At 46.7% G+C, this 97,838-nt stretch carries 111 protein-coding genes, 4 tRNA genes, 1 rRNA gene and 1 pseudogene; 113 read left to right on the top strand and 4 right to left on the bottom strand.

Going from position 1 to position 97,838, the window contains the following annotated elements:
• Positions 1-148: 148 nt before the first annotated feature.
• The 12 genes from GMA13_RS05430 (at position 149) to GMA13_RS05375 (ending at position 8,476) form a co-directional block, all read left to right on the top strand.
• A tRNA-Lys gene (locus GMA13_RS05430) sits at positions 149-224 on the top strand.
• A 42-nt stretch (positions 225-266) separates the two neighbouring features.
• Positions 267-341, top strand: a tRNA-Glu gene (locus tag GMA13_RS05425).
• Positions 342-396: 55 nt separating this feature from the next.
• Positions 397-513 (top strand): 5S ribosomal RNA (gene rrf, locus GMA13_RS05420).
• A 7-nt stretch (positions 514-520) separates the two neighbouring features.
• Positions 521-596, top strand: a tRNA-Asn gene (locus tag GMA13_RS05415).
• A 125-nt stretch (positions 597-721) separates the two neighbouring features.
• On the top strand, positions 722-904 hold the full coding sequence (locus GMA13_RS05410; RefSeq protein WP_255883149.1) for a septation protein SpoVG family protein: 183 nt from the start codon (positions 722-724) through the stop codon (positions 902-904).
• A 191-nt stretch (positions 905-1,095) separates the two neighbouring features.
• Positions 1,096-1,887, top strand: coding sequence for a class I SAM-dependent methyltransferase (locus GMA13_RS05405; RefSeq protein ID WP_255883147.1), 792 nt, complete (start codon positions 1,096-1,098; stop codon positions 1,885-1,887).
• Between the two features lie 409 nt (positions 1,888-2,296).
• Positions 2,297-2,989 (top strand): ABC transporter ATP-binding protein, encoded by a 693-nt coding sequence (locus GMA13_RS05400; protein ID WP_255883146.1) that lies wholly within the window; start codon positions 2,297-2,299, stop codon positions 2,987-2,989.
• A 4-nt stretch (positions 2,990-2,993) separates the two neighbouring features.
• Positions 2,994-4,142, top strand: coding sequence for an ABC transporter permease (locus tag GMA13_RS05395; RefSeq protein WP_255883144.1), 1,149 nt, complete (start codon positions 2,994-2,996; stop codon positions 4,140-4,142).
• A gap of 453 nt (positions 4,143-4,595) precedes the next feature.
• The gene (locus GMA13_RS05390) at positions 4,596-4,850 is read left to right on the top strand and encodes a heavy-metal-associated domain-containing protein (RefSeq protein WP_255883143.1); all 255 of its coding nucleotides are present in this window, start codon (positions 4,596-4,598) and stop codon (positions 4,848-4,850) included.
• An 18-nt stretch (positions 4,851-4,868) separates the two neighbouring features.
• On the top strand, positions 4,869-5,585 hold the full coding sequence (locus tag GMA13_RS05385; RefSeq protein ID WP_255883142.1) for an ABC transporter ATP-binding protein: 717 nt from the start codon (positions 4,869-4,871) through the stop codon (positions 5,583-5,585).
• A gap of 14 nt (positions 5,586-5,599) precedes the next feature.
• Positions 5,600-8,326, top strand: coding sequence for an FtsX-like permease family protein (locus GMA13_RS05380; protein ID WP_255883141.1), 2,727 nt, complete (start codon positions 5,600-5,602; stop codon positions 8,324-8,326).
• Between the two features lie 3 nt (positions 8,327-8,329).
• Entirely contained in the window at positions 8,330-8,476 is a 147-nt protein-coding gene (locus GMA13_RS05375) for a hypothetical protein (protein WP_255883140.1), read from the top strand.
• A gap of 163 nt (positions 8,477-8,639) precedes the next feature.
• Here GMA13_RS05375 and GMA13_RS05370 read toward each other — a convergent pair whose 3' ends face one another.
• Positions 8,640-9,017 carry a metal-dependent transcriptional regulator gene (locus tag GMA13_RS05370; RefSeq protein ID WP_255883139.1) on the bottom strand — a complete coding sequence of 126 codons (378 nt, stop codon included), beginning with the start codon at positions 9,015-9,017 and terminating at the stop codon, positions 8,640-8,642.
• 342 nt (positions 9,018-9,359) lie between these two features.
• Between GMA13_RS05370 and GMA13_RS05365 the strand changes: the two genes are divergently transcribed.
• The 7 genes and pseudogenes from GMA13_RS05365 to GMA13_RS05335 all read left to right on the top strand — a co-directional run bounded on the left by GMA13_RS05365 (position 9,360) and on the right by GMA13_RS05335 (position 15,831).
• Positions 9,360-9,572 carry a FeoA family protein gene (locus GMA13_RS05365; RefSeq protein ID WP_255883138.1) on the top strand — a complete coding sequence of 71 codons (213 nt, stop codon included), beginning with the start codon at positions 9,360-9,362 and terminating at the stop codon, positions 9,570-9,572.
• A 46-nt stretch (positions 9,573-9,618) separates the two neighbouring features.
• Positions 9,619-9,840 carry a ferrous iron transport protein A gene (locus tag GMA13_RS05360; RefSeq protein ID WP_255883137.1) on the top strand — a complete coding sequence of 74 codons (222 nt, stop codon included), beginning with the start codon at positions 9,619-9,621 and terminating at the stop codon, positions 9,838-9,840.
• A gap of 177 nt (positions 9,841-10,017) precedes the next feature.
• Positions 10,018-12,513: a ferrous iron transport protein B gene (gene feoB, locus GMA13_RS05355; protein WP_255883135.1), complete on the top strand. Its 2,496-nt coding sequence runs from the start codon at positions 10,018-10,020 to the stop codon at positions 12,511-12,513.
• A gap of 28 nt (positions 12,514-12,541) precedes the next feature.
• Positions 12,542-12,715 carry a FeoB-associated Cys-rich membrane protein gene (locus GMA13_RS05350; protein WP_255883134.1) on the top strand — a complete coding sequence of 58 codons (174 nt, stop codon included), beginning with the start codon at positions 12,542-12,544 and terminating at the stop codon, positions 12,713-12,715.
• Between the two features lie 69 nt (positions 12,716-12,784).
• Positions 12,785-13,021, top strand: a pseudogene (locus GMA13_RS05345) (Fic family protein); the annotation flags it as partial.
• Positions 13,022-13,417: 396 nt separating this feature from the next.
• A complete protein-coding gene (locus GMA13_RS05340) occupies positions 13,418-13,960 on the top strand; it encodes a stage V sporulation T C-terminal domain-containing protein (protein ID WP_255883133.1) in 543 nt (180 codons plus the stop codon).
• Between the two features lie 107 nt (positions 13,961-14,067).
• Positions 14,068-15,831: a PASTA domain-containing protein gene (locus GMA13_RS05335; protein WP_255883132.1), complete on the top strand. Its 1,764-nt coding sequence runs from the start codon at positions 14,068-14,070 to the stop codon at positions 15,829-15,831.
• Between the two features lie 101 nt (positions 15,832-15,932).
• Here the strand turns inward: GMA13_RS05335 and GMA13_RS05330 are convergent, their stop codons facing one another.
• A complete protein-coding gene (locus GMA13_RS05330; protein WP_255883131.1) occupies positions 15,933-16,628 on the bottom strand; it encodes a helix-turn-helix domain-containing protein in 696 nt (231 codons plus the stop codon).
• A gap of 164 nt (positions 16,629-16,792) precedes the next feature.
• On the opposite strand from GMA13_RS05330, the gene GMA13_RS05325 reads away from it, so the two are divergent.
• The 23 genes from GMA13_RS05325 to GMA13_RS05215 all read left to right on the top strand — a co-directional run bounded on the left by GMA13_RS05325 (position 16,793) and on the right by GMA13_RS05215 (position 32,976).
• Positions 16,793-17,422, top strand: a complete 630-nt coding sequence (locus GMA13_RS05325; protein WP_255883130.1) for a histidine phosphatase family protein — start codon at positions 16,793-16,795, stop codon at positions 17,420-17,422.
• Positions 17,423-17,507: 85 nt separating this feature from the next.
• Complete coding sequence (leuB, locus tag GMA13_RS05320; RefSeq protein WP_255883129.1) at positions 17,508-18,578, top strand: 3-isopropylmalate dehydrogenase; 1,071 nt, start codon at positions 17,508-17,510, stop codon at positions 18,576-18,578.
• A 166-nt stretch (positions 18,579-18,744) separates the two neighbouring features.
• A complete protein-coding gene (locus GMA13_RS05315) occupies positions 18,745-20,412 on the top strand; it encodes a formate--tetrahydrofolate ligase (RefSeq protein WP_255883128.1) in 1,668 nt (555 codons plus the stop codon).
• An 18-nt stretch (positions 20,413-20,430) separates the two neighbouring features.
• The gene (gene tsaE / locus GMA13_RS05310) at positions 20,431-20,853 is read left to right on the top strand and encodes a tRNA (adenosine(37)-N6)-threonylcarbamoyltransferase complex ATPase subunit type 1 TsaE (RefSeq protein WP_255883127.1); all 423 of its coding nucleotides are present in this window, start codon (positions 20,431-20,433) and stop codon (positions 20,851-20,853) included.
• Positions 20,854-21,041: 188 nt separating this feature from the next.
• On the top strand, positions 21,042-21,755 hold the full coding sequence (gene tsaB / locus GMA13_RS05305; protein WP_255883126.1) for a tRNA (adenosine(37)-N6)-threonylcarbamoyltransferase complex dimerization subunit type 1 TsaB: 714 nt from the start codon (positions 21,042-21,044) through the stop codon (positions 21,753-21,755).
• The gene (gene rpiB / locus GMA13_RS05300) at positions 21,752-22,192 is read left to right on the top strand and encodes a ribose 5-phosphate isomerase B (protein ID WP_255883125.1); all 441 of its coding nucleotides are present in this window, start codon (positions 21,752-21,754) and stop codon (positions 22,190-22,192) included. Before tsaB ends, rpiB begins: the two co-directional genes overlap by 4 nt.
• Before the next feature lie 225 nt (positions 22,193-22,417).
• Complete coding sequence (locus tag GMA13_RS05295) at positions 22,418-22,798, top strand: four helix bundle protein (RefSeq protein ID WP_255883124.1); 381 nt, start codon at positions 22,418-22,420, stop codon at positions 22,796-22,798.
• Between the two features lie 41 nt (positions 22,799-22,839).
• Positions 22,840-22,923 (top strand) — tRNA-Leu (locus tag GMA13_RS05290).
• Positions 22,924-23,154: 231 nt separating this feature from the next.
• Complete coding sequence (locus GMA13_RS05285) at positions 23,155-23,811, top strand: hypothetical protein (protein ID WP_255883123.1); 657 nt, start codon at positions 23,155-23,157, stop codon at positions 23,809-23,811.
• Between the two features lie 85 nt (positions 23,812-23,896).
• Entirely contained in the window at positions 23,897-24,499 is a 603-nt protein-coding gene (locus tag GMA13_RS05280) for a hypothetical protein (RefSeq protein WP_255883122.1), read from the top strand.
• Positions 24,490-25,350 carry a hypothetical protein gene (locus GMA13_RS05275; protein ID WP_255883121.1) on the top strand — a complete coding sequence of 287 codons (861 nt, stop codon included), beginning with the start codon at positions 24,490-24,492 and terminating at the stop codon, positions 25,348-25,350. Before GMA13_RS05280 ends, GMA13_RS05275 begins: the two co-directional genes overlap by 10 nt.
• A 59-nt stretch (positions 25,351-25,409) precedes the next feature.
• Positions 25,410-25,706: a DUF4314 domain-containing protein gene (locus GMA13_RS05270; protein ID WP_255883120.1), complete on the top strand. Its 297-nt coding sequence runs from the start codon at positions 25,410-25,412 to the stop codon at positions 25,704-25,706.
• A gap of 42 nt (positions 25,707-25,748) precedes the next feature.
• Positions 25,749-26,861: a DNA (cytosine-5-)-methyltransferase gene (dcm, locus tag GMA13_RS05265; protein ID WP_255883118.1), complete on the top strand. Its 1,113-nt coding sequence runs from the start codon at positions 25,749-25,751 to the stop codon at positions 26,859-26,861.
• 5 nt (positions 26,862-26,866) lie between these two features.
• Positions 26,867-27,577 carry an immunity 51 family protein gene (locus GMA13_RS05260; RefSeq protein WP_255883117.1) on the top strand — a complete coding sequence of 237 codons (711 nt, stop codon included), beginning with the start codon at positions 26,867-26,869 and terminating at the stop codon, positions 27,575-27,577.
• 9 nt (positions 27,578-27,586) lie between these two features.
• Positions 27,587-29,170 carry an LPD28 domain-containing protein gene (locus tag GMA13_RS05255; protein WP_255883115.1) on the top strand — a complete coding sequence of 528 codons (1,584 nt, stop codon included), beginning with the start codon at positions 27,587-27,589 and terminating at the stop codon, positions 29,168-29,170.
• Positions 29,167-29,754, top strand: a complete 588-nt coding sequence (locus GMA13_RS05250) for a hypothetical protein (RefSeq protein WP_255883114.1) — start codon at positions 29,167-29,169, stop codon at positions 29,752-29,754. The genes GMA13_RS05255 and GMA13_RS05250 overlap by 4 nt, the downstream gene beginning before the upstream one ends.
• Positions 29,751-30,086 carry a hypothetical protein gene (locus GMA13_RS05245; RefSeq protein ID WP_255883113.1) on the top strand — a complete coding sequence of 112 codons (336 nt, stop codon included), beginning with the start codon at positions 29,751-29,753 and terminating at the stop codon, positions 30,084-30,086. Before GMA13_RS05250 ends, GMA13_RS05245 begins: the two co-directional genes overlap by 4 nt.
• 1 nt (position 30,087) lies before the next feature.
• Positions 30,088-30,231 carry an inseCt neurotoxin 1c gene (locus GMA13_RS05240; protein ID WP_255883112.1) on the top strand — a complete coding sequence of 48 codons (144 nt, stop codon included), beginning with the start codon at positions 30,088-30,090 and terminating at the stop codon, positions 30,229-30,231.
• Positions 30,232-30,323: 92 nt separating this feature from the next.
• Positions 30,324-31,313, top strand: coding sequence for a DNA adenine methylase (locus GMA13_RS05235; protein WP_255883111.1), 990 nt, complete (start codon positions 30,324-30,326; stop codon positions 31,311-31,313).
• Positions 31,295-31,561, top strand: coding sequence for a hypothetical protein (locus GMA13_RS05230; protein ID WP_255883110.1), 267 nt, complete (start codon positions 31,295-31,297; stop codon positions 31,559-31,561). Before GMA13_RS05235 ends, GMA13_RS05230 begins: the two co-directional genes overlap by 19 nt.
• 61 nt (positions 31,562-31,622) lie before the next feature.
• Positions 31,623-31,859, top strand: a complete 237-nt coding sequence (locus GMA13_RS05225; protein ID WP_255883109.1) for a hypothetical protein — start codon at positions 31,623-31,625, stop codon at positions 31,857-31,859.
• The gene (locus GMA13_RS05220; protein ID WP_255883108.1) at positions 31,852-32,571 is read left to right on the top strand and encodes a DUF3849 domain-containing protein; all 720 of its coding nucleotides are present in this window, start codon (positions 31,852-31,854) and stop codon (positions 32,569-32,571) included. Before GMA13_RS05225 ends, GMA13_RS05220 begins: the two co-directional genes overlap by 8 nt.
• Positions 32,572-32,589: 18 nt before the next feature.
• Positions 32,590-32,976, top strand: a complete 387-nt coding sequence (locus tag GMA13_RS05215) for a SpoVG family protein (protein WP_255883107.1) — start codon at positions 32,590-32,592, stop codon at positions 32,974-32,976.
• Positions 32,977-32,992: 16 nt separating this feature from the next.
• Here the strand turns inward: GMA13_RS05215 and GMA13_RS05210 are convergent, their stop codons facing one another.
• Positions 32,993-33,538 (bottom strand): hypothetical protein, encoded by a 546-nt coding sequence (locus tag GMA13_RS05210; RefSeq protein WP_255883105.1) that lies wholly within the window; start codon positions 33,536-33,538, stop codon positions 32,993-32,995.
• Positions 33,539-33,575: 37 nt separating this feature from the next.
• On the opposite strand from GMA13_RS05210, the gene GMA13_RS05205 reads away from it, so the two are divergent.
• From GMA13_RS05205 to GMA13_RS04855, 71 genes are all read left to right on the top strand, one after another.
• Positions 33,576-33,803 carry a hypothetical protein gene (locus GMA13_RS05205; protein WP_255883103.1) on the top strand — a complete coding sequence of 76 codons (228 nt, stop codon included), beginning with the start codon at positions 33,576-33,578 and terminating at the stop codon, positions 33,801-33,803.
• A gap of 78 nt (positions 33,804-33,881) precedes the next feature.
• Positions 33,882-38,273 carry a SpaA isopeptide-forming pilin-related protein gene (locus tag GMA13_RS05200; RefSeq protein ID WP_255883102.1) on the top strand — a complete coding sequence of 1,464 codons (4,392 nt, stop codon included), beginning with the start codon at positions 33,882-33,884 and terminating at the stop codon, positions 38,271-38,273.
• Entirely contained in the window at positions 38,270-38,611 is a 342-nt protein-coding gene (locus GMA13_RS05195; protein WP_255883101.1) for a DUF4406 domain-containing protein, read from the top strand. Before GMA13_RS05200 ends, GMA13_RS05195 begins: the two co-directional genes overlap by 4 nt.
• Positions 38,608-38,940 carry a DUF3852 domain-containing protein gene (locus tag GMA13_RS05190; protein WP_255883100.1) on the top strand — a complete coding sequence of 111 codons (333 nt, stop codon included), beginning with the start codon at positions 38,608-38,610 and terminating at the stop codon, positions 38,938-38,940. Before GMA13_RS05195 ends, GMA13_RS05190 begins: the two co-directional genes overlap by 4 nt.
• Positions 38,941-39,020: 80 nt before the next feature.
• A complete protein-coding gene (locus GMA13_RS05185; RefSeq protein WP_255883099.1) occupies positions 39,021-39,311 on the top strand; it encodes a DUF6809 family protein in 291 nt (96 codons plus the stop codon).
• A gap of 70 nt (positions 39,312-39,381) precedes the next feature.
• Positions 39,382-40,314, top strand: coding sequence for a conjugal transfer protein TrbL family protein (locus tag GMA13_RS05180; protein ID WP_370687056.1), 933 nt, complete (start codon positions 39,382-39,384; stop codon positions 40,312-40,314).
• A gap of 13 nt (positions 40,315-40,327) precedes the next feature.
• On the top strand, positions 40,328-40,744 hold the full coding sequence (locus tag GMA13_RS05175; protein WP_255883098.1) for a hypothetical protein: 417 nt from the start codon (positions 40,328-40,330) through the stop codon (positions 40,742-40,744).
• Positions 40,741-41,001 (top strand): hypothetical protein, encoded by a 261-nt coding sequence (locus GMA13_RS05170; protein WP_255883097.1) that lies wholly within the window; start codon positions 40,741-40,743, stop codon positions 40,999-41,001. The genes GMA13_RS05175 and GMA13_RS05170 overlap by 4 nt, the downstream gene beginning before the upstream one ends.
• A gap of 4 nt (positions 41,002-41,005) precedes the next feature.
• On the top strand, positions 41,006-41,617 hold the full coding sequence (locus GMA13_RS05165) for a hypothetical protein (RefSeq protein ID WP_255883096.1): 612 nt from the start codon (positions 41,006-41,008) through the stop codon (positions 41,615-41,617).
• 130 nt (positions 41,618-41,747) lie between these two features.
• Complete coding sequence (locus GMA13_RS05160) at positions 41,748-42,308, top strand: class B sortase (protein WP_255883095.1); 561 nt, start codon at positions 41,748-41,750, stop codon at positions 42,306-42,308.
• Positions 42,309-42,401: 93 nt separating this feature from the next.
• Entirely contained in the window at positions 42,402-44,237 is a 1,836-nt protein-coding gene (locus tag GMA13_RS05155) for a VirB4 family type IV secretion system protein (protein WP_255883094.1), read from the top strand.
• Positions 44,238-44,356: 119 nt separating this feature from the next.
• A complete protein-coding gene (locus GMA13_RS05150) occupies positions 44,357-45,277 on the top strand; it encodes a hypothetical protein (protein WP_255910559.1) in 921 nt (306 codons plus the stop codon).
• Positions 45,274-45,996 carry a hypothetical protein gene (locus tag GMA13_RS05145; protein ID WP_255883091.1) on the top strand — a complete coding sequence of 241 codons (723 nt, stop codon included), beginning with the start codon at positions 45,274-45,276 and terminating at the stop codon, positions 45,994-45,996. The genes GMA13_RS05150 and GMA13_RS05145 overlap by 4 nt, the downstream gene beginning before the upstream one ends.
• A gap of 12 nt (positions 45,997-46,008) precedes the next feature.
• The gene (locus GMA13_RS05140) at positions 46,009-46,869 is read left to right on the top strand and encodes a hypothetical protein (protein WP_255883090.1); all 861 of its coding nucleotides are present in this window, start codon (positions 46,009-46,011) and stop codon (positions 46,867-46,869) included.
• A gap of 24 nt (positions 46,870-46,893) precedes the next feature.
• Entirely contained in the window at positions 46,894-47,163 is a 270-nt protein-coding gene (locus tag GMA13_RS05135) for a DUF6103 family protein (protein WP_255883089.1), read from the top strand.
• The gene (locus GMA13_RS05130) at positions 47,160-47,855 is read left to right on the top strand and encodes a hypothetical protein (protein WP_255883088.1); all 696 of its coding nucleotides are present in this window, start codon (positions 47,160-47,162) and stop codon (positions 47,853-47,855) included. The genes GMA13_RS05135 and GMA13_RS05130 overlap by 4 nt, the downstream gene beginning before the upstream one ends.
• Positions 47,856-48,248: 393 nt before the next feature.
• A complete protein-coding gene (locus tag GMA13_RS05125; RefSeq protein WP_255883087.1) occupies positions 48,249-48,659 on the top strand; it encodes a hypothetical protein in 411 nt (136 codons plus the stop codon).
• Positions 48,659-50,839 carry a MobP3 family relaxase gene (gene mobP3, locus GMA13_RS05120; protein WP_255883086.1) on the top strand — a complete coding sequence of 727 codons (2,181 nt, stop codon included), beginning with the start codon at positions 48,659-48,661 and terminating at the stop codon, positions 50,837-50,839. Before GMA13_RS05125 ends, mobP3 begins: the two co-directional genes overlap by 1 nt.
• 11 nt (positions 50,840-50,850) lie before the next feature.
• Positions 50,851-51,777, top strand: a complete 927-nt coding sequence (locus GMA13_RS05115; protein WP_255883085.1) for a DUF3991 and toprim domain-containing protein — start codon at positions 50,851-50,853, stop codon at positions 51,775-51,777.
• A 60-nt stretch (positions 51,778-51,837) separates the two neighbouring features.
• The gene (locus tag GMA13_RS05110; RefSeq protein WP_255883084.1) at positions 51,838-53,754 is read left to right on the top strand and encodes a type IV secretory system conjugative DNA transfer family protein; all 1,917 of its coding nucleotides are present in this window, start codon (positions 51,838-51,840) and stop codon (positions 53,752-53,754) included.
• Positions 53,741-54,001: a helix-turn-helix domain-containing protein gene (locus GMA13_RS05105; protein ID WP_255883083.1), complete on the top strand. Its 261-nt coding sequence runs from the start codon at positions 53,741-53,743 to the stop codon at positions 53,999-54,001. The genes GMA13_RS05110 and GMA13_RS05105 overlap by 14 nt, the downstream gene beginning before the upstream one ends.
• A gap of 268 nt (positions 54,002-54,269) precedes the next feature.
• Complete coding sequence (locus GMA13_RS05100) at positions 54,270-54,500, top strand: helix-turn-helix transcriptional regulator (protein ID WP_255883082.1); 231 nt, start codon at positions 54,270-54,272, stop codon at positions 54,498-54,500.
• A gap of 202 nt (positions 54,501-54,702) precedes the next feature.
• Positions 54,703-56,004, top strand: a complete 1,302-nt coding sequence (locus tag GMA13_RS05095) for a sensor histidine kinase (protein WP_255883081.1) — start codon at positions 54,703-54,705, stop codon at positions 56,002-56,004.
• Positions 56,001-56,756, top strand: a complete 756-nt coding sequence (locus GMA13_RS05090; RefSeq protein ID WP_255883080.1) for a helix-turn-helix domain-containing protein — start codon at positions 56,001-56,003, stop codon at positions 56,754-56,756. Before GMA13_RS05095 ends, GMA13_RS05090 begins: the two co-directional genes overlap by 4 nt.
• Before the next feature lie 224 nt (positions 56,757-56,980).
• Positions 56,981-57,649 carry an isoprenylcysteine carboxylmethyltransferase family protein gene (locus GMA13_RS05080; protein ID WP_255883079.1) on the top strand — a complete coding sequence of 223 codons (669 nt, stop codon included), beginning with the start codon at positions 56,981-56,983 and terminating at the stop codon, positions 57,647-57,649.
• Positions 57,650-57,893: 244 nt separating this feature from the next.
• Positions 57,894-58,640, top strand: a complete 747-nt coding sequence (locus tag GMA13_RS05075; protein ID WP_255883078.1) for an N-acetyltransferase — start codon at positions 57,894-57,896, stop codon at positions 58,638-58,640.
• 163 nt (positions 58,641-58,803) lie between these two features.
• Positions 58,804-59,505 (top strand): hypothetical protein, encoded by a 702-nt coding sequence (locus GMA13_RS05070; protein ID WP_255883077.1) that lies wholly within the window; start codon positions 58,804-58,806, stop codon positions 59,503-59,505.
• A 13-nt stretch (positions 59,506-59,518) separates the two neighbouring features.
• The gene (locus GMA13_RS05065) at positions 59,519-60,484 is read left to right on the top strand and encodes an alpha/beta fold hydrolase (protein WP_255883076.1); all 966 of its coding nucleotides are present in this window, start codon (positions 59,519-59,521) and stop codon (positions 60,482-60,484) included.
• Positions 60,485-60,504: 20 nt separating this feature from the next.
• A complete protein-coding gene (locus tag GMA13_RS05060) occupies positions 60,505-61,425 on the top strand; it encodes an alpha/beta fold hydrolase (protein WP_255910552.1) in 921 nt (306 codons plus the stop codon).
• A gap of 88 nt (positions 61,426-61,513) precedes the next feature.
• The gene (locus tag GMA13_RS05055) at positions 61,514-62,071 is read left to right on the top strand and encodes a hypothetical protein (RefSeq protein WP_255883074.1); all 558 of its coding nucleotides are present in this window, start codon (positions 61,514-61,516) and stop codon (positions 62,069-62,071) included.
• On the top strand, positions 62,061-62,303 hold the full coding sequence (locus tag GMA13_RS10615; RefSeq protein WP_370687055.1) for a DUF6019 family protein: 243 nt from the start codon (positions 62,061-62,063) through the stop codon (positions 62,301-62,303). Before GMA13_RS05055 ends, GMA13_RS10615 begins: the two co-directional genes overlap by 11 nt.
• On the top strand, positions 62,263-62,781 hold the full coding sequence (locus GMA13_RS05050; protein WP_255910549.1) for a flavodoxin family protein: 519 nt from the start codon (positions 62,263-62,265) through the stop codon (positions 62,779-62,781). The genes GMA13_RS10615 and GMA13_RS05050 overlap by 41 nt, the downstream gene beginning before the upstream one ends.
• Positions 62,772-63,461 carry a hypothetical protein gene (locus GMA13_RS05045; RefSeq protein ID WP_255883071.1) on the top strand — a complete coding sequence of 230 codons (690 nt, stop codon included), beginning with the start codon at positions 62,772-62,774 and terminating at the stop codon, positions 63,459-63,461. The genes GMA13_RS05050 and GMA13_RS05045 overlap by 10 nt, the downstream gene beginning before the upstream one ends.
• Positions 63,462-63,472: 11 nt before the next feature.
• Complete coding sequence (locus tag GMA13_RS05040) at positions 63,473-63,967, top strand: cysteine hydrolase family protein (protein ID WP_255883070.1); 495 nt, start codon at positions 63,473-63,475, stop codon at positions 63,965-63,967.
• A gap of 173 nt (positions 63,968-64,140) precedes the next feature.
• The gene (locus GMA13_RS05035) at positions 64,141-64,326 is read left to right on the top strand and encodes a hypothetical protein (protein WP_255883069.1); all 186 of its coding nucleotides are present in this window, start codon (positions 64,141-64,143) and stop codon (positions 64,324-64,326) included.
• A gap of 15 nt (positions 64,327-64,341) precedes the next feature.
• A complete protein-coding gene (locus GMA13_RS05030; protein ID WP_255883068.1) occupies positions 64,342-64,785 on the top strand; it encodes a flavodoxin in 444 nt (147 codons plus the stop codon).
• Between the two features lie 20 nt (positions 64,786-64,805).
• Positions 64,806-65,468, top strand: a complete 663-nt coding sequence (locus GMA13_RS05025) for a DUF998 domain-containing protein (protein ID WP_255883067.1) — start codon at positions 64,806-64,808, stop codon at positions 65,466-65,468.
• Between the two features lie 24 nt (positions 65,469-65,492).
• The gene (locus GMA13_RS05020; protein WP_255883066.1) at positions 65,493-65,765 is read left to right on the top strand and encodes a hypothetical protein; all 273 of its coding nucleotides are present in this window, start codon (positions 65,493-65,495) and stop codon (positions 65,763-65,765) included.
• A complete protein-coding gene (locus tag GMA13_RS05015; RefSeq protein WP_255883065.1) occupies positions 65,755-66,651 on the top strand; it encodes an alpha/beta fold hydrolase in 897 nt (298 codons plus the stop codon). Before GMA13_RS05020 ends, GMA13_RS05015 begins: the two co-directional genes overlap by 11 nt.
• Positions 66,652-66,680: 29 nt before the next feature.
• Complete coding sequence (locus tag GMA13_RS05010; protein WP_255883064.1) at positions 66,681-67,364, top strand: flavodoxin family protein; 684 nt, start codon at positions 66,681-66,683, stop codon at positions 67,362-67,364.
• Between the two features lie 16 nt (positions 67,365-67,380).
• The gene (locus GMA13_RS05005) at positions 67,381-67,794 is read left to right on the top strand and encodes an FMN-binding protein (protein ID WP_255883063.1); all 414 of its coding nucleotides are present in this window, start codon (positions 67,381-67,383) and stop codon (positions 67,792-67,794) included.
• Between the two features lie 261 nt (positions 67,795-68,055).
• Complete coding sequence (locus tag GMA13_RS05000; RefSeq protein WP_255883062.1) at positions 68,056-68,295, top strand: hypothetical protein; 240 nt, start codon at positions 68,056-68,058, stop codon at positions 68,293-68,295.
• 63 nt (positions 68,296-68,358) lie between these two features.
• Positions 68,359-69,186, top strand: coding sequence for a CPBP family intramembrane glutamic endopeptidase (locus GMA13_RS04995; RefSeq protein ID WP_255883061.1), 828 nt, complete (start codon positions 68,359-68,361; stop codon positions 69,184-69,186).
• 60 nt (positions 69,187-69,246) lie between these two features.
• Positions 69,247-69,660, top strand: coding sequence for a pyridoxamine 5'-phosphate oxidase family protein (locus GMA13_RS04990; RefSeq protein WP_255883060.1), 414 nt, complete (start codon positions 69,247-69,249; stop codon positions 69,658-69,660).
• 59 nt (positions 69,661-69,719) lie between these two features.
• On the top strand, positions 69,720-70,487 hold the full coding sequence (locus GMA13_RS04985; RefSeq protein WP_255883059.1) for a CPBP family intramembrane glutamic endopeptidase: 768 nt from the start codon (positions 69,720-69,722) through the stop codon (positions 70,485-70,487).
• A gap of 73 nt (positions 70,488-70,560) precedes the next feature.
• The gene (locus GMA13_RS04980) at positions 70,561-71,049 is read left to right on the top strand and encodes a hypothetical protein (RefSeq protein ID WP_255883058.1); all 489 of its coding nucleotides are present in this window, start codon (positions 70,561-70,563) and stop codon (positions 71,047-71,049) included.
• Positions 71,050-71,122: 73 nt separating this feature from the next.
• On the top strand, positions 71,123-72,109 hold the full coding sequence (locus tag GMA13_RS04975) for a CPBP family intramembrane glutamic endopeptidase (RefSeq protein ID WP_255883057.1): 987 nt from the start codon (positions 71,123-71,125) through the stop codon (positions 72,107-72,109).
• A 45-nt stretch (positions 72,110-72,154) separates the two neighbouring features.
• Positions 72,155-72,286, top strand: a complete 132-nt coding sequence (locus GMA13_RS04970) for a hypothetical protein (RefSeq protein WP_255883056.1) — start codon at positions 72,155-72,157, stop codon at positions 72,284-72,286.
• Between the two features lie 17 nt (positions 72,287-72,303).
• Positions 72,304-73,026: an alpha/beta fold hydrolase gene (locus GMA13_RS04965; RefSeq protein WP_370687054.1), complete on the top strand. Its 723-nt coding sequence runs from the start codon at positions 72,304-72,306 to the stop codon at positions 73,024-73,026.
• 352 nt (positions 73,027-73,378) lie between these two features.
• A complete protein-coding gene (locus tag GMA13_RS04960) occupies positions 73,379-74,071 on the top strand; it encodes a response regulator transcription factor (RefSeq protein WP_255883054.1) in 693 nt (230 codons plus the stop codon).
• Positions 74,068-75,099, top strand: a complete 1,032-nt coding sequence (locus GMA13_RS04955) for a sensor histidine kinase KdpD (protein WP_255883053.1) — start codon at positions 74,068-74,070, stop codon at positions 75,097-75,099. The genes GMA13_RS04960 and GMA13_RS04955 overlap by 4 nt, the downstream gene beginning before the upstream one ends.
• Before the next feature lie 178 nt (positions 75,100-75,277).
• A complete protein-coding gene (locus GMA13_RS04950) occupies positions 75,278-75,943 on the top strand; it encodes an ABC transporter ATP-binding protein (protein ID WP_255883052.1) in 666 nt (221 codons plus the stop codon).
• A 14-nt stretch (positions 75,944-75,957) separates the two neighbouring features.
• Positions 75,958-78,375, top strand: coding sequence for an ABC transporter permease (locus tag GMA13_RS04945; RefSeq protein ID WP_255883051.1), 2,418 nt, complete (start codon positions 75,958-75,960; stop codon positions 78,373-78,375).
• Positions 78,376-78,628: 253 nt separating this feature from the next.
• Positions 78,629-78,823, top strand: a complete 195-nt coding sequence (locus GMA13_RS04940) for a cysteine-rich KTR domain-containing protein (protein WP_255883050.1) — start codon at positions 78,629-78,631, stop codon at positions 78,821-78,823.
• A 165-nt stretch (positions 78,824-78,988) separates the two neighbouring features.
• Entirely contained in the window at positions 78,989-79,303 is a 315-nt protein-coding gene (locus GMA13_RS04935; protein ID WP_255883153.1) for a hypothetical protein, read from the top strand.
• A gap of 1 nt (position 79,304) precedes the next feature.
• Positions 79,305-79,517, top strand: a complete 213-nt coding sequence (locus GMA13_RS04930) for a helix-turn-helix transcriptional regulator (protein WP_255883049.1) — start codon at positions 79,305-79,307, stop codon at positions 79,515-79,517.
• 27 nt (positions 79,518-79,544) lie between these two features.
• The gene (locus GMA13_RS04925) at positions 79,545-82,205 is read left to right on the top strand and encodes a DEAD/DEAH box helicase (protein WP_255883048.1); all 2,661 of its coding nucleotides are present in this window, start codon (positions 79,545-79,547) and stop codon (positions 82,203-82,205) included.
• Positions 82,198-84,174, top strand: a complete 1,977-nt coding sequence (locus GMA13_RS04920) for a site-specific DNA-methyltransferase (RefSeq protein ID WP_255883046.1) — start codon at positions 82,198-82,200, stop codon at positions 84,172-84,174. The genes GMA13_RS04925 and GMA13_RS04920 overlap by 8 nt, the downstream gene beginning before the upstream one ends.
• Before the next feature lie 14 nt (positions 84,175-84,188).
• Positions 84,189-87,344 carry a DEAD/DEAH box helicase family protein gene (locus GMA13_RS04915; RefSeq protein ID WP_255883045.1) on the top strand — a complete coding sequence of 1,052 codons (3,156 nt, stop codon included), beginning with the start codon at positions 84,189-84,191 and terminating at the stop codon, positions 87,342-87,344.
• Positions 87,345-87,364: 20 nt separating this feature from the next.
• Positions 87,365-88,330: a YafY family protein gene (locus tag GMA13_RS04910; protein WP_255883044.1), complete on the top strand. Its 966-nt coding sequence runs from the start codon at positions 87,365-87,367 to the stop codon at positions 88,328-88,330.
• Between the two features lie 142 nt (positions 88,331-88,472).
• Positions 88,473-88,841: a helix-turn-helix domain-containing protein gene (locus GMA13_RS04905; protein WP_255883043.1), complete on the top strand. Its 369-nt coding sequence runs from the start codon at positions 88,473-88,475 to the stop codon at positions 88,839-88,841.
• A 22-nt stretch (positions 88,842-88,863) separates the two neighbouring features.
• Entirely contained in the window at positions 88,864-89,475 is a 612-nt protein-coding gene (locus GMA13_RS04900) for an ImmA/IrrE family metallo-endopeptidase (protein ID WP_255883042.1), read from the top strand.
• A 67-nt stretch (positions 89,476-89,542) separates the two neighbouring features.
• Positions 89,543-89,731: a hypothetical protein gene (locus GMA13_RS04895; protein WP_255883041.1), complete on the top strand. Its 189-nt coding sequence runs from the start codon at positions 89,543-89,545 to the stop codon at positions 89,729-89,731.
• A gap of 270 nt (positions 89,732-90,001) precedes the next feature.
• Positions 90,002-90,448 carry an RNA polymerase sigma factor gene (locus GMA13_RS04890; RefSeq protein ID WP_255883040.1) on the top strand — a complete coding sequence of 149 codons (447 nt, stop codon included), beginning with the start codon at positions 90,002-90,004 and terminating at the stop codon, positions 90,446-90,448.
• Between the two features lie 516 nt (positions 90,449-90,964).
• Positions 90,965-91,327: a type II toxin-antitoxin system PemK/MazF family toxin gene (locus tag GMA13_RS04885; RefSeq protein ID WP_255883039.1), complete on the top strand. Its 363-nt coding sequence runs from the start codon at positions 90,965-90,967 to the stop codon at positions 91,325-91,327.
• The gene (locus GMA13_RS04880; protein ID WP_255883038.1) at positions 91,324-91,470 is read left to right on the top strand and encodes an SHOCT domain-containing protein; all 147 of its coding nucleotides are present in this window, start codon (positions 91,324-91,326) and stop codon (positions 91,468-91,470) included. Before GMA13_RS04885 ends, GMA13_RS04880 begins: the two co-directional genes overlap by 4 nt.
• A 27-nt stretch (positions 91,471-91,497) precedes the next feature.
• Complete coding sequence (locus GMA13_RS04875) at positions 91,498-93,126, top strand: recombinase family protein (protein ID WP_370687053.1); 1,629 nt, start codon at positions 91,498-91,500, stop codon at positions 93,124-93,126.
• Positions 93,123-94,019, top strand: coding sequence for a recombinase family protein (locus GMA13_RS04870; protein ID WP_255883036.1), 897 nt, complete (start codon positions 93,123-93,125; stop codon positions 94,017-94,019). The genes GMA13_RS04875 and GMA13_RS04870 overlap by 4 nt, the downstream gene beginning before the upstream one ends.
• Complete coding sequence (locus GMA13_RS04865; RefSeq protein WP_255883035.1) at positions 93,985-95,631, top strand: recombinase family protein; 1,647 nt, start codon at positions 93,985-93,987, stop codon at positions 95,629-95,631. The genes GMA13_RS04870 and GMA13_RS04865 overlap by 35 nt, the downstream gene beginning before the upstream one ends.
• Positions 95,632-96,034: 403 nt before the next feature.
• On the top strand, positions 96,035-96,469 hold the full coding sequence (locus GMA13_RS04860; protein ID WP_255883034.1) for a hypothetical protein: 435 nt from the start codon (positions 96,035-96,037) through the stop codon (positions 96,467-96,469).
• Positions 96,470-96,703: 234 nt separating this feature from the next.
• Positions 96,704-97,393: a M24 family metallopeptidase gene (locus GMA13_RS04855; protein ID WP_255883033.1), complete on the top strand. Its 690-nt coding sequence runs from the start codon at positions 96,704-96,706 to the stop codon at positions 97,391-97,393.
• Positions 97,394-97,616: 223 nt separating this feature from the next.
• On the opposite strand, the gene GMA13_RS04850 is transcribed toward GMA13_RS04855, so the two are convergent.
• Positions 97,617-97,838, bottom strand: a 222-nt coding sequence (locus tag GMA13_RS04850; RefSeq protein ID WP_255883032.1) for an integrase core domain-containing protein, incomplete at its 5' end; no start/stop codon positions are given.

Genomic DNA, 97,838 nt, shown 5'->3' with positions numbered 1-97,838 from the left:
GTGTGTAAGTGCCGTGAGGCATTCAGCTTGGCAGTACTAATAGGTCGAGGGCTTGACCACAGTCCTTTTGGTTAACTCAGTGCAATGTTTCTTCTTTTCTAAATCTTTATTCAGTTTTCAGGGTGCTTAGGTGTAAGCACAGAAAAATGCACCATTAGCTCAGTTGGTAGAGCACCTGACTCTTAATCAGGGTGTCCCGGGTTCGAGTCCCTGATGGTGCACCAAAGATGAGGGGCTGATGGAAAACCGTCGGCCCCGAGCAATATGGCTCGTTGGTCAAGCGGTTAAGACTCCGGCCTCTCACGCCGGCGACGGGGGTTCGATTCCCCCACGAGTCACCATGAATATTTACGCCGAAAGGTGATAAATATATATATGTGGGAAAACCACAAACAAGTTGGTATTGATGACACTGAGGGTCCACCTGTTCCCATACCGAACACAGAAGTTAAGCTCAGCGGTGCCGAAAATACTTGGCTGGAGACGGCCCGGGAAGATAGGGAGATGCCAACACATATATTCCTCCATAGCTCAGTCGGTAGAGCGCATGACTGTTAATCATGATGTCACTGGTTCGAGCCCAGTTGGGGGAGCCACAAGAGAGTAGAGTTTTCTACTCTCTTTTTTTTATTGATATGGTATAATTTAAATTAAGCAAATTTGATTTTCTGGAGTGATGAAATGTTTGAAACAAAACGTTTGAGAATAATAAGTTTTACGTTTGAGGATTCAAAAAGCTTTTGCAAGTGTTACAATCGGCGGCGCAGTAGCAATTCACGGCATTAGGGTTATGAGTTTCGCAAAAGGCTTGTTCGTTGCAATGCCTGCAAGCACATTTATTGATGATAACGCTGAAAAGTATTTCAGCAAGATTACTCACCCTGTTTCAAAAGAAGCAAGGTAATTACTCAATAGTATGGTTATTGATGCCTAAAATCAGACACTTGAAAGACAGCAGAGCGAAGATGAAACTTAGGATATGACATAGGATGAGTCGGAGAGCTTTACGAAGAGTATGTAAATTTGATTGACGGTTAATTTTGACTGCGATATAATATTTGTATGATAAATAAGATTTGTGTAGGTGTCGAAATTATGAACGAAGTAAATAAAACTTTGTTTATTCCGCTGTATGGTAAATCGCAGGTTAGCAAGAAGGGAATTATTTTAAAAGACCCTATGGCGGAAAAAATATGGGAGAAAGAGTCATTCCCAATCAGAGGAAAATCTAAATCAAAGTGGCTTACATATAATATGGCAATGAGAGCTAAGGTGTTTGATGATTGGACGGAAGAGATGCTCAAACAAGATAAAGAAGCAGTTGTTTTACACATAGGATGCGGTTTGGACAGCAGATGCCAAAGAATAATAAGCCCATATAAAAATTGGATTGACGGAGATTTTCCGGATGTTATTGCTTTAAGAAAAAACTATTATGAAGAAACAGACAATTATCATATGGTAAATTTCGACGCTGCAAATCCTGAGAATATTAAGTCACTTCCTAATGGCAATTCAGCTATTGTTATTCTTGAAGGTGTCAGTATGTACCTTTCCAATGAACAGATAAAAGGCTTCCTCCTTGTTTTGCAGGAGAAATATCAAAGGCTGCATATCTTAATGGACGTTTATACGGAATTTGGTGCAAAAGCCTCAAAGTATAAAAATCCTGTTAATGATGTAGGTGTAACAAAGCTTTATGGCATTGATGACTTTCGACCTATTCTTCAAAATACAAGAATTAAGCTCAAGTCTGAACACTCATTAACACCTGATAGGTTAGTTAATGAGCTAAGTGGTTTTGATAAATTCTTTTTCAAAATGATGTTTACGGGTGCAATGTATAAGAAAATCTATCGCCTTTATGAATTGAAAATGGTGCAATAAATCCCGTTTTATCATTAAAAAAAATCTCTGGATATTTTAAATTCTTTGGATATACTTGTTGCAGATGGGACGAATTGCTTGGCGATTATTATTTCCATTGCCATAACACTTCTAAAAGAAGAACAACAGCCTATCGGCTCAATAACATACGGGCTTGTGCGATGGAGATTGTGGAAAAGGAAATCATTTACAAATAGCATATAGGCGGCAGGCTGTAATGCTCTGCCGCCTATTGACTTTTTATGCAGTTCTGAGTATAATAAAAACAAGTGATGTAAAACGGCTGGTTTATAAAAGAGAGGGACAAGCTATGCCACCAAAATGTGCCGATTCACAGGTGATGAAATCAGTTCGATGATTACAGAGGTATTTATGGGTATTTTGAATAATATAAAGGAGTATAAAAACAATGATTAAAGTGAAAGACATTATAAAATCATACGGGAACGGTGAAAGCCGATTTCAGGTATTACAAGGTATCAGCCTTGAAATTCAGGACGGAGATTTTGTTGTGATCCTCGGTGCGTCAGGTTCGGGAAAGTCTACCTTTTTGAATGTGATTTCGGGGCTTGAACGCCCTGACAGCGGTAAAGTGTTTTATGATACAACGGAAATTACAGCACTTTCTGACAAAGAATTAACTGTATTTCGCAAGGAAAATGTTGGATTTATTTTTCAGCAGTATTATTTGCTCCCTGACATGAGCGTAGATAAAAATGTGAAAATGGGCGCTGACTTAGCAGGCAACAAAGATTATAAAAATGTTATTGAAGCAGTCGGGCTTGGAGAAAAACTACATAAATATCCGAGTGAGCTTTCAGGCGGCGAACAGCAAAGAGTTTCTGTTGCAAGAGCGTTAGCGAAAAAGCCAAAGGTATTGTTCCTGGACGAGCCTACTGGCGCATTGGATGAGCAGACGGGCAGACAGGTGCTGGACTATATTTGCAAGTTAAAAAAGCAGTATGGCTTTACGATTGTAATGGTAACGCATAATTTGAATATTGCGGAAATGGCCAAAACTGTTGTTAAAATGAACAGCGGAAAAATATCGGAAATTTACCAAAACGAAGTTCAAAAGTCCGCTTATGAGATTGGGTGGTGATGAGATGCTTATAGGAATAAAAAACGCTGCAAAGCTCATCGGCATTTCCATCATCGCCTGCTGTGCCGTACTTGTATGTACTATGTTTTTGAACTTTTATTTTGATGTTCAGTCCATTGAAAGTGAAATAACATCAGAATTATCTTTAATTTATTATAACGCTCAGGTATCGACGGCAAAGGTGGTTTGTCTTGTAAGCGGCGGTTGTCTGTTGATCACTTCAGCGGTTATGCTTATGTTTTATATCAAGCATTATATTGATACCCACAAAAAGGAGCTTGGTATCTTAAAGGCTTTAGGGTATTCAAATCTAAAAATCGCAAAAAGCTTTTGGGTATTTGGAATAAGTGCGTTTATTGGAACTGTGATTGGTTTCGGCGGAGCATTTCTGCTGATGCCATGGCTTTATGCCTTACAAAATAAAGATAAAATTCTTCCGGAGATAGCAATAAACTTTCATCCAATTATTTTTCTTTATTTTGTTATATTGCCGACAGTCGGTTTCTCTCTGCTTGCCATTAGCTATGCCTGGTGCAAATTAAAGAGACCCGTATTATCACTATTAAAAGAGGATTTTAAATCCTTAGCCAAAGTTAAGAAGCATAAAAAGGATAAACACAGCGAGTATTCTTTTGTGGATGACCTGAAAAGAAATACCTTAAAAAGCAAGAAAGTACTTGTATTTTTCATAATATTTGCTTCTTTCTCCTTTTCCGCTATGACACAGATGTCCTTTAGTATGAAAGACCTGTCAAGCGAAATGATGGGGGCAATGATACTGATTATCGGTCTTGTTCTGGCATTTACAACGATGTTCCTCGCTATCACAACAGTTATCAATGGAAATACAAGAACAATAGCTATGATGCAGGTTTTTGGCTATTCACAAAAAGACTGCTGCAAGGCAATTCTCAGCGGATACAGACCAATGTCCTATATTGGCTTTGCCATTGGAACAGTGTATCAGTACGTCTTGCTTCGGATTATGGTGGATATTGTATTTAAAGATTTTGAGGGTATGCCTATTTATGAATTTGATTTTCCTGTTATGATTATTTCACTTGTTGCTTTTATACTGATTTATGAAATTTTGATGTATGTGTATTCTGAAAGAATAAAGAAGATTTCAATTAAAGAAATAATGATTGAATAACCATCATCACAGAGCTAGACGCTTTAGCCGCAGAACCGATGGACTTGTGAGCAAAACTTCCCTCTCTATTGCCCGAAGTGGTCGATTGGATAAGACGGTATACAGATCAGAGTCGGTATTTTATATCCGGCTCTGTTATTTGCTTATTTGTAAATTTTTAAAATATACCTTTACTATCATTTTTAGGTATGGTACGGTAATCTGCAACGATGCGCCAAATGATGATGCGATTGAGTCCTGCAAAGCACTTGCAAGACATGAAATTTATAACTCAGCTCAAAGATTTTAAACATTACTGCCGTATCTTGACAAAAGGAATTTTTCTGTGATATACTAAACACAAAGTTGGCGGCCGCTAACGCACGGTGGTCGCTTTTATTGTACTGCATGGTTAGCTGTTGCTAACCTAAATATGCTGAGGCAACTAAAAGCAATTGATTGGAGGAAATCATTATGATAAAAATCACATTAGATATCGAAGGTATGGCTTGCGGAATGTGCGAGGCGCACGTCAATGACGCAGTGCGGCAGAATTTTGCCGTGAAGAAGGTCACATCTTCTCACAGTAAAGGGAAAACGGAAATTATTGCACAGTCAACCCTTGACGAAGAAAAACTGAAAGAGGTTATCGGAAAATCAGGATATAACGTTACAGCAATACATACCGAGCCTTATGAGAAAAAAGGCTTTTCGTTGTTTCACAGATAAGAAAGGACAGAATTTATTATGTCAGATACAGAAAAGAATTTTTTGAAAATTGTAGATTTAAAGAAATCCTTTGGCAGCGGAGAAACCCGTCAGGAAGTGCTCAAGGGCTTAAGCTTTTCAGTAGAAAAAGGCGAGTTTTGTGTGCTTCTCGGTCCTTCGGGTTCGGGAAAATCCACTTTGCTAAATATCATTGGAGGTATCGACAACGCTGACTCCGGATATATCTCTATCGGCGGTGACAAATTGGAGGATTTGGGTGAAAAGCGTTTGACGCAATATCGCCGTAAGCACTTGGGCTATGTATTCCAGCTTTACAACCTTATCGGAAACCTGAATGTAAAAGAAAATATCGAGGTGGGGGCATATCTTTCGGACAATCCACTGGATATTGACGAACTGCTAAATACGCTCGGGCTTTATGAACACCGCCATAAGCTGCCCAATCAGCTGTCAGGCGGTCAACAGCAGCGTGTTTCTATCGGCAGAGCGATTGTCAAAAATCCCGATATTCTGCTCTGCGACGAGCCGACAGGTGCGCTGGATTATACCACCTCTAAGGAAATCCTTAAGCTAATCGGGGATATCAATGCCAAATATAAAAATACTGTCATTATGGTCACGCATAATGAGGCTATTAAGGGTATGGCAGATCATATCGTAAAGCTGCGCGACGGCAAGGTACGCCTGAACGAGCATAATGACCACAAAATTTCCGCTGCCGAGCTGGAATGGTAAGGAGTGGAACAAGTATGAAAAAGAAAATTCATAATCCGCTCGTAAAACGTATTCCAAAGGAACTGCTTGGTGATTGGCGCAAGTATCTTGTAGTCAGTTTGTTTCTGATTCTTGTCATAGGATTTGTATCAGGAATGTATGTGGCAAACGAAAGTATGATGGCGGCGGCAAACAACGGCATTTCGGAATACAAGCTGGAGGACGGCCACTTTGAGCTCAACGAAAAAGCAGATGCAGAATTGCTTTCTGCCATTTCAACCGGTGAAAAGGCTGATGTAAAAGCGTACTATACCGACGAAGCCAAGGCAGAGCTTGACGAAAAATTTGAAGACGAATTCAAAGCGGAATTTACCAAGGAATTTGATAAAAATTTTGCCACCGAATTTAACGAAGCATTTGCCGCACAAATCAAAAGCGGACTTGCGGCGCAGGGAATGAATGAAACTGAGATTGCCGCTATGCTTCCTGCGGCGATTGAGCAGGCAAAACAGAACGGTGATTATCAGACAGCATACGATAAAGCCTACGAAGAGAAGTATAACAAAGCCTACGATGAAGCATATCAAAGTGCCTATGATGAAGCGTGGGACGATATTTTGACGGAGATTGATGAAAAGTATGCCGATGCGGAGGAAAAATACGAATTAAATGATCCCGATTTTCAGCCTGTGCCTGTAAAGCTTTACGAAAATTTCTTCCGTAACGAGGATGAGGACAACAATAACGACGGTGAGATTGACGGAACGGTTCGAGTGTTTGCAAAAACCGAGAATATCAACCTTGCCTGCCTGATGGACGGCAGAGTTCCCGAAGCAGATGACGAAATCGCAATTGACCGTATGCACGCAGATAATGTGGGTGTAAAGGTCGGTGACAATATTACCATAGGCTCAAAAAGCTTCCGTATCGTCGGACTTATCGCTTATGTCAACTATTCCACACTGCATGAAAAAAACACGGATTTAATGTTTGATGCGCTAAAATTCAATGTGGCAATGGTGACCGACGAAGGCTTTGACCGTTTTAAAAGTGATGTTCATTACAACTACGCTTGGCAGTACATAAATAAACCTACTGATGAAAATGCAGAAAAGAAGCTATCTGACAATTTGCTCCCTGCACTTATGACTCAGACTGTGGTTTTTGAGAACGGGCTTGAGAATTATCTGCCCAAATACGCCAATCAGGCTATAAATTTTGCGACAGATGATATGGGCAGCGATGTAGCTATGGGCGGCGTTCTGCTGGATATTTTTATTATCATTATTGCTTTCATTTTTGCAGTGACCATAAGCAATACCATCACAAAGGAATCAAAAACTATCGGAACTTTACGTGCCTCAGGTTACACTAAAGGTGAGCTTGTCAGACACTACCTTGCTATGCCTGTGATTGTAACGTTGATTTCGGCGGCGGTCGGCAATGTTCTCGGCTACACTGTTTTCAAAAATGTTGTAGTGTCTATGTATTACAACAGTTACAGTCTGCCTGCATACGAAACCATATGGAACACGGACGCATTTATTAAAACAACGCTGATTCCGCTGGTGCTGATGTTTGTTGTCAATCTGTTAATAATCTTAAAGAAGATGCAGCATACACCTCTGCAATTTTTGCGTGGTGATTTGAAAAAGAACAGAAGAAAAAAAGCTATGCGTTTGCCTAAGTGGAAGTTCTTCCGCCGATTCCGTCTACGCATCATCTTCCAGAATATCCCCAATTACCTGATTTTGTTCTTCGGTGTATTTTTCATTATGATAATGATGGCAATGGCGGTAGGAATGCCCGAAACGCTTGATTATTACAAGGAAAATGCAGGGGATATGATGTTCTCAAACTATCAGTATGTGCTGAATTCCTATGAGGATAAGGACGGAAATGTTGTCACTACAGAAAACAACGATGCCGAGCCGTTTTGTATGAATTCCCTGCAAAGAAAGAGCGACGCTCTCAACGAAGAAATCTCCGTTTACGGCATTGCAGATAACAGCAAATATGTAAACATTAAAGATTTGCAGTCTTTGCAGGACGGCGAGGTTTACATCTCAAATTCATTTTCTGAAAAATACGGCGTTTCTCTTGGTGACACAGTTACGCTTGACGAAAAGTATGAGAACAAGCAGTATTCCTTTAAGGTTGCAGGCTTTTATGATAAGTCCCTGAACATTTCGGTTTTTATGCCGATTGATGAGTTTCGCACAGCTTTTGATTTGGAGAAAGACGAGTTCAGCGGATACCTGTCCAATACAGAAATTACCGATATAAGCGAGGATAACATTGCCACAGTAATTACCGAGCAGGATATCACAAAGATGTGCGATCAGCTTGACCACTCAATGGGCTCGTATATGCAGTATTTCCAAGTGCTGTGTGTTCTTCTGTCGGCAGTGATGATTTATCTGTTGAGCAAGATTATTATTGAGAAAAACGAGAACGCCATTTCTATGACAAAGATTCTCGGCTACGAAAACCGAGAAATTGCAAGTCTGTATCTGAAATCCACGACCATAATCCTGCTGATTGCAGATGCCATAAGCGTTTTGCTTGGCTCGCTTGTAATGAGCAAGGCGTGGGAGGCAATTATGTTGGAGTACAGCGGATGGTTCACATTTCAAATCAGCCCGGTCGGATATGCAAAGATGTTCCTGTTTGTGCTGATTGGTTATTTAATAGTTGCGCTCTTGGATTTTAGGAGAATTAAAAAAATACCTATGGATCAAGCACTGAAAAATACAGAATAATCGTTGAATGATTTAAAATTTAATCTCTTCGCTGAGCTGCACTTGACGGTTGTATGCTTTGATAGCATCTACCCGGCGGTGCAGCTCGGCGGCTGTATGAATATAGTCGTTATGCTTATGCAGTTCTATCTGCATAGAAACAGGCAGTGAAAGAAAGTATCTATCGAATAGGAAAATATGAGAACATAAATCATAGAGCGCATTTCGTCAATTTATTTATTAAAGAATATTCTAAAAAACAAGGCACCCACTATAATAGTGAGTGTCTTGTTCCTTAACTTAATGATATTGCCGATATGCGGGTGATTGTGATTTAAATCTCTTTTTTGTATTTTTTAGCATGTTGTTTCATAGCCTCAAAGGTTTCATCACTAATATAGTGTTCAATTTTGCAGGCGTCCGTTTCTGCGGTTTTTTCGCTTACACCAAGATACATTAAAAAATTGGTAAGCATTGTGTGTCTTTCGTAAATTTTATGTGCAACTTCAAGACCAACATCAGTCAGCAACAAAAAACCGTCTGAATTGGAAGTAACATAACCTCCGTTTTTAAGAATACCTATAGCACGGCTGACGCTGGGTTTTGAGAACCCCATATATTCACCGACGTCAATAGAACGTACAGCACCGTGCTTTTTAGATAAAATGTAGATGGTTTCCAGGTACATTTCACCGGATTCCTGTAGACGCATACAAATTCCTCCAAAATAATTGATTGAAATCAATTACAATTTAATTTAGAATAGCATAACACAAACATTAATTAAAATCAAGCAATTGATGCCCATGCATTGTGCAAGAGAGAGTATTTGATAACAAAATCTACCTAAAACTTGTATAGTAATACAGGTTAGCGAGAGCTAACTTATTGTTGAACTTGCTGAATTTTTCAAATTAAAGAAATAACAGGGAAAATAGTGTTGACAGTTTCACTTATTAAAGTTATACTATTATCTGGTTAGCGAAAGCTAACTGATTTTTTGGCTTTGTAGTTAGCGTATGCTAATCTACTGTAAATTGAAGAAGGTGTAAAAATGATGCCGCTAACACTGGCAGATATCGGGGAAGAAAATATAATCAAGAAAATCAGCGGAAAGAATGAGGTGAAAACACATCTTGAAAACCTTGGCTTTAACGTTGGTGGAGCCGTAACGGTGATTAACACAATCGGAGGTAATGTTATAGTAAAGGTTAAGGAATCCCGCATTGCAATCAGTAAAGAAATGGCGCAAAAAATTATGATATAGTTTTCTGCGACAATTTGGTTTAATTATTAACGAGGAGGAGAGCAAGATGAAAACTTTGAAACAGGCAAAAATAGGCGATACCGTCAAGGTTGTAAAGCTTCACGGAGAGGGGGCAGTAAAGCGCCGCATTATGGATATGGGAATCACAAAGGGTGTTGAAGTACATATTCGCAAGGTTGCGCCCTTGGGCGATCCGGTTGAAGTAACTGTTCGTGGATATGAGCTTTCAATCCGCAAGGCAGACGCAGAAATGGTAGAAGTCGAATAAATTTCACTTTTAACAATGATACTAAAAAGTAAAGTCAAAAGCACGTTGTATTGAGCAACGTAATCGTTGCTTATATTTAAGAGAATACAATTATTTGGTTGTTATTTATGGGGTTAAATCCCCATTAAATTATGAATTAAAGTTAGCAAAAACTAACTTGAAAGTGAGGAAATGCATATGGATTTGAGAATTGCCCTTGCAGGTAACCCAAACTGCGGTAAAACAACTCTTTTTAACGCTCTGACAGGTTCAAATCAGTTTGTCGGAAACTGGCCGGGTGTTACTGTGGAGAAAAAGGAAGGCAAGCTGAAAAAGCACAACGGTGTAGTTATTACTGATCTGCCCGGAATTTATTCTCTTTCACCCTACACTCTTGAGGAGGTTGTGGCACGAAATTACCTTATAGGAGAACGTCCGGACGCTATACTCAACATAGTTGACGGAACAAACCTTGAAAGAAACTTGTACCTGACAACACAGCTTACTGAGCTTGGTATTCCTGTGGTTGTTGCTATCAATATGATGGATATTGTCAGAAAAAACGGCGACAAAATTAACATTGCTGAGCTTTCACGTGAACTGGGCTGTAGAATTGTAGAGATTTCAGCCCTGAAAGGTAACGGCGTTATGGAAGCGGCCAATGCGGCAATTGATGCGGCGAAAAATTCAAAGACGGTTCCTATGCACACATTTTCAGGACCTGTTGAGCATGCGATTGCTCATATTGAAGAGGCGGCTGTTCACGATATGCCTTCTGAGCAGCAGCGTTGGTACGCAATCAAAATTTTTGAACGTGACGACAAAATTCTTGAACAACTCAAGCTTCCCGATACAACCCTAAGTCATATTGAGGACGATATCAAGGCAGCCGAAGAAGAACTTGACGATGATGCAGAAAGTATCATAACCAATGAACGTTACATATATATTGCACAGCTTATGAAAGGCTGTTACAAAAAGAAGAGCGCAGGTAAGCTTTCCACTTCAGATAAAATTGATAAGGTTGTCACTAACCGCTTTGCGGCACTTCCTATATTTGCAGTTATTATGTTTATTGTTTACTTTATATCGGTAACCACCGTCGGAACATTGGCAACAGACTGGGCAAATGACGGAGTATTTGGCGACGGATGGCATCTGCTTGGAATAGGCTCGTCAGCTTGTGAAGAGGCAGCAGAAGAGTTTGGTGATGCTTCAAACGTAGTTAACGCATTTATAGATTTGGACAAAGAGGGAAGCGAAGAGCTTTCAGAAGCTTTGAATACAGAGTCTGAAACCTTTGACTCATCAGTTGCTTTATCATCTTTAAAATCGTATTCCTCGCAGTTCTTACCGAACGACACAGCTGAATATACCATTGAAGATGAAGAAACCCTGGCAACTGAAGATGTGACGTTCACAGGCGTAGAGCTTACAGACGCTATTGAGGTTTATGAAAAATACGAGTGTGAAGAGCCTGACCCTGCAAATTACGGCGTGTGGGTTCCCGGTATTCCCGTATTGATTGAAAACGGACTTAACTCAGTAAATTGTGCAGACTGGCTGCAAGGTTTAATCCTTGATGGTATTGTCGCAGGTCTTGGTGCAGTACTCGGATTTGTACCACAGATGCTTGTGCTGTTTATCTTCCTTGCATTTCTTGAGGCTTGCGGTTATATGTCAAGAATTGCTTTTGTACTTGACCGTATCTTCCGTAAATTTGGTCTTTCCGGCAAATCCTTTATTCCTGTTCTTATCGGCACAGGATGCGGCGTTCCGGGAATAATGGCTTCAAGAACAATTGAAAATGAACGTGACCGCAGAATGACCATTATGACAACTACGTTTATCCCTTGTGGTGCAAAGCTGCCGTTCATTGCAATGATTGCAGGCGCAATCTTTGGCGGAGCTTGGTGGGTAGCTCCCTGTGCATACTTTATGGGTATGGCGGCTATCATCATATCCGGAATTATGCTTAAAAAGACAAAACCATTCTCAGGTGAGCCTGCTCCGTTTGTAATGGAATTACCTGCTTATCATATGCCGACTGTTGGGAATGTTCTTCGTTCAATGTGGGAACGTGGCTGGTCGTTTATCAAAAAAGCCGGTACAATTATCTTGATTTCAACAATACTTGTTTGGTTTACAACGTACTTTGGCTTTGTTGACGGTTCATTCCAAATGCTTACGGAAGAACAAATTGATTGTAGTATTCTTGCCGCAATAGGAAACGCAATTGCGTGGATATTCAATCCTATCGGTTGGGGCAACTGGCAGGCAGCTGTTGCGTCAATTACAGGTCTTGTTGCAAAAGAAAATATAGTCGGAACTCTGGGTATTCTCTACGGTGGCGGTGACGGAACTGTTTACCAGAATATCGCCGGTGCGTTTACTGCTGTCAGCGGTTTCTCGTTCCTCACGTTTAACCTGCTTTGCGCACCTTGCTTTGCTGCAATCGGAGCAATCAAGCGTGAAATGAACTCGGCAAAATGGACTGCTTTTGCAATACTTTATCAGTGTGGTTTTGCTTATGTAATATCGCTTATGATTTATCAGATTGGTTCTGTGTTTACAGGCAATCTCAATGTGATAGGTCTTATCGTTGCAGTTTTATTGCTTATCTGTATGCTATATATGTTGTTCAAACCCTACAAAGAATCTGCAAAACTCAATAAAAGGGTAAAGACGATATAGTAGAAAGTATAGAACAGGAGGTTTTAAGGTGCTTGCATGGATTTATCAAAACTTGGCGACTATTATTATTACCTTTATCATACTTGCAATAGTTGCGGCAATTATAGTTGCAATGGTGCGAAATAAAAAAAAGGGGAAATCCTCTTGCGGCTGTGGGTGTTCAAACTGCCCGATGAGTGGTTCCTGTCATTCTAAAGACTAATTTTCAGGGGAAGCAGAGTGTTCTTGCTTCCCCTGAATTTTGTACGGAGATTAGTCTGCATGGACTCATGCCGAGTTTGTTAAAATTCATCCGTTTGTTGATGGCAACGGGAGAACTTCACGGCTGATTATGAACTATCAGCTTATGAAAAACGGATTCCTGCCTGTTTCCGTTAATACGGAAGATAGATTTGAATATTTCAATCTACTTGAAGAGTATGCCGTTAATGGTAATATGGCATTGTTTGCTGATTATATTGCTGAACTTGAAGAACAGCAACTGGACGAATATTTGTCTGTATTTTGAGAACGCTGTGTCGTTAAGCAGAAATCGGATAAGCAAACGGAAACGTAAGCTCGGTTCAATACAACAATGCAATGTATCGCTATGTTAAGAAATTGCAGGGCGATATAACAGGAATAGTTGATGAGAACGGAAATATAGTAGCAATCTATTCTTATTACCGTCAGAGCAAACCCACGACTATGAGAAAGCATTTAGTTGTTGAATACTTAACCACACCATAACAAACGAAGAATTTGCAACTTCGGGTATGAGAGCATACCCGATGTTTGTTCTCGTACTCAATTTTAAAGAATTTATTGACTTTTTTGTATAAAAAAATCTTCTAATCAAACAATATTATTGCAAAAATCGTGATGGTTTTGCCAATAGAGAATGAGGATAAGGAGATTAATATATATGAAAGCAACAGGAATAGTCAGACGAATCGACGACCTCGGCAGAGTTGTCATACCAAAGGAAATACGCCGTACACTCAGAATAAAGGAAGGCGCACCGCTTGAAATATACACAGACGGCAACGGAGAGGTTATATTTAAAAAATATCTTCCCATGGGAGAGCTTGTAAATCTTGCTGTTTTATACACAGAGGTATTATACAAGGTTTCGGGAATGCCTATTATTATAAGTGACAGTGAGCATATAGTTGCGGTTTCAGGCGTGCCAAAGCGTGATTATCTTGAACGTCGGTTGTCACCTGTAATAGACGAATTTATGGAAACACGCCGAAGTTTTGTGGCTCGTGACGGTCAGCTCGGAGAAATTCACCCTGTTGAGGGCTTGGACGGAACAGCGGCTGTTATGTATCCTATAATATCCTCCGGTGACGTTATGGGAAGCGTTATAATGCTTTTCGGAGAAAATAAATCAATGCCGACAGAAACAGAAATAAAGCTCGTGCAGTCAGCCGCTGTATTCCTCGGTAAGCAGATGGAGGAATAATTCTTTTATAATTTACAAAAATGTTATAACTAAGATTGCTGTAAAACTTGAATTTACAGCAGTCTTTATGTTATAATATGTTCGATAATGTGAAAGAAGGTGTTAGAATGCCTGAATTATGCTACGGTTGTATGAAAGAAAGCTGCGGCAAAAAAATTTGTCCGAATTGCGGCTTTGATAAAAATACACAGCAGAAAGCTCCTTTTTTGCCCCTTGGCAAAAGGCTTCAGGATAGGTATACAGTCGGAAAAATCCTTGTGAACAGCACAGACAGCGCTACATATATTGGGTACGATGAAAAAGAGAATACGGTTGTTAACATCAGGGAGTTTCTTCCGGCAGGGCTTTGCACAAGAGATTCAGGTGATGATTCACTTACCCCAAATAATGGCAGCGAATCTGTTTATTCAAAATATCTTGAGGAGTTCAAAACAATTTACACTAAGGTTAAGAAATTCAGCGAGCTTAGTGCGGTTACAAATATCCTTGAGGTTTTTGAGGAGAACAATACTGTTTATGCCGTTGAAGAGGTAGATGATGTTATTCCGTTTGAGGAGTATATTGAGCGCAGCGGAGATAATATGGATTGGGACAATGCAAGACCGCTGTTTATGCCGCTGTTGTCTGCTCTTTCGCAGATGAACAGTGACGGTGTTTATCACCTCGGCGTTTCACCGGACAACCTTGTTGTTACATCAGCCGGCAAGATAAGGCTTATTAATTTTGCAATAAATGAGGTACGTCAAAAAGGGAATAAGGTTGCAGATGTTCTTTATTCCGGATGCAGTGCTCCTGAGCAGTATGAGGAGGACGGCGTTATTGACGAGCAGACCGAAATCTACGGTTTTACAGCAACCCTTTTCTATGCGCTTGCAGGAAAGCTTCCTGCTGACGCAGTAAAAAGAAAGGAAGACGGCAGACTTCTTATCAGCACAAATGTTGTTAAAAAGCTTCCGCCTCATGTTGTTTCTGCACTTGCAAACGGCTTGCAGGTTGACAAAGAGCAAAGAATAACAGATTTTGAATCAATGCGTGCACAATTAAGTGCAGCGCCGACGGTTAAGGCGATACAGGAAGAAATTGCAAGACCTGCTGTTGTTCCAATGGTTGAAGAGGATGTCGAAGAGAAGAAGGGCATTTCAAACTTTGCATGGGGTCTTATTGCTGCAATAATTGCGCTTATAATATTCTCAGCTCTTGGTTTCTGGTGGATTTCAACTAACCCGTTTGAGGGTATGTTCCAGACCGCTGAATCTCCCACAGATCCAACAGCAAGCACTGCTGTAACAGAACCGCAGGGTGAGGACTTCACATATCCGAAAGATAGTGAGTTTTTCCGTGTTCCGAGCTTTATCGGCTTAAAGCTTGAGGATGCTCAGAAAAAGGCGGAAGAGAGCGACGGAGAATATATTGTAATCAGAACAATTGATGATGCATTCAGTGATACTGTTGCCGAGGGCTTTATATGCGAGCAGTCGCCTGAGGGAAGAACAACCATTAACAGAGGTAAAGACGGTGTTACAATCGCAGTTACAATAAGTAAGGGTTCAAAGACAAGAACTCTTCCTGATATTGAAAAGCTTTCATATGAGCAGGCTCTTAAGGCTCTGACAAATGAGCATCTTCTTACAGATGTTGTTTTGGAGTTCAGCGATGATGTTCCGGAGAACGCTGTAATCTCCTATAAGGACAATAAGAAAGGCGATAAGGTTGAATACGGTTCTGCTGTAACAATCGTAGTCAGCTTAGGACCTGAGCCAACCTCAACAAGCTCATCTGATACAACAAGCACGTCAAGTGAATTTACGCACAGCGATGCAATTTCATTTGAGAGTGCAAGCAGTTCTTCAAGCAGCTCAAGCGCTCAGTAATTAAATTAATATATTAAAGAGACGGAGCTTTTCCGTCTCTTTATGTTTAGTAATAAAAAACAAAAAACGGCACATAGCTGTGCCGTTTCAGTTCTCAATTTTTATTTCTTATTAACCTTGTCCTCGCAAAGCTTGATTAAATTGAATAACGAGGAGAAATAAAGCGGATATTTCTTTGCTATTATTTCGGGCGACAGATTAGGTACCCTGTTAAGTGATACGCCGTCAAAGCCGTCGCAGCTGTTGCCTGACGCCAAAGAGCCGGAATAAGCCTCGGCAAGGCTTTGTAACGCTGTAAAAACGCCGCCGGCAATACTTTCATCAACAGAGAACACGCCCTTTGGGTTTTTGCCGCCGCAGCTATAAACTGTTCTGAACATTTTGTAAACAGAAATCATTAGATAATTTGAAGCCTCGGTTGTCAGACCCTTGCTGCCTATTTCCTCAAGAAGGTCAAAAATCAATTCAATTGAGTTGACAATTAGCCTTTTATTCAGAACAGATAATATATTGCTCTTTGCGCTGCTTGTTTTGCTTTCGGAAGCAGTAATTTCCGGCAAATCATTTATTGCGATTTTTGCACCGTTTCGCTGCACCGTTCTGCCGAGCAGATAGTCAGTTGAAACATCGTAATATCCGGCAACCTTGATTACAAAATCAAGTCCGCATTCCCTTATTCCTTTTTCATAGTGAGATAAAAGAGCCTGTGAAACGCCAAGGTCAGCCGCAACCTGCTTTTGGCTCAAGCCCTTTTCCTTGCGCAGCAAGGTTATTATTCTTGAAAAGTCCTTGTTCATACCTACACCTTCAAACGAAAATTAAAAAGATGTTAAATAGATTAAAAAAATACAACAAAAGAATTACAACATCGTAATTAGTATACGAATAGTATATAATAAAATCAACAATTTGTAAAGTGGGCGTTCTTCGTCATTATTACAGTATTTTAAAGGAGCTATTTATGAAAACTTACCAAATTCACCTTATTCGTCATGGTTTGACCGATGAAAACGAAAAAGGAAAGTACATAGGCTCAACTGATGTTCCGTTGTCAAAAAAGGGCGTTGACCTTCTGAAAAAATACAATGAGGAGTATGATTATCCTGGGACTCCAATTGTCTATTCAAGTCCTCTGCAGCGCTGTGTGCAAACGGCAGGCATACTATATCCTGCTATAACACCGAAGATTATTGGCGGCCTTTCTGAATGTAATTTCGGTGATTGGGAAGGCAAAACTGTTGCCGATTTAGCAAAGGAAGACAGCTTTGCTAAGTGGCTTGGAAATTCAGCCAATCAATTTACGCCGCCAAACGGCGAAAGCGGAGAAGCTTTTTTGCGCAGGATTTGCCGTGCGTTTGAAAGAATAGTGGGTGATCTTGTAGCTTCGGGTGAAACAAGCGCTGTTGTTATTACTCACGGCGGCGTTATAATGAATTTACTTTCTGTATACGGTCTGCCGCACGCACAGCCTTACGATTGGCGAATGGACAACGGCTTTGGCTATTCGCTGAGAATTAACACATTATTATGGCAGCGTGATAAGGTTTGTGAGGTTTATGCCTTGGCGCCGTATGAAAAAGCTGACGAATAATCGGCAGATTGTAGCATAGTTTACATTCTATTTTTTGTCACTGTGGCATACTTTAAATATCAAATTCAAATAGGAGATAATCACAATGAAAAATTATAAGCTTGTATTACTCAAGGGTGACGGTATAGGCCCTGAAATCGTTAATGAGGCAGTAAAGGTTCTTGATAAGACAGCAGAAAAATTCAACTTCACAGTTGAATATGAAGAGGCTCTTCTCGGCGGCTGTGCAATAGACGCAACGGGAGTTCCGCTTCCGGATGAAACAGTTGCAAAGTGTAAGGCTGCTGATTCTGTTATTCTGGGCGCAGTTGGCGGCCCTAAGTGGGATACACTTCCGGGTAACCTTCGCCCTGAGGCAGGACTTCTCGGCATCAGAGGGGCACTCGGACTTTTCGCAAATCTTCGTCCTGCAGTTATTTTTGAACCGCTTAAGAATGCTTCTCCGCTTAAAGATGAAATCATCGGCAAGGCTCTTGACGTTATGGTTGTAAGAGAGCTTACAGGCGGTATCTACTTCGGTGAAAGAGGCAGAAAGGAAGTTGACGGCAAAGATGCTGCATATGATACAGAGATGTACACCGTTCCTGAAATAGAAAGAATCGCAAGAGTAGCATTTGATATGGCTATGAACAGAAACAAGAAGCTCACAAGCGTTGACAAGGCAAATGTTCTTGAGTCTTCAAGACTTTGGAGAGAAACAATTATCAGAGTATCAAAGGATTATCCTGAGGTTGAGCTTAACCACCTTTATGTTGACAACTGTGCTATGCAGCTTGTACGCAATCCGGGTCAGTTCGATGTTATCGTTACATCAAATATATTTGGTGATATTCTCTCTGACGAGGCTTCAATGATAAGCGGCTCAATCGGTATGCTCGCATCTGCAAGCCTTAATGAGAAAAAAGCAGGACTTTATGAGCCTATTCACGGTTCAGCACCTGATATTGCAGGCCTTGGCATTGCAAACCCGTTGGCAACAATCCTTTCTGTTGCAATGATGCTCAAGCATTCTCTCGACCAGCCGCAGGCTGCCGACGCAATAGAAAATGCAGTTGCAAAGGCACTTGAAACATACAGAACACCTGATATCTACACAGAGGGTACAAAGAAAGTCAGCTGCAAGGAAATGGGCGACATTGTTTGCTCGCTCCTTTAATCAGCAAATTTAATTTCTAATTCAATACAGCACCGAATTGAAAAAGCAGAAATTCGGCGCTGTATTTTGTTTTGTATAATCTTATTTAGCTCTTGTTAAAGGCATAGCTTTATGATATAATTTTTTAAGATTAATCCCATATAAATTTCATATAGGAGGAATAAAAATGCTCACAGATATCGAAATAGCCCAGCAGACAAAGCTCAGACCAATTAAGGAGATTGCAGACTCAATAGGGATTAGAGAAGAGGAGCTTGAGCCATATGGAAGATATAAGGCAAAGCTTAACGAGAGCCTTTTTGAACGCGTGAAGGACAATAAGGACGGCAAGCTGATTCTTGTAACGGCTATCAACCCAACTCCGGCAGGCGAGGGTAAAACAACAACCTCAGCAGGACTCGGACAGGCTATGGCTAAGATTGGCAAAAACGCTATAATAGCTCTGCGTGAGCCGTCGCTCGGTCCGGTTTTCGGTATCAAGGGCGGTGCAGCAGGCGGGGGATATGCACAGGTTTTGCCGATGGAGGACATTAACCTTCATTTCACCGGCGATATGCACGCAATTACCTCTGCAAACAATTTGCTTTGTGCTATGCTTGACAATCACCTCCAGCAGGGCAATTCACTTAAAATTGACCAGCGCAGAATTTTAATTAAAAGATGCCTTGATATGAATGACCGTGCGCTTCGTAATATTGTAATAGGTCTTGGCGGAAAGATAAACGGCGTACCGAGAGAGGACGGCTTTATCATAACCGTTGCAAGTGAGGTTATGGCTATTCTCTGCCTTGCAAGCAATATTAAGGATTTAAAGGACAGGCTCGGAAGAATTCTTATAGCCTATAATCTTGACGGTGAGCCGGTTTTTGCTAAAGATTTAAATGCACAAGGCTCAATGGCGGCGCTTCTTAAGGACGCAATAATGCCAAACCTTGTTCAAACTATTGAGGGCACTCCCGCAATTATGCACGGCGGTCCGTTTGCAAATATCGCACACGGCTGTAATTCAGTAAGAGCTACTAAGCTTGCATTAAAGCTTGCTGACTACTGTATTACAGAGGCAGGCTTCGGCTCTGACCTTGGCGCAGAAAAATTCCTCGATATCAAGTGCCGCTATGCAGGACTTACCCCAAGCGCTATTGTAGTTGTTGCAACCTGCCGTGCGCTCAAATATAACGGTGGAGTGCCAAAGGCTAATGTTGGCGAAGAAAACTTAGAAGCGCTTAAAGCAGGTATCTGCAACTTAGGCGTTCACATTGAGAATATGAAGAGCTACGGTGTGCCGGTTGTTGTGGCAATCAATAAGTTCCCAACCGATACGAACGCTGAGCTTGAATATATTGAAAAGTACTGCCACGAAAACGGCGCTGACTTTGCACTGTCAGACGTCTTCTCAAATGGCGGAGAAGGCGGAAAGGAGCTTGCACAAAAGGTTGTTGAAGCCTGTGAAAAGCCAAATGACTTCCATTTCTGTTATGATAACAGCCTAACAATAAAAGAAAAGCTTAATGAAATTGCAACAAAAATTTATCACGCAGGCAACGTTACCTTTACTGCTCAGGCTGAAAAGGCTCTTAAGGAGATTGAAAAGCTTGGAGGCAACGCACTTCCGGTATGTGTAGCAAAAACTCAGTACAGCTTGTCAGATGACCCGACACTGCTCGGAGCGCCGAAAGACTTTACAATTACAGTCCGTGATTTAACCCTTTCAAACGGCGCAGGCTTTGTTGTAGCCTTAACAGGCAGCATAATGACAATGCCCGGACTTCCAAAGGTTCCTGCCGCTGAGAGAATTGACGTTGATGACAGCGGAGTAATTTCAGGATTATTCTAAGACAGAGATGATTGTTTAATGATAGAATTTTATTCTGATTCACCTGAAACAACTGAAAAAATCGGACAAAAAATAGCGAAAGCTTTGAAAGGCAATGAAGTAATTGCTATGTACGGTGGGCTTGGTATGGGCAAAACAGCACTCACCAGAGGCATTGCCGCAGGGCTTGGAACAGAGGACTGTGTTTCAAGTCCAACCTTTGCGCTTGTTAACGAGTACGAGGGCAGATGCAAGATATATCACTTCGATATGTACCGCATAAACGGCATTGACGATTTGTATGCGATAGGCTTTTTCGATTATCTTGATACAGGCGTGTTGATAATTGAATGGAGCGAAAATATCGCTGATGCTTTGCCTGATGACTGCATAACAATAAAGCTTCGAGCCGGCAATGACGAAAACAGCCGAGTTATCAATGTAGAGGGTGTTGACGTTTAAGCTTAAGATAAAGTGAATTTTTTAATATAGGTGTTGCGAAATGCACCCATAACTTACGCAAAGGGAAAATTTCTTATTTGCACTGCAAATATTTCGCCTGCCGTAAGGCAGATTACACTATGCACAGGCAAAATTTCACTGCAATGACGTTAACCTAATGACATTGCAAAGTAGGGGGGAGAGCTTAGATGAAAATTTTAGCCTTTGATTCCTCAGCAGTTTCAGCGTCAGTTGCATTAGTTGATGACGGCAAGCTGCTTGGGGAAACATACCTCAATGTTGGACTTACTCACAGCGCAACCTTAATGCCAATGGTTGAACAGCTATTGAAAGCGTCCGGTTATACACTTGATGAGATTGACGCTCTTGCGGTGTCAGCAGGTCCCGGTTCTTTTACCGGATTGAGGATTGCCGTTAGCTGTGTTAAGGGTATGGCAGCGGCGCTTGGTAAAAGGTGTGTTTCCGTTTCAACTCTTGAGGCTATGGCGTACAATCTGCCGCCGATTGGCGAATATACAATATGCGCCGTTATGGATGCACGCTGCAAGCAGTTTTACAATGCGCTTTTTAAGGTTGAAAACGGTGAAATAACAAGACTTTGTGATGATAGGGCGATTATGGCTGATAAGCTGGGCGATGAGCTTAAGGACATAAGCGGTGACATTGTGCTTGTAGGTGACGGTTCTGCTCTTGCATACAGCCTTATTGGTGAAGAAAACAACAATGTTAAATTACCGCCGCAGAACCTGCGCTTTCAAAAAGCGTCCTCGGTTGCAGCTGTGGCAATAAAGAAATATAGTAACGATGAAACAATCAGCGCAGCGGCATTAATGCCGTCATACTTGCGACTGTCACAGGCAGAGCGAGAGCTGATTGCAAAGAACAAGGGGGAGAAGAAATGATAGCAATTGGATGCGATCACGGCGGATTTGCCATTAAAGAGGCAATAAAAAAATATCTTGAGGAAAGCGAAATAGCATACAATGATTTTGGTTGTTACAGCGAAGAGTCTGTTGACTATCCTGTTTATGCAAAAAAGGTAGCTGATGCGGTTGCAAGCGGTGAATGTGAAAAGGGCATTTTGTGCTGCGGTACAGGTATTGGAATTTCCATAGCCGCAAACAAGGTAAAGGGTATAAGAGCTGCTGTTGTAACAAACGAGTTTTGCGCCGAGATGACACGCCGTCATAACGATGCAAATATTATTGCAATGGGAGGCAGAGTTATTACCGAGGAGCAGGCCGTAAAGTTTTCAAAAATTTTTCTTGAAACTCCTTTTGACGGTGACCGCCATGTTAGAAGAGTTCAGATGATTACAGACATAGAAAACGAAAATTAATTATTGCAAAATAAAGATATCGGTTTGAATATGAAGTGAACCGGTATCTTTTTGTTATATTATGATATTAATTTCTTTTCTTTATTAAAAACTTGCTTTTTCAATTAAATTGTTGTATAATAACATTCGTTATGAAAAACATCAATAATTATGCGGGTGTGGCGGAATTGGCAGACGCGCTAGATTTAGGTCACGCTACCTTGGTGTAGAAATTCAGAATTCAAAATGCAAAATGCAGAATTAATAGATTATATGAATGATAATATTATAGAAAATAAAAGCTTTGATTTTGCTGTGCGTATTGTAAATTTATATAAACATCTAACAACACAATACAAAGAGTATGTACTTTCAAAACAGCTTTTAAGATGTGGAACGAGCGTTGGCGCAAATGTTTCAGAAGCACAAAGAGCTCAAAGTAAACCGGATTTTATATCAAAAATGAGTATTGCTTTAAAAGAAGCAAATGAATCGTATTATTGGATTAAATTGCTTTATAAAACAAATTACATTGATAAAACGCAATTTGAAAGTTTACAATCGGATATAATTGAGATTATAAGTATTCTGATGAAAATTTGTAAAACCTCAAATTCAAATAAATAATTTTGCATTATGCACTTTGCATTTTGCATTTTTATAACTTCGCGGGTGTGGCGGAATTGGCAGACGCGCTAGATTTAGGTTCTAGTGGCAACACCGTGCAGGTTCAAGTCCTGTCACCCGCACCATCAAGAGGCTATAAAAAAGATATAGCCCAAGAAAACCCCGATTTTATCGGGGTTTTTCGCTGTCTATAGGGGCATTTTTCAAGATGCAGAATCATAGATGTAAAAAGGCGTTTTTCCCTTTGCGGAGAGTTTTGAACTCAAACCAAACTGAATATCTTCACTGCAGGCGCATGGAACAGAAAAAATCCATGCGTCTTTTTCTTTACCCAAAAATCGATCAGGAGGTACTCTATGACAATCTATCAACAGGAGCTTTTACGAAAACTTCCCCGGTTCGGATGTACCGGACAATACAGCGAAAGCGACGAATCGCTCGCCTTTTTCTATGACGGCTTCAAGATCGGATGGCAGGACAAAGCCGGATATATTTACGGAGCAATTGACAAAGAGCTGACCGATGAAATGCGCGACGCTTTTTACGCCGTACAGGATCAGGCAAAAGCGGTTCGTGAATATACCAATCTGTATGAGGCATCCCCGCGCATGGGCATTCGGGATATAGACGAATACCGCAGATTTGCCGAATACGGCGACACCGTCCTTGCCGGAATGTACAGCGAAAAGCATGGATTCATGTTCACTACATGGAAGCAAAGCGCAGACCGCAGAAGCGTTGCCCACGGGGATTATTCCCCCAATTTTGAATATGCGAAGGAGTCCTTTGCCACCCGTTCAGGGCTGATCGATGCACAGCGCCTCTTTACCGAGGATGAAGCCGCCAACCTTTATCGCTGCCTTGACTTTACCAAAGGCAACTGTGAAACGCTGACCTACAAACAGGAAAAACAGCTTGATGAACTCATGACCAAGCTGCGATACGGATATCCGCAGTTAGAAGATGCGCCGCCTTCCTTCGAGCAGGACGACGCCCCACAAATCAATATGTAAAAAGCCTTCCTCAAGCCCTCGATTTTTGGATTTCCTCTGAAAACAAAAATCGGGGGCTTTTTGTATTTCCAGAAAGGAAACTACCATGTACTTTATGCAAAACGACCGCCTGCGTGAGATGGAGAAGCTCATGCAGCGCGTCCCCAATTTCCGTCCGAGAGGATGCGGAGTGATCACCATAAGGATCACAGAAATCCCTCCGTCCACTTTTGCCGGGGTGATGATGAAAACGGCGTCCGCTATACGGTACCGCCCGTTCCGGCTTCGCCTCCAACAATATCTGAAAGAAAGCGAGAAAACACCTATGATCTACAAAAACGATAAGCACAGGGCGGCATTTGAAGCCGCCATCAAAAAAGAAAGCAAAAAGAATTATGCGCTGCTGTCTGCTCTCTACCTGCTTACGGCAGACGGCAGACTGTGGAGAGCCACAAAAAGATTTGTGGTTTCCGGCTGCATCTGCTTTGAGCAGGTACATTTGCCGAACTGCACAGAAACCGCATACGCGCTATTCTGCGCCGCAAAAGACCTCTATCTCGGCACAAAGCATCTGACTGTCAGTGATCTTGCCGATCATAGCCTTATACCGCCGAAGGTATTCGGACTGATCTGCAACGCAATGGCAATCCGCCGATTTGGACTCGGTGCAATCGCATCTATGAACCGAGGTGATGAAGCATGGCGATGATTAATGCAGTCATTACAAATAAGGAAAATACGCTTGTTACGGAGTTTCCGAAAAATTATCTCGACATTTATGAGGAACTCTGCTCCATAGGAATCCGCAAGGCACTCGAAAGGATTCCGTTAACCGATGACGAGGAAGATGATATCCGGGTTAAACTTTACGCCGACAGAGACATTGGAAACCATCTGCTCCGTTTATTTTTTGAACAGGACACCCTTGCGGATGTGAACACGGCCTGTTTTGTGATTAAAAAGGCAGATGAAGCGATCAAGGAAGAATTGGAGCAAAATCTGCTGAACGACCAATATACCGGCATTGCTGAGCTGTTCCGTGACATGAAGGATATGACTTATCAGGCCGGACGGGTGAATATGTCCTTCTTTTGTCCGCTGGATGGAAATATCGAGGATTCTGAGTACGGCGGCACAACGCCTGTCGGCAACCTCTATCTCAAAAGCTATGAATGGGCTATCCGTGAACTGCTGGAAATGGAGCAGTCATCGCCGGAAGACGAAATGGCGCAATTTTTTAATGATGACGATGGAATCAAGGAAAAGCTCGTCTCTGCCGTATGGACTGTGGACGAATACAAGGGCAGGCTGTACGGAAGAATTGATTGCCGATTCAAGGAAGAACTGACAGAGGATGAAACGGAAATTTTCAAAGGCTGGCTGGTTGGACAGTGTGCGGACGGCTTTGGAGAGCATGTAGAACAGCAGCCTATTGACACCGAGGACGGCGATCTGTTCGTCTCCTTTTGGCATCCCGGTGACAGTTATTTTCTCTGCACAGAAGATGAACTCGACAATTGCATTGAGGAATCGCATGGAATGCAGTTTGGAGGGATGTGAAACATGATTGTAACAGAATATTTTCAAGTTAAAATACAGCAGAAACGGAGGAAAAGAATATGAACCCTTTTGAAGCAGAACGGCGCTTTGCACAGCGTATGAAAGACAACTATCCGCCCGGCACACGAATCATGCTTTTGAGCATGGGAGACGATCCGCGCCCCGTCGAGGACAACACAAGAGGAACTGTCAGAGTCGTCGATGATATCGGAACTTTGCACTGTTCCTTTGATAACGGCAGATCGCTTGGAATTGTCCCCGGCGAGGACTCTTTCCGCAAGTTAACCGAAGAAGAACTTGCAGAGGAACAAGAAAACGATATAGATGTGAATAACTCTCCCATCATGGGAATGTGAGGTGAAACGGAAAAAGAATAACGAAAGACGGTCGGATTTGCTATGGCAATCCGATTTTTTGATATGTTCGCAGGCATCGGCGGGTTCCGGTCGGGACTGGAAGCGGTAGGCGGTTTTGAATGCATCGGTCACTGCGAAATCGATAAATATGTCAACAGAGCCTATAACGCACTCTATGAACCGAAAGGAGAAATCTACTATGAAGACGCAACCAAAATTGATCCAACCGGACTCCCCGACATCGACCTCATCTGTGCGGGCTTTCCTTGTCAGAGCTTCTCGGTTGCGGGAAAGCGGCTCGGATTTGCAGATACAAGAGGAACTCTCTTCTTTGAGGTTGCCCGAATTGCTCGTGAGAAACGGCCTGCATTTCTTTTACTGGAAAATGTGCCGGGGCTGCTATCGCATGACGACGGCCGGACATTTGAAGCCATCCTCTCCACGCTTGTTGAAATGGGGTATCATCCTGAATGGTGTGTGCTTAACAGCAAATATTTCGGAGTCCCCCAGCAGCGAAGGCGCCTGTACATTGTCGGACATCGTGATGAGCGAGGCGCCGGAGAAGTATTTCCTCTCACCGGCGGCCATGCGGAAGATCTTAAACAGCTTATCCCCGGACCGCAGGGAGCGAGAGTCTACAGCACCGATGGCGTAGCCTGTACGCAGTGTGCGGGATCTGGCGGCTGGGGCGGCAAAACAGGGCTGTATTTCATTGATCTGAATCCTGAACCTGCCATTACCGAAGAAGCAAGATGCCTGATTGCCCGGTACGATTCCGGAGTTGGAAATCACAAAGGAAGAAATTCCGGCGTACTCGTAGAGGATGCGCCGAGAGCCATCCTGACGCCTGACCGTGAAACTGTCCGTCAGAACGGAAGAAGGTTGAAAGAGCCGGACGAGCCGATGTTCACCATCACCGCACAGGACAGGCATGGTATTGTGCATCACGGCAGAATTCGAAAGCTGATGCCCATTGAGTGCTGGCGGCTGCAGGGCTTTACCGACGAGCAGTTCTATAAGGCGCAGGCCACCGGGCTTTCAGACGGGCATCTGTACAAGATGGCGGGAAACGCAGTCAGCGTTCCCGTCATTTCTGCTATTGGCAGAAAAATCAGAGAAATCAATGAGAAATATCACATTACAGAAAGGTTGTGAAAGCAGTGAATATCAGGCAAAGAATTGATAAATTCAATCAGGAGAGCCCTCCCTTCTATATCGTTGATCATGAAGACGGCAGCTACAGCTTGTGCTTGCCTTTGGATATGCTCGGTGATGAATACTACCCATACTGTCAGGACGCATTCGACGCTTATGCGGCGGAGATCGGTGAACCTGCATACAGCAAAAACGGACTGAAAACCCACGGCAGCGGCTACGAGTGGGAGGCGGCGTTCCGTGAAGCATTCAAAGACGATCCCAATATCTCCAAAATACTCTTTGATTGTGAAATGGGCGGCTTCTTCTGCTATGCAAATGACTTGACGCTGCTCGAAGACTTTGGCAGCAGGTTTAAGGATATCTGCGAGGATACGGAGGGCTTTATTCCGATTGTTTCGGCAGGCATCAAAAATGCGGAAGCATGGGAAGCGGAACAGGAAGCGCTGATGCGGACAGTAAAAGGACAACTAATGCAGAAGCCTTCGGCAATCTTTGATATTATGACGCCGGACGGCAATGTCCGCCTCACGCCGGAGGACAGCAAAGAATTGCTTGACGGCAGCAGGCAGTTCATAACCATTAACGGCGTTATACATGCCTCTTATGAACTGCTCAATCAGGAGATCACGGATATGCAGACGGATCTGTTTGACCAAAATCTCGTCCGGCTGAAAACGGAAGAACCCGAAGAAACCATGACCATGTCCATGTAGGAGGATCAGATGAGTTATACAAGAAAAATTATGAGGCTTGACCTCTCAGCAGAAAAACCAGCCTCAAACGGATATTATTACACGGAGCTTCAGCTCCCCGCTGAGGATTATGAGATTCGGGACGCCATGCAGCAGCTCCGCGCCATAGGCAGAGAAGACAGTGTGTGGATCAGCATTTTGGAATGTGAAGATTTACCCGAACTTGAAAATGTCCGATTGGATTCACCGACACTGGATGAGCTGAATTTCTTTGCGAAGCGGCTGGCTTCTTTAACCGATGAAGAACAGCTCGTGCTGCAGGCAGTTTCCGGGCGTGTAATTCCCGCCGATCCCGCAGGTGAGCTGATCAGCATGAAGGATTTAATCAATATGACCTATGGACTCGATACCGTCATGATCGCATCCAATGTGGGAAACGATGAGCAGCTCGGTCAGTTTGTCATCGAAGAAGAAATAAATGAAGATGTGGCAAGCATTCCCGAAAATGCGCTGTATCTGCTGAATCGAAAGCAGATCGGAAAGCTGCAAAGAGAAATTGAAGGCGGCGTATATGTGAACGGTTTCTATGTGGTTGCCGGGGATTATGAAATGCCAAAGGTGTACGATGGAATAACGCTCCCACACGAAGAGCCGTCAGAGTGGTTTGCATTCCGCTTAAAAGTGGCTAAGGCACCGATAAGCGAGGCTGACGAAACCGCAGGCAGTGCAGAATGGATCAGTCTTCCCATTGATAAGGCAGAAGCAAATGCGATTGCCAAAGCTCATAATGAGGGCTGTATCGAGGATTGTGTTTATTTCGGCTTTGAATCCTCCGTTCCGCAGATTACCTCTGAAATATTCGGTGATATGGCGGATTTTGATACGCTGAATGCGCTGGCAAAATGCATGGCGGAAATGTCCCCGTCGGATCAGGTAAAGTTCAAGGCGGTGCTTACGGCAAATCCTCCGAAAGATGTTCAGTCTGCATTGAATGCGGCGGAACAGCTTGACCGTTATGAGTTGTCTTATGATACCGAAGATGAGGGAGAATTTTTTAAGGCTTATCTGAGCCGGCATATGGATATCCGGCTTGACAGAAAATGGCTGGACACACTACTCACCCGAAACGAGGGAGAACGGCTGCTTCAAAGGCTTGGCGCATCCATGACCGAATACGGCGTGATTTCCGCCTGCGGATGTTCTCTGTATGAGCCGGTACCGTATGACGAGCCGGAGGTGAAGGAACTGAAAACGCAGGCATTCACCGATGAAAAGTTGGAGGTTGTGGAGGTGCTTGGGCAGACCGCCCTGTTCACGAACGGCAGAGTTACTGAACAGGAGCTGCCGGAAGGGTTATATAAATACGACCTGCGGGAGGGCGAAAACATCGGCTTTGCCTCCATCGAAGAATCTGTCTCTGTGAACCACGGCGGTACAATCCTTGTAAAATCGCCATTTGATTTCGGCGGTGATGAGTATTTTGTGTTCGATGATGATTCCTCTCCCAACTTTCTCGGCTACGAACTGACGCCGGAGGAATTCATGAATACTGATTTTTTACAGGAGAATCAGGAGGAAGAATCCGAACAGCAGACAGGAGGGATGCAGCTATGAGCATCAAAGGGATACCTGCAGATGATCTTAGACAGATGAAGGACAGCGAAGCGCTCATCCTACAGGGCTGCGGCGGAAACCTTGACGAATGGGTAGACGGTATCAATGATCTGTTCACGGAATCCGGTATTTTGCTCGAAGGAACAAAATTCAAAGCTGAAAACTGCTCCGCCTTTGAACATGACGGACTGACCTGCCTCATGTTCCCCTTTTCTGAAGATGTCAAACTGGATGTTGGCAGGCTCGCCATGTGGCGGCTGCAGACACATCAGGACTTTGGCGGAACATGGCTTTCAGACTATGTTCCCTATAAGCTTGGAGGCTTTATTGACAGCGTGCAGGAGGCGCAGAAGCCCGACTGTCCTCTCATCGGGCAGGACGGGAATATCTTCAATCTCATGGGGATTGCATCGAGGACACTGCAGCAAAACGGGATGTCCGAACAGGCAACTGAGATGTGCAGCCGCATTACAGAAACGGCGGGCAGCTACTCCGAAGCACTCAGCATTATAGGAGAATATGTGAATATCACCTCTGTGGATGACGGTCAAAGCTATGATGAAGATATGGAGATGGGATTATGACGCTGAATGATTTTCAGGCAAAGCTCAAAGCAATCACAAGGGATTCCGAAGATATCTACACCTCGCCGGATTTCCAGTGCGATCAGACAGGCGGTTTTCCCACCTCTCTCTGCGTATGCTGGGAAAAAGGAAAGGCCTGGTTACAGCTCAATGAAAGCATGATTATGGATGGTCAGGATGTCTCGAAGTATGAACAGTACTGCGCCGATTTTGGATTCCGGAGCTGTTATGACACCGATGACTTTAACAAGCTGCTGAGGGAGCTTGGCGAGGATGCCTTTCAGACGGCATACCTGCCAAGTGAAGATGAGGATGAAGGGATGGTGATGTAGAATGAGCGAGCTTGCATGGCTGTTTACGGGAATCCTGATTGGCGGCTGCATCGGCATCAGTATACTCTGCTGTATGCAGATCAACCGCATCAGCTATTATGAGCAGGAAATCCGAAGGCTCAAGGAAAAACTGAATCAGAAATAACAGGCACGGCGGTATCAATCGTTTCAGAGCAAATGATTGATACCGCTTTTTTTATTGCTTTGAAACGGTTGTCCGCCCTATGAAAGAGGGTGATGATCATAAAAACGCCTGTGTCGAGGGTGGGCAACAAATCGTCCATCCTTCCGATTCTCTACGCACTGTTTCCGCTGAAATACGGTCGGTTTATCGATGTGTTCGGCGGTTCCGGCAGTGTACTGCTGGGAAATCCCTGTCCCTGTACCTTTGAGGTGTACAACGACTTTGACCGCAATCTCGCCAACCTGTTCCAATGCATGAAGGCACGGACAATGGCGGTGATCCGTGAGCTTGGTTTTTGTAATCTCAATTCCCGTGAGGATTTCATCGCCATACGCAAATTCTTTGAAAACGAGCAGTTTGACGACAGATATCTCTCAGAGGAACTAAGGCTGACAGAAATCCTGTTTCCCCCTCCCGAAGCAAAGGAACTCAAGGAGCTGCGGCTGCGGATTACCGAGGATTACGATGTCCGCCGGGCCGCTATGTTTTTGAAGCTGCTGCGAAACAGCTATTCCAGCAGTGGGAAATCCTACGCATCCCAGCCCTTTGATATCCGCAAGCTGTTCGGACTGATCGGACAGCTGCAGAACAGGCTGGCAAATGTAGTGATTGAAAATCAGGATTTCGAAACGCTGATCCGGCACTATGACCGTCCCGACGCCTTCTTCTATGCCGATCCGCCGTATTTTTCCACCGAGGATATGTATGAGGTAGGCTTCGGATGGGAGGATCATGTGCGGCTGCGGGATACGCTGAAAACCATAAACGGCAGGTTCCTGCTTTCCTATAACGACTGCGCCGAAATACGGGAGCTTTATGAAGGCTTTTCTATCTTCGATTTCTCTCGCACTCATTCAATGGCACAGCGGTATGAAGCCGGAAAGGAATTCAAGGAGCTGCTCATCGGGAATTACGATCTGTACGAACGGGAACGCGCAAAGCCAAAGCAGCTTACACTGTTTGACGGTTACGGCTTTGGTGAAAGTCAGGATTACGAAAAAATCTTAAAGGAGTGTATTATATCATGCAAAATAAAGAGATAAGCGACTTTGTGCTGCTGCCTGTCCCGCTGGACGATCTGATTGCCTCCGGCATTGACCTTGACGGAGTCATTCAGACAAGCGCCGGAGATGGCAGGATTATCATTGAGAATGTAGCGGATATGGCAGATTTTATCTGTGACGGTGACTGCGAGAGCTGCCCCATGAGCGAAATCGACTGTGACGGAGACTGTGGGAACTGCCCTTGCTTTGCTGACTGTGATGAAGCGGAGGTGTTCGGCTGTGAATAAGATGTTCAGAATTCTCGGAAAACGAGGAAGGATTACGATTCCCTATGAAATCCGGCAGCGTGTGGGATTTTCGTATAACGATGTGCTGTCCTTTGCCGAATCGGGTGATGGCAGAACCGTGGTTGTCAAGCGTGAGAAAATCTGCGATAACTGCAAAGGAGCGCAGCCCGCCGCGCAGAACGACGAGGTAACGCTCTTTGATTTTTTGAACGGACTCTCAGAGGAACAGCAGAGAGCCGCACTCGTCCATCTGTCGATCAAGTGGGCAGAGAAGCAAGGAGGTACGCAGAGTGTCTGAGCATAAACCGCTGTATATGTGGTCGCTGGATTACGCTGTCCGCAGCAATGAGCGTGATCTCTGGCAGGAAAGCTACAGGGAAAACTGCGACTGCGCAAGAGCGATTGAACGCGCCATTAACGAAAACTATCATGACAACAGATTGGATGACTGCACCAAACTGATTATCGACCGATACGGCTTTGACCGTGTAAATTGGGTGCTTGCCAATACCATTCAGGAGAAAAGAGATGACGGCCGGTTCAGTCAGGAAAACAAGGCTTGGGCAAAGGGCTTTTATATCCCCAAAGACGATGTCCGCTGGCACTTTTGCGTGGAGGCGCATCCGGGACTGACGGACATTTTTACAAATCAAGTCCGCAGAGCATGGCGGGCGCTTGGTTTGTTTGACGCTTCCCACTGTGAATCGGAAAAGGACGGGCAGCTCGATTATGAAGGCAAGGTGCTGGTGCTGCGAGGCGATGTACTCAAAGACCGATACAAAACGCCGGAGGATCAGTTGTTCCTTGCAGACGGCGGATTCGGCTGCAGACCGAACAGCCGAGGCCGCAAGGTGTTCGGCAAGTTTCTGAAGGACGGTGAGGATACCCACTTTTACCGTGAGGACTTCGCCGGAATCCTGAAGGATGAATATCTGCCCGATTGGGCGAGAGAAAAGCTGAACGAGCTTCAGCCGCCGGAGGAATCTGAAGACCCCGGCATGATGATGTAAAAACGGAGGTAATATAAAATGGCAGCAAAGAAACAGGCAGCTCCGGGTAAGGGGCAAAAGCAAAAGAATCCGTCCATTCAGGTGCGGATCGACAGGCTGAATGATTACGAGGGCAGCAATATCAAGGCGTTTGCCAGCGCCAATATCGGCGGCGCCTTTGCCATTCACGGCATCCGTGTGGTGGATTCGCAGAAAGGGATGTTTGTCGCTATGCCGCAAAGCAGTCATAAGGACGGAAGCGGCAATACGAAATACAGCGATATTTTTCATGCCGTGACTGCCGAGGCAAGGAATGAGCTGAACGAAAAGGTCATGAACGCCTATGAACAGGCGCTTGCCGAACAGCAGGACGAGGCGGCAGGAGAATCTGAGAGCGAGGAACAAGGAGCAGTACCGACTATGTGACTTTTCTTTGAAAAGTTCAGAAAAACGCTGGACTTTTGAAATTCTTTTGGTATGCTTGTGGTGAAGGAAGGTGATCTCCCATGAAAAAACAACTGATAGCCGCAATTTTATGCGGACTCCTTATATCGGGACTTGCCGGATGTGGAAACCAGCCAAAGCCACCGGCAGAATCCGTTTCCGACAGTACGGTCACGGCAGATGATATATCGGGCACTGATACGAGCGATGTCATCTCTGCCGAACCAACTGCACCGAAAGAATCGGAACCACCCGCAGAATCCTCTGTATCCGAACCACAGCAGCCGGCAGAAAAAGAAAAATCGGAGTCAGAACCTGCTCCGGAGCAGACCAAGCCACCCGTACAGACGGAACCGCAAAAGCCTGCTGAACCCACCGAGGCGCAACAGCCGCAGGAACCGCCTGCTGCACAAACGCAGCCGCCGGCACCGCCCGAACCGGAGCCAGCTCCTGCTGAACCGAGTAAGCCAACGGAATCTGCGCCGCAGAAACCGGAGCCTGTCCCCACCGAGCCGGAGCCGATTCCTACGGAACCGGAACCCACCCAGCCTGTCCAGCCGGAGTTCGATGTAAGCTATTGGGTGTCCTACGCAAAAAGCTATGCACAGAGCATCGGGCTGGAGCTGGACAGCGAGGCAGTCTCCTGCTGGGACAATCCCATCATCGCCAGTGCAAACAGCAAGTATCTGGAACGGGATCTGTGCGGGATGCTGGATAAGTACAGCCGCGATGAGGATATCACGGCTGTGTGGATATGGGCGGAGCCGAGAACAGACACCTCGTGGGACATCTATATCGGCTACGCATAAATCAAAACCAAATACGCAGACAAGGCACATCGTGAAAAACGGTGTGCTTTTTGTTTGTCTGAAAGGAGCCTTTACAATATGAAAACAAAAATCAAACGAAGTCTCTCCATGCTCATAGCGGTGCTTCTGTGCTTTTCCACCTTTATGGGGATCGGCACAACCACTGCTTTCGCAGCATCGGAAACGGATGAGGCTGTCCTCATCTCCTATCCCCGTGACGGGGACGCCAATCTCGATTACAGCGGCACATGGGGACATGGGAATCTCCAATATATGAACGGCTGGTCTTCCGGCAGTACTATCTATACCACCATCCATGCGATTGGATCGTATGAGGCTAAAATCTGCTATTGCATCGAACCCGGCGTACCCCTGGACAACGGCGATGTGCTGACAAAATGGGGCGAGGATTTTTGGGAGAACTATCCCTCCGACTATAACAAAACCATCGCGCCCTATGAAATCAAAGCCTTCGTCGGCAGAATCATGCAGTACGGATATACCGGCAGCATCTCCACTTCGTGGAGAAGTCAGAATGAGGGCGGCGACAAGCTGGCCTATGCGGTGGCAACCCAGCTGCTTGTTTGGGAAACCGTTGTGGGAGAGCGCGATTCGGATTTTAATCATGTAGATACCGGCAGCTACGACGCCGTGGCAGATCAGATCAGCGATGCTCATCCGCTGCGCGCTAAGATTTTCAGCTACTACAACAGCATTGAAAGCAGCGTTCAAAAGCATTCCAAGCTGCCCAGCTTCATGAGCAAGACCGCTGGCAGGGCGCAGAATATCGAGCTTGCGTGGAACGGCAGCGAGTATACGGCAACGCTGACGGATACCAACAATGTTCTTGGCAATTACAGCTTCAGCGGCAGCGGCTTGAGCTTTTCGGTCAGCGGCAACAAGCTCACAATCACAGCCAAAACTGCGCCTGCCTCTGCTGTGAGCATTACAGCAGAAAAGAAAAACTCCCAGCGGCGCGGGATCATCACCTGGACAGACGGTCACTATCTGCCCGGTCATTCTACCTTGCAGGATTTGATCACTTATGCCGAGTCCGTCAGCGATCCCGTGAAGGGATTCCTGAATGTGAAGGTATCCTACGGCTCCGCCAAAATCGTAAAAACCTCCGAGGACGGCAAGGTGGACGGGATCAATTTCCATGTGCAGGGCAATGGCATCGATAAGACCGTTCAGACGAAAAACGGCGGTCAGATTCAGATCGATAACCTCATGCCCGGTATTTATACCGTAACAGAGCTTACTGAGGACAGATATGAGCCGCAGGAAACCCGCCGCGTCACTGTGGTCAGCGGACAGACGGCTACCGTCACCTTTAACAATGTTTTGAAGCGCGGCGATCTCACCGTAACCAAAACCTCTGAGGACGGTCTGAACGATGGCGTGAGATTCCACCTTTCCGGCACCTCTTACAGCGGGCTTGCGGTAGACGAATACGCCGTGACCGACAGTACAGGCAAGGCGTATTTCCGGGATGTCCTCATCGGTTCCGCTTATGTGCTGGAAGAAATGGATACCGCCATTCGCTATGTGGTGCCGGACAAGCAGACGGCAGCCATCGAATGGAATAAGGTAACGGAGAAATCCTTTGATAACATTCTCAAGAAATGGCAGCTCACCGTCACCAAGAGCGATTCCGAAGCAGGAACCACACAGGGCGATGCAAGCCTCGCCGGTGCGGAATACGGTATTTTTAAGGGCAATCAGCTCATCGACTCCTATACAACCGACGAGAATGGGCAGTTTACCACCAAGTATTATATCTGCGATTCGGATTGGAGCCTGCGGGAACTGAATCCGTCCGAGGGCTATCTGCTAAACGGCGATACCCAGCATATCGGCGTGGAGCCAAAGCTATACGAGGTGGAATACAACAGCGCTGCCCTTGACGCACTGGAAACCGTCATGACCGGCAAAATCGCTGTCATTAAGCATTGCGACGATGGCGAAACGCAGATTGAAACACCCGAAGCAGGCGCGGAATTTGAGGTGTTCCTCAAAGCCTCCGGTAGCTATGAAAACGCAAAGGAATCTGAGCGCGACTATCTCGTGTGCGATGAAAACGGCTTTGCGGAAACCAAGCTCCTGCCCTACGGCATTTATACCGTCAGACAGACAAAAGGCTGGGACGGCAAGGAATTGATGGACGCCTTTGATGTGTTCGTAAGCAAGGATGGCGAAACCTATCGCTTCCTCATCAACAACGCCCCTTTCAAGGCGTATGTTAAGGTGATTAAAACAGATGCGGAAACCGGAAAGAACATTCCTTATGCGGGCGCCGGTTTTCAGATTTATGATCCCAGCGGCAATAAGGTGGAGATGACCTTCACTTACCCGGAAATCACTACCATCGATACCTTCTATACCACAGCGGATGGTACGCTCATCACGCCGGAAGTGCTGGATTATGGCACGGGCTATTCGCTGGTGGAAGTGTCCGCACCTTACGGTTATGTGCTGAACAGCGATCCTGTGTATTTCGATATCACAGAAGATGCGTCTACTGAGGAAAACGCTGTAACAATCGTTAAGGTTGAACGCCCGAATATGCCGCAAAAAGGCACAATCACGGTATCCAAATCCGGCGAAGTATTCTCTTCCGTTACAGAAGCGGACGGTCTGTACCAGCCGGTTTATGCTTCGGCAGGGCTTGCCGGGGCTGTCTATGAAATCACCGCCGCAGAGGATATCATCACGCCGGACGGTACGCTGCGATACAGCAAGGGTGAAGTCACAGCCACAATAGAAACGGACAGTACAGGGGCAGCTACCACAGAGCCGCTGTATCTTGGAAGCTATGAAATCAAAGAAATCAAAGCGCCGTATGGGATGGTGCTGAATCCTGAGACAAAATCGGTGCAGCTCACCTACGCCGGACAGGAAATCGAGATCACCGAAACCGCTGCCTCCTTCTACAACGAGCGCCAGCGTGTGCAGATCGATCTCTCCAAGATCATGGAGAAAGACGAAACCTTCGGCATCGGAACTAATAACGAAATCCTCTCGGTGCAGTTCGGCCTGTTCGCAGCCGAGAATCTCACCGCCGCAGACGGCAGCGTAATCCCGGCAGACGGGCTCATGGAAATCGTATCCTGCGATGAAAACGGCAAGGTTACCTTTGCATCGGATATTCCTGTGGGCACAAAGCTGTATGCCAAGGAAATCGCTGTGGACAGCCACTATATTCTCTCGGATGAAAAATATCCTGTGGAGTTTGCGTATGCCGGACAGGATGTGGGAACTGTCAATCTCTCTGCAAATGATGGCGATCCGATTGAAAACGACATCATCTACGGCACGGTTAAGGGCTTGAAGATCGACCGTGAAACGGAGAATTCCATCGTGGGCGCTCTGTTCGGTTTGTTCCGTCCCGATGAAACTGAATACACGGAGGAAAACGCAATCCTGACCGCCGAGTCCGGTGAGGACGGTATCTTCACCTTTGAAAATGTACCCTATGGGAATTGGCTGGTTAAGGAACTGAAGCCTGCCGAGGGCTTCCTCCCCAATGAGGAACTCTATCCTATTACGGTTACGGCAGAGGAAGAAATCATTGAAATCACCGTAGTCAACGACCGTATCCCGGAAATCGGGACAACGGCAACTGTGGACGGAGAAAAGGAAATCTGCGCCACCGAGGTATTCACCCTTACCGATACCGTCTCCTACAAGCACCTTATCCCCGGCAAAGAATATGTGCTGAAGGGTGTTCTCATGGATAAATCCACCGGCAAGCCTCTTGTGATTGACGGTGAGGAAATCCATGTAGAAACTGTGTTTACACCCGAAGCTCCCGCAGGAGAAACGACCGTCGAATTCATTTTCGATTCCAAGTTTATCAAGGCGGATACCGATATCGTGGTGTTTGAGAGCCTGTACAAGGACGGGAAAGAGCTTGCCGTCCATGCGGATATTGAGGATGAAGGACAGACGGTAAAGGTCAAGGCACCGGAGATCGGAACCAAAGCCTCTGTGGATGGCAAAAAGGAAGTTACCGCCAAAGGCACGATTACCATTGATGATATTGTTTCCTATAAGAATCTCACCCCCGGCAAGGAGTACACGATCAGCGGCATTCTGATGGATAAGGCTACGGGAAAGCCGTTTACAGTGAATGGTGAGCAAATCCGCAGCACCTATACCTTTAAGCCTGAAACGGCAGACGGAGAGGTAAAGATGACCTTTACCTTCGACGCCGGCGGCATCACCAAGCAGGCGGAAGTTGTTGTGTTTGAATCCGTTTCCCGTGACAGCGTGGAGATCGCTGTCCATGCGGATATTGAGGATGACAGTCAGACCGTGAAGCTTATTCCGCCGACTCCCGATGTTCCGCAGACCGGAGATAACAGCAATCTCGGTTTCTGGATCGGCTTGGGAGCCGTTGCCCTGGGCGGGCTTGTCTCTGTCGGGATTATGGCAATCAAGCGCAAAAAGGATGACGATGACGAATGATGAAAAAGGTGTATATCTGCGCTCCTCTCGGCGGCAATATCCATGAGAATCTTGAACGGGTAAAGAGATACGCCAAATATGCGCTACTGTGCGGCACGGCTCCGGTCGTGCCGCATTTCTATGCGCTGTGCCTCGATGACAGCAAGCCGAAGGAGCGTGAAATCGGGATGGCGGCAGGACTTTCCCTGCTGTGGTTCTGCGATGAGCTGTGGCAGTTTGGCGATGAGGTAACCGAGGGCATGGCCGCCGAGCTTCAATTCTGTAAGAACCTCAATGTGAAAACCCGAAAGATTCGGGAAAGTGAAATTCAAAAAATGATTGGAGGAAATTGCTTATGAAAAAGAAAACAATGAGAATCCTGCTCTGCGTTATGATGATGGCGGTTATGATTTCGGCTTCCGCCGTACCTGCCTTTGCCGCAGGCGATGTGGCGGGCGCCATTGAAAACACATGGAATACAGCGCAGGCACAGATTAAGACGGTAGTCAATAATGTGGTGTTTCCCGTCATTGACATGATCCTTGCTATCCTCTTTTTCGTAAAGCTGGGGACAGCGTATTTTGACTACCGAAAGCATGGGCAGTTTGAATTCACGGCTCCGGCAATTCTGTTTGCCTGCCTGATCTTCACCTTGACGGCTCCGCTGTATATATGGTCGATCCTGTAAAAAATGTGATTTTCTGAAAAATCGCTGGACTTGTGCAGCCTTTCGCAGTATAGTGTTGCGCTTGACAAGGAGGTGATGAAATGCGCAGTTTACTGGAAGCACTATACTTTGGGCATTTTGATCTGAAAGTGGACGGAGAAGACTGCCAGCAGGAGAAAAAGCAAATTGAAAGCAGGCTTGACGAATTGGAGCCGAAAGTAGAAGCTATGCTTGGTGACGAGGGCAAAGCCCTGTTCAAAGAATACGCAGACGCTTATAACGAATTGACATCCTGTGAGAACGCAGACGGATTCATCATGGGATTCCGATTGGGCGGACGGATGGTTATGGAGATCATTTTCGGCGCAGAAAAACTGGATATTCAGCATTGAACAACGATACGCAGAACGGGCGGCGAAAGCCGCCTGCTTTGCGTTTGAATACAACGGGAGGTGATGACTTATCTTTGATTGGTTAGGAGATATTTTTTCGGGAATTGGCGACGCCATCGGCGGTGTCTTCGATACACTTGGGCAGCAGATTTCCAATGCCATCTGGAACACGATGCTCCAGTGGTTTTATGAAACCATATACGGTGCTGTTGCGGATTTTTTCACCATGATGGGCAACATGGGCGCAGATATCTTCGGACTTGATTGGGTGCAGGCCACCATTAAGCTGTTCACCCTGTTCGGCTGGGCGCTCTTTGTGGCAGGCACGGTAGTCGCTGTATTTGATACGGCTATTGAGTACCAAAACGGCAGGGCAACGATCAAGACCACGGCGATCAATGTCCTGAAGGGCTTCTTCGCCTGTTCCCTCATCGGCATCGTGCCGGTAGAGCTATATAAATTCTGTATCAGCCTGCAAAATACCTTTTCCCATGACCTGTCCGCAATCTTTGCGGGCGGCAGAACCATTGATCTTGCCGGTGAAAGCACATCCGTACTGCAGGGCAGCTTCTCCGTAGCAAATAACATCAGTATTAACCTGTTCAACATTCTTGCCATGATTGCCTTTGCCTACTGCGTTATCAAGATATTTTTTGCGAATATCAAGCGCGGCGGCATTCTGTTAATTCAAATGTCGGTGGGCGCACTGTATATGTTCTCGGTGCCGAGAGGCTATCAGGACGGATTTAATCAATGGATGAAGCAGGTGGCGGCCATCTGCCTAACAGCGTTTATGCAGACAACCCTGCTGTTCTTGGGGCTTTTAACCTTCCCCGGTAATATGCTGTTGGGGCTTGGCATCATGCTTGCAGCCAATGAGGTGCCGAGGATTGCCCAGCAGTTCGGTCTCGACAGCTCCGTCCGAGTCAACATGATGAGCGTAGTCCACGCCACCACCACAGCGGTCAACCTGACGCGCAGTGTGGCACGGGCGGCAAAATAAGCGGAGGTATTGTATGAAAGAAAACAACGAATTGGAACGCTCGGATATCGCTATCGACCGGGATATGGAGGTAGACTGCGATATCGGGCAGGAAATTACGGTGTATATCGAGACTTGGTTCGATGTGGATAAAAAATTCGGTATCCATATCAATGATGAAGACGGCACATGGCTGAATCTCTATGGCAAATATAATCCCTTTGTGGATACGCTCCGGTTGGAATGCGAGATCAGCAGAGATAACGGAAGCGAATTTTTCGACTATGAGCCGACTGCAGGCGAGGCGCAGCTCATTAAGGATATGATTGCAGCGCAAATGATGAAGGAATACCATCAGACACCGAAAGAATTCTGTGAAAATTTCTATGATACGGATGATCTTCATAATGAGCTTTTAGACAGTGACATGACGATGGGAGGAATTCAATGACAACCTATCTCTATCCGCAGAACCTGAAGGCCACAGCCAATCTGTGGCTGTGGGGACTGCGGGATTTTACGATTTTATGTATCGCCGCACTGTTATCGGTGGTGGCGCTGGTGCAGCTTGGATTTTTCATTCCGGCTGCGGTAACCCTATGCTTCGGATTTCTGACGATCCGCATGGACGATACCACCGTCCTCGATTTCATCCGATACGCCGTGCGGTACTTTATATCAACCCAGCAATACTTTGAATGGAGGTGAGCCTGTGGCAAAAGCAAAAGAAACCCGGCAGAGAAAGAAAAAAGGACGCTCCACACAGGAGCTAATCGGGATCAAAACATTTACCAAATACGGTCTGGAAACGGCAAAGGGTGAACTGCTCTTTTACCTTGTTTCCCCGACCAACATCTCGGTGCTGTCCCATACCAATATTGAAATCAAAATCCGTCACCTGATGATGGTGCTGTCTGCTATCCCCAATGTGGAAATTACCTGTACCGACTCCTGTGAGTGCTTTGACGATAACAAAAGCTATCTGCAGATGCGGCTCTCGGAGGAACAGAATCCGAAGGTGCGGAAGGTCTTGAAAAAGGATGTGGAAATGCTCGATCATGTGCAGGCGGAAATGGCAACCGCAAGGCAGTTTTTATTCATCATGCGCTGCAAGGGCATGAAGCAGGAGCAGATTTTTCAGACTGCCAACCGCACCGAAAAGGTCATCTCCGAACAGGGCTTCGAAGTACAGCGGATGAAGAAAGCGGAGATCAAGCGCTTCCTTGCCATCTGTTTCGAGGCGAGCATGAACGGGGATCAGATGCCCGATGCGGATGGCGAACAGTTCTACGAGGTAGACGATGACGAGGAAACGGAAGATTAGCATAGCGATTATCTCTGTTCTGCTGTCGGCGCTTCTTCTCACCTCCGGGGTGATGATTTACCGGGAACTGTCCTCACAGCAGAAAGAAAAAGAGGACTTCGATGCCCTTGCGGAGTTGGTAGAAATGCCGGTGACAAATCCGCCCATCACATCGGAGCCGCCGCCTGCGGAAACCGCGGAGCCGAGCGAAGCCACAGAACCGGAGAAACCCCTGCGGGATCTGTCGCCGCTGTTTGAGCAGAACAGCGAGTGCATCGGCTGGCTGTGTATCCCTGATACGGCGGTGAACTATCCCGTGATGCATACGCCGAGAAATCCGCAGAAATACCTGCGCATGAATTTCTACGGCGAATACAGTCAAAGCGGCGTCCCGTTTTTGGACTACCGGTGCAGCCCTGACAGCGGGAATCTGCTCATCTACGGCCATAACATGAAAAACGGGACAATGTTCGGAGAACTGAAAAGCTATACCGATCCGGCGTTCTGTGCCGATCATCCGATTATCGAATTTCAGACTGCAGACGGGCTGCTTTGCTATACGGTATCCGAAGTAAAAATCACCGATACCTCAGATAAGTGGTATGAGAATATCAGCGGTGAACTGTTTGAGGGAAAGCGGTGCCTTGTCCTCTCCACCTGTTACGGCGGCGGAAACGGCAGGCTGCTCATTATCGCCACAGAAATTCAATAAGCAATATTCAATAGATCAGTCGTTTTGCAGACAGCAGGACGGCTGATTTTTTGCACCCTTCTGTCTGCGAAGCGACAGTCAGGAGGTAATTCAATGTTCAAACGAAAACCAAAGGTACTCACTCCCGCGGAAATGGAAGTCATCCGTACAAAGGATTTCTTTGACTGCATTCTCCCCGGCACCGTCAAATTTATGTCCGACCATTATATTCTCGGTGACAGCTACCGCTGCGTGTGGGTAATTCGGGAATATCCCCCCTCTACAGAGGAACAGGCGATTCTCTCCCAGCTTGCAGACCGCAGCGGCGTGACCTTGCGCATTTATCACAGGCTGGTGGAAAGCATGGAGCAGCGGAAAATTATTCAGAACGCTACCCGCAAGAACAAGCTCATGTCCGGCGGCAACGATGTGAACGAAACCATTGAAGCGGAGGGCAATCTGCAGGATGTGATCGAACTGCTTGCCAATCTCAGAAAGAATAAAGAGCCGCTTCTGCATTGTTCGGTGTTTATCGAATTAAAAGCCCGCAATATGGATGCGTTAAAGGAGCTGCAAAGCGAGATCGCAATGGAGCTTACCCGATCCAAGATTTCGGTGGACAGGCTGACGCTCCGGCAGAAAGAAGGATTTTTATCTGTTCTGCCCGTAGGCGCCAATCAGTTCGGGGCGCAATATGAGCGAGTCCTGCCCGCCAGCTCGGTGGCAAATCTGTATCCCTTCAATTTCAGCGGCAAGACCGATCCGCAAGGCTTATATATCGGCAGAGATAAGTACGGCACAAATATCCTTGTAGACTTTGACCGCCGCGCGGAGGACAAGACCACCAGCAATATCCTCATCCTCGGAAACTCCGGTCAGGGCAAGAGTTATCTTCTAAAGCTCGTCCTGACCAATCTCAGGGAATCCGGCAAATCGGTGATTGTGCTGGATGCGGAGGCGGAATATGAGGATTTGACCGAAGCCCTCGGCGGCTGTTATATCGATTTTATGTCCGGCGAGTATATCGTCAATCCGTTAGAACCAAAAGCATGGAGTGATGGAGGTGACAGCGACAGCGATCCGAACACCCCTGCTGCATTTCGCAAGGTGACTCGTCTCAGCCAGCACATCGCCTATCTCAAGGACTTTTTCAGAGCCTATAAGGATTTTACCGATGTGCAGATTGATACAATTGAAATTCTGCTCGCCAAACTGTACGCCCGATTCGGTATCACTGACTCTACCGATTACAGCAAGCTGAGGCCCACCGACTATCCCATCATGGAGGATCTGTACAAGCTCTGCGAGGAAGAATTCATGACCTACGACAGAGGAAGAAAGTACCTCTACACTGAGGAAACACTACAGGAGGTATGCCTCGGCATCCACTCCATGTGCGTGGGATCGGAAAGTAAATACTTTAACGGCCACAGCAACATCACCGATGACGCCTTCCTGTGCTTCGGCGTGAAGGGACTCATGGATACCAACCGCAGGCTCAAGGACGCCATGCTGTTCAATCTCCTTTCCCACATGAGCAACCAGCTCCTCGGCAAAGGAAACACGGCGGCCGCCATCGATGAGCTGTATCTGTACCTCACCAACAAGACGGCCATTGAGTATATCCGAAATGCCATGAAGCGTGTGCGCAAAAAGGACTCGGCTATCCTGATCGCCAGTCAGAACATCAACGATTTCCTCATGCCGGAGGTCTGCGAGCTGACAAAGCCTCTGTTTGCCATCCCTACCCATCAGTTCCTGTTCAACCCCGGCTCCATCGATGCCAAAGCCTTTATCGATACCCTGCAGCTCGAACCAAGCGAATATGAGCTGATAAAATATCCCGAAAGAGGTACCTGCCTGTATCGATGCGGAAACGAACGGTATCTGCTTCAGGTTATCGCTCCCGACTATAAATCCGCCATCTTCGGGAAGGCTGGCGGGCGATGAGCGCCACAGTTGCCGCCGCCCTAAAGAAAATTGCCGTAGCCATCCTTACAAATCCCAAAGTGCTGAAAACCATCGGCGGGATTGTGCTGGGGATTATTATCATCATTATCATGCCCATTGTGGCTGTAGTCAGCATTTTCAATGGAGATATCAATATCGACACCGACCGTCTGCAGACGATGGTAGTGGAAAATCTATCCGCAGAGGAAAAGGCAAAGCTCCAGTTCGTAGAGGATACCATGTACGCCATTGAGGATGAAATGGCCGCCGCAGGCTTTGACGATCAGCGGGTAAAGGAAGCGCAGGTGCTGTATGTGCTTGCGCTTTCCGATTATGCCGCGGAGGATGGATTTGTGTCAAAGCTGGTGGGTTGCTTTGCAGAAGATCAGACAGATGAGCAACTCATCGCCGCCGTCAATGCCGCTTTCGGAACAACACTTACTGCCGAGGATTTCGGAAAGGTTATGAATTCCATTCGTGCTGTGTATATCGACACCTCCGGCTACACCGATCCTACTACGAAAAACAACCTTGATCTTGTGCAGTGGGCAATTGAGGCGGAGAAAGCCGGATGGGGCTATGTATGGGGAACCTACGGCGAGGTTTTCGACCAATCCCTGTTCGACTACAAGCTGGAACAGTACCCGGACGAGGTGGGCGGCTATGCGGATTTCATTAGAGCGAACTGGCTGGGCAGTAGAACAGCAGACTGCGTTGGGCTGATCAAAGGCTACGGCTGGTTGAATCCCGACACCCATCAGGTGGAATACGGAACAAACGGAATGCCCGATATCGGCGCAGACACCATGTATGAATATGCCTCGGAGAAAGGAACGATTGATACTATCCCCGAAATCCCTGGGCTTGCCGTTTGGCATGAAGGTCACATTGGCATTTATATCGGAGGTGGTGAAGTCATCGAGACAATGGGAACACAATACGGCGTTGTGAAAACACAGCTATCCGGCAACCGTTGGACGCATTGGCTCAAGGTACCGTATATCACCTATATTGAAGAAACGGAGGAAACAACAGGATGAGACATCGCGGATTTGAAATCACCTCCTGCCCCGACAGCGGCGTGGAACGGTATAACAGCGCTGAAAGCCGGGATGAGATTTGCGAGGGATTTTTTTGCGAGATTTACTCGGCAGGCGATGATCAGTATGCCAACCGGCTCGACAACTTCTGCCTTGCGGAAGGATATGAAATCCCCGACACATCGGATGCGGCGCTCACCGCTGGGATTATAAAATATGTGGATGAAAACTACTATGAACTGTTGGAATCCAAAAATGAAGTAAAGCAGAAACGGACGGAAGAATTGGTGGGCAGGCTGGTGTGCTGGCTGGGTGAAAGTGAAAACGGTGCGGAGCTGTACAATACGCTTTCCGAAACCATCGGCATGACCGATGAGGAAATCCGGAAGGTCGGTTTTCAATCCCTTGCACCATTCTTTGACCGGGAGCAGTATGCACAGACCATTGCCGACTGGCTGATTGAAGGCGGAACGGAAAGCACCATCTCCGGCAGTTGGATCGTCTCCTATGGAAATATCGGAAAGCGCTTTGGAGTGGATCTGCAAACCGATGCTGATCTGCGGAATATGGTCAGCCGCTATCTTTATGACAGCTCGGATATCGTTGCGGATTTCTGTATGGGGCAGGACAAGGTGACGCTCGATTTCTTTTATAACTATTGTCCGTATGTCCATGAAGATGAAACAGAAAATGAGGGCATGGAACAAACCATGACTTAGGAGTGAAAAAGAATGCATATTACAACAGGAAACAAAAAGGAATACCTTATCACAGAGGTTTTAATATTGGGCGGCGAGGCATATGAGGCTTACCGAGATAAGCTGAAAAGTATGACTCTCGATCCGAGCGGAAAACGCAGCCTCGCAGAAAATCACCTGTTCCTGTTAACGGTGAGTGAGGATCATGAAGACGGCGTAATAGTGGATCTATCGGAGAGAGCCTATGAAGGCATCCCCGCCTTTGTTCCCGACGCAAAGGAGCAGCTTGAAAACCATATCCGCCGCCTTGCAGATTACTGTATTCGAGAAGGAACGGATCATACCGAGAACGGCAAATGGTCGATCAGTTATGACGAGCTGTATTATCATTTCGACAGTACCACCATAACGAGCCGCAACGGAATGGGCAGATTGCTTCGGGAGGAATTACAGCAGAGAGAAGAAATAGGTGAGCTGATCATGACTGAGGACTGCATTGAAATGACCTACCACATGGAATACTGCGAGAACTGTCAGGAGGGCGGCATCAAGGGAGTGATGAGCCTCTTTTCTCTCATGGGCTGCAACCTATATGATGTTCACCTTTGCGACAGTGATGAGGATCATGAGCTGGCAACCGTGGTGGAACTGAATCAAGATACGCTGACGGAGGACGGCAGGCGCGAATGGTCGGATGTGCTTTCTGCAAGGGTGACCTCTATCTATGCAGGCTCCTACGGTGTTCAGATCGGACTGACCGGATGCCCCGCAGAACGGCTTCGGGACTTCTCTTTCATGCTGGCGGGGCATTGCTCTGAAAACGACTATGACCGATGGGTAAATTCTGATTCACCAAAGCAGGCGCATGATGAAGAACCCATGCAAATCATGTGATCAGAAGAAAGGAGCGAAACCGATATGAAGAAAACAACTGTAAGCATTACCTTTGACGATGAGAAGCTGTCGGCGCTGAAGATGTACCTTGCACAGAAAAATATGCAGGTGGAAACTGAGCTGGAAAAATCTCTCGACACCCTGTATACCAAAACCGTGCCTGCCGGTGTTCGTGATTTTATTGAGATGCGCTCCGGCAGTACACAGACCGCACCGGCTGCGCGACCGAAAAAGCCGAAGCCTTCTCCTTCCTCTGCTGTGGGCGCTGGCGGTCAGGAGGTGCAGAACGGATGAATCACGTTGAGGTAACTCTGTATTTTAACGAACTGCACCTCCGAGCCGTAGAGGAAGAACTCGCTGATGACGGTCTGACCTTGGAGGATAAGCTGAACGAACACTTCGCATTCCTCTATGACCAGCTCGTGCCTCCCGAAAAGCAACTCGCTATCGAAGCGGAGCTGGAACAGATTGAAGCGGCTGAGAATGCCGAGCGAGAAGCCCGACGTCGCTTCGGCGTCTTCCACGTTCGTGAGAACGGCAGCGATAGATATTTTACAAGCGAGCTGTTCGACTCTCTGCTGTCCACGGCGTACCGCTACCGCCTGTACGACCGAGGTGAACTGAGTTCCAATCCTAAAGCCTTCGCCGATGCCTTCGGTGAGGTGGAGCATATCAGCGCAGACGAGTATGAAGAACTGTGCGACCGAATGCCGAACGACCACCGCATCAAGGTGGCAGCGGATTACGATCTTGATGCGGGAACGGTCACCACCTGCCAAAGCAGCGACAACGCATGGTGGTCTTACCGCCTGCGGGATCTGTCGGTGGCAGCGTTCAAGGCACACCGTTCGAACTACCGAGGAACTGACAGCAGAGAAAAAATATTCGAAGAAGCCCTCGCCGGAAAAGAGATCGATCCGCCGGAGGAAACCGAGGACGAAGCCTTCGACGAGGATGAGGACGAAGCCCCGGTGATGCAGATGTAGCGGAGCGCGGATGTCGCCCCTGTGAGCCACTGTGTCACCCTGTGTGGCGAGTTTCCCACCGAGGTTGGGAAAACGCCCACAGACCGCCGTTCAAGCCCCGTTTCGGACGTGTTTCACACAAGGAAAAACCGAGCGGTTTTGCGGGCGCTTCTCTCGATTTTCGAGGGTCGAAAATCAAGCAGGTGAAAGAGAGGTGGGTTGCTAATGCACCCACCTCTCTTTCACAGCGGACGGCAATGCCGACCGCAAGAGCATTTGTGGGGTTTTACACTCGCATTTTACAGGGTGGGTTGCTGACAGCGATACCACGAAAAAGGATGGGTTGCACTACGGATAAACGCCGAATGTACGGAGGTTTTAAGCAGGGTTGCAGAATATGAAGGAGGTGATGCTATGCCTGCTCCAAAAGGAAAGAAAAAGTTTTTATTATGGGCATATCCAAGCACATTGGAGCTTGTAAAGAACAACTATCGGAAGGACAAAAGCAAAAGTCAATCGGAATTCATCGACCGAGCCATCCGGTATTATGTTGGTCATGTCACAGCGGAGGAAGACACATCCTACCTGCCCAATGCGTTCCTCTCCAACATGAAAAGCATTGCAGCCGAGAGCGATAACAAACAGAGCCGACTGCTGTTCAAACTGGCGGTGGAGATCGCTATCCTGCAAAATCTATTTGCCGCAGTCAATGACATCGATCCGTTATCACTGGAACGGCTGCGCGGAGAGTGCGTAAAAGAGGTCAAACGCCTCAACGGTTCCTTCTCGTTTGAAGATGCGCTCGACTGGCAGAAGGGCGAATAATGGCTCGGCTCGTTACCAAATTCAAATATCTGAAACCGAGCGATAAGCTGTCGCCCGGCGGCTATGCAAAATATATTGCTACCCGTGAAGGCGTAGATAAGATCGATGAGTCCTTCAAACTGAAGCCTGCCACGGTAAATCAGAAGCACCTCATCTCAAAAATACTCCGTGATTTTCCCGACAGCAAAAACAGTTTGGAGTATGAGGACTATCTGCAAAGCAAAACAGTCGGCACTGCTTCGGAATTCATTACACGAACGATGGAAGAAAACGCCTCACAGATGATGAACTCCAAAACCTATGCCGACTACATTGCTACCCGCCCAAGAGCGGAACGATTTGGATCGCATGGCTTGTTTACCGATGACGGAATAAGTGTCAATCTCTCGAAGGTATCCGAGGAACTGAATCTGCATGAAGGTAATGTGTGGACGGCGATCATCTCCCTTCGGCGTGAAGATGCGGAACGATTGGGCTTCAATACAGGAGAGCGATGGCGGGATATGCTTCGCTCACAGACCGAAGCGCTGTCCGCGAACCTCAATATCCCCATGCAGAACTTGAAATGGTTTGCTGCGTTTCATAACGAAAGCCATCATCCCCATGTGCATCTGATCGCTTACTCCACAGCGGAAGGACAGGGATATCTGTCCCCCAAAGGAGTGAATGCGCTCCGTTCCTCCTTCGCCAAGGATATCTTTGCACAGGACTTAATCAGCATTTATGAAAAACAGACCGAGCATCGTAATACACTTCGGACGAACAGCCATGAGGTAATTGCAGAGATCGTATCCAAAATTAACAGTGGAGTCTATGACAATCCGAAGCTGGAAGAACTGCTTCTAAATCTTGCCGACCGTCTTTCCAAGACATCAGGCAAGAAGGTGTACGGCTATCTGAAAGCGGATGTTAAAGCAATCATCAATTCCATTATAGATGAACTTTCCGCCGATGAACGGATCGCCGCACTCTATGATCTGTGGTACGAGAAGCGTGAAGAAATCATCCGCACTTATACAGACGAACTGCCGGAGCGTGTGCCTCTCTCGCAGAATACGGAGTTCAAGTCGATCAAAAACACTGTCATTCAGGAAGCGATGAATATTATAGCCGACCGCACTCCTATAGAAGAGACTGAGGAACAGCCTGCTCCCGATCCCGAACCGAGCGATATCGAGGCGGAGCCTATACTCACAGCAAAAGAAAAAGCAGCTCTCATGTGGAACTACTACAGTAGGGCGAAAGAGTATCTCGACAAAGACAGCAGGACTTACAATCCGAATATGGCGGTTGAATATCTGATCGAATCAGCAAAGCTCGGTTGCGGTGTTGCAAAATACCGTCTCGGTAAAATGTTTCTGCACGGCGATGAGGCACCCAAAAATGTGGACTACGCCCTGCACTGGCTGGAGGAATCGGTGGACGAACACAACCAGTATGCGGAATATCTGCTCGGCAAGACATACCTCAAGGGTGAAGATGTGGAACAGGATTTGTCCCGTGCGGAATATCTGCTCCGGCGTTCATCCGCGCAAGGAAACAGATATGCTAAATATACACTCGGCAAGAATCTGTTTGACGGCGAGCTGTTTCTGCAAAACATTCCCGAAGCGATCAAGCTGCTCGCCGAATCGGCAGACAAAGGCTTCGCTCCTGCACAATATCTGCTTGGAAAGATGTTCTACAAGGGTGAAGTGCTTCCGCGGGATTTGGAGAGAGCCATCAACTATCTCGAAAGAGCAACCGAACAGAAAAATTCCTACGCCGCATACCTTGCCGGAAAGTTACGACTCACCGAGGATGCAGCCAAGGACATCAGGAAAGCGATCCGCAATTTTGAGATTGCCGCCGAGAACGGAAATGACTATGCAGAATACCAGCTCGGCAAGGTTTATCTCTACGGCAAGGATATCGAGTGTGACTATGAGAAAGCGATGGCGTATCTCGTATCGGCTGCCGAACACGGCAATCAATATGCTGCACAGCTTCTCCACAGCATTCGGAGCAACCGAAATTGGTCGGCGGCAATGGGAACCTTCCGGCTTCTGCATCACATCAGCCGGATCATACAAAAACGCTTGGAGGATGAGCGCAGAGGAAAAGGCAGCGCGCTCATTGACAAGAAACTGCTGCGAAAAATTCGGGACAAGAAAGAGGCGCTGGGCATGAAACAAGGATAGGAGGAAGAAAATTGTCTACAGGATATATTCATTTTACTGATGAACAAAAAGAGATTGCAAGGCAGACCGACATTGCCGATCTGCTCCGAAGGCAGGGCGAAACGCTCAAGCGCTCCGGCTCGGAGCTGGAATGGCGTGATGGCTCGCAGAAGGTAACCGTCCGGGGAAACCTGTGGTTTCACCAATACGATCAGAAAGGCGGCGACGCCATTGACTTCGTCCGCAGGTTCTATAACAAATCCTATCCGGAGGCAATGGAATACCTGCTGGGTGGCTGCGGCGGTACGCTGACCGTCTCGCCGCCCGTTCAGAGAAAACCGGCAAAACCTTTTGCGCTGCCGGAAAAGAATGAAAATATGCGGCGGGTTTTTGCCTACCTTCTGAACCGCAGAGGCATTGATCGGGATGTTCTCTATGCTTTCACACACAAGGGCATGATTTATGAGTCAGCAGACTATCATAACGCCATATTCGTTGGATTCGATCAGGATGGGATTCCAAGGCACGCTCACAAACGGGGCAGCGGATCGGAAAGCGCATATAAAGGAAATCAGGACGGCAGCCTGCCGGAGTACAGCTTTCACTGGCACGGCACAAGCGACAGGCTCTATCTTTTTGAAGCGCCTATCGATATGCTGAGTTTTATCTCTATCCACAAGAACGGATGGAAGGCTCACAGCTATGCCGCCGCCTGCGGTGTATCCGATCAGGTGCTGTGGCAGATGATGAAAGATAACCCAAAGATTCAAAAGGTGTATCTGTGCCTTGACAGCGATGAGCCGGGACAGGCGGCGGCAAAACGAATCAGCGATAAGCTCTTCACAAAGGGCATTCAACATGAAATCCTCGTACCGATCCATAAGGACTGGAACGAGGATTTGCTATATCCGGCAGAAGAAATGGAGGAAGAAACAGAATGTATGCAGCCGATGTTATGAGCAAGAGAAAAAACTAAAAGGAATGGAGTGATAAAATAACCCTCAAAAGTGTGATGCCTTATGACGGGCAATATCACTTTGCTGATTGTAGTGGGTGCGATCATGTTCGCCGTCCTCGGCGGCGTGACCTTGCTTGCCCACATCTACAGTCTGAACAATATCAAAAGCCGGACGGTGGGCGACGGTCAGCATGGCACAGCTCGCTGGGCAACCAAGCGGGAAATCCGCAAGACCTACCGGCACATCCCGTTTACGCCGGAGCAATGGCGTGAGCAGGCAAAGAACGGTAAGGCGCCGACTACCGCTGAGGGAGAACCGCTTCCGCAGGGCATTGTTGTGGGATGCACCGGAAATACGACGGCAATGGTGGATACCGGAGATGTCCATGCGCTGATGATCGGTGCGGCAGGTGTCGGTAAAACCGCCTACTGGCTGTATCCCTGCATTGAGTATGCCTGCGCCTCCGGCATGAGCTGGCTCTCCACCGATACCAAAGGCGATATCATGCGAAACTACGGGCAGATCGCCAAGGACTACGGCTACCATGTATCGGTGATCGATTTGCGAAACCCCACAAGGAGCAACGGCAATAACCTCCTGCACCTCGTAAACAAGTATATGGATCTGTATCAGGCGAATCCTGACAAGCTGGTCTACAAGGCACGGTGCGAGAAATACGCCAAAATCATCTCCAAAACCATTATCCTGTCGGGAATGGATGCCGCATCCTTCGGGCAGAACGCCTATTTCTACGATGCGGCCGAAGGCTTACTCACAGCAACCATCCTACTGGTAGCGGAATTCTGCAGACCGGAACAGCGGCACATCGTATCGGTGTTCAAAATCATTCAGGAATTGCTCGCCCCCTCCGGTAAGAAAGGCAAAAATCAGTTTCAGCAGCTCATGGAGATGCTTCCCAACGATCATAAGGCGAAATGGTTTGCGGGTGCGGCACTGAATACAGCCGAACAGAGTATGGCATCCGTCATGTCCACGGCGCTGTCCCGCCTGAACGCTTTCCTTGATTCAGAGCTGGAACAAATTCTCTGCTTTGATACGGAGATTGACGCTGAAAAGTTTTGCAAGGAGAAATCTGCGCTGTTTATTATTATGCCGGAGGAAAATCCGGCAACCTTTTTCATGATCAGCCTGATCATCCAGCAGCTCTATCGGGAAATCCTTGCGGTTGCGGATGAGAACGGCGGCAAGCTGAAAAACCGCTGTGTGTTCTTCTGCGATGAGTACGGCACGCTACCGAAAATCGAGTCTGCCGAGATGATGTTCTCCGCCTCCCGTTCAAGACGCTTGCAGATCGTACCCATTATTCAGTCCTTTTCCCAGCTCGAAAAGAACTACGGCAAGGAAGGGGCGGAGATCATCGTAGACAACACCCAGCTCACCATCTTCGGCGGCTTTGCGCCCCAGTCAAGCTCAGCGGAAACCCTCTCCAAAGCGCTGGGTAGCCGAACCGTTATGTCCGGCTCCGTCAGCCGGAGCAAGAACGATCCGTCAGAATCCCTACAGATGATAGAAAGACCGTTAATGACGCCGGACGAGCTGAAATCCATGCCCAAAGGCCAATTTGTGGTGATGAAAACCGGCTTCTATCCCATGAAGGTCAAACTGAAGTTGTTCTTCAAGTGGGGCATTCAGTTTGATGAAAAGCACCCATACGAGATACCGGATCAGGGCAACCGCAAGGTGGAGTATGCCGCAAAGAAGGATATCTTGGACGGCATTGTGAAAAAGTACCACCCGGAACTGTTAGAGCCTCTGGCTCCGCCTGAAGAAAGCGGCGTATCCGGCGGTCAGGATCAGCAGATAGCAGAAAAGAACGATCCAAAGTCAGCAAGGCCACAGGATAAGGAGAAACGGCGAAGCGGCGGTGTGCCTGTGCAGACGGCGCCGAGAAGCCGCAGAAGTCATCAGCCGGTCACTACACAGGAACAGGAGGTAAAGTCCGATGGGCAGGCTTGATTTTTTATACCGCATGGAGCTGCCCCATCGGGCAATCTCCGTGTATATTTATCTTATGGACAGGGCGAATAAGGACGGCGAGTGCTGGCCTGCAATTCCTACTATTGCAAAAGAACTCAAGCTGTCGCAGTCTACTGTCCGCAGAGCGCTGCGGGATTTGAGAAAAGCAGGACTCCTTGAAACGGAGCAGCGATACCGCACCAAAGGCGGAAAGAGCAGCCTGCTTTATAAAATCCGCAATCATTGACGGAATGAAAAATACACCTGCCGCCAAGAGGGTGCTGTGCCCTTTTGGTGACAGGTGGTACCTGTCATCATGGCAGGAGAAGGTGAACCTCCCATCTGAAAGCATATTACAGCAGAAAGAAAGAATAACAGATATCCCAGCAAACAAGTTGATAATATGTTTTCGCAAGATGTTGCGATATTTTACGAAAGATTATTGAAATCATATGGTAAATTGGCGCAATTCATGCTAAAATAGGCTGTACAATGACAAGGGGGACGAAAAAGGTATGGCAATCACAATTAGCTATAACAAACTGTGGAAGCTTTTAATAGATCGGAAAATGAGCAGAGCTGACCTTCGTAGGGCTGCCGATATATCCCCCAACACGCTGACAAGACTTAACCGTGACGAAGAAGTCTCTCTGTCGATACTCAAAAAGATTTGTTTCTGTCTGCAGGTAAATATCGGAGATATCTGCGAGTTTATACCGGAATCGGGCGATAAGAAACAATTTTGATTTTGCTTTTACATAAACGATATGGGAAGGAGAAAAGAATGACTGCTGTTACAACTTTTAGGACTCGGCAAGACAACGGAAAGAAAGTTCTTCTCGGTAAGCGGATAACATCACCTATAGAATCGACACATTCTTCTGCATTTTCCGCCTATCCGAGAAGCTGCAAAACTGATAGAATGAAACAAAAAGGAGTGATACGGCTATGCTGCGAATGGAAATTGCGCTGTTTGGGGTGTTGGCTTTCGTAGCCTATCTGTACTTTTCGGCCGAGAAGGAGCGCTCGGCACTGCACAAAACCTTTTCTGTGCTGCTCCTTGTTATGCTGGTTCATCTGATATTGGACGGGACGACGGTATACACCGTCAACCATCTGGACACGGTACCGACGCTTTTGAACGAGATCATCCACCGGCTCTTTACCGGGAGTATGGTGGTGGTGATCTTTTTGTTCTACCAGTACATCGCCATTTTGGTGCAGGAGGAGACGGGCAAGCCCCGAAAGCTGGACATTCCCGCGCGGATCTTTCTTGCCGTTGGGGTGGCGGGCAGCTTATTCCTGCCTATGACCTATACTGTCTCGCCGATCAGCAACTACTCCTCTGGCCCTTATGCGGTTGTGTGCTATGCCGCCGTGGCTGTCTATCTGGTCATGTGCGCAGTATTACTGATTCAGAACCGGAAAAGAATCGGCACCAAGCGGAAGACCGCCATCGGCATCGCCCTCATCATTGAGCTCACCGTCTGCGTTTTGCAGGGGTTTCATCCCGACTGGCTAATCAGCGGCATGGGACTGACCCTTATGACACTGTCCTTCTACCTGACGCTGGAAAACCCGGAGGCACTCCGGGCGGAGCTTACCGAGCAGAAAATGTCCATGCTGTACCTGAAAAGTCAGGTCAATCCCCATTTTCTCTACAATACCTTGGATACCATCCGTATCCAGGCGCAGCTAAACGACGACAAGAAGGTTGCTGACCTGCTCATGCGGCTGGTGGACTTCTTCCGGCTCAGCGTGAAGGTAGATCGGCCCATGGTGACACTGGACGATGAAATAGAGCTTTTGGAGGCGTATATGGAGCTGATGTGCTATCGTTACCCGGAGCTAAAGTGCCAGTACGATATCGACCCGGATCTCGGCGGGGCGCAGGTACCCAATTTCATTTTGCAGCCCATCGTGGAGAACAGCCTGCTCCACGGTCTGAAAAACAAGGGCTACCGGGGAAGCGTAACAATTTCTGCGCAAAAAACAGCGGATGGCGCGATGGAAATCTGCGTCCGGGACACGGGGAGCGGATTCTCTACGGACAAGAAGGCGGAAATCGACGCGCTTTTGGAGGGTTACGCCAAGCGGCCTCCCAAGCTCACCGGCAACAGTATAGGGCTTCTCAATGTACAGAAGCGGATCAAGCTTCTTTGTGGGCAGGCGTATGGACTTTCCTACACGGAAAATGAAACGGGCGGTGTGACAGCCCATCTTCTGCTCCCACTGGAGGTGTTAAAATGAAAAAGCTGAGGGTTCTTTTAGTGGACGACGAGATCATGATCCGGGAGGGTTTCAAGCGGCTGTTCGATTGGGAGGCCCACGACTGCCAGGTGGTAGGCGAGGCGGCCGACGGCATGGAGGCCCTGGGGAAAATCGACAGCCTCATTCCGGATATTGTCATCATGGATATCAATATCCCTATTATGAACGGCTTGAAGGTGATTCAGACCGCCCGACTCAAACACCCGGACATGGCGTTTGTGATTGTTTCCGGCTACGATGATTTTGCCTACTGCCGGGAAGCGCTGCGGCTGAAAATTACCGACTATATTCTGAAACCTGTAAACTATGAGGAATTCGGCGCGTGTATTGATAATCTGAAGATCACCCTTTATCAAAGGCAGCTTGCGCAGCCGGAGAGCCAGGAGGAGGAGCGCACCATTCATGCGCTGACACGCTACCTTCGGGAACGTCTGGCGGACGATATCAACCTTTCCGTGCTGGGAGAGGAATTTCACCTGAACCCCCAGTATATCAGCCAGCTCTTCAAGAGCGAGATCGGGGTAAACTTCCTTGCCTACCTCACCAATATCCGTATGGAAAAGGCGAAGGAGCTGCTGCTGACCACGGACCGCCCGATTGGGGAAGTCTCCGAAAAATGCGGCTATGGGGATTACCGGGTGTTCACCAAGGTGTTCAAGAAAAACGAAGGCGTCACGCCGTCGCAGTATCGGCGGGATTTTATGGAGGAAGCAAGGGAGAACAAGGCATGATGAAAAGGCTTGTATGCGAATTATTGCTTTGCGCTGCGCTCTTTCTGGGCGGTTGCTCGGCAGATACCGTTGTATGGAATGGCGACACTGAGTATTATACGCATATTACCATGGAGGTGGACGTGACCGACAACTCCCGGAAGCGGGCCAACGGCGCCGAGTGCATTTTGTGCATGGAGTGCGTGAAAGCCTACCCAAAAAAGGCACTGTAGGAGGATATTCAAATGCGAAAATTGATTATACAGGCAGTCGCGAAATTTTTATGCGGTCTGCTGCTCATTGGCGTTTTGCTTTTTTTGCCGGCGGGAACCGTCCGATACGCCGGTGCGTGGCGGCTGATCGGGCTATTATTCGTTCCCATGCTTCTCGTGGGGGTGCTCTTGCTGATAAAGGCGCCTGGTTTACTTCAGAAGCGCCTGAATGACAGGGAATCAGAGGGCGAGCAGAAAACGGTGATCGCGCTGTCCGCTTTGGAGTTCATCGTCTGCTTCGTTCTGGCGGGGCTTGACTTTCGCTTTGGCTGGACGCGCTTTCCCGGCTGGGTGACGGTAGTTTCCTGCACATTATTTCTGATCGCCTACGCGCTCTACGCGGAGGTCATGCGTGAGAACGCCTATCTCTCCCGAACGGTTGAAATTCAGGAGAATCAGCAGGTCATCTCTACGGGACTCTATGGAATCGTAAGGCATCCCATGTACTTTGCGGTCATCCTGCTGTTTTGGGCAATGCCTCTCGTGCTCGGTTCCCTGCCCGCCTTTCTCGTGATGCTGCCATTCCCGCTGCTTCTGGTCAAGCGTATCCGAAACGAGGAAAAGGTTCTGGAGGAAGGGCTTGCGGGGTATCGGGAGTACGAGAAGAAGGTGCGGTTCAGGATTCTCCCGTTTATCTGGTAGGTCAGCATGCCAGGACGGATGGAGCGAAAGACCCGCTGCTCAGCCGAAGCAGAATTGTTCAGAGGTTCCGAATCAGCCGCACATTGAACCGCCCACTAGCCGAAAACTTCGCCTCGACAGGTTTTGTACGTCGCGGCGGAGCTTTTTGCTATAAAATTGACACATTCCCCTAAAAAATCTGCCTATCGGGTCAGCGGGATATTTTGTAGAATGGAAATACAAGCAAGAAAGAGGAGGTATCCCTATGGAATACATCAGAGTGACCAGCGAGAATATCGACAAAGAGCATATCTGCTGTGCTATATCAAGCAACAACGACGTTCAGGTCTCGTCAAAAAAAGCGTGGCTGTCAGAACGGTTCGGGGATGGATTGGTCTTCCTGAAAAGCACAGATCGTGGAAAATGCTTTATCGAGTATATCCCCGCCGAAAATGCGTGGAACCCCATTGATGCGCAGGGATATATGTACATCGACTGCCTGTGGGTGGCCGGTTCTTTTAAGGGGCATGGTTATTCTACTGACCTTTTGAACGCCTGTATTGAAGACAGTAAAAGCAAGGGCAAAAAGGGACTGTGTATCTTGTCCTCCCAAAAGAAAAAGCCCTTTCTTGCCGATCCTAAATTTTTGAAATACAAGGGCTTTACCGTTTGCGACGAAGCGGACAACGGGATCCAGCTGTGGGTTTTGCCCTTTGAGGAATCCGCCTCTTTGCCAAAATTCAAGGCATGCGCAAAACACCCGCATATTAAAGAAATGGGATATGTTTTGTACTATACCAATCAATGCCCGTTCAATGCGAAATATGTCCCCATTGTGGAGGAAACGGCGAGGGAGCAGGGCGTGAATTTTAAGGCAATCCATTTGCAAAGCAAGAAAGAAGCACAGAATGCACCCACGCCTATCACCACCTACGCGCTGTTTTTTGACGGAGAATATGTCACGAATGAGCAGATGAACGATAAGAGATTTTTGAAGCTGTTGGCAAAATAACTCTTTCTCAAAGGCAATGGGGAAAGATAACGATGGGCATGATGCGTTGAGGCGTCATGCCCCTAAAAAATTGACACATTCTCCTGCAAAAAGAAACTATCGGGAAAATGGGAGCTTTTGTAGAATATAAGGCAGAATAGGAAATGTTCAGGAGGAAAATACCATGCTAATAGAGAAGCGAAAGAAACAGCTGGATACGGATCTATGGATCATCGCCGGAGTGTCCTTTGCGGTTCTTGCAATCTACACCATTTTTGGCAAAGGCATCGACGCAGTTGTATCTGACACTTCCATTTCCATTGTATGGCGGGTTTTGCTTGTGGGCGGCGTTTTTCAGTTTGGCATTGCCGGACTGGGAATCACCATTGTATCCATTGCCAGAAAAGAGAAATTTTCGGGTTACGGGCTGACCTGCAAGAACCTGTTCGCCGCCGTAGCACTGAGTGCGCTGTGCTGCGTACCGGATTTCCTGTATAACTTTTTTGCGGGAAATGTGCATACATGGCTTCCCTTTTCCGATGTGCAAACGACGGCGGAGGCTCTTGCAAGCGGTTTTCCAGAGAACATTCTCGCCATGCTGCTCACCGCGCTTTTCTGGGGCTTTTTCGAGGGCTTCAACTATGTGGTCATCTGCGATAAAATCAGCGAACGCTATCCGTCTGGCAAGAAGCTATGGGATTGGGGTGCTTTCATCTGCGCGGTTATGTGTATTCTGATACACGGAGTCGTGGGCGTGACGCCAAACGCGGTGGCTGAGATGCTGTGTACCGTCTTTTTGATCTACGGAATGCTGATCGTTAGGAAAGTCACCGGGAACGCATGGGGATGTGTGTTGATTTTCGTGCTTTATTGGAATGCGCTATAGGAGGGAAACCAAAATGGTTGAAGGACATCTGTATCGAAGCCAGGATATCAGGCTGAAGTATTATGAGCTGATAAACGATCGGCAGCCTCTTGTGCTGCTCCACGCCCAGGGGGTGGACGCAAAGAGCTTCTCGAATGTATGGAAGCGCCTGTCGAAGCGGTATCATGTTTTTTCCGTGGACTGCTACGGGCACGGAGGAAGTCTGCACGACGCCGAAAAATACAATGTAGCGGATATAGGAAACGCCGTCATCCGTTTTATACAGGATATAGTGGGGGAGAAGGTTTATCTTCTGGGTCACTCCTCCGGCGGTCTGATTGCGGCGTATGTGGCATCCCATGCAGACCTGTGCGAATATCTGATTCTGGAGGATCCGCCCTTTTTCGCCTCTCAGGGTGAAAGACGCTTGAAAACCTTCAACTATGTGGATCTTTCCACGATCTGCCACAGCTATCTTTCCCAGACCGATCCCGGAGACTTTGTGTTGAATTATTTCCGCAATCAGTATGCCTGGAACTTCTTCTCGGAAAAGTCCAGAGAAAAGGTCCGCGGAAAGTTGGTCGCTCTGGCGGCAAAGAACCGGGAAAAGCACCCGGAGGGCAATCTGAAAGTCCCCTTCTGGCCAAAATCTGCCCTCAGCGGCTTTCAGGGCATGAGCAGGTATGATCCCCGGTTTGGGGAGGCGTTCTACACAGACAGCTTCCATGCCGGAATCTCCCATGAAGATCTCCTGAAAACCATTTCCTGCAAAACGGTTTTCATGAAAGCAAAAACCGAAATCGGGCAGGACGGGATCCTGATGGCGGCACTCAGCGAGGAGGATCTGAAGCGGGTGACAGAGCTGATTCCAGATTGTCAGACCATGCGCTTTGACTGCGGACACGGCATTCATATAGAAAAGCCGAAAGAATTTGTAGCCTGCCTGCTGGAATTGGCACAGGAAACCGGGCATCGATCCGGCGGAGAAACCCGAAGATAGATTTGAAGAGGAGAAATGTCATGATGGAATCACGAATTATTCAGTTTCCCTCCGCGGCGCTTGCCTGCGAGATTTACGGTGAGGGAAAGGTCGGTCTTGTGATCGAGATGGGTCTTGGGGCTGTCATGGCGGAGTGGCGGCGGCTCGCCCAGCGGCTTTCGAAGCGACATACTGTTTTGCTATATCAGAGGGCCGGATACGGCGGCAGCGGCATTTCTGCTCTGGAACGCACACCGGGGAATATCGCATTGGAGCTTCATCAGCTTTTGGGGCACATTCCTCACGAGGAGAAGGTGACCCTGCTTGGCCACTCGCAGGGTGGCCTGTACGTATGGAACTTCGCCCAGGTTTACCCGGAACTTGTTCGGGCTTTGATTCTTCTGGATCCACTTTCCCCGGAGGACGACCGCTTCCGCACGGAGTTGACCGATGCGGAGTTCAGAAAAAGCGGCGTGGATAAGACTGCGGGGCTGCGGATGAACCTAAAGCTAACCCGCTGGCATTTGGGCTGGCTGGTGAGGCGGATGATGGCCTCCGCACCGCCCTTTTATTACGACAGCGGCTTCTCAAAGGAGGAGCGCCAGGAGATTCTGGAGTCCCTTGGAAAGCCTCAGACCTATGAAACGGCGCTGGCCGAGTACGCCGCCGCCCACGACAAGAACGAGCTGACAGAACTGTTGGATCGGGAGAATAAGCTCGCCTGTCCCGTGACCATGGTGACCCACGACTCCGCCCTCTCCTGTCGGGAGATAGAGCAGTTCGGCGGGGCGTCCCCGGAGGAAGCGATGAAGACCGAGGCATTATGGCAGGAGATCATGGGTGTTTATCTTTCCTGCGCCCAGCGGGGGGAGCTTGTCCGGGCCGGACACAGCAGTCACTATATCCACCTGACTGACCCAGAGCTGGTCTGCCGGGTGGTCGAGGGGCTGGATCAACTATAAAATGAACACATTCCCCTGCAAAATCTGCCTATCGGGGCGGCGGGATATTATGTAGAATAGAACTACAAGCTAAGAAGGAGACAAAACCATGAAATCATTACAAACAATCCAGAAAACCTGCCGGGTCTTTCAGATCCTCACCAAAGTCGCTATGATCCTCTCCTTTGTCTGGGCAGGACTGATGGCTCTGGTGGTGGTGTGCGCCATGGTATGGAAAGGCGGCATAACCATATTCGGCATGGATCGGGAGCTGCTGTACACTCTGACCGAGACCGGCGGACTGAACGAACTGGCGGCAAAGCTCCTGCCGAGCATCGTCTTTGCTCTGACGGACGGAACGCTTTTGGCCTTTGCCTACCGCTATCTGAAAGCGGAACAGGCGGACGGCACCCCCTTTACCCGAACCGGCGCGGTGAAGATACGCCAGCTGGGGATATCCACCATCGTCATGCCAATTGTGGCGACCATCGTCTCGGCTGTCATCTATGGCTGTTTTCAAGCGGTGGATACGGCAAACAGTGCGATCTATGCAGCGGTAGATTACGGAGATGATCTGCCCACCTTTCTTGTCGGCATCGTGTTGATCTTAGTGTCCCTCATTTTCAACTACGGCGCGGAGCTGGAGGAAAATCGCCATGCATCTTGATTGGATAGTGTCTGACCTTCTGTCAGGCCTCGGACTTACCGCTGGGGCGCTCATCGTTTTTGCAGCCGGTCTGACTCTATTCTATTTTGTCGTCAAGTGGGCGGTCCGTAACGGCGTCCGTGAGGCGTTAAATTTGGGAAAAAAAGAACATGGAGAGAGCAAGGACGCTGAGGATAAGGAGTGTGTGGCACATGAAAAACGGAAGTCTGCTGGTGGTCAACACTCTGCCTAAGAACGACCCCGCCGTACAGGCGGCCATAGGCGCGCTGACCGCCAAGGCGGAGACCGGCGAGGTTATGCACACGGAGGACATGAAAATACAGCCCTGCGTAGGCTGCAATTTCTGTTGGCTGAAAACCCCCGGCGTCTGCGCAATACGGGACGATTATGAGGCGCTTCTGCGGGCGCTTCTGCGGTATGACACCGCCGTTTTGATAGCCGGGACCGCCCTGGGCTTTCTCGATCACAGGGCAAAACACATTGTGGACCGCACACTGCCCCTGGCTACCATGTATACCCATGTGGTGGACGGGCAGATGCGCCATATCCCCCGGTATGACAAACGGTTCCGCTTCGGACTTTTATACGCCGGCGCGGGGGAGCGGGAGTATCTGACCTACTGGATGAAGCGGTTCGCGCTGAATTTAGGTGGGAACAGCCTGGGGGCGTTCCCCATAGAAGAAGCCGGGGAGGTGTCTCTATGCGTCTGACCATTATCAGCGGGGCGGTCCGGCACCAAAGCAAAAGCAACACAGCGAAGATCATCGGCGCGTTCCGCCAGGGCTTTGAGGCGGGCGGGAACACCACAAAGGTCTGGTTTCTCTCCGATAGAAGACAGTGGGACAGTGCGAGAGCCGCACTCCAAACCGAGGAAAACGTCCTCTTCGCCCTGCCTCTCTATGTGGAGAACGTACCCGGCATCCTGTTAGAGTTTCTGGAGGGTGCGGCGGCGGACGCTCCGCCGCAAGCGTGCGGCAGGCTGTCCTTTCTTTTGCAGGGCGGCTTTCCAGAGGCGTCCCAGAGCCGTTGCTGTGAGAAGTTTCTGAAAACCCTGCCGGGAAAGCTGGGGCGGGAGTACGGCGGCACCTTCATCCACGGCGAGATGTTTGGCCTGAGTCTGCTGGGGGAAAAGCGGGCGAAAGCCATGCTGAAGCCCTTCGCGGAGGCGGGGCGGCGCTTTGCCCAGGCGGGCAGATTCCAGGGCGCTGACTTTGCCAACCTCTCCAGCCCGGAGTATCTGTCCGAAAAGCAGATCCGCCAGTCCCGGCATTTCCGCCCCGCCCAAAAATGCCTGCTGACCGTGATCGCCAGACGGCTGGGGTGCAAGACCCGCCTGGACGCCAGACCGCTGATAGAGGACACAGGGAAAATCAAATCAAGTGAAAGATGAGGAAAAAAGCGATGGAAAACAAGGCATTAGTCATTATTGATATTCAAAATGACATCACAAAGAATTACAGGGAAATTGTCGAAAACATAAACAACGCCATTGATTGGGCGGTAGACAGCGGGATCCATGTTGTCTATATTGTGAATCATTACCTTGCTACCAACGCAAGGACATTCAGGCCCGGCACCCATGGCGCGGAATTGGTTCCGGAAATGAAGATCGTATCGGAAAACGTTTTTGTGAAGACCAGAGCCAACGCGCTGACCAGCGAGGATTTTGCCGCGTTTATTGAGAGGAACCACATCACCAAGTTTTTTGTCGCCGGAGCAGATGCCACTGCCTGTGTGAAGTCCACTTGCTTCAACATGACAAAAGCGGGTTACACGGTCCATGTTCTGTCCGACTGCGTCACCAGCTACGACAAAAAGAAAATCAGCGAAATGCTTTGCTACTATGAAAGTAAGGGATGCGTGGTCGAAAAGCTCCGGGAAGCGGCTGCACACTGAACCACCCACGAATCGGAAGTTCCGCCTTGACAGGCTTTGCCCGTCGCGGCGGAGCTTTTTGCTATAAAATTGACACATTCCCCTGCAAAATCCACCTATCGGGACAGCACGAAATATTATAAAATAGAAACGCAAACAGGAAATGTATGCTGTGTTTTTCAGGAGGTATTATCATGCGTACACTAAAGTGGATGATTATGATTGTTGTGTCGGTGGGGGTCGGAACATTTATTGATGTGAACTTACTGGAGAAAGTAGCGTTAAATGTTTGGCTGTCCAGAGGATTTGGCTGCCTGATCGCTGTCGTTGTCGCTCTCCTGATGCACCGCTTTTTGCTCAAAGAGAAGGCTGCTAAGTAACAAAGAGGTATCGCCATGAAAACGCTTATCATCTGCGAATCTACCCATCACGGCAATACCAAGAAACTGTGCGACGCCATCACCGCCGATGAGAAGGACGTCACCCTGTGGGAGAACGGTCGAGGCGAGATCCCCTGGGAGGACTACGACCTCATCGGCTTTGCCTCCGGTATCGCGTTCAACAAGTTCTATCCCGCCATCATCAAGGCGGCGGAGAGCATCCCAGCGGGCAAGCTGGTCTTTTTCCTCTATACCTGCGGGAAAAACAGCCAGGATTTTTCCGAGCAGCTTGCCGGAATCGTCGAGGCGCGGGGCTGCACGGTGCTTGGCAGCTATGGCTGCAAGGGATTTGACACCTACGGACCCTTCAAGCTCATCGGCGGCATCAACAAAGGCCATCCCGACCGGGCGGAGTGCGACGGGGCGGTGAAATTCTACCGCAAACTGAAAAAAGATTGAAACAGAAAAGAAGGATTCCTATGACAACACCAAACTCCATTCAAAAGACTTACAAAAGACTGCGAACCCTTGGAATATTGGGCATCGTCAGCTTGTTGTCCTACACGGCGATGGTGGTTTTTTCTCCCCTTGCGTATCCGGGTTATGACTGGCTGAGCATGGCCGTAAGCGATTTGAGCGCGGAGGGCGCGCCGTCTCAGGCTCTCGCCGGTCAGCTAAATGCGCTTTATGGGCCATGCGGATTGGTTTGTGTTATGGCGGTCTGCGTGGGAGCGGCCGGGTGCCGGTCGAAGGCTTTGAAGGCGGGCATTTCCTGCTTTGCCGCTATGGAGTGGGTGTGCAGCGTGGGGTATACGATGTTCCCGTGGGTGAGAGGCGCATCATCGTCGCACCCCCAGAATGTAATGCACCTGATCGTGACGGTTTTGGTCGTGGTACTGTCATTGGCTGCTTTGGTGTTGGTAGTGGTCGGAGCCGGAAAAGAACAGATGAAATCTCTCCGTCTATGGGCAGTCATTTGCCTGCTGGCGATGTTGATTGGCCCAATCGGTACGGCCTTGTTGCCCAAAGCGGTATTCGGCCTGTTTGAACGGTTCAGCACCTTCTCGGCGGTGGTATTCAATGCTGTACTGGGTGTCTGCCTTATGAAGGGACAGTTTGAAACATCGGAACTTGGCAAATAGAAAAAACGTAAAGGAGAAGCAGATATGGAAGTGAAAGAGTTCCTTTCTGCCGCTCTTCCGCTGGTGCTGGCGGGGATTGCACTGGCAGTTTTGGCGGCAAGTTGCAGCACGAAAGAGCACCGCAGCAAGGTAAGCGGCACGAATATCGCCATGGGAGCGAGCTTGGGCTTGCTGCTGGGTGTGACGCTGAATAGCTGCGGCTTATGGGAAAACCACGCCATCGGACTTGCCCTCGGTCCCTTGTGGGGAATGGCGTTAGGATCGCTTTTCAGACGGGACGAGCGTAATGATACATGAGAAGGGGGGAATGAAGGCAGTGGAATGCGGAATCAATTTTCGAAGTCCTGAAAGTCAGGCAGAATATTTTGAGGCGTATGAGAAGACCATGGGGCTATTTTCCATAGAGGCACAGGAAGAATATGTGCATACCGAATTTGGAAAAAGTCATGTCATCAAGGCTGGGAACAGAAACAATCCGCCGCTGGTACTGCTTCATGCAGCCAGTTGCGGTTCGCCGATTTGGTATAAGAATTTTGAGGAACTGAGCAAATCATACAGCCTTTACGCGATTGATTTGATTGGCGAAACTTCCAAAAGTCTCATGACAAAGAAAATGAAAAATCCTGATGATAACGCAAAATGGCTCGGTCAAACCATAGAAGGATTGGGATTGGATCATGTTCATTTGTGTGGACTTTCCATCGGCGGTTGGAATGCTGCAAACTATGCAGCAAGGTATCCCAAAAGAGTCAAGAAACTTGTACTCATTAGTCCTGTTCAGACCTTTGCAAAGATGTATCCCTCTTATTTCTTTAAAATAATGAAAATGGGATTTCATCCAACCAGAGAGAATGTGGAAAGCTATATCGGTTGGGGAAGTGAAAAGGAAGGCAAGCTTCCGGATAGTATCATTACACAATTCACATTGTCTGTCATGAATATGAACGCAAATGCAAGCTTCCCAAAGTGGCTTCATGAGAGGCAACTCTATTCCATTGATATGCCTGTGCTGGTTCTATTTGGTGAAAACGAATTCGCTTTTGATATTAGGAAGGCAGAAAGGCGTGCAAGAAAATGCATTCAGCATTTGGAACTGGAAATCGTAAAGGATTCGTCACATCTAATTCCGGTAAGTAAGCCTGAATACATAAACAAAAGGATCATGGGATTCTTGGAGGACTAAAACACAAGTGACAGAAGGAGATCTTAATCTTGAAGATTCTGGTTCTGAACGGCTCCCCAAAGCGGGAAAAAAGCGACACATTACACCTGACAAATGCATTTCTTACAGGCATGAAGGACTTTGCGGAGCAGGAGGTACATATCCTCCACGTCATCGACCGGCACATCGAGCCCTGCATGGGCTGCTTTTCCTGCAAGCGGGGCGGCGGCAAGTGCATCCATGGCGACGATATGCGGAAGATTTTAGAGGAAATTCTTTCTTCCGACCTGCTGATCTTCAGCTTTCCCCTCTACTGCTACGGGATGCCCGCGCCCCTGAAAAACCTGTTGGACCGCACCATGCCCCTGTCCACCCTGGCGATGGAGCGAGTGGACGGGCGCTATGAGCATACAGCCCAGGCGGACTTCTCCCATTTGCGGTATGTGATGATCTCCGGCTGCGGCTTCCCGGATGGGGAGAACAACTTCCGGGCCATGTGTCTGCAATTTCAGATGATGTTTCCAAACAATACCACCATGCTGACTGTGCCGGAAGCCCCCATGTTCAATGCGCCGGAAGCTGAGCCTGTGACAAAGCCCTTTTTGGAGCTGGTGCGGCAGGCAGGCCGGGAGTATGCCGAGACCAGGGAAATCTCAAAGGAAACCATGCAAAAGCTCTCTGTCCCCATGATCCCGGAGGAACAGTATGCGGCCATCTGCAACCAGACCCAGTGAGGAGGGGGAATTTCCGTTGAAGAAGAAAATACTTGCTGTGATTCTTTCAGCGGCTTTGATTGGAGCGGTAATATTTGGTATTCTCTATTTGAAGCAGGTTTCCGACTACAAAGACAACATCGCTTCTATTACTTTTGCGGCGATTGATTTGACCGCGGTGTCCGATGGAACCTACATCGGGAAATATGATGCGGGGATGATCAGCGCAAAGGTGCAGGTCACCGTGGAGGATCACGCGATCCGAGAAATCAAGCTGCTGGAGCACAAGAATGACAGGGGAGCACCCGCCGAATCTATCCTGGATCATATGGTCCAGGAACAGAAAACAGATGTGGACGCCGTAACGGGGGCCACAAACTCCAGCAAGGTGCTCCGGAAGGCTGTTGAAAATGCGCTCGCTATGGGGATGGAGGATGCAAGTGGAAGTTGAACAAAGAGGAAAATCGGAATTTGAAAGGGAGATGAAATTATGAATCATGAAGTTAAAAATGCTATAATGCTATTGAGAAATTTAAAGAAGTAAAAAATCTATTAAAAAATTTTACTGACAGAAATGAAGTCATAGAATATCTTGTTCATGAAACAAAACTATCAAAAGAAGAATGTTCTGCTGCATACGATATTATTATGAAAATTGAAGATTAAATTCCAGTTTATCGAGCCCATACAGGGAAGGGACAAGGTGTTATAAATGGAACAGAAAGACAGAATCATGCATAAAACAGTTGCGGCAATGTTTGTGCTGTTGTTGTTCTTTTGCGCACAAGGGGCAATTGTTGCTATCACAGGGATAGAGGGCGTTCCATCCGCCATGATAGGAGGAGCCATGGTCTGGAGCCTTGTGGCTGTCACCTTGATATATTACATAATCAGATACAAAGGAATCTCCAAACTCGGATTTCACGGTATAAAAAAAGGGGCGGTTGTATAGCGTTGATAAGATGAGCAAAGAAAACCACCGGTATGGGCAGTGGTTATTTTGGAGGAAAGAATTATGTGGAAAGAAAAAAATAGAAATGCACCTATTGTAGAATTTTTGGGTTGGGTATTGTTCCTCAGCCTTTTAGTAGAAGGAATATTGCTTCTTTTAGAACCATATTCAATTTCGTATATGAAAAACGGTGAGCTGACCGTTGGATATATGATATATGCAATCCTCGGTATGCTTGTTTCAACGCCATCTCCTGCGATTGCCTTGTTTATTACCTTGCGAAGAGCAGAAAAGATTACAGTAAAAGAGTATTTCAAACAGATCATACATACGCCGAAACCGTTAACAGCAGTTTTAGTTACGGGCTTATTCTGCGGAATTACTTTGATATTTGCATTGTGCTGCGGCACGCCCAACGGCTCACCGTGGTATATGATGCCGCTTGGCTTTCTTGTTATGATACCCTTTGTGGGCATGGCAGAAGAACCCGGCTGGCGTGGATTTTTACAACCCGAACTTGAAAAGAAATTCCCGTTTCCTATAGCAACCTCAATCACCGCTGTCATTTGGTACATATGGCATTTGCCGATATGGGTTATGCCGACCTCTAATCACTATGGCGATAGCTTGATAGGATTTGCTATTACAATTTTCGTTTGGGCATTTGTGGGAGCGGCGATTTATAAGGCAACAAAAAGCACTCTCGCTTGTGCCGTATATCACGCATTTATCGATTCTATTGGCGCGATATACGATTGGAACGCTTTATTTGACACATACCCAAAGACAAACGGAATGCTAATTTACTTTGGAATTGTTTTTGTGGCTGCAATCATTATCTGGGCAGTATTTGATATGAAAGAGAAAAATAAGGCGAAAAATACTTATTAAATATAAATTGTTAAATTCTGCTGTGCGGCGACAAAGCGGAATTTATATGGAGGTAATTCTATGACAAAGGAACAAGTTTTTGAATTTATCAAAGAGCAAAAAACAGCTATGATTTCATCTGTTGACGATAAAGGTTTTCCTAACACAAAGGCTATGCTTTCACCACGAAAAATTGATGGGAATGACTTCTATTTTACAACAAACACTTCTTCTATGAGAGTTGCACAGTATAACGCAAATGAAAAAGCGTGTATTTATTTTTATAAGCGTGGACGGTTCAGCTATATGGGCGTTATGCTTGTTGGTACAATGCAGGTGTTGACGGAACAAAGCATTAAGGACGAAATTTGGTGCACAGGTGATACAATGTTCTATAAGGAAGGCAAAACCGATCCTGACTATTGTGTTTTAAAGTTTGCGGCGCTAAAATGTAGAGTTTATAAAGACCTAAAAACAGTTTGGATTGATTTATAAATTCAATATTTATCCGGTAGTTGAACGAAGCGGAAAATCGGAAGTTGGAGAATTAGAACATGAATAAAAAGCAAATGACTGTCATGGTAATCTTAACATTGGTTTTAGCTTTTATGGACATATCCGGTCTGCCTGTGGTATTGTTTGTACATTGTAGCTTATCCGATGTGACGCCATATATCATTAGTCTGCTGTTAAATTTTCTGATCATAGGATTTTTCGCATGGCTTGTCCTGAGATCATTTGGAAAAGATTGGCCGCTCGGACTTCACGCTTCAAGGCTGGCAGAGGGATTAAAAAAGTACGCTTTTGCGGGCGTTGCAGCGGGTATTTTATCTTGCGTTACATTTATCATTGGGCTTGCACCTTTTGATTATCAGCCGAGTGTATGGAAAGTCCTGATTGAAGGCGTTTTATATTATTTCGGTGTAGCGATGATTGAGGAGCTATATGTCAGAGGCTTGTTCCTTAACATTGTTGACAAAATTGCTCACAAAAGGGAGAATCATGCGGTCATTGCCATATGGGTATCATCCGTCATTTTCGGATTGGGACATATTCCCGGTATGATTGGCATGGAGCCGCTTGTAATAATATTTAAAGTCATTTCGACGATCGGGATGGGCTTGTATTTTGGGGCGATATATAAAAGGACGAATAATCTGTGGGTGCCGATTATCCTGCATGCCTTTATTGATATATGCGCTCTGCCGTACTGTTTTACCACATTCAGCGGATATAAATCAATAAGCCTGATCGGGCTTGTTATCATATATACGCTATTAGGCATCTATAGCATCGTTCTGATGAAAACAGAGAAACGATAAATCGTTAAGGAAGGAATCGAAGATGGTGCAAACGAAAAAGCAGCCTTGAACTCTTTGATAAGGAGGCATCGAAATGAATCGCAAATTGATGAGCTCAATCGTGATGTTCGCTGTCGGGCTTGGATTGGGTATTGTTTCACGGTTATTGGATATCTACGCCCAGAACCTTGGGGAAGTCTTCTCGCAGATGGCAATATGGATATTGTTTGGTACACTAATTTCAATTTACAGTAAAACAGCGAAAAAAGCAGCATTGAATGTTTTTCCCTTCTGTGTGGGGATGTTAATAACCTATTATGCCGTTGCTGTGATGACGCAGGGAGTATATGGCACTAATTTCATTATCGGCTGGACACTGTTTGCTCTTTGTTCTCCTGTATTGGCAGTGCTGGCTTGGAATTCGAAAGAAAAGGGCATATTTCCAGGCGTGATCCGTATTGGAATTGTGGCAGTATCTGTTCTGTCATCCATTCTTCTGTTCGACCGGCTTAGAATATATGATCTCGTCATAGACGGAATGCTGGTTTATTTTCTGTTTTTCAAAAAAGTACAGAGACATTGAAAATAAAGATGAATGCCCTATGATAAACCGGTAAAAGCCAGACGCAGAGCCTACTATCCGAAAGGAGAGGGCTATGATGAGACGAAAGGTAAAGAGAGTTTTGATCCCGCTGTACCGGGGCGCTGCCCTTGGTGGCGCGGTAAATTCTTGCTTGAAGGCGGTGAAACAAAATACAATGTACTTTTTGAATAGGTTACATAAGAATTATAATCCTGCTGTTCTTTTGTATTTGACGATTATTTATGTATTTTCTTTCGGATTAGCTATATTAGAAAAGATATTTCAGACAGGACAGTTTTATACTATTTTGCAAACAGGTTTCACCGCTTTACCTGTTTTGGCTGCAATAATTGTCCAAAAAATAGTGGGAGAGCAAGGCAAAATCAAATTATCATTAAAGGTTTGGAAAAAGCCTAAAGCATGGATTTTTTCCGCATTTGCGCCTGCAATCACAATAGTTTTGGGAGCTGTATTATATTTTGTTGTGTTTAGTGGTGAATACAGCGGAGTGTTTGAACTTGGTAAGTTAATCGGCAATGATGCCCATATAGAAATAACTAATCCCATATTTTTTGCTATTGTGTGCATTATCATATCTGTTGTATTTGTTCCCATCCAACTCTTAGAGCTTGGTGAAGAAGTGGGTTGGCGTGGATATTTGCTGTGGTTTCAGGTTGAAAAATATGGTGAAAAGAAAGCTGTACTCATTAACGGAATAGAATGGGGTTTAGCACATCTACCATTAATATATCTCGGATTTAATTATAGCAATGATAATCCGGGTGCTCCGTGGACTAATATGATAATGATGATGTTACTGTGTGTTGTTATGGGAATTATATTCTCATATATCACATTAAAAACAGAAAACTGTATGTATGCGGCAATAATGCACGGTGTATTTAACATAATAGGAGAAATTCCGGTATTTTGTTCTTTATCATTGAAAAGTGGGTTACTGGGACCTAATCCGACAGGCTTGTTGTCTATGACATTTTTGATTTTATTGTCTGTAATTTTATTTATAAGATTAGGGAAAGACAAGAATAAAACCTTTTAAATTTGGCTGATATTTATAAAATAGTTTTGTAAGGACGCTTACGGAATGCTGAACCTGTCCGCCAAAAAGATCCCGGTGGTGCGGCTGATGGGACTGCCCAAAGGCCGGAAACGGTATCGCAATCCCTACATCACCGCGAAAGGCCTGACGCTGGAGAAGAAAGAAATCACGAATTGACGCGGTGGACGGTCAAGTTGGCGAAAGAACGAAAAATCGGAATCTGGAGTATTGATAGTATGGATATTGAACATTTTTACATTGAGAAGGGGCAGGGAAAACCCATATTTTTGCTTCACGGCAATGGCGAGAACAGCACCTATTTTCGGGGGCAGATAGACGCATTGGCTAAACATTATAAGGTATTTGCGATTGATACACGCGGACATGGAAAAACCCCAAGGGGCACAATGCCATTTACGATACGCCAATTTGCTGATGACTTGCTTGGTTTTATGGACAAACATCAGATTGAGAAGGCTCACATACTCGGCTTTTCAGATGGTGCAAACATAGCCATGATCTTTGCAATGCGGTATCCTGATCGTTTGGATCGATTGATTCTGAATGGAGCAAACCTAAACACAAGCGGCGTGAAGCGAACAACTCAAATTCCCATCGAAATCGGGTATAAAATCGCACGGAAATTCGCTGACAAAAATGATTCCGCGAAACAAAATGCTGAGATGCTTGGCCTGATGGTCAATGACCCGAATGTAATGCCGGAAGAGCTTACCAGCATATCAGCCAAAACCCTGGTAATCGCAGGAACAAAAGATATGATGAAGGCAGAACATACAAGGCTGATTGCAGCAAGTATTCCAAATTCAGAACTGGTTTTCATCAGTGGAAATCATTTTATTGCAAACAAAAAGCCCGAAGAATTCAACCGAGTCGTTCTTCAATTTTTACAGAGCTAACCGCCACTTTGTCGCGCTACCACAGCCCCGACATTTCCGCCTTCTGAATAGCGTCTATAAGGCAAAAGAGCGCTTCCATTGGGAAAACTGATGAAGGCGCTCTTTTATATCCCTTTAACGATTCTGAACACGGGGGTTCAAAAGGAGTTCATAATGTGATTGTATCAAATCTGCGGTCGGGATAGATGTAGTCAATGACATTTAGATTTGAGAGATGAGGATTAGTATGTCAAGAAGGAAAAAGATAATTGCAAGTAATATAGCTGGGGACAAAAGGTAGTTCGCTTTTTTGACCTTAATGGAAATCTTATGAGGTTGGTACACCAACATAGTATGTGTAGGAAGTGAGGATATGAAGCAGATTTTAATTGTCGAGGACGACAGTTTTTTGAATAAGATGTTAGCCTATAACCTGACTGCAGACGGTTACGTCGTGACCTCTGCCCTAAACGTCAGAACCGCCGTCGACGCTCTGCGCCAGCGGGAATTTGATTTGGTACTGCTGGACATCAACCTGCCGGACGGCAACGGCTTTGAACTGTGCAAGCTGATAAAGCCCCAGCACCCGGACACCATTGTGATTTTCCTGACCGCCAACGATCAGGAGAGCGACCAGATACGGGGCTATGAGGTGGGCGCGGTGGACTACATCACAAAGCCCTTTGTGATCAGTGCCTTGCAGCGGAAAATCAAAGCCATGTTCACCATGCTGGAACACCACAAACCGGCCAAGGACATTTACGACGACGGGCGGCTGTTTCTGGACTTCTCGGAGCAGACCGCTTCCCTGAACGGCAAGCCCCTGACTTTATCCCCGATGGAGTACAAAATGCTGAACCTGTTCCGTAAAAATCCCCGGCAAGTGCTGACCCGTGGGCAGCTTTTGGAAAAACTGTGGGATATAGACGAGAGGTTCGTGGACGAACACACCCTGACAACCTCCATCAGCCGGATTCGCAGCAAGATTGAATCCGATGGCGGCGCACCCTACATCAAGACCGTTTACGGCATGGGCTATCAATGGACGGGAGGCGAGGCAAAATGAAGTTCAATCACCTCTCGATAAAGCGGTTGTTTGGCCGTGTGGCAATGGGGCTTGTCCTCTCCATGTCCGGGATTACCATAGCCCTGTTTCTTGTGACAAAACAGATGGCGGTGCTGCTGACTGGCGGGGTGCTGCTGCTGTGCGCCCTTGTGGGGATTTTTGTACTGACGCAGGCGTTTGGAAAGCGGCTGTCCCTGTTTACCGCTGACCTGTGCCAGACTTTGGACCATATGATCGCCGGGAATGAAGCGCCCCAGCGCCCAGAGGACAGCGAAACCCAGCTTGCCAGAATCGGACACCGACTGGCGAGGCTCTATCAGATCATGCAGGAGAACCGCCGCAGGGTGGACGAGGAGCGGCAGGAGTTACAGGCCCTTGTATCAGATATTTCCCATCAGGTGAAAACGCCGGTAAGCAATCTGAAAATGGCAACGGACACCCTGCTGGAAAAGCCCATGACCGAGGCGGAGCGCACCGACTTTATCCGGGGAATCCGCACACAGACGGATAAGCTGGACTTTCTCTTTCAGGCCCTTGTGAAAACCTCCCGGTTGGAAACGGGCGTGATCCAGTTGGATAAGAAACCGGGCCGCCTCTTTGATACCGTGGCGCAGGCCATGAGTGGGATCGTGTATGCGGCGGAGAAAAAGGAAATCGCCGTGTCCGTAGACTGCCCAGAGGATTTGACCGTGTCCCATGACAGCAAGTGGACATCCGAAGCCCTCTTTAATCTGCTGGACAATGCGGTGAAGTACACCCCGGCGGGCGGGAAAATCACGGTGTCGGTGGTGCCGTGGGAAATGTATGCACAGATCAAAGTAGCCGACACCGGCAAGGGTATTTCAGAAAGCAATCAGGCCGCCATTTTCCGGCGCTTCTATCGTGAGGAAGAAGTACACGATGAGCCAGGCGTGGGCATTGGTCTGTATTTGGCCCGCGAGATCGTAACGCGGCAGGGCGGCTATATCAAAGTGGTTTCGGAGCTGGGGAAAGGTTCGGAATTTTCCATCATGCTTCCTGCAAAATAGAACGCGGAGGACGGCCATTCCCGGCTGCCCGCCGTAAATTTTTTTGAAATGTCCGAGTATTGTAACATTTCACCCTGATTTTCGATGAATTTTTTCGGCCGCTGTAACATTTCAAGGACATTTGGGTTTTACAATACCCTTATCAACAGGCAGGAAGCCTTGAAAGGAGTTTTTGAATATGAGTGTTTTACAGACTATCGACTTGAAAAAGTATTATGGCACAAAGTCGAACATTACCCGCGCCCTTGACGGCGTGAATTTCGACCTGGAGGACGGCGAATTTGTGGCTGTTGTCGGGACCTCCGGCAGCGGAAAGTCCACCCTGCTTCACATGATGGGCGGGCTGGACACCCCTACCAGCGGAACCGTGATCGTCCGGGGTGAAGAACTGGCAAAAAAGAACGATGAACAGCTTACCATCTTCCGCCGCCGCAACATCGGCTTTATCTTCCAGAACTATAACCTTGTTCCCATTTTGAATGTGTATGAGAACATCGTCCTGCCGGTGGAACTGGACGGGGACACGGTGGATCGGAAGTTTTTAGACGAGATCGTTCACCTGCTGGGTCTGGAAAACAGACTAAAAAATATGCCGAACAATCTTTCCGGTGGACAACAGCAGCGTGTGGCGATTGCCCGTGCCCTGATTACCAAACCAGCTATCGTGCTGGCCGACGAGCCGACAGGCAACCTTGACAGCAAGACCAGCGCCGAGGTGCTGGGGCTTATCAAGCGCACCAGCGCGGAATTCCGCCAGACCGTTGTAATGATTACCCACAACAATGATATTGCCCGACTTGCAGATAGGATTATTCGCATTGAGGACGGCAAAATTGTGGAGTAAGGAGGTGGCAGACTATGACATGGCCTTTTGAGAATGATACCAACGCCATTATAAAGAAACTGGCGAAAGCTGACCTAAAGGAACATAAGCTCAAGACTTTAATCACTGCAATTATTATTGTAATTGCGACTTGCCTAATGGCAACCGTCTTTTCTATTTTAGTAAATGACGCACTGAAACAATCCACACAAGCACCTTATCATGCTATGTTTCGTGCTGTGAGCGAAGATACGAAAAACAAGTTGCAGACCGATCATGATTTTGAAGCAGTTGGTGTTTATAAAACCTTTGGTAATATTGTGAACAGTGACGGGCGCACTGATCTGGCATACATGGATGATCCGGCAATGTCCTTTTTGGGCTTTGAACTGATGGATGGAAACCTACCACAAAGCAACACGGAGGTACTTGTATCTGAAACTTATCTGTCTATTCACAAATTGGCATTAGGTGATACATTTTCCTTTGAATATGCAGACACTTTGACAAACGAATTGAAAGAAAACTCATTTACTGTTTGCGGTATTATCCGAAACGAAACACAGGAAAAAGGGAAACAGTTTTATATTCTGACATCTGATTGTTTCCGTACAGAATACGCCGGGCAGTACAACGATCTTTCTTTAACTTACAGCACGCAAACCGCATCGACTGTTGATCTATTAGTTTCACTTAATTCGGAAAAAGCCGATATGAGTCCTGACACTCAAAAAGATTTCTTGAAAAGTAAAGGTGAAGCTGAAGGCATTAAAGATTTTGACATCATACTAAATGACAAATATATTGATGGAATCTATATTGATGGTGCTGTGGCGGTCGGTATTATCTTTTTTACGATATTCATTATGTTCGCCAGCAGCTTTGTAATTTACAGTATTTTTTATATTTCTATTGTCAATTCGATGCCTATGTATGCCCAGTTTATTTCGTTAGGAACGACGAAAAAACAGTTGCGTTACTTTTTGAAAATGCAGGGGAATTTACTGGCATTACGATTTATCCCTTTGGGAGCATTGATTTCTATTTTGATTGTCGTTATTCTCTCTGGGGTACGATGGATTTTATATGATATGGCGATTGTTTTATTGTCTGGTTTCTTGATTTTTGCTGTTATCAAGTTCGCTTTAAGAAAGCCAGCGAAACTTCTTGCCAAAACTTCTCCTATTGAAGCGATGAAATTTCAAGGGGAAAAGGCCGGACAAGAACACAAAACATTGAAGCGGATTACACCAAACACTTTGGCGCAAAGCAATCTGAAAATGAATCAGAAGAAAAACCGTATGTCAATTATTTCATTAAGCATTAGTGGAACCTTGATGATTGCGTTAGCTATCCTCATTTCTTCCATCAATCTTCCAGCTATGTTACGGCAAAGCTATCCATTAGACGAGAATTTCCAGATCGGCATACAGATGGATAACTTTTATGAGCGTTTTCCGACTATCATTCAAGACAATCCTCTATCAGAGGATTTGCAGGCACAAATATATAAAATCCCCGGCGTAGAAAAGATTGTATTGGATGGATGTGTCGTGGGCCGCTTAGTAGAATCCAAAGTTGTCTACGATTTGCCAGAGGACAATTTAGAAATTGTAAACAGTCTATCACCAGAACTTGTTGCTAATGCAAGTGAACTTGTGGACGGTACGATCAATTATGATGAAGTCGGTCTGGACGGCATCGTTGTCAATAAATACCGTACAGATCGAAGTGATACAAACTATGGCGATTTGAAAATTGGGGATACACTGTTATTCCATTTTGATGTTGCCGGACAAACCACCCAAAAAACTTTTACCGTTGCCGGGATTGCTTACTTCCCATCAACAGGGCTGTTCTATTGTACCAGCGAAGCAATAGCAGAAATTTCCCCTTATAATAATACATCACATTTATCCGTTTTTTGTGACCCAAATTATAAGGAATCTGTTCAAGATGGGATCATGGCGCTTATAAGCGGAAATCCAAATTTGAGGCTCAGAATTTACGATGAAGAATTTTCTACAATCAGAGGATTTATAAAGGCAACCACAAGCAGTCTGTACGGTATCTCTGCATTTGTAATTCTTTTCGGGTTATTAAATATGGTGAATATGCTAATCAGCAGCGCTATTGTCCGTAAACGGGAATTTGCTCTTTTGCAGGCAGTCGGAATGACAAATCAGCAGCTAAGAAAAATGCTTTACCGAGAGGGAATGAGTATTAGTGTAAAGTCTGCAGTATTGGCAACCTTTTTGGGCGTTACAGTAGGTGCCCTGCTATGTTATTTGGCAAATAAGGTATTGGCCATGAAATTTATCCTTTTTGAGTTTAATATATTCCCGATTCTTTTATTCTCTATTTTGCTTGTCGGATTACAGGTTTGCATTAGCTATGGAGTTAGCCGATCCATTGAGAAAGATACTTTGGTGGAACGGTTGAGAACGGAATAGTAACTGTATGGAATCAGCGGGGCGGCGTGTGCTACCCCGCTTTTTTCGCCATTTCTCAAAGAAATTTTTGAAATATCCGAGCTTTGTAACAATTCAGCCTGCTTTTTTGTTGAAATCAAAGTCACCTCGGACATTTGTGTAACATTTTTAGTTTATGCTTGTGGTAAATCAATTGGAGGTGAGGAAACATGAAAAAGATACCGCTGATCGTCGACAGCGACACTTATAACTATTTATGAAGGTAGGTGGTAAATTGAAGCAAACAGATTGGATACGGTGTCCTGTTTGTGGGGACAAAACCCGTGATAGAATACGGGAAGATACGGTTTTAAAGAATTATCCTCTTTACTGCCCAAAATGCAAGCAGGAAAGTTTAATTGACGCAAAGGACTTAAAAGTTACCGTTATCAAAGAGCCGGATGCAGGTACAGAGCTGATGAACTTGTGAGAAATCACAGTTTGTCGGCTCTGTTCATTTGATGAGAAAAAACAGTGGATAGAGCAAACAAAGATGGCAAATGGTGACCGGCAATCCCAACCATTGCAAAAGAATTGAAGCCGTCGCAGTCTACTGTGTGCAGAGCGCTGCGGAATTTGAGGAAAGCAGGACTCCTTGAAACTGAGCAGAGATACCGCACCAAAGGCGGTAAAAGCAGCCTGCTTTATAAAATCCGTATTCATTGGCGAAACGAAAAATACACCTGCCGCCAAGAGGGTTCTATGCCCTTTTGGTGACAGGTGGTACCTGTCATCATGGCAGGAGAAAGTGAACCTCCACCTGAAAACAGATTTCAGCAGAAAAGAAAGAGAACAGCCTAATTCTACAAAAATATTTCTTTTAGCATATAAACTGTTGAAAATCGGCAGAAATTATGCTATAATATTATATCAACATTTATTTTCGGATTTTATTGCAACGAGGTGCTGAAATGAAAATCAGTTATAAGAAGCTGTGGAAGCTCCTAATCGATAAAGACATGAAAAAGAAAGAGCTAATGGAAAAAGCTTCAATTAGCACAACTTCAATACGCAGACTTAACAATAGTGAAAGCGTAACAATCGAAATCCTCGGACGCATCTGTAAGGTGTTGAATTGTACGCTGGACGATATTTGCGAATTTATCGATACAGACGAAGAATAGGCAAATCATTTGAAAGGAAACAAACAGATGTACCCGACACCCTTCCACGCATATTATGCAGCAAGGCTTTTGGAAAATCTGCCGCAAGAGGATAAGCTCGTTCCTGTTTATGCCTCATCTGATATTCAGGTCTATCCTTTTCAGGTTGCGGCGGCCAGCTTTGCCATGCGCTCCCCTTACCAAAAGGGAGTCATCCTGTGCGATGAAGCGGGAATGGGAAAAACACATGAGGCCATGCTTGTCGTGGTGCAAAAGTGGCTGGAAGGAATAAATCGAATTTTTATTGCCGTTCCCAACGCCGATTTGCTTATGCAGTGGATCGATACGCTTGACCGCTGCTATACCGTCCCTTATATTGTGCTGACCGACCGTGAAGATTGGGAGCAAAATGTGTCGGATGAAAATTCAAATGCCTTTGAACAGAATGCGGTTATCTTAACCACCTTTGATTTTTTAGCGGATCAGCAAGCGGCCGCAAAAGAAATCAAATGGGATCTGACAGTCTTTGAGGAAGCCAATGCCCTATCCTCTGTCAGTAATGAGGATAACCGGCAGGCGAAAATTCTCAAGGATGTTGCAGAGGATTCATTCAAAATTCTGCTGACCGGAACGCCTATTGAGAAGAATATCATGGACTTGTACGGTCTCATGTATTTTATTGATGAAACCGTCCTGCCGGACGCCGAAACCTATATGAAGCGGTATCTGAGAAGGCCGGAGAACTACCCTGAGCTTGCCGAAAGAGTGAGCAAATACTGCTTCCGAACCCTGCGCTCACAGGCAAAGCAGTATGCCAAGATACCCGAACGAATCCTTGTTACACTGGAATATACACCCTCTGCCAAAGAGCAAAAGCTGTACGATTTACTGTACGCTTATGTGAACAAAGATAAAAAGCTCGCCTTCCCCGAAATGAGCAGCTATGATCTTGCCCTGCGTTTGCTCGGCCTGCAAAGCTCCTCGACGGCTGCCATTTTGCAGACGATCAAGGGCGTTATCAAGCGGCTGGAACATCTGCCGAACGCTGAGGATGAACTGAGCGAATTCAGAGAGATGGAATTGCTTGCCGAAAGCATCGAAACGGATGAGAAAGCAAAGCTTCTCCTTAAATTTTTAAATAAAATTATGCCCCTCCTTCGCAAATTGGGCGCCGGTAAAAAAGCGGTGATTTTCACCGAAAGCGTAGAAACACAAAAGGTTTTATACGCTCTGCTGAAGGAGAAATATGAGACGCAGGTCTACAACGGCTCTGCCGATTACTCCGCCATCCGGGCGTTTAAGGAACACGGCGAAATCCTGCTCTCCACCGACAATGGCGCGAGAGGCTTTGACCTTCAGGAATCCGCCCTTGTGATGAACTACGATCTGCTGTATAACACGCTGAAAATGGAACAGCGGATCGACCGCTGTCACCGGCTGGATCAGCAGAACGATGTGCTGGCGGTCGCCTTTATCAATAAGAACAATTTTGCCGATGTGCGCAAGCTGGAGCTTGTCAATAAACGCTTTCTTGTATCAGACGGGGTGTTCGGCGTGTCCGATGCGGTAATCGGCGGCTTTACCGATGATTTGAACGCTGCTGTCAGCGAATTTGCTGAGAAGGCCCGCACGAAGGAGCAGATACAAAGCGATTATCTCGCCACTCTCGATGAGCATCATCAGGAGAACAGGCAGTTGGTATCCGACGCCGAGGACATCCTGTTTACCACCTTTACAAGAGAGCTTGCGGGTAAAGTGAAGATCACGCCGCAGTACGCGGCAGAAAAAGCCAAAGACATCAGCAACAAGCTGTGGGAGCTTGTCAAGTATTTTTTTGAGCAGTACAACGCAGAGCATACGGACTGCTATTATGAAATCAATGAGGAAGAACAGACGGTAACAGCCGCCAACTATGACGAGCTTCCTACGCTGTTTTACTACTGGTCTAACGGCGGCAGCCGGAAATATAAGAGTCAAAAGAAATACGGCATGTCTCCCGATTTCAAGCCCCGGTATGGGCGGATCACCCTTTCGAGCATTTTAGGGCAAGGAATTTTGCACCATCTTGAATGCGCCGATGACGGAGCGATTGTGGTAGATTCAGACATAGAAACCTGCCATATCGCGCTTTATACGGTTGAAATCAAGCCGCATGGCAAGGAATACAGCGTACCTGTCGGCATAACCGAATCCGGCAGAACGCTGTCGGAGGATGAATGCCGGAAAATCCTCTCGCTTCCTGTTGTGCGCTGTACAGAGGGCGAACATAAATCTCCGCATTGGCTTAAATCGACCGGCAGGTTCAATTATCATAAGCTTGACTACTGCGTGAATACGGACGAGCTTTTGGAAAAGGAAACCGAACAGCTAACCCCGCTGCAGGCGGAGAAAATTGACCAAATGAAGCTGCAAACGGCAAAAAGCAAAGCTGCTCTGAGCCGCGCCGTGGATGAATTGGAAAAGCAGGTCAGGACAATGGAAAACGAGCTTGGCGCAACCGATGACAGGCTGACCAAGCTAAAGCTGCAAAAGCAGATAAACCTGATCCAAAAGGAATTCATGCAGAAGCAGGAAACGCAGTTTTTTGAGGAAATGCAGCTTGATTTGAAGCTGGAAAAAGACATTGAAGAATTTATGGGAAAAGAGAAACCAACGGCAAAAACGACAAGGGACTTTATCATAAAAGTGGAGGGCAAAAACAATGGATAAGCTGGATGGAATGAGCATGGATATTGAGCAGACAGAAAAGGAAAAATTAAAGGCTGTTTTTCCGCAGTGCTTTGCGGAGGGCAAGCTGGATATTGACAAGCTGCTTTCCCTGTGCGGTGAATACATCGACAATGATTTTGAAAAATACAAATTCGAGTGGCATGGAAAGACTGAAAGTCTGCGATTGGCGCAAAAGCGTTCCACTGGCACGCTCCGCCCATGCCCGGAGGAAAGCGTTCATTTTGACGATACCCAAAATCTCTACATAGAGGGCGACAACCTGGAAGTCCTCAAGCTGCTGCAAACCTCCTACTACCGCAAGGTGAAGATGATCTATATCGATCCGCCCTACAACACCGGTAACGACTTTGTCTATGCCGATGACTTTGCCGATCCGATGGCGCGGTATAAGGAAGTCACACAGCAGACCACGAAATCCAATCCCGAAACCATGGGCAGATACCATACGAACTGGCTGAACATGATGTATCCCCGCCTGCGTTTGGCCGCGAATTTGCTTCGGGATGACGGTGTGATCTTTATCAGCATAGATGATAATGAGGTCACCAATCTGCGTAAGGTTTGTGATGAAGTATTTGGCGAGGAAAACTATGTCGCCACACTTGTATACGATAAGAATCGGAAAAATGACGCTAAATATTTTTCCGTTGGTCATGAATATATGCTCGTATACTTTAAAAGCGCAGCTACAATTAATGAACTTGGTCTTATCTTCCGCGCCAATAAAGAAGGTATCGATGAAGTCAAAAAGGAGTTTGATCGCCTTAGAAAGCTATACAATGATGATTGGGATAAGGTTAATGAAGGCTTGAAGGCTTTGTATGCTTCATGGGATAAGGATGATGAACGCAAGCCGTTGGCACGCTTTACAAAGGTAGATGAACATGGCCCGTATAGAGATGACGGAAATATCAGTTGGCCCGGCGGCGGTGGCCCTAAATATCCAGTAATACATCCAGTAACAGGAAAGCCTTGTAAGGTACCCGATGCAGGATGGAGATTCCCTAATCCCGAAAGAATGCAAGAAGAAATCAACAATGGCAGAGTTGTATTTGGAGCAGATGAAACTACTCTGCCGCGAATCAGACGCAATTTATTTGAATCTGATAAACAAGTTATGCGTAGCGTAACCTTCAGCTATGCGCAAACTGCGACATTAGAGTTTATAAAAATATTTGATAATGCACGAGTATTTGAAAATCCCAAAAGTGTTGATGATCTAAAGAAGTTGGTTGAATATGTGACTTCTAAGGATGACAACGACGTCATCCTCGATTTCTTCTCCGGCTCCGCCACCACCGCCCATGCGGTGATGCAGCTCAATGCCGAGGACGGCGGCTGCCGCCGCTTCATCTGTGTGCAGCTTCCCGAACTGTGCGACGAAAAGAGCGAAGCCTATAAAGCAGGCTACAAGAACATCTGCGAAATCGGAAAGGAACGCATCCGCCGGGCAGGCGCCAAAATCCTTGCAGAAGCAGAAGAAGCAAACCGTCAGGTCAAACTGGGCGAGGAAGAAAAGCCCCTGCCGGATGTGGGATTCAAGGTGTTTAAGCTGGATACCTCCAATATCAAGCTGTGGGACGGAACGCCCGTGAGCGAAGAAGATTATCAGATTGTGCTTAACCGCATGAACGACATGATCGACAGCATCAAGAATGACCGGACAGATATGGATGTGGTCTATGAAATCATGCTCAAAATGGGCGTGCCGCTGACCTATCCCGTTCTGCCGATTGAAATTGACGGCGTGAAAGCCTACTCCGTAGGCGAGGACGGTCTGCTGATGATCTGCCTTGATGCAGGGATCACCACCGAAACCATCGAGCAGTTGGCGGATTATGCTCCGGCGAAAATCATCATTGCAGAAAGCTGCTTTGCCGATGTATCTGCCATGCGCAATGCGCACTATGTTCTGCGGGATCGCAAGATTGAGCTGAAACTGATATAAAGGCGGTGCGGTAAATGAAATTAAAATTCAAAAAACAAGGCTATCAATCCGACGCTACCGCCGCCGTTGTGGATCTGTTTTCCGGGCAGGAAAGGACAACATCCACCTTTACAGTCATGCAGGAACAGCAGATCAGCCTGCTTCAGAATGATTTCGGCGTCGGCAACGCGCAGCTTATAGACGATCAGGCCATGCTGGAAAACCTGCACGGGATTCAAAAGCGGTTTAATCTGCCCCTGACAGACGAGATCGACGATAAGCGGTTTTGCGTGGAGATGGAAACCGGTACGGGCAAAACCTATGTTTATACCCAAACCATATTGGAACTCAACCGCAAATACGGGTTTACAAAGTTTATCATCGTCGTCCCCTCTGTGGCGATCCGTGAAGGTGTGTATAAATCCTTTGAGATTACCAAAGACCATTTTGCGGCACTGTACGATAATGTGCCGTACCGGTACTTTATCTACAACTCCGCCAAGCTGTCCGATGTGCGGCAGTTTGCCACCGGCGCCAATATTGAGATTATGATTATCAACATCGACGCCTTCAAAAAGGCGGAGAATATCATCAATCAGGCGCAGGACAAGCTGAACGGCGAAACCGCTATGCGGTACATTCAGGATACCAATCCGATTGTCATCGTGGACGAGCCGCAGAGCGTGGATAACACACCGAAGGCAAAGGAAGCCATCGCCTCTCTGAATCCTCTGTGCGTTCTGCGCTATTCGGCAACCCACAGAGAAAAAATCAACACGGTATTCCGCCTGACGCCTGTGGACGCCTATCAGATGGGCTTAGTCAAGCAGATCTGCGTATCCAGCGTATCCGCTGAAAACGACTTTAATAAGCCGTATATCCGGTTGCTTGAGGTATCGCAGAAGGACGGCTTCAAGGCGAAGGTGCAGATCGATATCAAGGCAAAGGACGGCAAGGTTGCGCGCAAAACGGTAACAATAAAGCCGAATTCCGATTTATATGTCCTCTCCGGCGAGCGGGAATTTTACGACGGCTATACCGTCAGCGGTATAGACTGCACCCCCGGCAGAGAGTGCATCGAGTTTGCAAACACAGAAATCCTGAAGCTGGGACAGGCTATCGGGGATATTGACGATGCCCTGATTAAGCGGGAGCAAATCCGCAAGACCATCGAAATCCATCTGGACAAAGAGCTGATGCTGAGCCGGCGCGGGATCAAAGTGCTGTCCCTGTTTTTCATCGACAAGGTAGAAAAGTACCGTACCGAGGACGGCGGCATGGGAATCTATGCCCAAATGTTCGAGGAATGCTATAACGAGCTGATCAACCGCCCGAAGTATGCGGAACTGAAAGAAAAATACAGCGATGCGCACGCCGCACATAACGGATATTTCTCGCAGGATAAAAAGGGCGCGTATAAAGACACCAAAGGCGATACGATAGCCGACTATGATACCTACAACACCATCATGAAGGACAAGGAATGGCTGTTGTCCTTTGACTGCCCTCTGCGCTTTATTTGGTCGCACTCCGCGCTGAAAGAAGGCTGGGACAATCCGAATGTTTTTCAGGTATGCACACTGATCGATCAGAAATCCACCTTCACCTGCCGTCAGAAAATCGGCAGAGGTCTGCGCCTTTGCGTGGATCAGACCGGCGAGAGGATCGAGAACAAGGATGTCAATCTGCTTCATGTCATAGCCAATGAGAGCTTCGCTGAATTTGCAGAAACCCTGCAGAAAGAAATCGAGGATGAAACCGGACTCAAGTTCGGCATGATCCAAATCAGCATGTTCTCCGGAATGATTTACGAAGAACAGGTGGAGCATGAACATACCATAGACAAAGAGGAAGCCCATGAACTTGTAAAGTATTGGACGGAAAGCGGTATGCTGGACAAGTGGATGGCTGATCCTGAAATGATAGCAGCCGAGGAAAAAATTACTGTTCAGCTTGAAAGCGGTAAAATAGAAGCTCCTCCGAGTCCTGTTGCGGAAGTTATGCGCCAAATCAAAATGGGCGCGACACCTGAACAGGCTGCCACCGCAATTGTGGGAATTACCGCTAATATTACAGAAACCGTTGAGCGGGAGGTTACCTACGATGACGCAAAGGAAATCGTTGAACACTTTGAGAAAAAGGGATATATCAGCAAATCCGGCAAGATGAAGGATACCATGAAAAACGCCTTGCTGACCGGTACGCTTGATCTGCCGAAAAAATATGAGGCGGCAAGAGAACGCTTTGAGAGCATTATCAAGAAAGCCGACAGCAAGCCGCCGATCCGTGATGCCAGCCGCGATGTGGTGGTAAAGCTGAAAAAGCAGGTCATTGTCTCGCCGGAATTTCTGGAGCTGTGGAACAGCATCAAGCACAAGACCACCTATCGGGTGAAAATCGATACCGACGAGCTGATTGAAAGATGCGTAAAGGATTTTCAGGATTTGCCTGCCATTCCGAAAATGCGTCTTGTATCCCAAACCGCCGATATTGATATCGCAAATTATGGCGTAACGCATACCGCGCGGGAGTACCGCAGTCAGGACATTCAAAACGATAACATTGCAATCCCGAATATCGTGACGGTGATCAGCGAGCAGACGCTCGTCAACCGGCGCGTTGTGCTTGAGATCATCGAAAAAAGCGGCAGAGGAAAAGAAATGCTCCGAAATCCGCAAATGTTTATTGAGCAGCTCTCGGAGGTCATTCAAAACAACTGCTATCAGCTTGATATTGACGGGATTAGTTATCAGCGGCTTGCCGGAGAGGATTACTATGTTCAGGAGATATTCGAAACGGAAGAACTCATGGCGAACCTTGACCGAAATGCGGTTGAGGTAAACAAAAGCGTGTACGATTATGTGGTGTACGACAGTTCGACCATCGAGAAGCCGTTTGCCGTCGCTCTTGACAGTGATCCCGATGTGAAGCTGTTTTTCAAGATTCCTGAAAGGTTTAAGATACAAACGCCGATTGGCACATACAATCCGGACTGGGCGGTATATCTGACGAAAAACGGCGAGGAAAAGCTGTATTTCGTATTGGAAACCAAAGGCAGCACCAGCCTGTTCGATCTGCGTACCCGTGAGCAGCTAAAAATCCACTGCGGTAAAAAGCATTTTAAGGCGCTGAACAGCGATGTTGAGATGCAGGTCGCCGCAAAGTGGGATGATTTCAAATCCACAATCTGAATACGGGGGTATCGAAGGAGATGATTAATAAGAACAGAGCCATCTATGTTTTCAAATACCTGTGGGATCACACCGATGAAGAACATCCCGCAACCACAAAGGATATCATTGCACACCTTGCCACGCTTGGTATCTCCACAACGAGAAAGACCGTGGCGGATGATGTAGCGGAACTGCAAAGCGGCGGTTTTGATATTGTTGTCAACCGGAGCCGGCAGAACGAATACTTTATCGGCTCCCGCAATTTAGAGCTGCCCGAACTAAAGCTGATCATCGACGCGGTACAGGCGGCAAAGTTTATTTCACCGAAAAAGAGCGTGGAGCTGATCGGCAAAATTTCTGCGCTGGCAAGCCCGCATCAAGGAAACGAGCTGAAACGGAATCTCTTGGTGGACGGAAAAGTAAAGACCAGCAACGAGAAGGTCTATTATGCAGTGGACACGCTCTTTACAGCGATTCAGGCAGAGAAAACCGTTACCTTCAAGTACATCGAGTATACCGCGGAAAAGAAAAAGGTGTACAAGCACAAAGGGCAGGTATATATCCTCTCTCCATATGACATGGTTTGGTGCAGCGACGCCTACTATGTGCTTGGTTTTTCTGAAAGTCATGGCAAGGTGGTCAAGTTCCGTGTGGATCGGATGCACAGACCTGCTCTGTCGGATAAACCATACCGTCCGAAGCCGGATAACTACGATATTTCTGAATTCTGCCGTCAGGTGTTTTCCATGTATGACGGAACACTCTGCACCGTGGAACTGAAATGCGAAAACAGCCTTATGAAATCGGTGATAGACCGGTTTGGCGAGGATGTGCAAACAAGACCGTTTGACTGTATGCATTTTATCGCTACAGTAGAGGTATCGGTCAGCCCTACTTTCTTCGCATGGATATTTACATACAACGGAAAAATACAAATCATATCGCCGGAAACGGTAAAGCGGGAATATGCCGACAGGCTGAAAACGGCTTTGGATAAGGCTTGATGCGCAATACAATCATCGGGATGGGTTCTACAACGCCCATCCCGATTTGACTTTGCGAAAACCTATTGCACCGTTATAACGGTTTCAGTATAATATAAGCACGATGTTCGCTGATTGGCGAATTTGCGAAAGGAGATGCGTTATGCAAACAGAAATGACTTTTGGAGAATTTCTGATCAAAAAACGCTTGGAACATGAGATGTCGGCACGGCAGCTTGCCATTGCGTTGGATTTCTCCCCCGTGTACATATGCGATATTGAAAAAGGGCGTAAGCCCGTGCCGGACGAGATTTTGGAACAGCTTCCGAAACTTTTGCATTTGACGGAATCGGAAGCCAATGAGATGTATGACTTGGCCGCCAAAAGCCGCAACACCGTCAGCGCCGATCTGCCGGAATACATCATGGAAAAAGACATCGTTCGTGCCGCCCTCCGCACGGCGAAAAAGCATAATGTCACAGACCAGCAATGGGAGGATTTTATTAAACGGATTACAAAAGGTTCGGAATAGCCGAATCGGAAAGGATATTGAGATGGCAGTTGTTTTTTATCGGCCGCAAGCCCTTGAAACCATCGCCCGCCGTACCTTGTGCGAATATGACGCCTGCTATTTAAATCAGCAGCCCTGTGCGGTTCCGATTGAAACGATTATCGAAAAGACCTTTGCATTGCGGATTGAATACCAGTACCTGACAAACAACGCCCGTGAGCTGGGACGAATGATTTACGATGATGGGATTACCACCTATTACAACCGGGATATTATGGATTATGCTCTGATGCGCGTGCAGGCAGGCACCATGATGATAGATGCGACGCTATTGGAAGACGAGAACTGTTACGGCAGGCTACGCTTCACCCTTGCGCATGAATTATCCCATTACCTGATTCATAAAAAGATATTCTGCGGAACAGGCACAGCCGCCGCATTATATAACAACGATACCGATGAAGACGCCACCGAATGGCAGGCAAACTATCTTGCCAAAGCCATTCTCATGCCCAACGGACAGGTAAAACGATGCTTTTATGCGCTCCGCCCCAAGTGCATAAACCGCAAGGAACTTGTTTCACAGATGGCGTCCGTCTTTGCAGTATCCAAACAGGCGATGGAAATCCGCCTAAAGGATTTCGCACTACTATAAAAATCCTTCGGGATTTTTTACCCTTGATATTCGCTAATTAGCGAATATATGAACGGAGGAAAGAATCATGCAGACACAAGCTGTTAAAAAGAAAAAGCGATACCGAATTAACTGTCCCTCATGTGAACGGCTGATCAGCAGCGACAGCAATGACCGTCCTTTCCAAGTGGAGGTCAGAAAAAAGGAACATGAGGACGAATACGACAAAATCACCCGCTGCCCCCGATGCCAAACATGGCTCGGCGTATTCAAATAATCATCAAATACAAAGTACATCAATATAACTGAGTACGAGCCTACAGCCGGAAACGCCGGAAATTGATAACCCGGTAGGAGCGAGCTTACGAAATGCCGACAAGTTATAGCTTTTAACGCTATGCTTGCTCGGCATTTCTTTTTGTCCTTTCTGCGTTAAAAGCAGAAAGGATTTTTTATGCTCGGCGGCTGGCAGGCTTCTATTGCCAAGTACCCGTGAGTCTCAGATTTCAATCGAATCGAAATCTGAAAAATCACGGAGGAAAGGCAAATGACCAATATTGAAAGAAAAAATTACACCCTTACGGTATACAACACCTTAACCCGGAAGAACGAGGAAATTGAGGTGTCGGAGGAAGTCTATCAAACCTATCGTAGAACGGCTTGGAACATAGACGACAATAACACAAGCTTCTATGCGCACGAAATTCAGATGAGCAGTCTGATCGGAGGCGAAGACGGTGCGTATGAAAATTTCCGGGAATTCATTGATACGGAAAACACACCGGATGTGACGGTGCTGAGAGAGCTTGAAAAAACGGCTCTGCATCGGATCATCGCGCAGCTCAGTGAGTCCGAGCAGAAGCTCATTCGGGCAATTTACTTCGATGGCTTAACGGAACGGGAATACGCCGATTTGCTCGGCGTCTGCCGGAATGCCGTACACAAGAGAAAAATCCGCATCCTCTCAAAAATCAGAAAAACATTAAAAATTTGATTTTGAAGGGTGTGCAAAACCCGAACATCTTCCCCTATACAACTGAGAAAAGATAAAAACCAATTCTCAGCCGCTTTCGATTCTGCAAAAAGCGGGTTTGTTCTTTGACAACCGAATATACAGCGCACCTTTACATTCCTTCTGCTGTCGGCAAAACCGGCAAGCCACATGAGCTTTGCTCAGACGGTACGGCGCACCCGTACCGAAGGCGATGACAGGCAGAAGCATTAAAGATACTTGCGTCCAGTCCTAAAGTCGAGCGTTGAAGCCATAGCAGAATGGTGAGCCGTCGCAACAAAGGAGGGCGCCTCGGTGAGAACCACGGAGGGGTGAGATTCCCATGAGGCCTGAAAGGCAAAGCCTTTCATCTGCACAGGCCGGAGGCTGCGTTCCCGTTGATCGAGGGAGTCAAGGACGAATATCGGTCAAGCAAAAACGATTGATATAGGCAAGGCGGTCGTTTGCCCGTTTGGGATGGACGGCCGCCTTTTTTACTTATGATATGGAGGAATTGCCATGAATCAAATAAAGCGAGGCGAAATCTACTTCGCCGATTTATCTCCCGTTGTCGGCAGCGAACAGGACGGAATCCGTCCTGTTCTGATTTTGCAAAACGATATGGGAAACAGATACAGCCCCACCACAATGGTGGCAGCCATTACCGGCAGGAAAACAAAAACCGAGCTGCCCACCCATGTAAGGATTTCCGTCGCCGGACTGAAATCCGAATCCATTGTTCTGCTGGAACAAATCCGAACGATAGACAAAAGCCGGCTTGGAGAATATGTCGGCAAACTCAGTAAGAACGATATGGGCAGAATCGATCACGCCATCATTGTCAGTCTCGGAATCAAAACAATGGAGGAACTGCTCAGATGAAGGATATAAGTAACGCTTCTTTTGCTTACAGCATCCATATGCTGCGGATGCTCCTCAAAATGAAGCTCATCACACAGGATGAATACAACAGAATTGCAGCCATCAGCGCAGCGCATTACGATACAGAAATTTATTGTGTCTAAAGTGATAAATCTTCCGGTTTGCGCTGGATGTTTCCGAACCTTTGCAGTATTGTATGTGTTGCCGAAAGGCAAAAAACAGGAAAGGAGTCAAGCCGAATGAATGTCATCAATATTACGGCTGAAAACAAAAAAACCAAAGAAATCATCCGTCTCGCAGCTTACTGCCGTGTATCCAGCGATTCCGCCGACCAGCTTCACTCCTTCGCCGCGCAGATTCGATACTACAAGGACTACGAACGGAAGCATCCGCAGTATAAGCTGGTAGATATCTATGCGGACGAAGGGCTGACCGGCACCTGCATGGACAAGCGGGACGATATGCATCGACTGATTAAGGACTGCAGGAAGGGCAAGCTCGACCGCATCATCGTCAAATCGGTATCCCGCTTCGCCCGTAATACACAGGAACTTCTGACAACGCTCAGAATGCTCAAGGAACTCGGCGTCAGCGTCTACTTTGAAGAACAGGACATCGACACCGACAAACTGAATATGGAAATGATTGTCACATTCCCCGGTATGGCTGCGCAGCAGGAAAGCGAGTCCATATCGGGGAATATGCGTTGGAGCTACAAAAAGCGGATGGAGTCCGGCGAGTTCAACTGCTGCGCCCCCGCATACGGCTTCATGCTGGAAGACGGTCAAATGGTAATCAATGAAGCCGAAGCTGCTGTGATACGGAGAATTTTTGCCATGTATCTGCAAGGCGTTGGGAAGCAGACCATCGCCACGATCCTCAACCGTGAGAATATCCCCCGCAGATACAATCAGAAAAAGTGGTATCACTCCACCATCCATTATATTCTCAACAACGAGCGGTACATGGGCGACGCTCTTCTGCAAAAGAGCTACACCACAGAAACCCTGCCATTCCGCAAGGTTAGGAATCACGGAGCAAAGACGCAATACTATGTTGAGAACGCCAATCCCGCCATCGTAAGCCATAAAATATATGAGGCTGCTCAGGAATTACAAAAGGCAAGGCATACGCCTTCCTGTAAGCGCAAAACAGCATATCCGCTGACCGGTATGCTTCGCTGTCCTGACTGCGGGCGGAGCTTCCGCAGACTGCTTACGGCGGGAACCGCCTACTGGGTATGCTCCGGCAAAGCATCAGGAGAAACAGACTGCGTCAGCCGCAGAGTCCGTGAAGATGCGGTATATGACACATTTCTCATCATGCTTGAAAAGCTAAAGGATTACCGAAAGCCTCTCCTTGGAACGTTGATTCATGATATTGAGGTTATGCAGAGCAGAACGAGTGAGAATTACGGACGAATTGCCGAGATCGACAAAGCTATTGCCGACCTCGCTGCTCAAAACTTAATCATCACAAGACTGCACACAAGCGGTGTGCTGAACGCATCCGACTATGCTGCGAAATCCTCTGAAATCAACAACAAAATCAGCGACCTTCGCACAGAGCGAAGGAAAAAGCTCTCCGAAGATGAGGAAGACGAACAGCTCGATAAGCTGAAGGAACTCTATGAGATCATAGAGGAATATGAGCCTGCAGATGAGCCGGATGCAGAAATCCTCACCCAAGCAGTTGAAAGCATCACGGTGGACAGCAATGCGGAGATTACCTTCAAGCTGATCGGCGGTGTAGAGCTGACGGAAAAAATTGACGAGAAAGGACGGTGCCACTCAGCATGAAAAACAGAAACATACCCTTCGGATATCAGTATGTGGAAGGCGTTATCACCGTGAATCCGACAGAAGCGGAAGCCGTCAAAGCAATCTGCAGTGCTTATCTCGGCGGACAGTCATTACTGACGATATCAAGGCGGCTCAATGAACAGGCGGTCGAATATATGCCCGGTGTGACCGGTTGGAATAAAGCAAGACTTATGCGGATTTTAGAAGACCGCCGATACCTCGGCACAGACGCCTATCCCGCTATCCTTGACGAAACCGTCTATGAAGCAATTCAAAGCACCAAGACAAGGCGAAACACACAGAAAGCAACTGACCGCCGTACCGATATCTACCAACTGGAAACGCCTGTCCTATGCCCTAAGTGCGGAGCAGAGATGCATCGCCGCCATGACAGCCGATGCAAATGCAATCAACGATGGTTCTGCACGAATCATGAATGCGGGGAGCTGATCGTTATCGCAGATGAAAACCTCCTTGCACAAATTACGGAACTGCTGAATATGGTGATTGCTGATCCCGACAGAATTCAAATACCGGCGGATACTGAAATAAAACCCGATATCGAGATACTTAAAACGGAAAACGAGATCGGCAGAATGCTTGACAGCGTAGAACTTGACAAAGAGGCGCTGCGCCTGAAAATGCTCCGTTGCCTCTCGCTTAAATACAAAAGCATCGACCATACCACCTATGCCATAAAGAAGATGAAAGCGGACTTGGAAAGAGTAAGCCCGCTTTCTGAATTTTCTGCCGACCTTGTGGCAAGAACAGTCAAAGCCATCACACTGAATACAGACAAAAGCGTATACCTTACGCTGATCAACGATCAAATCATCAGAAAGGAGCCTGAAGACTATGCAAGCAGTCATAACCCAACCGACGCCGCCTAAAGTCGTGCGCGTCATCCCGGCAGCAGTCAACATACAAGAGGAAATCAAAAGTGCCTACCGTCAGACTCGTGTGGCTGCCTACTGCCGGGTATCTACCAAGCAGGAAGATCAGCTCAACAGCTATGAAGTTCAGCGCAGAGCTTATACGGATAAAATCAATGGTGAGCATGGATGGACGATGGTGGGTATCTATGCCGACAAAGGCATCACCGGAACAAGCACCAAAAAGCGTGATGAGTTTAATAAGCTGATGCGGCACTGCAGGCAAGGCAAGGTGGACATGATCATCACAAAGTCAGTCGCCCGATTTGCCCGAAACACCGTAGACTGCCTGAAATACACCCGAATGCTCAAGGACTTGGGAGTGGATGTATTTTTCGAGGAACAAGGGATTCACAGCACCCAGCCCGGCGCCGAGTTTTACATCACCATCTACGGCTCCATCGCACAGAGCGAGTCCGAAAACATCAGCGCCAATGTAAAATGGGGCAAGGCACAGAGCGCAAAAGAAGGCAATGTACCGTTCCACTACAAGAATTTTCTCGGATACCGCAAGGGTGAAGACGGTAAGCCGGAAATTGATCCCGAACAGGCTGAGATCGTCAAGCTGATCTACGAACGGTTCCTTGCAGGCGACAGCTTCGGCGGTATTAAAAATCTCCTTGAAGAAATGGGCATACCTTCTCCCGGCGGTAAGGCCAAATGGCAATACTCGACGATACAGTCCATCCTCTCAAATGAACGGTACAAGGGCGACGCCGTCATCAATAAAACCTATATAACCGACTGCCTTTCCAAAAAGGCAAAGGCAAACAACGGAGAACGGCCGAAATACTATGTCGAGAACAACCACCCCGCCATCATTGACTCCGGTACCTTCGGCAGAGTGCAAGAAGAACTTGCAAGGCGCGCCGGCAAACGGAAAGTCAAGCAGGTCGGGACGAAAACCGAGCAAGGAAAATATTCCGGCAAATACGCTCTGACGGAACTGTTAATCTGCGGAGAATGCGGAACGCCTTACCGCCGATGCACATGGACGGCAGGCGGTCACAAGAAAATCGTGTGGCGGTGCATCAACCGTCTGGACTACGGCAAGAAATACTGCCATGAATCACCGACCATAGAGGAAAGCGTTCTGCAGGAGGCCATTATGAATGCTATATTGAAAACGGCAAAGCAAAATACGGATGTGCTGAAAACCCTAAAGCTGCATATCGGCATGGGATTGCAGGCAGCCGATACCGAAGATGACAGCCTCGATCTGCAAATCCGAATCGCTGAGATTGACGCAGAATTCAAAGCCATGCTCCAAGCGGTAGACTCCAGTACACTTGACAACTTCGACGAAGAAAAGGCCAGCCGATTAATGAATGAAAAGAATCGTCTGCAGCATCAGCTTGACCAAATCGCAGACGCCAAGCAAAAACGGGAAAATGCGAAATCCCGGCTCGATGAAATCTTCACTATCCTCGAAGGGCTAACAAACCATCCGATGACCTATGATGATCAAATTATCCGGCAAATACTCGAATGTGTAGTTGTAAAATCCAAAGAGCAGATCAAGGTGGTGTTCGTCGGCGGCCTTGAAGTAGAACAGGCACTTAACGAATAAAAAAGCGGCTGATCGCAGCCACCACCGAAATTGAGCATTCAAGAGATTTTCGGTGAGGGTTCAAAGTCCTACACCAAAACGCCGAAAAAATCTTTTTTATAGTCCTTAGACAAAGCAAATGGCTGACAGAAAAATGCTGTCAGCCCTTTGCTTTGATGTGCATAAATATGAAGGGACTTGAATGTAAGCGTGCCCACCGTAGGCGGGCAAAAACAATCCGCTGGATTGTTTTTAGCGAGAACGTTTATGTGTCCTTTCCCAAAAACGTGAACACATTGGAGAGGTGGAAGTCCTGATAAGTTGCACATTCAAGAGTGCTTGGGAGATTTGTGTTCATTTTTTTTAACGAAAAATGTATTGATGCTGAGAAATAGTACATGCTATCTAAAAAGGAGGATGTATTATGATAGAACCAGATACCATAAAACTTTTGCGAGAATGCGATGCCGGCATCAAAATGGGCGTTAAGTCTATAAACGACGTTTTGGGTCGTGTAAAAAGCTCCGATTTGCAACAACTGCTGAACGCTTGCAAGGATGAACACGATAAGCTTGACAAGGAGCTTCAACAATTGCTTGGGCAATATGAAGATGAGGGCAAAGACCCAAACTTTATGGCAGAACAGATGGCAAAAATAAAAACCGAAATGAAGCTGCAAATGAACGAAACCGATCACACTATTGCCGATTTGATAACGGATGGCTGCAATATGGGCGTCAAATCGCTAAATAAATATCTGAATCAATATGCTGCAGCTGATGAGAAATCTAAGGACATTGCCAAAAGGTTGATAAACCTTGAAGGTCAATTGGCCTTAGATATAAGAAAGTTCCTATAAACCGATGAATTATCCGTCTTTTTGATGATGTTTCGTTCAGTGCGAGAGTTCAAATCTCACCGCCAAAATTCCGAAAATATCTTTTTTATGTAGATTAGACAAACAAAAAATCCGAATCTTCCTCCGATTGGAGATGGGTTCGGATTTTTTATTTTATGTGTTTTAATAATTAAATTAATTGCTATATTGCTATTTTGTGTTAGAATTTAGGTAATGACTAAAGGTGATAATAATATGACATACAGTGAAGTACAGAAAATCGCTAAAACCACAATAGAATACATAAAAACTATAGTCATGCCAAATATGAATTTGCAAGAAGTACGTAAATTATGCGAGGATAAAATGTTTGAATTGGGAGCTGATTCATTTTGGTATTGGGATATAGGAGCCTTTGTTTTCAGCGGTAACGGAACTACGGTTTCTCTTTCGGGCAGAGATTATGTTACCCCGGATAAGAAAATTGCGGAAAATGATATTATCACTATTGATTTAAGTCCGCAGAACAATAAAATCTGGGGTGATTATGCACGAACCATCATTATTGAAAAGGGAAAAGTAGTTAATGATGTTGAAAGTATACAAAATACCGAATGGCGCAACGGTCTGTTTATGGAAGAAGCTCTCCACAATGAGCTGAAAGCCTTTGCAACACCCGACACATCATTTGAGGAACTTTACTATCATATTAATGAGTTAATCAAAAGTAAAGGATACATAAATTTAGATTTTCTTGGTAATTTAGGTCATTCAATCGTCAAGGATAAAAACGAAAGAATATATATTGAAAAAGGAAACACTAAAATGCTAAGTGAAGTAAAGTATTTTATATTTGAGCCGCATATCTGGACTGAAGGCTCAATGTATGGATTTAAGAAAGAAAATATTTATTATTTTAAGGATAGTAAGTTGGTTGAATTATAAATCTATGATTAAGAAAAATAGATTTTTGATTCAGTATTAAAATTATAATGAAAGGTAGAGTAAAAATGTGTCTCCAATACAGAAAAGCAACGCTTGAAGAAGCCGAGAGGGTGTGCTATATTGTTCAGCATAAAAATGCTGAAATTTATCCCTGATACTACACGCAGAACATAAGTTTTCATTATCCTTGTTTTTGTAGGTTTGTCAATGATGTGTTACAAAATTAGAAAACTTCGCCATTAGAAATAAAAGCGTTAATATAATCAGCAGGAGATTTCCAATTAAGAGGACGCATAGGAAATTTGTTGTATTTTCTACTGTGAACAGCTAATTGCTTTTTAAAGTCATCAAATGAGTAAAAGGTGTGTGTAGCATAAAAGTATTCATTGTCTTTGCGATGAGACCTTTCCACTTTTCCGTTGTGTCTTGGTGTATATGGACGAAT

The sequence above is a fragment of the Ruminococcus sp. zg-924 genome, assembly GCF_024433635.1.
Lineage (GTDB): Bacteria > Bacillota > Clostridia > Oscillospirales > Acutalibacteraceae > UBA7067.
This window is presented reverse-complemented; position numbering and strand designations above follow the sequence as displayed.

Excerpts from the sequence above, each read along its gene's own strand:
- GMA13_RS05405 (WP_255883147.1), top strand. The coding sequence starts at position 1,096 with ATGAACGAAGTAAATAAAACTTTGTTTATTCCGCTGTATGGTAAATCG.
- GMA13_RS05400 (WP_255883146.1), top strand. The coding sequence starts at position 2,297 with ATGATTAAAGTGAAAGACATTATAAAATCATACGGGAACGGTGAAAGC.
- GMA13_RS05395 (WP_255883144.1), top strand. The coding sequence starts at position 2,994 with ATGCTTATAGGAATAAAAAACGCTGCAAAGCTCATCGGCATTTCCATC.
- GMA13_RS05390 (WP_255883143.1), top strand. The coding sequence starts at position 4,596 with ATGATAAAAATCACATTAGATATCGAAGGTATGGCTTGCGGAATGTGC.
- GMA13_RS05385 (WP_255883142.1), top strand. The coding sequence starts at position 4,869 with ATGTCAGATACAGAAAAGAATTTTTTGAAAATTGTAGATTTAAAGAAA.
- GMA13_RS05380 (WP_255883141.1), top strand. The coding sequence starts at position 5,600 with ATGAAAAAGAAAATTCATAATCCGCTCGTAAAACGTATTCCAAAGGAA.
- GMA13_RS05370 (WP_255883139.1), bottom strand. The coding sequence starts at position 9,017 with ATGCGTCTACAGGAATCCGGTGAAATGTACCTGGAAACCATCTACATT.
- GMA13_RS05365 (WP_255883138.1), top strand. The coding sequence starts at position 9,360 with ATGATGCCGCTAACACTGGCAGATATCGGGGAAGAAAATATAATCAAG.
- GMA13_RS05360 (WP_255883137.1), top strand. The coding sequence starts at position 9,619 with ATGAAAACTTTGAAACAGGCAAAAATAGGCGATACCGTCAAGGTTGTA.
- feoB (WP_255883135.1), top strand. The coding sequence starts at position 10,018 with ATGGATTTGAGAATTGCCCTTGCAGGTAACCCAAACTGCGGTAAAACA.
- GMA13_RS05340 (WP_255883133.1), top strand. The coding sequence starts at position 13,418 with ATGAAAGCAACAGGAATAGTCAGACGAATCGACGACCTCGGCAGAGTT.
- GMA13_RS05335 (WP_255883132.1), top strand. The coding sequence starts at position 14,068 with ATGCCTGAATTATGCTACGGTTGTATGAAAGAAAGCTGCGGCAAAAAA.
- GMA13_RS05330 (WP_255883131.1), bottom strand. The coding sequence starts at position 16,628 with ATGAACAAGGACTTTTCAAGAATAATAACCTTGCTGCGCAAGGAAAAG.
- GMA13_RS05325 (WP_255883130.1), top strand. The coding sequence starts at position 16,793 with ATGAAAACTTACCAAATTCACCTTATTCGTCATGGTTTGACCGATGAA.
- leuB (WP_255883129.1), top strand. The coding sequence starts at position 17,508 with ATGAAAAATTATAAGCTTGTATTACTCAAGGGTGACGGTATAGGCCCT.
- GMA13_RS05315 (WP_255883128.1), top strand. The coding sequence starts at position 18,745 with ATGCTCACAGATATCGAAATAGCCCAGCAGACAAAGCTCAGACCAATT.
- tsaE (WP_255883127.1), top strand. The coding sequence starts at position 20,431 with ATGATAGAATTTTATTCTGATTCACCTGAAACAACTGAAAAAATCGGA.
- tsaB (WP_255883126.1), top strand. The coding sequence starts at position 21,042 with ATGAAAATTTTAGCCTTTGATTCCTCAGCAGTTTCAGCGTCAGTTGCA.
- rpiB (WP_255883125.1), top strand. The coding sequence starts at position 21,752 with ATGATAGCAATTGGATGCGATCACGGCGGATTTGCCATTAAAGAGGCA.
- GMA13_RS05295 (WP_255883124.1), top strand. The coding sequence starts at position 22,418 with ATGCAAAATGCAGAATTAATAGATTATATGAATGATAATATTATAGAA.
- GMA13_RS05285 (WP_255883123.1), top strand. The coding sequence starts at position 23,155 with ATGACAATCTATCAACAGGAGCTTTTACGAAAACTTCCCCGGTTCGGA.
- GMA13_RS05280 (WP_255883122.1), top strand. The coding sequence starts at position 23,897 with ATGTACTTTATGCAAAACGACCGCCTGCGTGAGATGGAGAAGCTCATG.
- GMA13_RS05275 (WP_255883121.1), top strand. The coding sequence starts at position 24,490 with ATGGCGATGATTAATGCAGTCATTACAAATAAGGAAAATACGCTTGTT.
- GMA13_RS05270 (WP_255883120.1), top strand. The coding sequence starts at position 25,410 with ATGAACCCTTTTGAAGCAGAACGGCGCTTTGCACAGCGTATGAAAGAC.
- dcm (WP_255883118.1), top strand. The coding sequence starts at position 25,749 with ATGGCAATCCGATTTTTTGATATGTTCGCAGGCATCGGCGGGTTCCGG.
- GMA13_RS05255 (WP_255883115.1), top strand. The coding sequence starts at position 27,587 with ATGAGTTATACAAGAAAAATTATGAGGCTTGACCTCTCAGCAGAAAAA.
- GMA13_RS05250 (WP_255883114.1), top strand. The coding sequence starts at position 29,167 with ATGAGCATCAAAGGGATACCTGCAGATGATCTTAGACAGATGAAGGAC.
- GMA13_RS05245 (WP_255883113.1), top strand. The coding sequence starts at position 29,751 with ATGACGCTGAATGATTTTCAGGCAAAGCTCAAAGCAATCACAAGGGAT.
- GMA13_RS05240 (WP_255883112.1), top strand. The coding sequence starts at position 30,088 with ATGAGCGAGCTTGCATGGCTGTTTACGGGAATCCTGATTGGCGGCTGC.
- GMA13_RS05235 (WP_255883111.1), top strand. The coding sequence starts at position 30,324 with ATGATCATAAAAACGCCTGTGTCGAGGGTGGGCAACAAATCGTCCATC.
- GMA13_RS05230 (WP_255883110.1), top strand. The coding sequence starts at position 31,295 with ATGCAAAATAAAGAGATAAGCGACTTTGTGCTGCTGCCTGTCCCGCTG.
- GMA13_RS05215 (WP_255883107.1), top strand. The coding sequence starts at position 32,590 with ATGGCAGCAAAGAAACAGGCAGCTCCGGGTAAGGGGCAAAAGCAAAAG.
- GMA13_RS05200 (WP_255883102.1), top strand. The coding sequence starts at position 33,882 with ATGAAAACAAAAATCAAACGAAGTCTCTCCATGCTCATAGCGGTGCTT.
- GMA13_RS05195 (WP_255883101.1), top strand. The coding sequence starts at position 38,270 with ATGATGAAAAAGGTGTATATCTGCGCTCCTCTCGGCGGCAATATCCAT.
- GMA13_RS05190 (WP_255883100.1), top strand. The coding sequence starts at position 38,608 with ATGAAAAAGAAAACAATGAGAATCCTGCTCTGCGTTATGATGATGGCG.
- GMA13_RS05185 (WP_255883099.1), top strand. The coding sequence starts at position 39,021 with ATGCGCAGTTTACTGGAAGCACTATACTTTGGGCATTTTGATCTGAAA.
- GMA13_RS05175 (WP_255883098.1), top strand. The coding sequence starts at position 40,328 with ATGAAAGAAAACAACGAATTGGAACGCTCGGATATCGCTATCGACCGG.
- GMA13_RS05170 (WP_255883097.1), top strand. The coding sequence starts at position 40,741 with ATGACAACCTATCTCTATCCGCAGAACCTGAAGGCCACAGCCAATCTG.
- GMA13_RS05155 (WP_255883094.1), top strand. The coding sequence starts at position 42,402 with ATGTTCAAACGAAAACCAAAGGTACTCACTCCCGCGGAAATGGAAGTC.
- GMA13_RS05145 (WP_255883091.1), top strand. The coding sequence starts at position 45,274 with ATGAGACATCGCGGATTTGAAATCACCTCCTGCCCCGACAGCGGCGTG.
- GMA13_RS05140 (WP_255883090.1), top strand. The coding sequence starts at position 46,009 with ATGCATATTACAACAGGAAACAAAAAGGAATACCTTATCACAGAGGTT.
- GMA13_RS05135 (WP_255883089.1), top strand. The coding sequence starts at position 46,894 with ATGAAGAAAACAACTGTAAGCATTACCTTTGACGATGAGAAGCTGTCG.
- GMA13_RS05130 (WP_255883088.1), top strand. The coding sequence starts at position 47,160 with ATGAATCACGTTGAGGTAACTCTGTATTTTAACGAACTGCACCTCCGA.
- GMA13_RS05125 (WP_255883087.1), top strand. The coding sequence starts at position 48,249 with ATGCCTGCTCCAAAAGGAAAGAAAAAGTTTTTATTATGGGCATATCCA.
- mobP3 (WP_255883086.1), top strand. The coding sequence starts at position 48,659 with ATGGCTCGGCTCGTTACCAAATTCAAATATCTGAAACCGAGCGATAAG.
- GMA13_RS05110 (WP_255883084.1), top strand. The coding sequence starts at position 51,838 with ATGACGGGCAATATCACTTTGCTGATTGTAGTGGGTGCGATCATGTTC.
- GMA13_RS05105 (WP_255883083.1), top strand. The coding sequence starts at position 53,741 with ATGGGCAGGCTTGATTTTTTATACCGCATGGAGCTGCCCCATCGGGCA.
- GMA13_RS05100 (WP_255883082.1), top strand. The coding sequence starts at position 54,270 with ATGGCAATCACAATTAGCTATAACAAACTGTGGAAGCTTTTAATAGAT.
- GMA13_RS05095 (WP_255883081.1), top strand. The coding sequence starts at position 54,703 with ATGCTGCGAATGGAAATTGCGCTGTTTGGGGTGTTGGCTTTCGTAGCC.
- GMA13_RS05090 (WP_255883080.1), top strand. The coding sequence starts at position 56,001 with ATGAAAAAGCTGAGGGTTCTTTTAGTGGACGACGAGATCATGATCCGG.
- GMA13_RS05080 (WP_255883079.1), top strand. The coding sequence starts at position 56,981 with ATGCGAAAATTGATTATACAGGCAGTCGCGAAATTTTTATGCGGTCTG.
- GMA13_RS05075 (WP_255883078.1), top strand. The coding sequence starts at position 57,894 with ATGGAATACATCAGAGTGACCAGCGAGAATATCGACAAAGAGCATATC.
- GMA13_RS05070 (WP_255883077.1), top strand. The coding sequence starts at position 58,804 with ATGCTAATAGAGAAGCGAAAGAAACAGCTGGATACGGATCTATGGATC.
- GMA13_RS05065 (WP_255883076.1), top strand. The coding sequence starts at position 59,519 with ATGGTTGAAGGACATCTGTATCGAAGCCAGGATATCAGGCTGAAGTAT.
- GMA13_RS05060 (WP_255910552.1), top strand. The coding sequence starts at position 60,505 with ATGATGGAATCACGAATTATTCAGTTTCCCTCCGCGGCGCTTGCCTGC.
- GMA13_RS05055 (WP_255883074.1), top strand. The coding sequence starts at position 61,514 with ATGAAATCATTACAAACAATCCAGAAAACCTGCCGGGTCTTTCAGATC.
- GMA13_RS10615 (WP_370687055.1), top strand. The coding sequence starts at position 62,061 with ATGCATCTTGATTGGATAGTGTCTGACCTTCTGTCAGGCCTCGGACTT.
- GMA13_RS05050 (WP_255910549.1), top strand. The coding sequence starts at position 62,263 with ATGAAAAACGGAAGTCTGCTGGTGGTCAACACTCTGCCTAAGAACGAC.
- GMA13_RS05045 (WP_255883071.1), top strand. The coding sequence starts at position 62,772 with ATGCGTCTGACCATTATCAGCGGGGCGGTCCGGCACCAAAGCAAAAGC.
- GMA13_RS05040 (WP_255883070.1), top strand. The coding sequence starts at position 63,473 with ATGGAAAACAAGGCATTAGTCATTATTGATATTCAAAATGACATCACA.
- GMA13_RS05035 (WP_255883069.1), top strand. The coding sequence starts at position 64,141 with ATGCGTACACTAAAGTGGATGATTATGATTGTTGTGTCGGTGGGGGTC.
- GMA13_RS05030 (WP_255883068.1), top strand. The coding sequence starts at position 64,342 with ATGAAAACGCTTATCATCTGCGAATCTACCCATCACGGCAATACCAAG.
- GMA13_RS05025 (WP_255883067.1), top strand. The coding sequence starts at position 64,806 with ATGACAACACCAAACTCCATTCAAAAGACTTACAAAAGACTGCGAACC.
- GMA13_RS05020 (WP_255883066.1), top strand. The coding sequence starts at position 65,493 with ATGGAAGTGAAAGAGTTCCTTTCTGCCGCTCTTCCGCTGGTGCTGGCG.
- GMA13_RS05015 (WP_255883065.1), top strand. The coding sequence starts at position 65,755 with ATGATACATGAGAAGGGGGGAATGAAGGCAGTGGAATGCGGAATCAAT.
- GMA13_RS05000 (WP_255883062.1), top strand. The coding sequence starts at position 68,056 with ATGGAACAGAAAGACAGAATCATGCATAAAACAGTTGCGGCAATGTTT.
- GMA13_RS04995 (WP_255883061.1), top strand. The coding sequence starts at position 68,359 with ATGTGGAAAGAAAAAAATAGAAATGCACCTATTGTAGAATTTTTGGGT.
- GMA13_RS04990 (WP_255883060.1), top strand. The coding sequence starts at position 69,247 with ATGACAAAGGAACAAGTTTTTGAATTTATCAAAGAGCAAAAAACAGCT.
- GMA13_RS04985 (WP_255883059.1), top strand. The coding sequence starts at position 69,720 with ATGAATAAAAAGCAAATGACTGTCATGGTAATCTTAACATTGGTTTTA.
- GMA13_RS04980 (WP_255883058.1), top strand. The coding sequence starts at position 70,561 with ATGAATCGCAAATTGATGAGCTCAATCGTGATGTTCGCTGTCGGGCTT.
- GMA13_RS04975 (WP_255883057.1), top strand. The coding sequence starts at position 71,123 with ATGATGAGACGAAAGGTAAAGAGAGTTTTGATCCCGCTGTACCGGGGC.
- GMA13_RS04970 (WP_255883056.1), top strand. The coding sequence starts at position 72,155 with ATGCTGAACCTGTCCGCCAAAAAGATCCCGGTGGTGCGGCTGATGGGA.
- GMA13_RS04960 (WP_255883054.1), top strand. The coding sequence starts at position 73,379 with ATGAAGCAGATTTTAATTGTCGAGGACGACAGTTTTTTGAATAAGATG.
- GMA13_RS04955 (WP_255883053.1), top strand. The coding sequence starts at position 74,068 with ATGAAGTTCAATCACCTCTCGATAAAGCGGTTGTTTGGCCGTGTGGCA.
- GMA13_RS04950 (WP_255883052.1), top strand. The coding sequence starts at position 75,278 with ATGAGTGTTTTACAGACTATCGACTTGAAAAAGTATTATGGCACAAAG.
- GMA13_RS04945 (WP_255883051.1), top strand. The coding sequence starts at position 75,958 with ATGACATGGCCTTTTGAGAATGATACCAACGCCATTATAAAGAAACTG.
- GMA13_RS04930 (WP_255883049.1), top strand. The coding sequence starts at position 79,305 with ATGAAAATCAGTTATAAGAAGCTGTGGAAGCTCCTAATCGATAAAGAC.
- GMA13_RS04925 (WP_255883048.1), top strand. The coding sequence starts at position 79,545 with ATGTACCCGACACCCTTCCACGCATATTATGCAGCAAGGCTTTTGGAA.
- GMA13_RS04920 (WP_255883046.1), top strand. The coding sequence starts at position 82,198 with ATGGATAAGCTGGATGGAATGAGCATGGATATTGAGCAGACAGAAAAG.
- GMA13_RS04915 (WP_255883045.1), top strand. The coding sequence starts at position 84,189 with ATGAAATTAAAATTCAAAAAACAAGGCTATCAATCCGACGCTACCGCC.
- GMA13_RS04910 (WP_255883044.1), top strand. The coding sequence starts at position 87,365 with ATGATTAATAAGAACAGAGCCATCTATGTTTTCAAATACCTGTGGGAT.
- GMA13_RS04905 (WP_255883043.1), top strand. The coding sequence starts at position 88,473 with ATGCAAACAGAAATGACTTTTGGAGAATTTCTGATCAAAAAACGCTTG.
- GMA13_RS04900 (WP_255883042.1), top strand. The coding sequence starts at position 88,864 with ATGGCAGTTGTTTTTTATCGGCCGCAAGCCCTTGAAACCATCGCCCGC.
- GMA13_RS04895 (WP_255883041.1), top strand. The coding sequence starts at position 89,543 with ATGCAGACACAAGCTGTTAAAAAGAAAAAGCGATACCGAATTAACTGT.
- GMA13_RS04890 (WP_255883040.1), top strand. The coding sequence starts at position 90,002 with ATGACCAATATTGAAAGAAAAAATTACACCCTTACGGTATACAACACC.
- GMA13_RS04885 (WP_255883039.1), top strand. The coding sequence starts at position 90,965 with ATGAATCAAATAAAGCGAGGCGAAATCTACTTCGCCGATTTATCTCCC.
- GMA13_RS04880 (WP_255883038.1), top strand. The coding sequence starts at position 91,324 with ATGAAGGATATAAGTAACGCTTCTTTTGCTTACAGCATCCATATGCTG.
- GMA13_RS04875 (WP_370687053.1), top strand. The coding sequence starts at position 91,498 with ATGTTTCCGAACCTTTGCAGTATTGTATGTGTTGCCGAAAGGCAAAAA.
- GMA13_RS04870 (WP_255883036.1), top strand. The coding sequence starts at position 93,123 with ATGAAAAACAGAAACATACCCTTCGGATATCAGTATGTGGAAGGCGTT.
- GMA13_RS04865 (WP_255883035.1), top strand. The coding sequence starts at position 93,985 with ATGCAAGCAGTCATAACCCAACCGACGCCGCCTAAAGTCGTGCGCGTC.
- GMA13_RS04860 (WP_255883034.1), top strand. The coding sequence starts at position 96,035 with ATGATAGAACCAGATACCATAAAACTTTTGCGAGAATGCGATGCCGGC.
- GMA13_RS04855 (WP_255883033.1), top strand. The coding sequence starts at position 96,704 with ATGACATACAGTGAAGTACAGAAAATCGCTAAAACCACAATAGAATAC.